This is a genomic window from Pedobacter hiemivivus (assembly GCF_005144565.1).
GTDB classification, from domain to species: domain Bacteria; phylum Bacteroidota; class Bacteroidia; order Sphingobacteriales; family Sphingobacteriaceae; genus Pedobacter; species Pedobacter hiemivivus.
In genome coordinates, this window is sequence record NZ_SWDX01000013.1 from 1 (window position 1) to 115343 (window position 115343).

Sequence of the window (115343 nt, forward strand, 5' to 3'; positions counted from 1 at the left end):
TGCGACTTCCTATGGAATACAGAATATGGAAATGCAGGGGGCTATGGCAATTTTTACCGTAAATTTAAAAAGAATCCTAAAACTGATCTAATATTCAATAAATCTGAGTTAAATCCAGTCAATTGCAACCAAAATGCTTATTTATCCTTCGAAAAAGACAGGTATATATTGATCAGAAAATCAGTATAACGAAATCTCAACTTTGTTCAATAAAAAAAACGATCAAGTAAAAAACATGTTCTACTTGATCGTTCCTTAAGCTGGCTCATAAATGAGGAACTTTTTCAGTGCCCTCGAATGATCAAACGCCCTTTTTTTATGTGTTACCATCTGCTACCAGAATGCAGAATAAAGTGCTACAAGCATTGCAAAAATGATCAATGCACCGATTGCAAATGAAGTAGATACCCTGAACATTTTAGCATCGATTTCTAATCCATTAGCCACTATACCTTTCTTATTGTCGTAGATACTGATAAAATACATACCAATCACACAGATTGCAAAAACTATCAGCATCCTATCCATAAACGGAATTTCGAATACCCCCGAAGAGTTTGCCACTGCCCATCCATAATTGTAAAGCGGAGACAAATCAACCATACCTGGAAGGAACTTAAGGATCACGGAAACAATAAACCCACCTACTGTAGCAAAAAGTGCTGCATTTGAAGTGGTCTTTTTCCAGAAGAAACCTAAAATAAACATGGCAAAAATACCCGGAGATACAAAACCTGTATACTCCTGAATGTATTGGAAGCCTTGTTTACCTTCACCCATTAAAGCGTTACCAACAACTAATGAAAGGCCAACTGCCATCAACATAGCCACCACAACGGTAATCTTTCCAACGTTTACCAAAGTACCTTCTCCAGCATCTTTATTGAATGCCTTTTTATAAATATCTAAGGTGAAAATTGTTGCGATACTGTTGGCTTTACCAGCAAGGGAGGCTACAATTGCTGCCGTTAAAGCAGCAAAAGAAAGTCCTTTTAAGCCAACTGGTAACAGCCCCAGTAATGCCGGGTATGCTTTGTTAGGATCTTGAACTCCAGATGAAGTAAGCAAGTTATCAGCACTGATGCCTGGTATTTTCTCTTTAATGATATAATAAACTGCTATACCTGGAATAACCACGATAACAGGCATCAGCATTTTTAAGAATGCAGCAAAGAGTAGACCTGCTCTGGCAACCGGCAAGGATGCCCCCAGCGCTCTTTGGGTAATGTACTGGTTACATCCCCAATAGCTTAAGTTTGCAATCCACATACCACCAATCAGTACGCTTAAACCAGGTAGATCCATGTAATTAGGATCATCCTTCTTAAAGATCAGATGGAAATGTTCGGAAGCTCCATCTGTTAGGATAGAGAAACCTTTCATAATACCACCATTATTAGAAATTAGGTTTAAGGCAATGTAAGTAGCTACAAGGCCACCTAATACCAGGAAGAACACTTGAATAACATCGGTGTAACCAATTACTTTCATACCACCCAAGGTGATTAAAATAGCAAATACCGCCAAGCCAATGATACATCCAACAATATTGAGTCCGGATATACCGCTAATGGCTAATGCACCCAGGTATAAGATAGACATTAGGTTAACAACAATATACAACATCAACCAGAATACAGCCATAATCATAGCCACCTTTTCATTGTAACGCTGACTTAAAAACTGTGGCATCGTAAAGATTTTGTTCTTCAGGTAAACAGGCATAAAGAACACAGCTACAATAATTAATGTTGCCGCTGCCATCCATTCGTAAGCGGATATGGCTAAGCCTAGTTTAAAGCCCGAACCACTCATACCAATCATCTGTTCTGCAGAGATATTCGATGCAATGAGGGAGGCGCCAATTGCCCACCATGTGAGTGAACCTTCGGCAAGAAAGTAATCTTTAGAGTCTGCAGTAGCCGTTTTCTTTTTATAATAAATCCAAAAACCGTAGCTGGATACAATTAAAAAGTAAACTAGAAATACGATGTAGTCGTACTTGTGGAGTGTATTCATGTTTATTTATATTGGTGTATAAGGTTACTAATGTAAAAAAATAATTGAGGTTTAATTTTGTTTTGGAGTGTTAAGCCAATTACGTAAATAAATATGCCAAACCCGCTTAATGTCCTTACTTCAATGAATTGATATAGGCTGCAATTTTTAGTCCATCGGCTTTAGAAACCTGTGGCATTGGCGGCATTTCTGTCGCATAGCCAGGCCAGTTTTCCGGCTTAGGATTGTGAATCAGTTGCAGGATCTTTTCATCAGAATATTTACGTTTGGCTATATCTATAAATGCTGGTCCAATTTGTTTTTTTGTTGGGTTGTGGCAAGCCAGACAAGTATTATTCGCCAATAAGCCCTTTACTTCTGCATAGGTTGGCGCTTTAGCGGGTGCTTTTGTTTCAGTTACCTTTTTTACAGGAACAGCCTTTTCCTTAACTATTGATCCTCCTTTTTTAACTGCTGTCGGCGTAACATTTGCCACAGGATCATTTGCCGAATTTCTAGTGCTCAGTTCATTCGCTGCCAGCTTATCTCCTGCCGGGATATTATTTAAAGTGTAATAAGCTACCGGATGTACAATCGAATAGAAGTTCTGTTTTTCACGGATGCCGTTAACCTTTATCGTGTGGATATAGTACTGACGCAAGTTGTCGACTACAATTCTAGCTTTTAAACCGTCTGCAGATACTTTGACACCTTTTACTTTTAAAGATTCAGTGTTTACCGGTGGTGAGCCATATACTGGCTGATATTTGTAAATAAAGCTTTCTACATTGTATGAAGCAATATCCTGAGCAGATTTTAAATCTACAGGACTGGTAAATTCAATTTCAAAACCATCAGGCATTGCCCTTACCGCTTTCATTTCGAAAGGAACTTTATTGTTGTAAACCAAACGTTCAAGGCCCTCATTAGCATCTCCGGCAGAACCCCATCCACGATTTGTTTCACCAACAAACAAGGATCCATCTTGTGCCCAAGCCATTCTCAATACGCCAGAACGGAAACCGCTTCTAAACAAAAAGGCAGCACCTTGCTCCTCACCATTCACCTTTTCCATAAATACCCTTGAAATAATACTCATTCCTTGGTCGCCAACTAAAAGTTGACCTTCAAATGGACCGAAAGTACCTTGAGGGATCTTTACGGGCTCTGAAGTAGATACCCCTAAAATGCCATAAGGCAGCCATACAGCTGGCATACGGAGTTCTGGGAATTCTTTCTTCATATCGAACAGCGTTTTAAAGTTCTCGTTTACTCTGTTCTCTGGTTTGATGTAATTTCCATTGTTATCCTTTACTCTTCTTTCATCTATTTTGGAGTAGAAAAGTTCGGAACTTAGCTTAACGGGTGAATCACTTCTTTTTGTCCATGTTAAACTGGCCGGGTGTCCCATAAAATCACCTTGATTTACTTTCCACACACCGCCTGAACCTACCCAATCACCTTGATTTTCGGTATAGTACAGCTGACCGTCAATTACGTTTAATCCTGCAGGAGAACGCATTCCTGCCGCCCATGGTTTCATCTTTCCATCTTCAGTGATGTTCATCGACCAGCCACGCATAGGTACCCTGCTTTCTGCACGCCACCATTCCTGGTTACCAAAAGCAACATTGGCAGTCACAAAGAAAGAGCCATCAGGTGCTATTTTAGGACCAAAGCTGTATTCGTGATAATGTCCACTTAATGGCCATGCGTAAATGGTCTCATAAACATCGGCCTTGCCATCCATGTTTTTATCGATAAGCTTGGTCAGTTCACCTCTTTGAGCTACATAAAAAGCGCCATCTTTATAAGCTAAGCCTAATATTTCGTGCAAACCTGTAGCAAACTTGCGAAAATATGGTCTATTGCTTGTTGGATTTTCCACGACATACACATCACCACGACGGGTTGATATGCCAAGGTCGCCATTAGGTAAAGTAACCAATCCGCCTACTTCAAGTACCGGGCCTTCTGGTATTCTAACCTTCATGATCTTAAAAAAATCTTCTTCTTTTGGTGTTTCCTGAGCCCATACAGTTGTAAAACTAAAGCTCAAAGCTAGCATTGCCAGCATTTTAAAAGTATGTTTCATATTTGGTGTAGGTCGGATTAGAATGAAATAGAATATTTTAACTTGTTACCCAGCAGAATGATCATCTCCTTTTTGCCGTCAACATCCCTGATTATTGGTTTACTTACCGTCTCATCAAGTTCCAGATAAAAAGCTTTTCCATCAACCAAATAAAATCCCTGAACCAATTCTTCAATAGCGCTAGCATTGGCCAATAAAACATATAAACCTGATACCGGTTTATCTATAGTCAGCGTTCTGCTTAATCCTTTACCACTATCTAATGCCTTAATTGCATCTGTAACCTGAGCACCATATATGTTATATTTAAACTCTGGTCGCTCTTCATCGTCCATCACATAACCCTTTGTGCGGAAACCGGTTCCGGTGCTATCAAGAGGCCATGCGGCTTGTGGACTGCTTAATTGTGCCACAGCTGGTGTCAATTTATTTGTGAATGTAGTTACAGCTCCACGTGCTTTAGAGGTTCCATTACCCCGATCATGCCACATTGGTGTCGCATCAACAAATTCTCCGTGCCAGGCATGCAACAATAAGCCGTTATCAAGATCATAGCTATAATGCACTTGTTTCGGACTGCCCACAGAAATAGCATGTACGGAGCGTTGGTTAGGCGCAAAATCAACAAAACTGCGGATCATGGTATTGGTTGGTGCATCAATATAGATTGGATCTGCACTATCCTTACCCTTCTGACCTCCATTGAGCTGATCGGCAGGTAGCTTTGATATTTTAATATTTTTGAATGCTACTGCACCATGGTCGCCTTGCAAACGTAAAGGTCCCATAGCTTTTTCTTTGCCAGCACCTCTGGTTGGTCCCAATAGTTCTACATTGTCGTGAATAAGCACACCATTCAATTCTACAGCAAGCATCCTTGCGTTAGCTATCTTGTTTCCTGTAGCATCAAATTTCGGCGCCTGAAATGCTATTTTTAAATGTTGCCATAAGCCTGGTGCTTTACTTGCATTTTGGCGTGGAGCATAACCATTGAAACCTTTTTGACCTTCTGGTCTTGAGTCGTCCCAACGTTCGTAAATCCCACCATTGTCTGATGAAAGCGGCTTGGTATTCCCCCATGAATCCAACAGTTGAATTTCGTAATTTCCTTGCAGGTAGATACCTGAATTAGAACCTTTGGCCATCAGATAATCTAATTCTAGAATCATATTGCCATGTAACGCATTGGTAAACAGATCTGCACCCTGATTTTTCTTGCCCGGGTAGTTTACAAGGATTCCCTCGCCTTTTACTGCGGTTAATTCATTGTCGGTTTTTAAGCTGGCGGTAACACCATTTGCTAGCGACCAGCTTTTGCCTGGCGCTTTAAATGAGGAGAGATCGTTGAGGCTAATGCCCGACTGGTCAGTCAGCTGTTGGGCCGACACCAGTGCTGTTCCAAACAGCCACATAAATGCAGTTGTTCCGAACTTTAAATAATTTAATTTCATATTGTGTGTTTGGTTTATTAAATAAATGTAGTAAAATCATCCAATTCCAAAAGATTTTTGAAATAATGATTTTATTACTCTTTTAAACCATCAGTCTAATAATATGAGTTTAATATGTAATTAAGGCGCTTTTTTAGATAAAAAATGTTAATAAATATTATTGTACAATTTACACTAACTTAAGATTTTAGCCATTGACCGCCTCCCTTTTTGGTTTGTATATGAACTGAAGGTAAATAAGCGCAAGTACTGTAATTCCAGTACAACAATAAAAGGTGACAGGGATCATACGCAGGTCATCGATAAACAACCAGCCCGCAAGTAATGCGCCCAAGCCTATTCCCGCTTCTAATGCAATATACATGGTTGCCATAGCCTTGCCCCTTTGAGCTGGATTACTCAGATCGGCTGTCCATGCAGAAACAGTTGGCGATAACATTCCTGTTGCTATACCATATAACGCAGATGCCAGCATTAAACTAAGCGAAGAACTGGACAAGGCAATCCACAATAATGATGCTGCCAAAAGTGCAAGTGATACTTTTAATATGTGTGTTCTGCCATAGTTATCTGATGCTTTACCGGCAACAAAACGGATGAGTAATGAGGTAAGCGTGAAAACCATAAAAAACAAGCCTTTATTGCTTGTACCAAGGTGTGCACTCCAATCTGATATTACGGTTAGAATCGCTCCATAACTGATATAGCTCATAAATATAATGACCACAGCAGGGATCACTCGCCATTCAATGATGTCCTTCTTGTCGATTTTTAGATGCTTCAACTTAAATTTCGCCTTCCCAGGAAGCGTTTCTTTCATATTAGCCAAAATAACAATGGACAATAAAGCGAATAAGGAAGAGCAATAGAAAAGGATATTGATGCTGTAGTGATCAGTTATGGTGCTGCCTATAGCAGGTCCAATCGCTAATCCGGTGCTAAAACAAATCCCATGAATACCCATTGCTTCCCCCCATTTTCCAGCAGGAACTAAATCAGCAACATAAGCTGCTGTGGCCGTAGGTTTAAAGCCTGTAGAAAAGCCGTGAATTAATCTGAGAAGAAGGAAACCTGATATTGTAGTCAGCATTGGATAAAGGAAGCCACACACAAAACATACCAGCGATCCCACAGCCATAACTGGTATTCTACCAATAGTATCTGTTAGTTTTCCGCTAAATGGTCTCGAAAGTCCAGCAGTAAGTGTGAAAAGAGCAATAATTAAACCTTTATATTCTGCGCCCCCCATAGCTGTTAAATAAGCTGGCAGTTCAGGGATAAGCATGTTAAAACTGGCGGAGAAGAGAAAGGAACTTAAACAAACAAGGCCAAATTGTAAGGAGTATATGGAAGTAGAAGGATGTTGCATTGCGCAACAAAAGTAACAATTAAAATTAGCCATTCTCTTCAAGAGCTGCATTATTCGCTGAAAAAGCGAAAAACGCTGAGGCTCTTTCTGAGAAGGCAAATTTTATGAAAAAACAAGATAGCTAGTTTGCTTGCAGTCGCTTGTTCAATGCAGCGTATTACCTTTTGATTTCGTTCTTGCTGAAAACCGCCGCGATTTCTGAAAGTTGTTTTTCATCAAGTTTAGAGGTCTTCTTTAAAGCTTTGATGAAGTGTTGAACTTCTTCAGGTTTTGCAGGACAGCCAACATTTTCACCTTTTGTTGAGAAAGGCGCTCCTTCAGGTCTGATTTGTGAATCAGCAACAAGGTTTTGCTTTGCATCGAAAAATAACCATGTTGGTAAGCCTTGATCAGCATTGTAATATTTCGCTAGCAGATCATTACCTCCTGGGTTTTCAAGGTTCTCTTTCCCCTTTGATTCTTTAACTACAAAATCTGCGATTACATAGTTTTTATCGAAGTAAGGTTTAATAGCCGGGTCATTTAGACTAGCGATCATTTTATGGCACCAACCACACCATGAGGCATGGAAAATTGCAAGTACTTGTTTCTTTTCTTTTGCTGCTTTTTTAACCGCAGCGGCCAATACCTCTGTGGCTGGTGCAGGTGTGGCTGCGGCTGACGTAGTAGTTTGTGCAATGGCAGACTGAATGGTTAAAACGGTAGTAATGGTGAGTAATATTGATTTTAGTTTCATGATGAAATAAGTTTTGTTGAAGGTAGTAAATATTTTATTCCCTTCTATACTTGATGCATGCAGAGGAGCTAAACAAGAATACATAGTTTACTAAATATAATTGCATTAATATTTTTATTAAAACTAAAAATATTAGTAATATTGTGCTGTCGATTTACAATAGAAAACCACAGACATTTAAGCCTTATATATGATACAGTTGAATGACATACTTTATGGAAATGTAGAATTGCCCGCCATTTTTGGTGATTTACTAAATACAGGAACCTTAAAACGCCTTGGTGGTGTACATCAAAGTGGAGCCATATTTTTAGTGAACCCCGATTTAAGTCATTCACGTTTGGAACATTCTATTGGTGTAATGTTATTGATTAAAATCCTTGGTGGTTCTGAACTGGAACAAATTGCAGGTTTACTCCATGATGTTTCTCATACGGCATTTTCTCATGTAGGCGACTATGTATTTGAAAATGGGGAAGAAAATTATCATGAGCAGATTTATGCTGAGGTATTACTAAATTCAGAATTACCGACCATTTTATTGAAATATGGTTATCATATTGATCAGATCTTGAATGGTGTTTTTCCTATACTTGAACAGCCTCTGCCCCACCTTTGTGCAGATCGATTGGATTATACCTTACGTGATGCTTTACATGGTGGTTTGATTACAAGATATAGTGCAAGGCAATTTTTACAACATATTAAACTACAAAATGGACAAATTGTAGTTACTGATGAAGGGAAGGCAGATTGGATCAATGATACTTTTAAACGATTGAATGATGATCTCTTCAATTTACCATTGTACGTATATGCCAATCAGGAATTAGCATCAATCATACGTAGATTCCTCAAGAGCGGCTTTATAAAAGAAAGTGATCTACTTAAAGATGACACCTTTCTTCTTAATAAAATTAGAAGCACCAATGCTGGTTATGAGGCTATAAAATCCATAAAACTCCATAAAGGCTATACAAACTTTCTAAAGAAAGGCTCTGCCTTAAAGATAAAACCCCGCAGATTGAAAGCGCTATTGGTATAAATTGTTTTTTCACATTGCAACCCAGCAATTATTACACTCTGCATCATGTTTGAAACAAAATATGCCTTCTCAGAAAGAGCCTCAGCGTTCTTCGCTTTTTCAGCGAAGTAATGCAGCTCTTGAAGAGAATGGCTTATTTTAATTATTTAATAATACCTTTAGTGTACCAAATACACGAACAAATTATTAAATGAAAACACTACTTACAGTAACACTTTCCGGTATCACCGCTTTGTTGTTGTTCCTTTTCGGACAAAGCGATACTCCAGAAAAAGGCAAGAAGAACCACCTTGCAACAAGCAGCGACAAATTTGAAAAATTAATGATCGATACACCCGATCAAAGCAGGTTTGTAAAGGTTAACCTAATGCATGGCCAGTTTACCGAACCAACTGAAATGGCTATCTTACCAAATCTTGATATTCTGGTTGCACAACGCAGAGGCGAGATCAAGATTTATAAAAACCAATCTAAAACATTAAAAGAAGCACTTAAACTAGATGTTTATTTCAAGACAAATACACCAAATGTAAATGCTGAAGAGGGATTATTAGGTTTAGCCGTTGATCCAAACTTTGCTACAAACCAATATGTATTTGCTTTTTATAGTCCTATAAAAACTTCTGTAAACAGATTGTCGCGCTTTAAATTGGTTAACGATAAGATCAACCCATCTTCTGAAAAGGTGATTCTGGAATTTTATGCTCAGAGAGAAATCTGTTGTCATACTGGAGGATCGATAGCCTTTGGTCCTGATGGTCTGTTATATGTATCTACGGGCGACAACTCTACCCCTTTTGACGTTCCAAAACAGGAATTTGTAAACAAGGGTTATGCACCTTTAGATAACCGTCCTGGGCTTCATCAATACGATGCCAGAAGATCAGCAGGTAATACCAATGATTTAAGAGGTAAAATATTGAGAATAAAAGTAAAATCTGATGGCACCTATAGTATTCCTGACGGTAATTTATTTCCAAAGGGCGACCCTAAAAGTAAACCTGAGATCTATGTAATGGGTAACAGAAACCCTTATCGCATATCAGTAGATCAGCAAACAGGTTTCTTATACTGGGGCGAGGTTGGACCAGATGCTTCTGGCGACAATGAGCAGAGAGGCCCACGAGGTTATGACGAAATCAATCAGGCACGTAAAGCAGGCTTTTTTGGCTGGCCTCTATTTATAGGCGACAACTATCCATACAGAGCTTATGATTATACCAATGGTAAAAGTGCTGAGCCTTTCAATCCTTCGGAACCGATTAACAACTCGCCAAACAATACGGGCTTAAGTCAACTCCCTTCTGCACAGCCTGCATACATCTGGTATCCTTATGGCGAATCAAAAGAGTTCCCTCAAGTTGGTTCTGGTGGTCGTACTGCCATGGCAGGACCTGTTTACCATACTAAACCGGGGATAAACCCCTATCCTGCTTATTATAATGGTAAATTACTGATTTATGAATGGGTTAGAGGATGGGTAAAAGCAGTAAGTATGTCGCCCGAGGGAAATTACCTAAGTATGGAACCCTTTATGAGCAATATAAAACTGGCTGCACCAATTGATATGGAGCTTGGGCCTGATGGTAAATTATATATCCTGGAGTACGGTAAAGGTTGGTTTACTAAAAATCCAGATGCCGGAATTGTAAGGATTGATTACCTAAAGGGTAACAGACCTCCACAGATTAAAAATATGGAGATCAAAAAGATCAGTGGTTTATTGCCTTATAAACTTGAAGCCACTGTAGATGTGAAAGATCCTGACGGAGATGCCTTAACTTACATCTGGAATCTAGGTAAAGGAATTAAAAAAACGACAACCGGCCCCATCTTAACACATACATTTACCAAAATTGGTGAATACCCTATTAATGTGAAGATTATAGATAAATCAGGAGCTTCATCTACCAGTAATACTATAGCTGTTTTTGCCGGTAATGAACATCCCAATGTCGAAATTAATCTTTTAGGTAATAAAAGCTTTTATTTCCCTTCTAAACCCATTAGTTATAAGGTCCTTGTTTCTGACAAAGGCGCTACAGTCAATAAAAGCAGGGTATACATCTCTAATACTTATACAGTAGGACTTGACCTTGCCGGGGCACAATTAGGTCACCAACAAGCAGCACAAACACTTGTGGGTAAATCATTAATGCTTAAATCCGATTGTAGTACCTGCCATAAAGTAAATGAGGTTTCAATCGGCCCATCCTTCACCAAAATATCGACTAAATATCAAAAAAATAACAAGGCAACAGCTTACCTTGCAAGTAAAGTTATCAAAGGAAGCAGTGGTGTATGGGGCGAAATTCCAATGCCAGCACACACTGCAATGAAGGAAGCTGAAGTGACACAGATTGCAGAATGGATCATGTCACTTGCTGCAAAAGCCAACAATACCCCTTCACTGCCTATGGAAGGAAAAATTGTACCACCAGCTACCATAAATGCCAATAAACCTGTATTTGCATTAAAAGCTAGCTACGCTGACATTGGAGCTGCCGGACTAAAATCTTTAAGTACAACAAAGGTTGTTAATCTAAGTAGTAACGTGATTGAAGCCAAAGACATAAAAGATCTTTCTCAGTTTGGTCGCAAAGACCTATCTGGCACCGAAGAATTGATATTTCCTCAAGATGCCGGTTGGATTAGATTGAAAAAAATTGACTTAACCGATATTGCCGCTTTCTCACTCAGCACAAAAGATATGGGCGGTAATGTTGATTATGATATAGAAATCAGATTAAACGACAAAAACGGACAATTACTTGGTAAAACAAACCTAAGCGCGAATACCAACATTCCTATAACAGCTGTCAACGGTAATGATTTTCACGATGTCTTTATACTGTTTAAAGCCAATAAAAAAGATGTAAAGAGTAGACCCCTGTTACAAAATATAAAAGTAACCACACTCCTATAAACACCGGCATCAAACTATAAAAGTCTGCATCATGCTATAAAACAAAATATGCCTTCTCAGAAAGAGCCTCAGCGTTCTTCGCTTTTTCAGCGAAGTAATGCAGCTCTTGAAGAGAATGGCTTATTTTGACTATTATTTTGTCTCTGATGGCTTTTTACCACCTAAATTTACTACCACTCCAATTGTAAATATCGAATTCCCAGCGCTAATAAACTTCCTGCTGTTCAAGCCAAAAGTTCCACTGGTGGTATACTGCAATTGCACAGCCTCACTCAAGCGCATTCTGGTAAAGAAAATAGGTTCCAGAAAGACATTCCCCTCCCTAACCTGTCCAATTGAATTGCGCGTAAAAGTCTTCATTTCTACATTACTGATACGTAATGCCGTTCCATAATTAAGCGGGTAGTTATTTCCAAAAAGGCGGAAATTGCGCTTCTTTTTAGAGCTGTAGTTAACTTGCAAAAAGGTTTTATTGTAAGTAATCTCTTCTAAATCCGATTTTATCAAGTTATCATTATCATCAAACTCCCTAAATACGCGATTGGTGCTACCGGTTCCAACTCCGGCATATATCTCTATGATCCTGTTGTTATCCGGACCAAAAGTATCAAACCAGCCACCACCAACTTCCACTAATTTTTGTCTATAATCCTTACTTTCTTTTTCCTTATCGATATAAGAGCCACTAAAAAGTACACCAATATGATCTGAAACTGCATAAGCACCATTGATACTCGTATTGAATTTAGGTGAAATGTGTACACCCCCACTAAATTCTCCCTTCTGACTAAGCATTGGGGTGTTGGGAACATTAGGCATATACACGGAAGAACAGGAGCTGACAAAGATGGTGGCAATAAATAACGGCAGTTTAAAATTTTTAATCATATAGGAATAGGATGCTTGTACCTACATAACGTAGGTTCTATTATTTTTCGTGCAAGGTATTATTTTTTTTATGATCTGCTAAAGAAGAACGCTACGTTTTAAAGCAAATTAGATCAGTGTATTACCTTTAAATTTCTCTAAAATCAAACAATTTGAGGGTTTTACGGTTGTTTTATTAATAATGATAGTGAATAATAAAACAATAATCATCTCGAATCGCTTACCGATTAAGCTTACAGAAGAAAACGGGGAATACAAATTAAGTCCAAGCGAAGGTGGTCTGGCAACAGGCCTGGGCTCCGTATACAAACAAGGAAATAACATTTGGATTGGCTGGCCGGGCATAGAAATACCGGAAGAACGGCACAATGAAGTGCGGATAAAACTTGCTAAGCTGAACTTAATTCCAGTTTTTTTAACGAATGAAGAAATCAGCTTATACTATGAGGGATTCTCAAATGAAGTCTTATGGCCAGTATTTCATTACTTAGTTACCTATGCAAATTTTGACCAGATATATTGGGATTATTACAAAATCGTAAACGAGAAGTTCAAAGAAGCCGTAATAGCGAACCTATCTGCTGGTGACACCATTTGGATACACGATTATCAATTGCTTTTATTGCCCGGCCTAATCAGATCTGAATTGTCACAGGTTACCATAGGCTTCTTTCAGCATATTCCATTTCCATCCTTCGAAATTTTCAGACTTATCCCCTGGCGGGAAGAACTAATTGTGGGTATGTTGGGAGCTGATTTATTGGGCTTTCATACTTTTGATGATGCGCGACATTTTTTAAGTGCAGCATCAAGACTTTCTTCAAGCAATCTTTCCGAAAATGTACTGTTATACAACGACAGACAGGTTGTTGTTGAAGCTTTCCCTATGGGAATCGATTCCAAAAAATTTGAAAAGCTCACCAAACATGAAAAAGTAGCCAAATTTACGGCCTCTATTAAAGCCAGTTTAAAAAACATTAAAACAATATTATCTATAGATAGGCTTGATTATAGCAAGGGGATATTACAGCGTTTGCAGGCTTTTGAGCTTTTGTTACAACTGCATCCCGAATACATTGGCAAACTTGCCCTATATATGATTGTTGTTCCATCGCGAGATACAGTGCCTAAGTATAAAGAGCTAAAAGATCAGATTGATCAGCTTGTGGGTAATATAAATGCACATTTTAGAACTATAAACTGGGTTCCGGTACATTATTTTTACAGGTCTTTCTCCATTGAATTCCTTTCGGCTATATATAGTTCAGCAGATATCTGCCTGGTTACCCCTATGCGTGATGGGATGAATCTGGTGAGTAAAGAGTATGTAGCCTCCAGAGTTCATCAGGATGGCGTATTGATATTAAGTGAAATGGCAGGAGCCTCTAAAGAGCTAAATGATGCATTGATCGTAAATCCAAATAACATTGGCGACATTATGGAAGCGATTGTACAAGCCTTAAATATGTCGACAGAAGAGCAGCATATCCGTATGAAGAGTATGCAGGCTATAGTCGCTAAATTCGATATACACCTATGGGTTAAAAATTTTATGGACAAGTTGAAAGAAGTAAAGATGATGCAGGAATCCTTACATACCAAATATGCTACTGAAAATGTTCGTGACCAAATAGCTGCTGATTATGTAAAAGCAAAAGACAGATATATTTTTCTAGATTACGACGGCACATTGGTTGGTTTTAATGCTGATATTGATAAGGCTGCTCCAGATGAAGAATTGTATTCAATATTAAAACAGTTGACGCTTGACCCGGCAAATCGTGTTATTCTGATCAGCGGCAGAAGATATCAGACTTTGCAGGAATGGTTTGGACATTTGGATCTTGATATGATTGCCGAACATGGAGCCTGGCAAAAGCAAAAGGATACAGAGTGGAAGCCTTTACCCCTGCTTACGGACAAATGGAAGCAAGAAGTGAAAACAGTATTGGACACTTACACTGACCGTACACCAGGATCTTTTGTAGAAGAGAAAAGCTACTCACTAGTATGGCATTACCGGAAGGTGGAAGAAGGACTTGGTGAATTGAGGGCTCATGAAATTCTTAATCACCTTAGAATGCTAACTACAGATAAGGGCTTGCAAATGATGCCTGGAAATAAAGTAATTGAGTTTAAAAACATTGAAGTGAATAAAGGTAAAGCGGCTCAAAATTGGCTATACAGTAATAATCCAGATTTTATACTTGCCGTAGGCGATGATCATACTGATGAGGATATATTTAAGGCATTATCGCCCGAAGCCTATTCTATTAAAGTGGGCAGCAACATTTCTGCTGCCCGATATTACCTTAAAGATTATTTTGAAGTAAGAGACCTGTTGAAGGAGTTAGTTCAAGAGAAATAACCATTCGTTTCATTTTTTACAGGAACACCGGCCTGTCTAGTTTTATGGCAATCCGGTGTGCCGCATTCATTAAGCCAACATGACTGTAGGCTTGAGGGAAATTACCCCACTGACTGCCGTCAACTTCATCGACATCCTCGCTGAAGAGTAGTAAATGGTTCGCATATTTTATGATGGATTCAAATTCTCTGATTGCGTCCTGTAATCGCCCAACACAGGCTAATGCCTCGACATACCAAAAAGCACAAATTAAAAATGTGGTTTTTGGCTTGCCAAAATCATCTTTGTGAAGATACCTGTAAAATAGCCCATTTTCAGTCTTCAGTTCATTTTCAAGCGCGATCAAATGATCTTTTGCCCTTTGCGATTCAGGATCAAGGTAATTCATTAGAATCAGCTGCAATGTACTGGCATCTAAGTTTGTACTGCCTACAGCGTGATTATACACTTTACGTACAGGATCATAACAATCCTCAATGTGTTTAGCGGCCTTATCAATCAGAATCTGTGCGCGATCTTCGAATGGTTTATTGCCTATTGTTTTGGCCATTTTTAAAGCCGCATTAGCACCTGCCCATTGAAAAAGATTAGTGTAACAATGGGTATTGGCAATACTTCTAAATTCCCATATGCCAGCGTCCTTTTCATCAATAGTGCGTTCTATCTTTTTTAAAAGGTAATCTAACCATTTTTCAGAATCCTGTCTTTCAGAATAAATGAAACGACGATCTGTATATAAGGGCAGCATAGAAACTAAAACCTGTCCATAAATATCATTCTGAATGTGTTCATAAGCCTGATTTCCAACTCTGACCGGTTTGTTACCCAAATACCCCTTTAAGTTCCTGAGTTTACGTTCCGTCAGCACCCTTTCTCCGGCAATACCGAACAGCGGTTGATAGCGTTCATCATCCCTAAAAGAGATATCGGTGATATAGTTGAAATATCTTTCCATCTCTTCGAAATGGCCAATGTGATTTAATGAAGTAATTACATAATAGGTATCCCTCATCCAGCAATAGCGATAATCCCAATTCCTGCCACTCCCCTGAGATTCAGGCAAACTGGTAGTACTCGCTGCAATGATTGCGCCCGTATCCTCATATTGATGTATTTTTAAAGTGAGGGCTGATCTAATGACGTAAGATTGGTAAAAACCAGCAATGGTAGAGTGTTTGATCCACAAACGCCAATACTTGATGGTTTCTCTTAAAAACCGTTCGGCCGTGCCGATAATAGGCGCGTCCAATTCATGACCATAAGTAAGAATGAGGTATTTAGGCTCATTTAAGGCAAAATACTTCCCATCCTCAATATAGCTTAAAGATATATTGGTGCTCAATTGCATATCCTCATCAGCGCCGGTAAATTCGATGTGATTACTGCCTCTACTACCACGTTGCTTTTTACCACCGTATTCATATACAGGTTTGCAGGTTACCCTAACCCTTGGGTTACCATCCAAAGCTTCTATTTTCCGAATAAGCATTAATGGCTTATAGTATCTTTCAAATTGATAAAAACGTGGCGCAAAGTCGGTAACCCTGTACTTCCCTTCCGGATTACTGATTTCAGTACATATAACATTGGTATTCTCCATGTAATATTGCCTTGAAGTATATTCACCATGTGGAAGAACGGAAAACTCGCCACCTTTATCTTTATCTAATAAACCACCAAATACAAAGCTACTATCAAATCTTGGCCAGCACAGCCAATCAATATTTGTATTTTTATTTACATGGGCAAGGTAAGCGCAATTTCCAATAATTCCGGTTTGGTAAGCATGTCTCTCTGTCATATTTTACTCCTGTTGATATGATATAACAACAGGATGAACCTGGTTTTGTTCAGTCCAGTTTGAATTTATGCTATTTTATGAAGTTCTTATATAGACTATTTACAGTCGTTTTAATGAAATCATTATAACCTTTTGAGTAGGTTGGACTGCATCCATTTGTGATCACCACAATTCCAAATTTCTCTTCCGGTTGGAAGAACATGGCGCTATAAAGACCATAGGCAGAGCCAGTATGCCCCTTTAAAGTGACACCAGGAATGAGGTTGCTCGTTGTTAGGATAGCTAGTCCATAATTTTCCTGATCAGAGATTTTTGTTTGCATGAGTTTAGCACTCTTTTTAGCTATTATTCGCCCCCCTTTATATTTACCCTGATTCATATGCATGGTCATATATTTCGCGAGATCAGTTGCCGATATTTTCATGCCCCCTGTTGGAGAGAACATCGGCGTACTGTAACCTGGTATATAGTTTTTTAATCCTTCACTACGCGAAATATAAGCCGACGGTTGAGGGCTAAAACTCTTTGTTGTTGTATCGTATTCATAAAGCGTTACAAATCGACTCCTATCTAACGAGTCTAAACAATAACCACCATATAAATTTAAAGGATTAAGGATGTGTTGTTTTACGTAACTATCAAAGCGCTGTCCCGAACATTTTTCAATAACGGCCCCAACCATATTGTAATTGAGATTGCAATATTGATAACCTTTTCCTGGTTCATAGGCATTGTAGCATTTGGCCCAGTTGACATTTTTTTCTGGATTAATAACATCAAAGTTGAAATATCCTTCGCTATCATTAATACTTGAGGTATGCGACATCACCATTTTTAAAGTGATAACAGTTTCTGGAAATTTAGGATTTCTGATTTTAAAGCCCATCAGGCTGCTAAAGTCATCATCTAATGATAACTTCCCTGCTTCTACAAGTTGCATGATAGCTGTAGCCGAAAAGGACTTAGAGATAGACGCAATTCTAAAGATGTTATCATTAGTAAGTGGTATATTACTTTCAACATCCTTTAAACCGAAGGAGTGTGTGTAAATGAGTGCTCCTTTTTTTACAACAGCGACTGAAACTCCTATAGCATCAAACTTCTTCATGATGTCTTGTATTTCGACTTCAGCTGGTGCTGGATTAACTTGTGCAAGGACAGGAGTTACAATCGTAATAAAAAAAAGTAGTGAAAAGCAGCGTTTTAATGAATTGATCATAAAATCAAGATAAACAATTTATTCTGCTAATAAAGGCAGCTCAAATGAAAAAACCGTCCCTTTACCGTATTCACTTTCAGCCCATATTTTACCATTATGACTATTTACGATTTCAGCACATAAATAAAGGCCAATTCCGAACCCAGATATATTTCTGGTTTGCTCGCTTTCAATTCTTTTAAACCTGCTAAATAGATTAGGAAGATCATTTTCCCTAATGCCTATACCATTGTCGGAGATACTTACTTTCACAGATCGATCTAAATTCTGACAATCTAGCTTGATTTCTCTGTTTTCAGGGGAGTATTTTGCGGCATTACTGATTAAATTGGTAAGTACTTGCCCAATTTTATCCCGGTCAGCTTCTAACCAAAATTCATCATTTTCTATAAATAGAATTTTGTGTGGTCCAATAATAACGGTTACTTCATTGATGACTTCAGAAATGAGCTTATTGAGTTCAAAAGCGTTCTTTTCTAACTTAATACCGCCAGCTTCTAAACGAGCTATGTTTAAAAAGCTATTGATCATACTGATCATTTTATTAACCTGATGGTCAGCTTTTGTTAAACTTTCCGACATGAACATATCCTTTTGCTGTATCACTCTCTTTAGCATCAATTGTACATAAGCTTTTAACGAAGTAAGCGGTGTTTTTAGCTCATGACTAACCATAGCAATAAAATCGTTTTTGAGTTGCTCCTCCCGCTTTTCCCTGGTAATGTCGAGTACAGTTCCAATAAACCTTGCTGGGTTTCCCTGTCTGCTAAAGAATAGCTTTCCTTTCGCTTTTACCCAACGTAACTGCTGATCTAGCATGCTAAGTGTTCGAAATTCGACATCGTAGTCGTCATTTTTTATGGGCTTTTTAAAAGCATTCTGCATCAACTGAATCACTTCTTGCCTATCGTCAGGATGTAAGGCGTTCATGAAATCGTTGGCTTGATCGGTGGTATTTACGCTTCCTATACCAAATAATTCCCGACAGCGAGCGTCACCCTGAAGGATTCCTCTTTCTACGTCCACGTCAAATATGCCAAGATTAGCAGCTTCAATCGCCAAGCGGCTTCTTTGTTGTTCCTGTAGCAAGGCAGTCCGTCCTTTCACTTGTTCTGTAACTTCTGTGGCTAAAATAATAATACCCGTAATTTGGTCCGAAGCATCCCGCAATGGATGATAAACCATATTAAAATAGGCTTCTTGTAGCAAGCCTTCCCGCACAAGCAATATCTTAGCATCCTCTGTATAATGAGATTTACCACTCTGATAAGTATGGTTGATTAATTTTAAAATCGGTTGCCCGATAAGTTCAGGGAGGGCCACTCCCATAGCTTTCCCTATAATATCGGTGGTTTTACCCCATAACTGAAGCATGTGAGGATTGGCCAACTCCAGCCTCATCTCTTTTCCTTTAACCATGGCGATGGCAACAGGTGCTTGAGAAAAGAATTCTTTAAGGTTTTTTATGGTCGAATCAGAAACTTCTGTAATGATCCGTTCATTTTTAGCCAAAATAAAAGTAGAAGTAATGTCTATAGGGGTATGAATGATGTAACTCACCTCACCATTATCGTCCAGCATTGGGAAGTTTGTAACCACCCAATACCGCCTTTCATAATCATCAGTGCCCCTGATGGGGATGTCGTATCGCTGCGCTGGCAATATATGTTGTTGCTTTGTACGCAATACAAAGTTAAAACTGTCATACATCGATTGTGCATTCTCGGTTTCGGAATCGTTTGGATTTTGAGGGAAAGCTGTAAAAACCCCTTTGCCAATTAAATCTTTATCGGAAGTATTGGTTACGCTTTTGTAGGCATCATTTGCTACAAGAATGGTGTAATAAGGCGGATTTGGCTTTAATATGAGCGTTGGCGGAGCTATTCTATAATAAGCTTCAAAGTCTATTGATTGTTTCAAGGGGATGAAATTTATTTATTATAATACACCCGAAACTTAAGATTGTTTGATCGAAGAGACAAAGGAGGCTGTTCATATACAATTCATGTGAACGGCCTCCTGCGTATCTATTCTTTATGGCGTGCCTGCCCTACGCGGATCACCCACTCACAGGACTTTTTTGTCTAAATATGACATCAACTATTACTGATAACAATTTAGCAAAAATCGTGCTTGTATTTGTGAAATAATTATTAACAAATCAACATTTCGCAATACATAAGGTAGTATTGTATTAATTATCGAATTGTAAAGTTATATTTGTGACGTAAATTATCTTTAATATTAATCATATGGCAACCTTAATCAGCTTAGTTAGTCTTTGTGTAATCATCATGGTTACCGCATTTTACTTAACATTTAGAAAGAAACAAGAAGACACCAGCGGACATTAATATCCGCTGTTAACTGCTTCTTTTTCCTTTAAGTAGCATATTCATTGCATGATCTAGCGTACCCGCTTTAATCACTTCACCAGAATTTACGAAATATATTTCATCCGCATTTTCTATAGTATTTAAGCGGTGCGCAATAATGACTAATGTAGTTTCCTTGGGGAGCTTTTTTAGGATATCGCTAAGTAGTTTCTCTGTGATCGTATCGATATTTGCTGTGGCTTCGTCCAAAATAAGCAATTCAGGATTACGCAAAACAGCCCTCATAAAAGCAATCAACTGCTTTTGTCCCAAACTAATGTTATCTGAGTTGGATGCCACTTCAGTTTCTAATCCCCTATCAAACAAAGCGAGTAAGCCCTCTAAGTGCGCTGCTTTAATGACATCCTCCAATTGCGCATTGGTATAATCTTTATAAGCAATATTGCTGTACAGAATATTATCTTTTACAGTACCTGTAAATAAAAAGGGCTCCTGCAAAATGAATCCAATCTTTTTACTACGTTCTTCAGCTGTATAAGACCTGATATCTTTTCCATTTAACAGTACAGTACCTTTGGTCGTGTCGTACAAACGCGCCATTAAAGAAGCTGTAGTAGTTTTACCGCCCCCAGTTGGGCCAATTAAAGCATAAGTTTTACCTTTTTCTAGATCGAAACTAATGTTGTGTAGGATCTCTTCGCCAGCTGCGTAAGAGAAATGAACATTTTTAAAGGTTAAAAGGGAGCTGGAAGCAGTTTCCTGAGCAACATCATCCACAACCTGAAGGTTACTTTCCAGCGACAAGATCTGAGATATTCTGTCCCAACCAGCCATCGCCACCTGAAAACTACTCCATAAAGCAGCGAGCTGACGTAGTGGATTGTAAAAATTTACGGCATAAGAAAGGTAACTGATCAGTAAACCTATCGTAAACTCCCCGATTGAAATGAGATGAATACCATAGACCAATACGATCAATTGCGCCACACTGGAAAAGAATCCGAACACTGGAATAAAAATAGTATTGGCAATACCAGCACCTATAGCAGTCTTATAGTTCTCTTTATTGGTCTCATCAAAGCGCTTCCTGAAATAATCTCTACGGTTGAATGCGATGATTACTTTAAAATTGTTCAAACTTTCCTGTATGCCGGCGCTAAGGTTACCTACACTTTTTAGGTTAACGGCATTTTTCCTTTTTACCCATGCAGATACAAGGCCAGTAAATATCAATATGAATAAGGCCGGTGTTAATGTTGCTGCACCTAGTTTTAAATTAATAACCAACAGAAAAATCCCTGCTCCTAGCATTGTGAAGATGCTACTTAAAAACTGCATCAAGGATTGAGAAAAAAATTGATTCAATTTATCCGTGTCATTATTTACTCTGGAAATGAGATCTCCAGCTTTGTTTTGACTGAAGAAGGATACTGGCAGTTCCTGTAACTTGCTAAATATTGCGTTCCTAAGTGTATACAAGGTCCTTTGCCCAACCCCACCCATTAATTTTGTTTGCAGATAACCAGTAACCAAAGTAACCAGATACATAGCTAACAATACGCCAGAGTACAACAAGACTCCATTAAACTGCTTGGTGCTTACATAATTATCTATCGTGTGTCCTATAATTAATGGAGATAGCAACAGTAAAGCAGAATTGATTACTATAGCTATAAAAGCAAGTAAAAGGTTCTTACGTTCATGTGAGATCAGCTTTAATAGCTTTTTAAGGACCGCAAATGTAGATTTCTTTTCTTCCTTACCATTAACCTGGTTAAGATTGTAGTTCATAATTGCTGGTGCTTTGTTGTGAGTTGTAAATTTGAACGTATTCGGGACTGCTTTTCATAAGGTTTTGATGAGTACCCTGTGCAATAATTTCACCCTGCATAATAAGTATTACACTGTCATAGTTTTGAACGGCTGCAATCTTCTGAGTAACCGAAAGCAAAGTTAAACCAGGATAATTACGTTGTACATTTGCTAAAATGCGTTGTTCTGTATTGTTGTCTACACGTGCAGTAAAGTCATCTAACAACAATATCTTAGGATTAAGTGCCAAAGCTCTGGCCAGCATGATCCTTTGTTTTTGTCCCCCCGAAAGGTTAGCACCTCTTTCTGATACAACTGTATTCAATTGATCAGGAAGGGAATTGATAAAATCTTTTAATTCTGCAGTTTCAATTGCTTTTTCCAGAGATTGGTCAGTAACCTGATCATTAAAAGCAATATTCTCACGTATGCTCATGTTAAAAATGATGCTATCCTGGAATACAAAACCGATTTGGTTATGAAAGGACTCCTGAACATAGCTTTCTACAGGGTTACCATCAAATAAGATCTCACCATTATCGGGTTTAATGAGCCCGGTAAGTAAATACAACAGTTGTGTCTTTCCTGCAGCAGTTGGGCCGATAATCGCGGTTTTTGAGCCTGGTTGAAGTTGGAAAGAAATATCCTTTAAGACCGGCTTTTGCCCATAAAGCACATTGATATTTTTCATCTCCACATGCCCTTTTAAAGGATCTGTGATATGGCCTGCAGCCATTTCATTTGCTTGATTTAACACATGAGATATGCGCCCGTAAGAGGCTGTAGCCTGGGCAATTACATTACTCATAAATCCAATAACTATGATCGGAAAAATCAACAATGCCAGGTAACTGTTAAATGCAGCGAAATCACCGAGGGTCATGCTGTCATTAATTACATAATGGCCACCAAGCAGCAAAATTGTTAATCCTGCAAGATTAGCCACAAATATGATAACGGGTATTAAGCCTGCAAACAGATTTAGAATAGACAAACCAAGATCTTTCGCTTTGGTGTTTGCAGATAAGAATTTAACGTATTCCAGTTGCTGCGAATTGATTACACGGATTAATGCGGCACCTAGTATACTTTCATTGATTACTTTATTCAACCAGTCTATAACTTCTCTGCTTTGTTTAAAAAGCACACTTACCTTCTTAATCACCAGAAAAAAAGTAACTCCAATAATGGGAATAATAGCAATAATGGCCAGTGCTAATTTCCAATTGATGCTCAACAACAAAATACTAGCACCGATTATAATAAATATAGATGAAGTAATGGACACAATGGCTTGTGCAATAAATAGTTTTATAGAATCAACGTCGGCCGTTAGATTAGTTAACAATTTAGAAGGGTTAGCCTGTTCAATATAAGCATTACTTTGCCTTGAAATCTGATCAGCCAACTGAGTTCTTAGGTCTCTCGCTACCTTTTCGGAAGCATAAGTTTGTATGATACTTTGAAAAAAAGTAAACAGAAAAACCAATAAAATAGCTGCTGAGAATTTAATCAGAATGGCATTCACATCAAAAGTACCATTGGTATAGGCATCTATTCCATTGGCTACTAATTTTGGCAGCAACAAATTCACGCCATTACTGATCAATGCAAAAAAGAGCAATAAACTGATCAAACCCTTATAAGGTTTAAGCAAGCTGAAAATACCTGGTTTTTTGGCCCCCTTGGTTTCTTTTCTCATATTCTATATCTGTACCTGCTAATTCTACTTTGTGAAGCTATCCATCACCTGCATCGACATTATTGCCTGTTCCGCAGAACAAGGATTACTGGTTTTACCCAAAAAGTATTTAACTACTTCCTGTATCATGGGTTGTTGTACATGTTGTAGCGGATCAAACATGAACTCTTCCTCATCCTTACCCTTGCTTAAAGTCAGTTTGTGACCAAACATTGGGAAGCTTATTTTGCCTTCGGTACCAATGATTTCGCAAACATCCGTTTGTTCAGCCGCAGAAAAACACCAGGAACCATTAAAGACTACTCCATTGTGGAATAAAATATGTCCGGTAACCATATCATCTACCTCATATGGGCTCCCTTGATTTAAAGAGATCCCCATGGATTTGTTCAATTCTCCAAAGAAATAGATCATTAAATCAAGCTGATGAGGTGCAAGATCATGAAATAAACCACCTCCAGATATAGCTGGATTTAACCTCCAATTTGTTTCCGAGCCGGCAATCAGATCTGAATTTTGCGGCTGTAACATTTGAAGTTGAACCAGCTTAACCACTCCTATTGCCTTTTCATCTAAAAGAGATTTAACTTTTAAAAACATAGGTTGGGCCCTTCGGTAGTGTGCTACCGTAAGCTTAACATTGTATTTTTCAGCAGCTTCCTTCATTCTAATCGCAGAGGCCGCATTCAGGGTCATGGGTTTTTCTACATATACTGGTTTCCCTGCGGCCATGGCGCGTATAGCATATTCTTCATGTTGTAACGGTGGAGTTGCAATATAGATCGCATTTACCTCAGGATCATCAATAAGTTGTTCAGCATCGTCGTACCATTTTGGAACGTTATGACGCAAGGCATAATCTTTAGCTTTTGCACCATCACGACGCATAACGGCAACCAGTGATGAGTTTAATACTTTATTGAATGCGGGGCCGCTTTTCACTTCAGTAACATCTCCACAACCTATAATACCCCATTTGATTTCTTCAGTTCCATTTCTCCCCAGCATATTCCGTACTTTTTCGATAAAATAGTTAGGCTTATTACTTAAAGAGACTTCCATGCTAACTATAATCTTTATTAATGTTGTGTTACACCATTTTAGCCGCTAATCAATTGAAAAACAAGGCTAAATTACTTGGTAAATATCCTAAATAAATCGTTATAAACAAAAAAGGGCTGAAATTTGTTAAGGATAGTTAAGAAGCTAACAATAGTTTCACAACCTGGAAAAACAAATAAACAAAATCTTATGAAAAAGCTAATTTTTACTATTATTTTAGGAAGCACACTGGCATTTGGAGCAAGTGCCCAGATACAAAAGGGAAATGTAATGATGGGGGCTAATTTGTCGGACATCAGTCTTGGCTTAGATAAACCCAATCTCTTTCAACTAAAGATTAACCCTAAAGCAGCTTGGTTTATACAAGACGGTATGGCTGTAGGTGGTGAAGTTCAGTTGGGCGTTGTATCTCAAAAAGGTGTAGGTACATCATTTACTTATGGTATAGGTGCTTTAGGTAGATATTATGGAGCTACCGGTGCAAATGAAGTGGTGAAAAACTCCAGATTTTTTGGAGAGGCCACAGTCGGTTTTCAAGGTATTAATCCAGCTGGCGGCGGAACTACCAATGGATTAGGTTTTAGTTTTGGACCAGGCTTTACTTATTTTGTGACCAATACGATCGGGCTTGAGGCTTTATTGAAATACAATGGTGTTGTTGGCTTTGGATCTAGTACATACTCGAACTACCTGGCCCTTGGAGTTGGATTTCAAATCTATTTGCCTGGAAAAAGTACAGCAAGAAAAGTACAACGTGATATGAAATAGCTTAGCCTAATCATGTAATTGATATTCAAAAAGCCGGCTTAAACCGGCTTTTTGAATAAAAAGTAAAATTTATTTGGATAATTAAAAAGAATATGTACTTTTGTGGTGAGAGCGTTAATTTAACGGGGGTAAGTCTTAGGACCTATCCCCGTTTCTTTTTTACCCAAACCCTACTTATTGTACTTAATTGTAACATGTCTAAGTCTGCTTAAACCAGCCGCGGCCAATGTCCCGCCTGTTGGATTTGTTGCTGTACCTACAATTTTATTCTTAACTCTAAGTCTGATATATAAATCTTTTTCCGATAGGTATTGAAAATCGCAGTAAAAGACTCAGGTTGTCCGTTAATCACCTCAGGAGTAGTAATGTTCATTCAAATGAAAATTAATAGTAGAATCTGGAATTTGTTCGTTTGTTTTCGGCAAAACTAGATAATCAAGTGTTTGCCCGGTATTAAGTTTTTGTTAAGGAATATTGGTGGTGTTTTGGTTTATTTGGTTGACCTAATTTATAATATTTTGCAATAAAATTTAAATAAATTAAACAAAATAAAAGCTTCTCTCTCAGATTTTATTAAAATAGAAATTTTATTAGGATATGAATAAAGTTGCAAGTACTTGCAACTTTTCTATTAAAATCGCTTTATTTGTATATTTTTACCAAACTAAATACTAACCAATTTAATGCAGTCTAAACAGTTTACGTGGCAAATAGCTTGGGATTACCAGGCATTTAGAATTAAATTCATTCTTGGAATGATACTTCTTGTAGCCATTTTAATTTTTATACCTCATTTTTTCTCTCACATGGAAGCCAGAGAAGGAATTGTATTAAATGACCGCTTGCTTGCTTATATCCCTGCAAAAGACGTTTCGATACTGATATTTTTGGTTTTGTATGTAATGATTGGATTAATATTGTATCGAATGTCTAGAAATACAATCATGTGTCTCACCGCATTATGGACATTTATTTTTGTATGTCTAGCCAGAATAATAACCATCACCTTGGTACCACTTGATCCGCCTGTTGGCATCATTAATTTGGCTGACCCCTGCTCCATTTTCTTTTACCACTCCAATGTAATTACAAAAGATTTGTTTTTCTCCGGACATACGGCTACTGCATTTTTGGGAGTGCTTTGTCTGGAACGTAAAAATGATAAGCTACTCGCAATGATAGCGACCCTGGCTATTACAGTATTGCTGTTGATTCAGCATATTCATTATACTGTTGATATTTTAGCCGCACCAATTTTTACCTGGGGATGTTGGTACCTAGGGAAATCAATGGCTAAAATATAAAACACCTTTTTTAAAAGCATTACGAAGATTATCTGGGAACATTAGGGGATAACGAATATCGTTAAGAGGTATTTGATTGCGCGGATTTTAGGATACAGGCGCTTTTTAACTGCTTAGTTATTTAGTAACTAAAGGGAGGATGAACTCCCTTTAGAACTAAATATATACGAGAACGTACTAAATTCTTTGACACTCTATTAAATTCCTGATGCACATTAATGCACCAGGAACCTTGTTTTCAATAGGTACATTAACTAAAAGTATAAAAGAATGAGATCACCTCCAATTATATTACGCCAACATGCGATCCTACGTGGTGAATAATACTGCTCACGTGGTGAATGAAAAATGAATAGCTATTGTTTTACGTGAATAGAATACCGTTATTTATAAAATAATTAAAATAAAGAACTTATTACGTGAATGATGCTTTTTACGTGGTGAACATAAAATAAGTTTGGAAAAAGTAATACCAATTAAAAGTAAATTCGATGGATGGCAAACTAAATTGCGTTATTATTGATGATGAGAAGCATGCTGTTGATTTATTAGGTGACTATATTGAGGCAATGCCTAATTTACATCTGGTTAAATATTTCACGGATCCACTCAAAGCACTTATCGATATTACCGTTGAAGATAATATAGATATACTTTTTATGGATGTGGATATGCCCGGTATGACTGGACTAGACTTATCGCAGGCCATCCGGTATAAAACTAAATATCTGGTTTTCACGACCGCACATTCTAAATATGCTATTGATGCCTTCGGTGTACAAGCTAACGAGTACCTGCTAAAGCCCATTTCGATGAGCAAATTCGCCTTAATGATCAATCGCTTGCTTAAATCAGAATCGAACCTTAAAAGGCCTACAAATGATGAAGAATTCTTTTTTATAAAAACTGACCAGGTTCAGAAGTATGTAAAAATCAACCTGAAAGACCTTGTCGCAATTGAAGGGTTGAATAACTACGTAAAAATACATACGGTTGCCGGGATGTACATCGCTTATTTAACCATGAAAGAACTAGAGGCCAAACTAGACGGTAATAATTCTTTTATCAGGGTCCAAAGATCATTTATTATCTCTATGGATTTCATCAATAAAGTAGAAGGTGCCTCGATTACTTTAAACAATAAACTTGAAGTACCATTAGGTACAACTTATAAAAAACATTTTCTGACTTTCTTAGAGAAGAAAACATTAAGATCAAATAGAGGAGTACCAGATTAGCCTAATACATGAATGAAAAAGCATTTGCAAGATATTTTATTTATAATTAAGAAGAACCAGATTCATTTTGTAGCCTGGTCCCTATTTATTTTTTACGAGGTTGTGGTAACCGGAATTTTAAGGGGGTACTTTGCTACTTTTAGTAATTATGCTGTATTTTATATTCTGAACATTTGCTTGTTTTACTTTCATGCGCATGTGGTTATGCCCGCAACAAAAACCGAGAGTTCAAAAACTAGTTGGTTGCTTCCAGTGCTAGTTTTAATAGAGATTGTTATATACGTTCCTCTGACTATATATATCGTAGCCTTTTTGCACAAATTTGCCGGCCTGACTGTTTATACACCTGTCGAACTCAATAGTACATCCATAGCGAATGGGGTTTGGAGAACATCGTATTTCTTACTTTTCTCTTCAGGATACTATTATCTGACGAACTATTTAAAAGAAAGGAAGACTGCACAGCAGGTAGAAAAAGAACGTTTGCTGATGATCATCGAGCATCAAAACGTTCAAGCAGAGCTGGTAAAATCTCAACATGCTCATTTAAAAGCGCAGATCAACCCACACTTTCTATTTAATACATTGAGCTTCATTTATTCAAATACGCGTAAAGTAGTTCCTGAAGCTGCTGATGCAATCATGTCACTTTCTGAAATGATGAGGTATGCTATACAGGAAGATGCCGATCGTAATTTCACGCCATTGACGAATGAGATTGAACAAGTAGAAAACCTGATCAGGCTTCATAAAATCAAGTCAGAAAATGGACTCAACATCTTTCTGGATTATGATGATAATCTGAAAGATGTTGAAATCATTCCCTTAATATTGATCACCCTTGTTGAAAATATGTTTAAGCATGGAGATCTTTTACAATATGAGCACCCAGCACGCGTTTCTATTAGCTGTGATGGACGAACGATAGTTGTTCAAACCACAAACCTTATCAATACAAAAACAACGAGTGCAAGCCATCATATTGGCTTAGAAAACATCAGGAAAAGACTTCGCATGGTTTACGAAAGTATGGCATCACTGGAGACTGAAAAAGATATCAATAATTACTTTAATGTAATGCTGAGAATTGAACTAAATTAATTTTTGCTATATTTAGTTTATCATAGTCCCCTCCCTATCCATATATTTTTTTGGACCGTTTTCAGGTCTATATTGAGCCAGTAGGATGATAGTATCTAGCTGGTTGGCAAAGTCGCACCACTGCCGAGTATGATTCGTCTCCGGCTCGTCTTCGTTCGGTAAATCCCAATTGAAACCCGAGCCCAATATGAAGCCAAGTAAAGCCATATTAAGAGCTGCTAACCGGGCTGCAAAGCATCTGAAAAAAATCAAAAAAGAGGTCAGTTTTCTTCTAATAAAACAGCAATAGTATTTAGCAAAAAAGAGGGCGTATCATTAATAACGATCGTCATCCTGAGTTTATCTCAAATATCATATTCAAAACCTGCTTAAACGAGATCCTGAGATAAACTCAGGATGACGATACGTACAAAAAAAAGGCCTGGTCATATTTTATGACCAGGCCTCTTAGTAAATAAGAAAATCGGAATTAACTTACGATTTAGGATTTAAGGCCGAATTGATACGCACCAATAAATCTTGTAAGTGATATTTACTCATACCTGTTGAAGCAGGTATTGCAGCACGAATATCTTTCGCTAAAGTTGTTAAATGTGCGCGACCGATACTTGAAACATCCGACCCCATAGGATTAGCCGTACCAAAACCAGGGAAATTTGCCATAGGATTTGATGATGGAGCAGGTGCTACAATTAACTTAGTCATGTTATCTACGTAAGCTTTTTGCAAGTTCCTTCTGTATACATCAATATTTTTATGTGAATACAACTCAGACCAAACACCGGCTTTAAGATCACTAAACAGATTAACTGCACTATAAGCATTAACACCGTTCAATGCCTCTGCATTGATCAATTTAGCAATGGTATTTGCGTTTTGAAGTTTACCTAAAGTGCTTTTTTGAACACCTTGGAAAAGGTCTGTTGGATTTACACCAGTGCGTTCAATTAATTCTTTGTTGATTAACCATGTTGGTGTAGCAAACAATTGTGCGTTAAGGAAAGTCATTGCTTCCTTTTGTTTTGCAAAAGGCACGGCCTGATACATACCACCTTTTTCTTCAATAGTTTTAGGTGTTGTGTAAATACCAGCCACATTTTTAACAACATGCCCCATATAGCGGCCATACTGACCAACAACTTCAGAATAAAGTGTTTTTGCGTTCTGATAGCTTTCGTTAGGCTCTTTGCTCCAAGTTAAAATATTAGGTAAAATACGCTTAAGATTTTTGATACCATAAGCAGAAGCTACCATCGCGTTATCGCCAATATCTTCACTTTGGTTACGTGGATCATTAGAATCACTTTCAGTTCCGAAAGCTAAACGTTTATCTGCACCAACTCTTTTAATAATGGTTTGATTAGAATAACTTGCTTCATCTTCAGCAGTATTAAATTCAGGTAACCATCTGTATCCCCATTCAATTGCCCACATATCGTAGTCACCAATTCTTGGGAAAATACCTTTAGCACTAATGTTATCTTCTGGTTGAGCAACGTAGTTGAAACGCGCATAATCCATAATTGATGGCGTATGTCCGTTTTTCTCAACCCATTGTTTATCTCTTAACTTCTCAACCGGAACTGTTGCCGAAGAGCCAAAGTTATGACGTAAACCTAAAGTATGTCCAACTTCATGTGAGGATACAAAACGAATCAATTCGCCCATTAATTTATCATCAAACTTCATCTTGCGCGCTTGAGGGTCAATTGCCGAAGCCTGGATAAAGTACCAGTTTCTTAACAACTGCATGATGTTGTGGTACCAGTTGATGTGTGTCTCGATAATTTCACCTGTACGTGGATCATGTACGTGTGGACCACTTGCATTAGCAATATCAGAAGGTTTGTAAACGATAACACTATGTCTTGCATCTTCCATGCTCCACGATGGATCACTTGGTGCTTCTTTAGCTACAATAGCATTTTTAAAACCTGCTTTTTCAAAAGCAACCTGCCAGTCATTTACACCTTGAATAAGGTAAGGAACCCATTTCTTTGGAGTTGCAGGATCGATATAATAAACGATTTGTTTTTTAGGCTCAACCAATTCACCTCTTTTATATTTTTCAATATCTTCAGCTTTTGGCTCTAACTTCCAACGTGTAATTAATGATTGATTTTTTACACCTTGTGTATTGGCGTCAAAATCAACGTAACCAGTAGCAAAATAACCTACCCTTGGATCAAAGAATCTTGGTTTCATTTCTCTAGACGGTAACAATACCATTGAACTGTTAAGTTCGTAGGTTGCCGGTGTTGAAGATGGAGCACCCATACCCATTGGTCCTTGCGGAGCAGATTTTGTATAGGTTTTAAGCGTTCTGATCTCTATATTCATAGGGAAAGCTTTAATTTCCTTGATATAGCTCCTATCAGGAATTTGCCCAGCTAATGACAATGATTTTTTTGTTCCTGCGTCAAAAAAGAAAATATCATTATCGCTGTTCATATAGTCAGTAACATCAATAACAACCCCTTTAACACCAGAAATAGAATCTTTAGCAAAAGCTTTGATATCAAAAGAAGCTACCAAAGGCTGAATGTTCGAATTCATTACAGATTTGTACATCCCCTGCTCTGTAGTATCTTTTGCACGCTCGCCAAAAGAAATACTCTTTAAATATATCTTGTTTGAAGGTCCTTTTTCAAAGCTGATCACATTGTCGCCAATTTGATCACCACCATAACCGATCATAGAAGCACGGTTACCAGCAGCAGCCTTACTTATTCTATTTACAGTTAATATCTCTCTGCCCAATAATGAATCTGCGATTTCAAAGAAATAGCGATCTTCTAAAAAATGAACTTTAAACAAACCTTTGTCTGTTTTTGCTTTAGCCGTTATAACCTGGTTATAGGGTTTTGGAGCAGTTGCTGGCCCGCCCGGGCGGTTCATTGCATTCGGATTACCACTTGGTGGCACCATAGCTGGTGCTGGAGTTGGCGTTTTTGGATTTTTTTTCTGCGAAAAACCCTGATAGCTGGCGCAGAAAAGCACCAGTGCGATCAAACTTAATTTCTTCATTTAGATTATAGTTTTTATATGATTGTTTGGTATGGTATAACGTTATGATAAGAATAATTAGCTCCTAAAAAGCTATTGTTCTTATCATAACGTTGGTTGAGTCTTTATTTGCTCTTAAAATTAGCAAGGCCACTTTTAAGATAAGTTGCGTATTCTTTAGCATCAAAGATGGCGCCTTGAGCAGGTACCAGGGGATTTAAATCATGACCGGCCAATACATATAATGGCTGAGCATTTGATCCATATCTTGTCGCCTGGAAATCCAGGTTCCAATAACCTAAATCATCTGTCTTGCGTTTCAAAATGTCCGAGTAATGAACTTTCTCTGCTGGCATTTTAATGTTACGATCATCAGCATATAGCTGGATCAATACATATTCTTCATTGATCAGGCGGGCAACTTCTTTGTCAACCCAAACCAGATCTTCCATCCTTCTGCAGTTTACACAAGTGTGTCCGGTAAAGTCAAGCAAAACAGGTTTACCTACCTTCTTTGCATATTCCAAACCTTCATCTAAATCAAAGAATGGGTGGAAGCCTACAGGTGGTTTCAACGATTCGCTATATTTTACTTTAGCAGGGAAATCAGCTGATGCAGCACTTGAACCTGACGATCCATTTCCACTTAAAATAAAATCCTGTGTATTCATCGGCGGAGCCAATCCACTCAGTACGCTTACTGGCGCCCCCCATAAACCAGGAACCATGTACATCGCGAATGAAAACGATAGAATGGCGAAGAATAACCTAGGTACAGACACAAAAGGAACATCGCTATCGTGTGAAAACTTGATCTTCCCAAGGAGATAAATTCCCATTAGGGTGAAGATCACGATCCACAGGACTAAGAAGATCTCTCTGTCAAACCATTCCCAATGCCAGGCCAAATCAGCTGAGGAAAGGAATTTTAAAGCTAAAGCCAGTTCCAGAAAACCCAGGCATACCTTTACGCTGTTTAACCAACCACCTGATTTAGGCATACTGCTTAAAAAACCAGGGAATATCGCTGATAAAGTAAACGGTAAAGCTAAAGCAAGCGCAAATCCGAACATCCCGATTGCTGGTGCCAGTAATTCACCTTTAGAACTTGCCTGTACCAATAAGGTACCGATAATTGGTCCTGTACAAGAGAAAGACACCAAAGCTAAAGAAGCAGCCATAAAGAAAATACCGCCAAGGCCTTTACTGTTGTCTGCTTTGTTGTCTATTTTGTTTACAATAGAGCTAGGTAGGGTGATTTCAAACGCTCCAAAGAAGGAGATGGCAAACACTACGAGTAGGATGAAGAATAAGAAGTTAAATAAGCCACTGGCGCTTAAAGCATTTAATCCTGCAGAGCCAAATATTACGGTAATCAACAAGCCAAAAGCTACGTAGATGACAATAATAGATAGTCCATAAATTAAAGCCTGACCAATGCCCTTGCTTTTACTTCCGGCTCTTTTTGTAAAGTAACTAATGGTTAATGGAACCATCGGAAAGATACAAGGCATCAAAAATGCTAAAAACCCACCTACTAATCCTGCAATAAAGGTTTCCCATAAGGTTTTTTCCTTTTCTGCTTTATTAGCTTTTGCATCGCTGCTTGTGGTCGTTATCTTTTTTGTAGTATCTGTAATGGTTGTTGCCGGAGCAACTATGGCTGTATCAGTTTTAGGAGCCTCTTCTGGTGCAATCTCGGTAAATTCAAGATCAGCAGTCGAAGTATCTGCTTCCTGTGCTAATGCGCAGGTAACAGAGCCAAAAAGTAGGAAAAGCCCAATGACAAGCACTTTCATGCTTGTCAAATAGTTGTTTAAAATCATTATTTCTTATTTTACTGGAATAGAGAACTCAACTGTTTCTGGAGGTAGACATTGAGAATCATCACATACCATAAACTCAAGTGTTCCTTTAACAATTGCAGTTGCACCAGTTAATTTAACTTTTTGTTGGAAAGTAACTGTTTTCTCGAAGTAAGTAACATTCATGTCAAACGACTTCTCGAACTTAGTGATTCCTTTTGGTTCAATTGTTTTACCTACAGCTTTGTAAGCTTTTGAAGGTGCAAATGTAAAGCTTGTTTTCACAGGACCGCCATCAGCCATATTTTGTGAGTAAAGGTGCCATCCCTCATCAACAGTAGCTTTAAGATACACAGTAGCTTCAGTTTTTGAAGTTTTCTTTGCAGCATAACTCCATTTTACGGGTTTCAAAATTTGACTACTTGCAGATAAGCTAAATAGTATTCCAACGGTTAACAAGATTAGGTTTTTCATTTTATAATTGTTTTTTTATGTGTAAGCAAACTTATGTATTTCCTCTAATATCAAGGTTATTCAATTCTGTAATTTAAGTGATACCCTTTAAATATTACATTTCGTATACAGCTTTGACTCCTATTTTACCTTTAAGTTTAACGGCATATAAGTCTCAACCCTATCGGGTGTGATTTTTATCCGGCTGCAAACATATCATTTTATTCAAGAAATGTAAATCGCTGATCTATCAAGATGAGATAAAACAATGCCCCTTTTATCAGTAAAACCAGGTTTATAATCTCAATTATCATAAAAATCGCTTTTATTTGATAATTTATTGATTATAATTCCTGGTTTTAGCTAAATACCCAAAGGTTGATTAATCGGGTAACAATTGTGTGATATCGAAAAAATCCCCCTTATAATCCCCCTCCTAATGCGCGGTAAAGTTCCACTCTAGCGTTAAGTTGTGCCGTTTTAATGGTGGTTAGCTCAAGTTCACTTTGCAGTGAATTACTTTGAGCAGTAATCACCTCAAGGTAATTGGCCATTCCACTTTTGAATAATAGGTTGGCGTTTCTAACTGCTTGCTGCAGGGTGTTTACTTTATCTTTCGAAATGTCGTATTGCTGTTTTAATTTCTCAATCTTCACCAATTCGTCAGAAACTTCTGCAACCGCATTCAGTACGGATTGACGGAATTGAATTACCGTTTTTTCTCTTTCAATTTTGGCTACTTCATATTGCGTTTTTAATTGTCTGCCCTGAAGAAGCGGTTGTGTAATCCCTCCTGCTACCACACCAAATAATGATGCTGGTATATTAAACCAATTACTGGCTTTAAATGAATTAAGGCCTGCACTTGCAGTAATACTTAAGGATGGATAGAGGCTTGCTTTAGCAATACCGACTTTAGCATTGGCAATGTTTAGAGACAACTCGGCACTTTTAACGTCTGGACGTCTGCTCACCATGGCTGTAGGATATCCCGCAGAAACCTGACTAATGACATCGCTTTTTTCCAAGCTTGCCAAACGATCAACACTTCCTGGTAATCGCCCAGTTAATACTCGCAGGGCATTCTCCTGGATCGTTATATCTTGCTCAAATTTAGGAATCAACTGTGCAGCCACCAACTGTTGAGCTTTAGCTTGCTGAATAGCAAGCGATGTTACCTGTCCGGCATCAAACTGTAAATGGATAATTCTTAAAGTACTATCACTTAAAGCCAAGTTCTTTTTAGCAATAGCAATCTGTGCATCCATCATTAGCAATCTGTAATATCCCTGAGCAACACTGGCTACCAACTGAGTTTGGATGGCTTTTTTTGCCTCCTCCGTTTGTAAATAGGTTGCCAAAGCAGCTTGTTTCTGACCCTTTATTTTACCCCAGATGTCTGCTTCCCACCTTAACCCCACATTCGCATTGAAGTCTTCGACGTGAGTTGTTTTTAAAAACTGGCTGGTACTTAAGCCATTTAAACTGTTATCTGAAGGACGATTCGAACTACCTGTTATTTGCAAATCTACCTGTGGCAAATTGCCAAGCTTTGATTGCTTCAGTAATTGCTGTGCGGATTCCATATTTTTGAGGGCAATCTGCAAATCATAGTTTCTTACTAAAGCTGTATCTACAAGGTTTCTTAGTTCTTCTTCTTTAAAAAAATCTTTTATAGTCTGATCAGCAATGCTTAATGAATCCTGCCCTTGGGCATCCCTAAATTTTTCAGGGATTGCTTTGATGGGCAATGCTGTATCTTTTGATACTTTACATCCAGCAAGCACCAGCAAAACGAATAAAGCAGCTAATGTATTTCTATATGTGTTCATTTTATCTTATTATTATTTAAATGATTAAGAATATATTATCTCTGAATCTACCTTGATCACTTCGGGTTGATGATTGTTTTCATCCTGTAAAGGCTTTCCTGATACTTTTTCTTGTAAATTCTGGAAGATGACAAACAATACAGGGATCAGCATCAGTCCAAGAATTACACCAGAGACCATTCCCCCTGCAGCGCCAATACTGATGGAGTGATTACCTTGAGCTGATGGTCCTGTAGCGATACTCATTGGAAACAATCCTACAACAAACGCTAATGAAGTCATCAGAATTGGGCGTAATCTCAGTCTTGCAGCATCTAAAGCAGCGTTAACCAATGACAAACCTGCCTTGCGACGCTGTATGGCAAATTCGACAATCAAAATAGCATTCTTAGCGAGTAGTCCGATGAGCATGATTAATGCAACCTGTACATAAATGTTGTTTTCTATACCAGTTAAACCAATGGTCACGAACACACCCAATACTCCGGTTGGAACAGATAATATAACTGCTAATGGTAAAATATAGCTTTCATATTGCGCTGCCAGTAAGAAGTATACAAATATTAAACACAGCATAAATACAACGGTAGATTGCCCGTTTGAAGACATTTCTTCCCTGGTTTGCCCAGAAAATTCAAATCCATACCCTGCTGGCAATTGCTCTTTAGCAACTTCCTGTATTGCATTAATGGCATCACCAGAACTATAGCCTGGTTTTGGAATTGCATTTACCTGGATGGAATTAAAAAGATTGTAGCGGGATGCAGTTTCCGATCCATAAACACGGGATAATTTTACCAATGTTTTTATAGGTACCATCTCCCCTGTTTTATTTTTAACAAACACGCGGTCTATTGCAGATGGATCTGCCCTATCGGCGATATCTGCCTGAACCAATACACGGTAATACTTACCAAAACGATTAAAATCTGAAGCTTGAGCACTACCAAAATAAGCTTGCATGGTTTGTAAAATATCACGCACATTAACGCCCAATTGATTTGCTTTCTCATCATCTACTTCTAATTGCAATTGCGGATAATCAGCTTTAAAAGTGGTAAAGGCTACAGCAATTTCTTTGCGTTTCATCAACTCCCCAATAAAATTATTGGCTATTCCACTAAATTTACCCAGTTTACCACCTGTTTTATCTTGTAAGACAAGATCCAAGGCTTCTACGTTACTAAAACCGGGAACCGTTGGAAAGCTAAAAACGAAGAAACTACCGCCACTTATGGCACCTAACTTACCTCTGATCACCTCCATGATTGCATTGATGTCTTGAACCTTTCCTCTTTCTTTAGTAGGCTTTAACAGTACAAAAACTACTGCTGATGAAGGGCTAGTTGATGAGGTTAGTAAGTTAAATCCTGTTATTGCAGTCACGAATCTTGATGCATCCAAAGAACGTAGTTCTGTTTCCGCCTGTTGCATAACCTTAGCTGTACCATCTAATGAAGTTCCTGAAGGCGTATTTACGGCTATGGCCACGAAACCTTGATCTTCAGTTGGAATAAAGCCTGTAGGTGTAGTACGAACCAACCAGATTGTAGCCAATATAATAATGGCCAATGCACCAATACTTACTACTTTGTTTTTGATTAGGAAACGCAAACCATTAACGTATCTATTGGTCATTGCATTGAAGCTGCTATTAAATCCAGCGAAGAATTTCTCTTTAAAGCCTTTTTTAGTGCTTTCTGCTTGACCTGTGTGGTTACTCTTTAAAAACAAAGCAGCCAAGGCTGGACTTAAGGTTAAGGCATTAATGGCGGATATAATAATTGCTGTCGCCATAGTAAAAGCGAACTGCCTGTAGAAAACACCTGTTGAACCTTCGAGGAATCCTACAGGTAAAAATACAGCGGACATCACTAAGGTAATGGAAATGATAGCTCCACTGATCTCATGCATGGCCTCATGAGTGGCTTGTTTTGCACCTATGTGCTTATGTTCCATTTTAGCATGTACAGCCTCGACGACTACAATCGCATCATCTACCACAATACCTATGGCAAGTACCAACGCAAATAAAGTGAGCAGGTTAATAGAGAAACCAAAGAGCTGCATAAAGAAGAAAGTACCCAAAATAGCCACGGGAACAGCAATGGCAGGGATTAATGTTGATCTAAAATCCTGAAGGAATATAAATACAACGATGAATACCAGGATAAATGCCTCGATAAGTGTGTGTACAACTTGTTCAATGGATTGATCGAGCGCTACTTTTGTACTGTAAAATATATTGTGCTTCACACCTGCAGGAAAATCTTTAGCTGATTTCTCCATCAGTTTGTTGATGGCGATCTGGATTTCATTAGCATTAGAACCTGCTAATTGAATAATTCCCAGCACAACCCCTTTTTTACCATTCAAACGGGTAAGACTGTTATAGGAATAAGCGCCAAATTCAACTCTGCCTACATCCTTTAAATGCAATACGGACCCATCTGAATTAGATCGGATCGCTATATTTTCGTATTCTTCTGGTTTTGTAAGTTTGCCTTTATATTTAATTACATATTCAAAAACCTCATTGCTACGTTCGCCAAAACGTCCTGGTGCAGCTTCTAAACTTTTATCTTGTATCGCAGCCATCACTTCATTAGGTGTGATTTTATAGCTTGCCATTTGAGTTGGATTTAACCAAATCCGCATCGAGTAATCCTTAACACCACCAAATATACTGGCTGATCCTACACCGGGAATACGTTTAATTTCAGGTATAATGTTTATTTGCGCATAGTTGGCTATGAAAGTCTGATCGTATTTACTTTCATCCTCGGTGTACATTCCGATAGCCATGATAAAGCTATTTTGCTGTTTCGCCGTAATGATCCCTTGCTGTACAACTTCCGATGGCAATTGACTGGTTGCTTGTGTAACACGATTTTGTACGTTTACAGCAGCCTGATCCGGATCCGTTCCTAGCTTAAAATAAACGGTGATGGCCAAAGTACCGTCGTTACTGGCTGTTGAACTCATGTAACTCATGTTTTCGACACCATTGATGGATTCTTCCAATGATGGCGCCACAGAGCGTAGCACGGTTTCGGCATTGGCACCAGGGTAATTGGCCGTCACCAATACAGAAGGCGGTGCAATATCCGGAAACTGCTGTAATGGTAATTTAGTAAGGCTTAATACTCCAAGTATGACCAACAAAATGGAGATTACAGTAGCCAACACCGGCCTTTGTATAAATATTTTGAACATGATTGTTAATGTTTTAAAGTGTAATTAGTTTTTAGCGACTTTGTCAGTTGCTCTTTGTGGCGCAATCACTGCGCCCTCCTGTAGGCGGTCTAGACCACTTAACACAATCTGATCACCGGCTTTTATACCATCCTTTACCAGGTAATTGGTTCCTGTTTTACCAATTACAGTAATGGCTTGTTTTTTAACCTTGTTGCTATCTGCAAGTGCGAATACGAATATCTTATCCTGCACTTCTATCGTAGCAATCTGTGGCACCACAAGCATATTGTCGTGTTGCAAGCTCAATCGTATTTTTCCGGTATTGCCCGATCTTAATAAGCCCTGTGGATTAGGGAATTTGGCCCGTACCGTAATGGCACCTGTAGTTTTATCAAACTGACCATCTATGACGTCTATTTTTCCTAACCTGGCATATTCAGTATTGTCGGCCAGAATCAATTTTACTGCAGGTAGTTGTTTGATCTTATCATTTAGCGTTTGTCCGGGATATTGTTCCTTAAAGTTCACAAAATCCTTTTCGCCAAGCGCAAAATATACATGTACATCATGCACATCCGACAATTGGGTCAAAGCATCCACATCAGCTGGAGCCACCAAGCTACCTTGTTTTTTAGCTAATCGGCCGATATAACCACTTACAGGAGCTTTAATTAGTGTATAGCCAAGGTTTATAGAAGCTGTAGAAACGTTTGCTTTTGCCTGCTCTATATTCGCTTTTGCAACTTGTGCGGTAGCTTTGGCCGACTTTAACTGAAATTCAGAGATTACTTTATTCTGAACCAGTGGCGTTAAACGCTCTACTTCTAACTGTGCGTTAATCAAAGCAGCTTCTGCCGAATGCTGTGCTGCAACTGCATTATTTAAAGAGGCACGATATTGTTGATCATTAATTTTAAATATCGGCTGACCGGCATTTACAAAGGCACCTTCATCAACATACACTTTCTCTAAGCTTCCGCTAACCTGAGGTCGAACTTCAACATTAACAGTACCCTCTATAGCAGCTGGATACTCTTGAAAGGTTGTCTCTGTACCTGAAGTTACACTTGCTACCGGTAAAGCTGGTGGTGCAGGTGCTGTAGCCTGAGGAGTTTTACTAGTGCAACTATATAAAAAAAGGGCAAATATCAGGGCTATTGCCTTTGCAACGTTATTAGATGATCTAACAGCGTTAAGTAATAATGGGTAAAAGGATTTATATTTCATGAGAATTGATTTTATTAATTTATGATTATAACGTATGTAAGTGATTTAACAGTGTTAAGTAGTTCTAGAAAAAAACAGGCTTTCTTGTAAAGCCTGCAAAAAATTAATCGTTTATGTATTTAATAATACCTTTTAAAGCGTCTTTTAAAATATGCTGATTCATCTCCTCGTCTCTTCCTTTATTTACCATATTGATAGAGATCAGACCATGTATAATAGACCAAAAAGTATAATACTTCCTGCATATTACCCCTTCTTCTGGCTGTTCAGCTTTCATTAGGTCTTTAATGGTGTCAAAAAACAAATTATCCAGAAACTCCATTTCCGGCACCTTTGCTTTCTTTTGTTCGCAGCAAACCATATCTACGCCGAACATTAACTGGTAATACTCTTTGTGTTTAAAGGCAAAATTCCAGTAGGCAGTCCACATGGCTTCCAATTGTTCCTCAGTTTTTTCGTATTTGCCTTTAGCAGCTTTAACATTTTTACCAAGTAATATGTACCCCTGCCGGGTTAATTCAAGTAAGATTCCTTCTTTATTGGTAAAATACTCGTAAATAATTGGGGCTGTATACTCTATCTTATCTGCAATTTTTCTCATGCTTAGCGCTTGCCAGCCATCCTCTTTAACGATTTGTAAGGCTGCTTCAAGGATATTTGTCCTCGTTTCTTCTTTTAGCCTTTGTATGCGTTCTTTACTTCCCATTACATTTTGTCAAGATGTATAAATAATCTAACACCGTTAAGCAAATGTAAAAACAGTTCTTCAAGAATCCATCATTCATTTGTCAATAAATGATTTATTAAAATAAATTTAAGCTTATCGCCTTAATAATCGCAAATTAGCGTTTCTATTTAAAGAGGAAGAGTATGACCGTTACATTAAGAGATATTGCTAAAGCGCTTAATTTATCTATTTCTACAATTTCAAAGGCTTTAAATGATAGTCATGAAATTGGCTCCGAGACGAAGAAAAAGGTTTTAGATTATGCTAAACAGCATCATTATTCACCCAATAGAATGGCTAAGGGCCTAAAAGAAGGCAAAAGCAGATCTATTGGTGTTGTAGTATGTTCTTTAGATAATAATGTAATTTCCCAGATGTTGGATGGAATACATAAAGCGAGTAGTGATAAATCTTATCAGATCATTATCATGCAAAGCAAGGAATCCGAAAAACTGGAAACTGCCTGTATTGAATTGCTTTATGCGGGTGGCGTTGATGGAATACTGATCTCTCCGGCTTATGAAACGATAAACTTTAGTTACCTGAATTCTTTACAGGCTTCAGGTTTACCTGTAGTTCTTTTTGATCGCTTAATTGATCAGGTTAATACACATAAAGTTGGCGCTGACAATTTCAAGGGTGCTTATGATGCGACTATGCACTTAATTCATAACGGCTACAAAAACATTGCGCACTTAAATACAAATACAATTCTTAGCATTGCTACAGACCGTTTAAACGGCTATAAACAAGCGCTTGAAGATAGTGGAATAAAATACAGACCTGAATTGTTGCGTTCCTGCAATTATACGGATGCAAACAAGTTGAATGAAGACCTCGAACAGGCCATTAAATATTATATGAATTTAGCAGATAAGCCAGATGCTATTTTTACAGCGACTGATCAAATCAGCACCAGATGTTTAGTATGGTTGAATAAATTGGGTTATAAAATCCCTGACGATGTGGCATTGATAGGCTTTACCAATACAGAACTGGCTGATGCAATGAACCCAGCTTTGAGTACAGTACATCAGCCAGCTTTCGAGATTGGTCAGCTTGCTGCTGAGAAACTAATCTCCCTGATTGAAAGAAAAAACCTTGACGATGGTTACGAGACGATTATGCTACCCACCCATATTAAAGTCAGAGCTTCATCGCAACCTCATTCTCTTTAGTAATTTCCGGTAACACCCAGTTCCAATCCGCGTAATTCTGCTAATCCACGTAAACGCCCAATTGCCGAATATCCTGGATTGGTCACTTTGTTTAGGTCATCCAACATCTGGTGGCCATGATCTGGTCTGAATGGTATTGGCTCTGCCCTACGCGCATTTTCTGCAGTAACAGCTTTCATAATTTCATACATATTTACGTCGCCACCCAAATGGTCTGCTTCATAAAAGTTGCCTTCTGCATCCTTGGTTACATTACGAAGGTGTAGGAAGTATACCCGTTCTTTTACCGCTTCAAATATCTCTGGAAGATTGTTTGATACGCCCGCACCCAATGATCCCGTACAATAACAAATACCATTAAAAGGTTTGTCTACACTTCTCAAAATATCTACTAAATCTTCTTTTGTGCTCACAATGCGAGGCAAACCTAGTATGGCATAAGGTGGATCGTCCGGGTGGATGGTCATGTTTATCCCAGTTTCTTCACATACGTCTGCAATTCCATTTAAGAAATAAGCCAGGTTTTTCTTTAGTCCCTCTCTACCAATGGTTTTATATTCTTCGATACTGGCACGTAAAGCTTCCAGTTCAATTCCTTTTTCGTTGGGTATCCCCATCAGTACATTGATTTTCAACTCATTTAGCTCGTCAGTATTCATCGTAGCAAAACGCTCTTTCGCCCTGTCTTTCAGGCTATCAGAATAATCAGCACCTGCACCTTCCCTTTTCAGGATAAAAAGATCAAAAACAGCAAGGTCCAACCAATTAAAATATAGCGCCTTTGAACCGTCGGCCATGGTTAGATCCAATTGCGTACGTGTCCAATCAAGCACTGGCATAAAATTATAGCATACTGTTTTGATGCCACATTTAGCCAGGTTTCTTAGTGATTCTCTATAATTCTCAATATAGTGATCTGCATCAGCTCTGTGCGTTTTGATGGCTTCATGAACAGGTACACTTTCTACCACTGCCCATGTTAATCCAGCAGCTTCAATAATTGCTTTTCTTTCGATGATGTCTTCCAACGGCCATATCTCGCCATGCGGAATATGGTGTAATGCGCTAACAATTCCTGTAGCACCTGCTTGCTTTACATCTTGCAAACTAACTGGATCTATTGGTCCATACCAACGCCAGGTTTGTAATAACTTATGTTTTGCTGTATTCATTTTATATCGTTGTTATCAATTTTAAACGCCACTGTAAGCATTAAATCCGCCATCAACCAAAATGGTTTCTCCATTTACAAAGGCCGATGCATCACTTAATAAATAAATTAATGTACCATTTAGTTCTTCTGGACTACCCAAACGGCCAAATGGAGTATGGTTTACAAAGCGTTGTGCACGATCTGTAAAAGTTCCATCGGGATTGGTTAGTAACGAACGGTTCTGCTCTGTTAAGAATACGCCCGGTGCTAATGCATTTACCCTCACTTTATCTCCGTAACGCTGCGCCAGTTCAACTGCCATCCATTTGGTATAACCTTCTATCGCATTTTTGCCCATTGTATAGCCTAAAACACGTGTTAAAGGACGTTGTGCCGCTAATGATGAGATGTTAACAATAGATCCTTTACCTTTCTCGGCAATTACCCGTCCAAAAACATGTGTAGGGTAAACTGTACCAAATAGATTTAATTCAACTGCTTTTTGAGTATCGGCAATATTTATATCGAATAGGTTCTGATCAGGAGAGATAGTTGCACCCGGAATGTTTCCACCTGCTGCATTTACCAATCCATCAATTGTACCCCAAGTACTTAATATTTGATTTTTAGCCTCTATTAGTGCTGCTTCATTCAATACATCTGTGATCACCGCAATCGCCTCACCTCCATTTGCTGTAATGGCTCTCACACGCTCATTGGCTTTCTCTTCATTTCGGCCCAGAATGGCAACCTTTGCCCCTGCTGCTGCAACGGCTAATGCAAAAGATTCTCCTAATACACCTGTCGCTCCTGTGATTACGATTACCTTGTTTTCCAGCGAAAACAGATCTTTGCTATTCATATAATCTATTTAAAATGGGTTAATTAATTCTATCAATGTTAATGAAATTTAATGTTTGATGTCAATAATCGGAACTAAATATTTACGAAATCGTTTGAAATTTATTAAATAAATTAGTTTACTTCTATTTAATTGCAAGAACCTGTATTATTGCAATCTGAAATTATTATATATATGCTAAATCAAGAAAACATATTGGTGTTTGGTGAATTGCTGCTGCGGTTCAGTTCTACTGAAGATCAATTTATTTCTAAAAATCACACTGTTTCTTTATTTCCTGGTGGCTCTGAAGCAAATGTTTCGGCCTCATTAGGTCAATGGAATATTCCATGTGCTTATGTAAGTTGTGTACCAGACAACGCATTGGCGAACAATGCACTTCAGGCTTTGCAAGAGTTGGGCGTAAATACAACTAAAACTGTACTACAAGGAAGTAGACTAGGTTTATACTTTTTGCTTTCAGCTAATGGTTTAACCAGTGGAGAAGTTGTTTATGACAGGAAATTCTCCTCATTTAGCAGCCTTACTCCTGGAACAATTGATTGGGAAAAGGTACTGGATGGTCATACCTGGTTTCATTGGACCGCTTTAACCCCTGCACTGAGTGAAAACATGGCTGCTGTGTGTAAGGAAGCCCTAATCGCTGCAAGAAAAAAAGGATTAAAAATATCTGTAGATCTAAATTATAGAAGCAGATTGTGGGATTATGGAAAGCAGCCTATTGATGTGATGCCTGAATTGGTTGAGTACTGCGATGTAATTATGGGTAATATCTGGGCCGCAAATAAAATGCTTGGTATCCCTGTAGATGAAAAATTAGATCGTCAAACTTCTGCTGAAGATTATGCAATTCATGCCAATGCTTCGGCAAAAGCTGTCTTCAACCGTTTCCCGCAGTGTAAGCATATAGCTAATACCTTCCGGTTTATGGACAATCCTAAGCATAATTTGTTTTATGGAACTTACCATACACCTGATAACAATTACATTTCTTCTATATTGGAAACGAATGAAGTTGTGGATAGAATTGGTAGTGGTGATGCTTTTATGGCAGGTTTAATTTATGGATTAACCAGCAGTAATGATGGTCAGGAGATTATAGACAAGGCAACCTCATCTGGTTATAAAAAGCTTTTTGTAAAAGGCGATTTTGGTGACGGCTCTATTTAATAAAAATAACAACAGATTGTAACGATAAAATAATCATATACAGATGAAAACAGAAACAAACCCTTTAAAAGTCATTCAGGACTATCCGGTTATCCCGGTTTATTATAATGAAGATGCTCAAACCTGTATAGAAGTAGTAAAGGCAAGTTATGCCGGTGGTATTCGCGTATTTGAATTCACAAACAGAGGACCGAAAGCACCAGAAAATTTTAAAGCATTATTAGCTTATAGAAATGAACACTTTCCTGATATGAAGCTTGGGATAGGTACTATAAAAACAGTAGCACAGGCGGAAGCTTACATCGAACTTGGCGCTGATTTTATCGTTAGTCCTATTGTAAGAGCAGATCTTGCCGAAATAACAGCTTTGCACAATATATTATGGGTACCGGGATGTATGACGCCTACTGAAATTAATTTGGCTGAAGAACTTGGTGCACCCTTGGTTAAGCTTTTCCCTGGAGATACTTTAGGTATAGGATTTTTAAAAGCAATTAAGCCATTGTTTCCTAATCTCAAATTTATGCCAACAGGTGGTGTTGATGTAAATAAGGAAAATATTGACAATTGGTTAAATGCAGGTGTTACTGCTTTAGGCTTTGGTTCTAAATTGTTTCAGCAACCTGAAAATGCCAAAGATTATAATTGGCTAACAGAACGTTGCCAATTGCTTATAACCTTAGTTAAAGGTTAATTTAGGTATAAATTTAAAGAACCTTGATCAGCTGTTAAGTTGACAAGGTTCTTTAAATTTATTGAAAGCCTTAATTACTTCTTTTGATCTTCTCTATCGTAGAGGTCAATCAATTTACTCTGTAACCGGATCACAGAATTTTCCAATGTGGTAATCTTTTCTTTTAGCTGCTGGATAAGCTGCTCTTGTTCGCTAGCACCCTCTTCCCCAATATCAAGGAATTCTCTAAGGGTTAGACCATGAACCTTCGCTATTTGATTTATCCTGCTAAAGTTTGGATCTGTGATGCTAGTTTCTAGTTTTGAATACGCCGGGATTGATATCTCCAATTGGTCAGCCATTGCCTTTTGGTTAACTCCCATCTTTTGACGTAAGATCCTAAATTTTTCACCTAAAGTTTTCATAATTTACGAAGTATATCTTTGTGAACTTTTTTATATAATAAAATTAAGAATTATTTAATAAAATATTGTAATATTCTTATAATATTGTGAAATAAAATACGAAATTCTATTTCTCAGATTAAATAATTATCCAATAATCCTTTAAAGGGAAGGTATACACACAGAATATAAGTGTATCGAAATTTACTTTTTAGATTGTCTGAAGATAAAAGCTGCGAGTATTATAGCTACCGAAAGCCCTGAAAGCCCGGGGAAAGTGATAAACAAGAATAGTAAAGCAGAAACTGCGCACAACGCGAGAATAAACAGAAAGCCCTGTAAAAAAGTATCCATCTTAAATGCTGCAAGTAGTGCGAACAGGACAAATGTAATCGCCAGAATATTTATAAACATATGCAAATATGCATATTCAATGTTAAGTTAATGTTAACAGGAATGTTTTTTGATGTTTTGTGAATAAAAATGACAAAAGCCCTGCGTAGCGTAGCATGCAGGGCTTTGTTTAAAACACAAGAAGAAATTAAACTGAGGTTAAATGTGATTAATAATCGTCATTTAAAGCAAAAATAGGCTTTCTAGACATCCACTTTCCGCTTGTAAAATCAGGAAAGTCAACTGTCTCATTACCCATTTCTATAGATTGTTCGCTTAAAGGCGTAATTGCACTCCATGCAGCCGCATCGTATACATCCATTGGTGTTGGTTCGTTACGCTTTGCAGCTTCAATAAAGGCGTGTATAACAAAGAAGTCCATACCACCGTGACCAGCGCCTTCAGCATCACTACCATACTTTTTCCATAGCGGGTGGTCGTACTTTGCCAACCATTTATCTTGCGCATCCCATTGATGTGGTTTGCTCACTCCCTCTACATAGATACTTTTATTTACATCCATCCAAAGTCCTTTAGTTCCTTGCACTCTAAAGCCTAAAGAATATGGTCTTGGAAGATTGGTATCGTGTTGCAGAATTATCGTTTCTCCATTCGCGCAATCAATTGTAGTGGTTACAATATCACCCAAGCGGAAATTAATTTTCGCATTTGGATGATTTTCTCCGCCTTTCTCCACGATATAGTTGTGTAATCCCCTTGATTTTGTAGCAAATGAGTTTAGTTTAAGGAATTTATTTCCCCTGTTGATGTTAATACAATTGGCAACCGGACCAATACCATGCGTTGGATAAAGATCTCCATTGCGGTGTACGGAATGGTTAGTTCTCCATTTTGCTTCAGAGAAGCCTTTCTCATTAAACTCTACACCCCCACCATAAGGTTTTACACCATCATTAAATTTAACTTCTCTCAAATCATGTTGGTATCCACCTTGCAGATGAAGGATTTCACCAAACACGCCTTGTCTTACCATATTTAAAGCAGCGAGTACATCTCTGCGATAGCAAACATTTTCAAGCATCATTACATGCGCGTCATGCTTTTCTGCTGCCTGTACAACATCCCAATGATCTTGTAGTGTAATACCTAAGATAACTTCGGTGGCTATATATTTAAGTCCTGATTCCATAGACTTAATGATCATTTCTTTATGCCATTCCCATGGAGTGGATATCACTACTGCCTTCAATCCTTTAGTTGTTTCCAACATCTTTTTCCAAGCGTAATCATCACCCATAAAAATTTTAGGCATTGGCTTACCGCTTTTAGCGATCATTGCCTTAGCACTGCTCAACATACGATCATCTATATCACATATAGCAACCAAATCAACATCGGATCTCTTTAACAACAGATTTAAATGGTTCTGACCACGTAAACCTACGCCTATCATTGCTACTTTTATTTTATCAGCCCCGGTACTGGCAAATAAAGAATTACTTGGTAAAACTGTCGCAGCAGCAGCGGTAATGCTACTGTTCTTAACAAATTCTCTTCTGTTCATATTATTTAGTTCATTTTATGTGTTTAGTTTAGCTACGCATATTATTCCTACAAATGAATAATAGCCCCAAGTTATAGAACTATCTAGCTAACCCAATAAATTAAAAGCTAAAAAAACACACAAACGTTTGCGTGATATCTCCTGCATTTGCCCCTTAAAATTAGGACTGATTGCAGTTTTTTATTAAAATGTTAAAGTTTATTTTAATATTTGAAGATGATGCCGGACAAACCAACCACTATTAAGGAGATTGCCAAAATACTTAAGATTTCAGTTTCTACCGTATCAAGAGCATTACATGACCATTCTAGTATCGGTTTAACTACGAAAATGCGTGTCAAAAAATTGGCCGCAGAACTTAACTACGAACCAAATCAGCGGGCCATTCAGTTTTTACATGGCAAATCATTTGTAATCGGTGTTATTTTACCCGAATTGTCCGAATCGTTCTTCTCTACTGCTATAAGCGGCATTGAAGACATTGCCTATAAACGGAACTATACTGTGCTATTGGCACAATCTCATGATGATGCCGAAAGAGAAAAACTCCTTGTAGCCAAAATGAAATCCCAAGGTGTTGATGGCTTACTGGTTTCTGTAGCTAAAACCACCAGTACATACGAACATTTTGAGGTTTTTAAAAAATTAAACATTCCCATTGTATTTTTTGATCGCATCCCTCCCATTAAAAACATACACTACGTAAGTTCTAACCTGGAGACAGGTACTTTCGAAGCGGTGAATTTTCTCTTAAAAAAGGGACATCGCACCATAGGTATGATTAATGGACCAGGTACGCTTGTCGCTACTCATGAAAGAAAAGAAGGATATATCCGGGCGATGACCGCAAACCGGTTAAAGTTTGATCCTTCGCTTATTGTAAGCTGCGATTTGTCTGAAGATGGTACAATTAAAGCCATGGATACCTTGTTAAATCATAAACGAAAACCTACTGCTGTGGTAACGTTTAATGATTATGTAGCCTTATTTGCCATGCGATATGCCAAATCTATTGCACTCACTAACCTGGATTTTGTGAGCTATGCCAATCTCCCAATTATTAATTATATGGACCATACGCCAATAGCTTCTGTTGAGCAGTTTCCATATAAGCAAGGTAAAAAAGCTGCCGATATATTGATAGATCTGATCAACAAGCCAAAAAATGAGTCTGGTTCAGAACAGGCCTACTTTAATATTGTGGTCGAATCTGAATTGGTATTGAGCAATCGTAAGTAATTTCGCGCAAACGTTTGCACATCTTTTTAGCCACTTAAATATTTAAGTTTGGTTTATCAACTAGTATACGAAGCACATGTTCGAGAATATTTTAAGTGTCTACGGTTTTGATTCCGATAAAACAATTGTCCAGCCATTTGGTGATGGTTTGATTAACCATACCTGGAAAGTAAATATAGATCACAAAAACTACATTTTACAGCAGGTAAATAACGAAGTGTTTAAGCAGCCTTCCGACATTGATGAGAACCTTACTTTGCTTAGAGATTATTTGAGCAAAGAAAATCCTGATTATCTTTTTGTATCACCTGTTAAAGCCACAAATGGCCAAACTTTAATACATAATGATGCTGGATATTATAGGTTGTTCCCTTTTGTAGAAGGCTCAACTTCCCTCAATGTCTTACAAAATAAGGAAGAGGCGTATGAAGCGGCAAAGCAATTTGGGAAGTTCTCTAGGATCTTAAACGGCTTTAAAGCAGAGGATTTAAACATCACCATTCCAAATTTTCACAACCTGATATTAAGATATGATCAATTTACTCAAGCCTGCAAAAAGGCATCAGCAAAAAGATTAGAAAAAGCGGCTGATGGTATTCAATTTATTAAGGATCACCAGGGAATTGTGGACATTTTTTCTGAGATCTTAAGTGATAAAAATATCCCACTAAGGGTAATTCATCATGACACAAAAATCAGCAATGTACTTTTTGATAGTCAAAATAAAGGTATATGTGTGATTGATTTGGATACCGTTATGCCTGGCTATTTCATCAGTGACGTTGGTGATATGATGAGAACCTATTTGTGTGAAGCGAGTGAAGAGGAAACAGATTTAACTAAGATTAGCATTAGAAAGCCTTTCTTTAAGGCTATATATGATGGCTATATGTCAGAAATGGAATCGGTATTGACGGCAGCCGAGAAAACCTATTTTACTTATGCTGGTAAGTTTATAATCTACATGCAGGCCATTCGTTTCCTGGCCGATTATCTGCAGAATGATATTTATTATGGGGCTAAATATGAGGATCATAATTTCAACAGAGCCATGAATCAAATTGAGCTGCTAAAAGCATATATGGAACTGGAGAAAGAACTGTAAAAAAGGGCCTTTCATGTAATATGAAAAGCCCTTTTGCAATTATAGAGAGGATATTAATAAAGGATGTTATTGTTTATCCCACCAAACTCTTCCTGTTAGTTTATCTCCACCAGGAATAATAGCAGCAGCCGCCTGTTGATTCGCTCCATTTTTAACAGCTTCCTCTACTGGATAAGGGAAGCGACGTGGTATTGTTCCATTGGTCGCATTACCAGGATAAACCACGGGTGTTAAAACAGGAAAACCAGATCTCCTCCAGTTACACCATGTTTCGTAAAAATCTAGCATTGTATTGGTATGCAGCCAATATTGGGTATTGATCATCTGCAAACCGTTTACGGCATTATATGGATTTGCAGTAGCAAATGTTTCAGCAACACCTTCCGTTATAGCAAGAGTTGCATCATATTGTCCCAAAAAAGTAATTGCAGCCTTTAAACCCTCTTTATAATGTGGGGCAGGAGTACCAGCAATGCCCCATCTTTGTGCGGCCTCTGCAAGCAGAAACTCGCTTTCTGCATAGGTTAAAATAAAAGTTATCCCGTTCTTTTTAATCATACCTGGATTTGGAGAAGAGTAATCCGCGAAAGTAGTAAAAGAAGCGTCTTGTCTAATATCCCTACCTGCCTGTCCACTTAAATCTTTACCATTAGGCATCCCCTTCTGAACTGCAGGATTAGTAATGTAAGCTGGATTTTGGAGCTTTGTTCCATCTGTCAAATACAATTGAGTTACGGCAACTTTACCTAAACGTGGATCATTAGCGCCTTTTAACAAATCAATAAACGTTTTAGACCATTTGGTATAGTAATTTTCTTGCCCACCATCGCCTTGCAAAACCTGGCTATTCCTATTCTGAGTTACTCTTGATCCTGAAACATCATGAGTCACAAAGGCATTGTCATCATTATTTATCATTGTTTTGCCCACAACTTTCTGAGCATAAGCCTTTGCAGTGTTTTCATCAACCTTCGTCAATCTCATAGCAAGACGCAATAGTAAGGTATTACCGAATCGCTTCCATTTATCAATATTCCCCAAAAAAATCACATCACCTGTCACTTTATCACCGCTTGCGTTAAGTGCATTTGTTGCTTCTTCTACTTCTTTTAACAGGTCTGTGTATATAGCTTGCTGACTGTCGTACTTTGGTGTGAAACTGCTTTTATAATAACCCTGACCTGCTTCCGAGTACGGGATGTCACCGTATAGATCTGTAATACGCGACATGATAACGGCCCTCCATATACGTGCCACCTGATGTACATTTGCATATTTTGCATTACCCCTAGTAAACTCCACTACATCAACAACCGGTCTAACCTGTTCAATGTATGCACCAACAGCACTTGTGCCCCAATAGGCCGCTGTATAACCTTCATTAAGTAGGTATTTATCGCCGGCCCAGTAACTTACAACGGTCGAAAAGCCTTGCATCATCGTAGACGCATAGATCAGGTTACCTCTCCAGGTATCGTAAGCAAAATCAATACTTCCTGTATAATTTAACTGTGCTGAAGTCAATAAAAAATTAGGATCGAAACTCGTAGGCCCGTAAGCCACTGGATTTGTATTGATTTCTTTAAAATCTTTTGTACATGATGTGCCCATTAAAATACCAACAAGAGCCACCAGAATATATATATTGAATTTGTTCGTTTTCATTTTTCTGTTTTTTAAAAATTATAACTTAACGCTAAGGTTTAAACCAAATGTTCTAACTGGTGGCACACCCCCAAGTTCTAAGCCTGGAAATGTTGCGTTATAGCTTGATTCTGGATCGATATTGTCCGTTTTCTTCATTAAAATGAATAGATTACGTGCAACCAGGCTAACATTTAAGCTTTTGATTCTATTATTGAACATTTTAGCAGGAAAATTATAACCCAATGTCAATTGTCTGAATTTGATAAAGCTAGCATCCTGAACAAATATATGAGAAGCGTTATTTGCGGTGTTTTCATAAAACTTAGCCGCTGTGGTACCTAATGATTCACGGTTTTCAAGAGTAGCTTTATGTAGACCAAAAATATAACCATAGTAATCAGTTGCAGAGAATACCTTGCCCCCCCATTTACCGTCTATAAGTACCGAAAGCGTTGCACCTTTATAACTAAATTCATTATTCCATCCGGCAAACCATTTATTAAATGCAGATCCATAGGCTTTTAATGCACCTCTTTCAGGTGCGCCCAGCGCATCTTTTAATATATTGCCATTGGCATCATATTTAAAATCAAAAGCCACAACCTGTGCTGCTGCTTTACCTGGGATATTTTGTAAAAATCCAGCTCCAGAGCGTGATGTAGCGATAGGAAGCACATCTAAGCCTGGGGCTAATGACAATACGGTATTGTCATTATAAGTCCCATTTAAAGATGAAGTCCACCTAAAATCATTTTTTCTAATGATCACTCCAGAAATCAAGGCCTCAACGCCCTTATTTTCAATTTCACCAGCGTTTAATACGGCCCCGTTATAACCTGTTGTTGGAGAGGTTGAGATATAGGTGATCTCTTTTTTAGAGTGTTTTTTATATACTGTTGCATCTAAGCTTAACCTGTCATTAAAAAACCTAAGCTCAGCACCAATCTCAAGCTCGCTAGCTGTAGAAGCCTTTAGACTTGAATTAGGAATGAACGGATTATTAATTATCCCCAGAGGGTTACCATTTAAAGTTTCGCTTTTAAAACCATAAGTTAATAAAGTTTGATAGGCATCTGTTGCCTGACCAACGACAGCATAACCAGCTCTTAATTTACCAAAGCTTAAAAATTGTGGCTTCCATATTTCCGAAAATACAAATGAACCACTTACTGAAGGATAAAATACACTGGGATCATTGTCTCTTCCTGGCGTTGCAAGTGTAGAGAACCAATCTTGTCTTCCGCTACCTGTCAAATAAAGAATGTCTTTATAAGCTAATTCCAATGTACCATAAGCAGATTGAGTTTCTACCTCAGTTTCGGTGTAACCTACTGATTTATTTTTAGCGTTCAAGATATTGTAAACACCAAATACAGCATAATCAGTCCCATTATTAGTAAGCTGGTTAATCTTTGTATTTCTGTAGCTGGCCCCTAAGTTTGGTGTTATGGTTAAATTTCCTCCTACCACAAATGACTTACCCAATAATACATCCGCGTTCACATCTGCAAATTTCGTCTTCTGTTCTGCAATTTTACCTGCCGGGTAATAAGCGGTACCAGATGGCACTACATTTTTATAACTGTCAGTATAAGCATCCCTACCTGCCCGGCCTTGCAAAAACAATCCATTATCAAAAGTATAACGGGCATTAACAGAACTGATCAATCTGTCACGTTTAGTATTATTGATAAATTCATAGGCCGCAAACCAAGGATTAGTAGCAAACGTATTTCCAGTATTGTACTGCACCTCTGCCCCTGCAGCATTTTTCCATGGTTTCAGGTCGTTCACATTGATACTGGTTGGAAGAAAGGCAACATTGTAATTGGCATTACCCGCACCGTCAGATACCATTGGTCGATTTTTCACCTGTTCCAAAATGTAATTGGTACGGACATCAAGAGTTAACCGCTTGATAGGCTCAAAAGTACCTACCAGATTAAACGACTGCCTGTCAAGACCAGAATTAGGAACCACAGAATTGTTCTTTACATCATTAGCGGAAAAACGAATTGTACCACCTTCAAATGCTTTATTTAAGGCAATAGTGTTCGACCAGGTACTTCCATTTCTGTAGAAATCTTCAATATTATTCTTTTGAGCAGTATATGGTCTCGAATTGCCATCAAACTGAACTACATTACTACCATCAAGTTTTGCGCCCCAGCTTGAGCCACCAACTTGTCCAGCTCCTAAGGCGGTTATCGGTTTTGCCCCATCAGCGCCCTGTCCGTAAACATACTGCCAGTCGGTACGATCCATCACCTGCTCTATAACATAATTGCTGTTAAAGTCGATACTGTTGCCTTTTCCACTCTTTGTAGTAATCAAAATCACACCACCTTTTGCCCTTGAACCATATAATGCAGAGGCAGCAGCCCCCTTTAACACGGACATAGTTTCTATATCATCAGGGTTCAGGTTACCAATCGCATCACCAAGATCTGGAGCATTGTCCCACTGGCTACCCGAATTACCATTTGGATTGAGATTATTCAAACCCACTGGTTTATTTTCCATTGGCACTCCATTAATAACATATAAAGGCTGATTGGATTGACTTAAACTGGAAACCCCGCGTATAATTACACTTGTTGCCGCACCTGCCCCACCAGCGGTAGAACTAACGTCTAAACCTGCAACTCTACCCACCAGCGAGTTGGCTACATTATTTTCTCTTGCTTGCGTTAGTGACTCTCCCTTTACCTCAGTAACTGAATAACCTAGAGCCCTACGTTCCTTTTTAATACCCAGTGCAGTAACCACAACTTCACTCAATAGCTTGGTATCTTCGGCCAGTTCTATCTCGAAGTTTATTTTATTGTTAACAGCTATTTCCTTACTTTCAAAGCCTGAATATGAAATCACAAGGGTTGCATTAGGCTGTACCAAAATGCTAAACCTGCCATTGATATCAGTTGAAGTACCAGCAGCACTACCTTTTATACGTACACTCGCCCCCGGAAGTGCAGAGCCATACTGGTCCTTAACAATACCTGTAACTTTAATATCCTGAATACGACTGATTACAATTAAACCTGCATCCGAGATAGAGTATTTTAAATTCGTATTGCAAAAAATTGTTGAAAGGATTTCCGATATCGGTGAATTTTTAACACTTAATGTCACATCCTTATTTACTGGAACATTAGCCGAGCTGTAAACAAAATGAAATCCACTTTGTTCTTCGATGATTTTCAACACCTTACTCAACTTGGTCTTCTTAACATCCATAGAGATCTTTTGCTGCGAAAAGACTGTTGCAGATACATTTAGACACGCGACGAAAATGAAAATACACGTTAATTTCATTATGACAATGAATTTTAGGAGCACTTTATAATTAAAGAACTCTTGCACTAAGTAAGAATTAATCATATTTTTGTTTTTTTGGTTGCTTTAGTAATTGGCAGAGATCTGTTTGCGCATAAACTGCCATGCTTTATATCAAAAAAATTAATGGGGGTAGTGCGTCAACACTGCCCCTTATTTTTTATTTCGATATGATAACTTTATTTCCTTTTATTTCATATTTAAAATGTTCTGCACTTTGAAGCGCACGTAATACTTCTACTAAATTCTCATTCTTAAATGTTGCCGTGAAATGGTACCTTTCTATTTCATCGTCAGTAAATACGATCTCCACATTATACCATCTTTCTAAAGTTTTTTTCAGCTCAGCAAAACTCTGGTCCTGAATTTCAAGGCGGTTTTGTGTCCAGGCCATTTCTACAATTGTACTATCACTCGATTTTGTATAGCTATTGATTGTGATTTCCGGACGTTTTACTACAGGACTTGATTGTTTTATATTGGGCAAAACCGGCAAATTTTTATAGAATATCACTTTCTGACTCGGTTTTAAGGTAATTGAGTTACCACCATCCCCCCTACCTTCCATCACGATAATTCCCTTAATCAGCACAGCTTCAGATGTAGGCTCATCTGGATAGGCCTTCACATTAAATGTTGTACCTAAAACATTAATATTAAAATCGGAGGTAATTACCTTAAATGGATTGTTCTTATCGTGCGTTACATCGAAAAATGCCTCACCAACTAAAGTGACTTCCCTGTTTTTGACATTGAAATTTTTATTTAGCAGTAACGTACTCTTGGCATTCAATAAAATTATTGTACCATCGGGTAGTGTAATTTTTTTATGCTCTGCTCCATTTGTACTGTAGTTGGTTACTAAGTTGGCTATTGGTTTTACGCTTACTGTGTTGCTGTAATACATTAGCGCAATACCTGAAATTAGTAAAATTGCAGCGGCAACCTTTAACCAGGTGTAGGATTTGCGAATTTGAACAGCAAAACTTTTCTGATCAAAATCCATGCGTTCCTGCATCAAGTTAACCTGGCTATTTAATGGTTTCTTATGACCACTTAAGATTCCATATAAACGCTTTGCGTCATTAATAGTGGCTTCTTGTTCCGGATGTGCTTTTATGTAGTTTTCCCAATAACTGACGCAAAGTTTATCTTTGCCGGCGCAGTATAGCTGGAAGGTGTTATCTACTAGAAAGTCTTCAATATTGAAAAGACTACGATCAATCATAATGTTTGGCTTTTATAATACCAGTGCCTAAAAATTTCCTTTTTGCCTAAGAAAATTTTACTTTTTTTTTTATTTCTTCGGTTTGGTGGAAGAAATTAATGGCATAGCTATCTTAAGAAGCTGTAATATTTCTAATCTTTGAGTTCTTTCCTAAGTATTTTTAATGCGTCGTAAACCGTATTGTAGGCTGTTTTTATAGTTTGTTCGGTTTGTTCCGCAATTTGCTCATAACTCAAGCCATCAAAGAACTTGAGGTGAATTAATTGTTTCTGTCGGTAGGTTAATTTTTGTAGCGCTGTCTTTAGTTTGTACCGAACAAGCTCATCGGTTTGAACCTTAACGATAAATTCTTCGTACGACATTTCCATCCAGTCGCCTTCGGCACCCGCATTTGCCAGCGCATCATTAATCTTCTGTTTGCGTTCCAGTAAACGTAAAATCTTTCTTTTTAGAAACGTGCGGAGATAAGCTGGGACGTTATCTACCCTATTTAATTGTTGGTGCTTCTCCCAAATGGTGGTAAACACCAAATCAGTAGCTTCACCAGAGGTTTCGGCATCCCCGCAGACACGTATGCCAAAATTCACAAGATCATAATAGAGAGCTCTATAAAGATCAAAAAATGCATCATGATCTCCTATCCGCAAACGCTCCCACAACAGATGATGCACAAGTTTATTATCCATTTGGTTAGTTTAGGTAAAAGCAATGTTAAGAAAAAAAATCAATAATACATTCAGATATTAGGCGTACTTAATTTAAAAATCTATGATTGGATTTCATATAAAATGTTTAATTTACAGGCATATATATAGATATTATGTATACATCTAAACTCAAGCTCACTCTCCACTGGTTACTATTTACTGCAGGATTTTATATATTCTGGGGTCTTGCCTATCTCATTTTGGCGAAATTTGCTATTTCTGAATTTAATAGGTTTAAACATACTCAAGGAAATGTATGGACTCAGCTAACGGCGACTGACATTTTTTGGTACGCCATGTTTATTTTCGGAATTGCAATATCAATTTTTGTGATCAGGGTATTTATCAAATATGCACCTAATCGAAAAATAGCGGCAGCGATTTATGCCTTATTAATTATAGTATCTGTAGGGATATTGGTTGATAAGCTTTTAGAGACAACAACATTCTACCTCATTCTACCTCATATCATCATTAATGTAGCTTTTCTAGTGCCAATAGTGCTAACGTTCTTTAAGGAACCGGAAATTATCGATGAAGAGGAAGAGCTGGATCAGGATGATCAATAAGGGGAAATAAAAAACGCTGTATCATTCGAGTGATACAGCGTTTTTTTTAATAGTCGTCATCCTGAATTTATTTCAGGATGACGATGAGCATATAATACGATTGTTAGAAAAGGTATTTAGTACTCAGAAAATTAGAACTGTTACTATCTACTATTTCATTGATCAAATGCTTGTTACTTTCATTTAATTTTGTCGCTACCAATGATCTGATAGAGAAGGAACGTAAGGCATCTACAACTGATAAAGTACCTTCCGCACTATCTTTTCTACCTGTAAACGGAAATACATCCGGTCCACGCTGACATTGACAGTTGATGTTCACTCTGCTTACCTGGTTAACCAAAGGATCAATCAGAGCAGCTACTTCTACATCATCATCGCTAAACACACTAACTTGCTGTCCGTGCGTAGATTCTATTAAATATTGAATAGGCTCTTCCAGATCATCAAATGCAATAACTGGAATTATTGGACCAAATTGCTCTTCAGCATACAGTTTCATGTTTTTGTTAACCGGGTAAACTATTGCCGGATAAACGAAAGATTCAACTGTTTCACCACCATTTTCATTAATCACTTTAGCACCATGCGCTATCGCATCATCAATACATTCTTTAAGATAAGCAGGTTTCTGAGGCTCAGGTAGCGGAGTTAAAGCAACACCATCTTCCCATGGCATACCAAATTTAAGTTTGGCTACAGCAGCAGAAAGTTCTTTCAAAAATACATCAGCAAGACTACGGTGTATAAAGATGATTTTAAGTGCTGTACATCTTTGTCCGTTAAATGATAAGGAGCCCAGCACAGTTTCTTGTACTGCAAGCTTAATATCAGCTTTAGCGGTGATGATAGCAGCATTCTTAGCATCCAAGCCAAGTATAGCACGTAGTCTATTTACTTTAGGATGCAACTTTTTAAGTTCGTTGGCTACTTTACTAGAACCGATTAAGGTCAAAACATTAATCTTACCAGATTTCATCAAATCAGGAATGATCTTATTTCCACGGCCATAAATGGTATTTACCACTCCTTTAGGGAAACAGTCTCTGAAAGCTTCTAATAAAGGATAGTGTAATAAAGTACCGTGCTTAGGTGGTTTAAATAATATCGTATTACCCATGATCAGGGCGGGGATCAGTGTAGTAAAGGTTTCATTTAAAGGGTAATTGAATGGGCCCATACAAAGTACTACTCCAAGTGGCGAACGTCTGATTTGCGCAACAATTCCTTGCTCAATGCTAAACTTAGACGATTGTCTGTCCAGGTCTTTCAAGGCATCAATAGTTGCATAAATATACTCAACAGTACGGTCAAACTCTTTAACAGAATCTGCATAGGATTTGCCTATTTCCCACATCAGCAATTTTACTACAATTGCCTTCTTTTCAATAATCTTATGGGTAAACTGCTCAACACAATGAATGCGATTTGCCACACTCATTGTAGGCCATTCTCCTCTCCCGTTATCATAAGCTGCAACAGCCGCATCAAGCGCTTCGCTAGCCTCCTTTTCACTACATAATGGATAAGTACCGATCACCTTTCGCTTCAAACCGTTCTCGGTTCTAATACAAATTGGCGACAATACTTCATGCACCTCCCCATTCCAGGGCCGCATTTCTCCATTACTTAAGTACTCCCGTTGGTGTACTTCTTCTGCTAATTTAAATTCTTGTGGAATATGGTTCTCTTCCACAAAAATCGCATCAAGCTGATCTTTTAATAACATTTAGGTAATTTAATTTAGGTATAATTTATTGGTTATAAATCCGTAATCGGTCTATATTTGGGTACAAGGGTTTTCATAATTGTCCAGCCAATTAAATAACAAACAGCGCAGATAGAGAAGATGATGAAATAACCTGCTTCTTCACCTTTAAAGCCCATAAATACCATTTGATTTTGACCAGCATAATCAAATAATACACCCGAACCTTTGTTTATGATCATTGCGCCAATTCCACCAGCCATACCGCCGATACCTGTTACAGTTGCAATTGCTTTTTTAGGGAACATATCACCTATTGTCGAGAAAATGTTTGCCGACCATGCCTGATGCGCTGCTCCTGCAATACCAATAATGATAACTGGAATCCAGTAAGTAATATAACCTAAAGGTTGGGCCAATAAAGCTAGTAATGGGAAAAAGGCAAATATCAACATCGATTTCATACGACCAGCATAAGGATTCATCCCTTTCTTCTCTACAAAATAAGTTGGCAACCATCCTCCGATAATCGAAAGCAAGGTTATCGTGTAAAGTATAAACAATGGTAATGCACTTTGTGTAGAATCCATACCATAAACAGAGCTTAGATAAGCAGGCATCCAAAAAAGGAAAAACCACCAAACACCATCGGTCATAAATTTACCTGCCGCAAATGCCCAGGTCTGTTTATATCTGAAACAGTCCTTAAATGACACTTTAGTTGTGGTAACTTCTACGTAATCCACTAGCTTTCTATCTGCAATTATATCTTGCTGGATATAAGCAAGTTCAGCAGCATTAACTTTCGGATGTACTTCAGGTTTTTGGTAAACAAATATCCAAAAGCCCATCCATACAAAACCTAAAGCACCAATAATGATAAACGACATTTCCCAACCATAGGCTGCTGCGATAAAAGGAATAGTTAATGGTGCTGCTAACGCACCTACAGTTGCTCCTGCATTGAAAATACTAGTCGAAAATGCTCTGTCTTTCTTTGGAAAATATTCTGCAGTAGCTTTAATCGCTGCCGGAAAGTTCCCCGCTTCTCCTACTGCCAGTACAAAACGGGCAAAAATAAATAAACTAACACTGGTTGAGATAATTAGCGACGTATCACTAACCTTTCCAATTGCTTCTTTAGCCCCCTCAAAGCCTACAAACCATTCACCTGTAAGGATACCTGATGTTGCTATTCCGCAGAATGCATGAATTACTGCACCAATAGACCATACGCCGATAGCCCATAAAAAACCTTTCTTGGTATCCATACGGTCAACAAAGCGACCTGCAAACAACATAGATACTGCATAAAAAATAGAAAAGAGTGCAGTAATATTACCATAATCATTATTTGTCCAATGAAACTCTGGAGCAATAAACTCTTTCCATGTAAGCGAAAGAACTTGTCGATCCAAATAATTTATCGTGGTAGCAAAAAATAACATCGCGCATATTGTCCACCTGTACTTTCCAATTTTTTCTTGGTTCATTATATCTGGTTTTATTTAAACTTTTGTGTAATTAATAATTTGTTTTTCAGCTCGTAATACCTTAAATGATATCATTTAGGGCCTCAATATATGTAATTCCCCGTAATTACGTGTGTCAAAAATTCTTTACGTATCAAGTATTGCTTTCCTACCAGGGCTCCATTCTCGTTTAAAAAGCCCATGGCGGAAAGCAATTCTACATAATAATTATAAGTAAAAACACTCTTCATTAGAAAATATTTACGCAATCGTTATCGTGGTTGAGCCGTGTTTAATGTTCTTTTGGCCAAGGAGTAAACTATATTATCTTTTCTACAAAAGGCCTCAATGATGTGTAAAATAATTTCATAGATTTAGGCATGCAACTTAAAAACCCATTACCTAAATGTGCTGCAGTATTCCTCATTTGTTTTGCAGCAAATATTTCTGAGAATTATGCTCAGGAAAAAACAGTTTTACTCGATTATTACTACAATCATGAAGTAAAGAAGGATAAATCAGGAAAAGAAAACAGATTCCATTATACCTGGGAAGATCAAACTTTAAACGGTTTTTCTATGCTGGGCGATGAATTTAAAAAAGCCGGATTTCAAACTAAAAGCCTGGATGCAGCCCCTACTTCCGCCAACCTAAAAGGAAGCGATGTTTACATTATTGTTGATCCGGATAACCTTAAAGAAAGTCCTACCCCCAATCTGATTGCGCCAGATCATATCGAAGCCATTGCAGACTGGGTAAAAGCTGGTGGTGTACTGGTGATATTTGCCAACGACAGTTCAAACACAAACCTTGTTCAATTAAACGACTTAACTGGCAAATTTGGAATCACCTTTACCAATAAAAGCAGGAATATGGTTAAAAATGGAAAACTTGAAATTGGAGAGGTTCATGTACCAGCAGGCAATGAAGTATTCCCTACATCCAAAATTTTCTATTTGAAGGAGATTTCTATTCTTAGCCTTAGGCCACCTGCAAAGGCCTTAATTACCGAACAAAATGATGTGATTATCGCTACCGCTAAATATGGTAAAGGGACCGTATTTGCTGTAGGCGACCCATGGTTATACAATGAGTATGTAGATGGTACACGTATACCTGCAACCTACGAGAATTACAACGGTGCAATCGAATTGGTAAAATGGCTGAAAAAGCAAACGCTTTAACAGCCATTTTATAAACCTTACTAATCTGCTAATTCAAGTACCAAATCATCCGTGTTTACCATTGTTCCGGCGTTTAGTGTTATTGATTTTATAACTCCATCTGCAATTGCAGAGATGTTTGATTCCATTTTCATGGCTTCAATCATAAAAAGGGGTTGATTCTTCTTAACCTGATCGCCGGCTTTAACAAATACCTTTGACAACAATCCTTGCAAGGGTGAGCCAATATGGTTTATAATATCCTTATCCACTTTTCGGTTCTCTAGTTTAACAACTTTAACCGATCTGTCCTGAATTTCAATATCTCTGGTTTGCCCATTTAATTTAAAGAATACGGTACGCATCCCATTGTCATCGGCAGGGCCGATAGAAAGTAACCGAACCAATAAAGTTTTTCCCTTTGCAATCTCAATCGTAGTCTCCTCTCCGGGCTTCATTCCATAAAAGAAATACCGCGTCGGAATAACAGAAACATCACCATATAATCTAAAGGTCTTTATGGCATCGGTTGTCACTTTAGGATAAAACTTATAAGCCAGGTACATCGTATAACTTAGGTCGTCCCCAAACTCCTTTTTAAAGGCTTCATATTCCAATTCCAAATTAAGCGGAGCCAGGTGTCTATTCGGACGATCTGTAAAAGGCGTTTTTCCCTTTAATAAAATACGTTGAAGTGCTTCAGGAAAACCACCTTCAGGCTGGCCAATTTCTCCCATAAAGAAGGAAACCACAGACTCAGGGAATGAAAGTTGCTCTCCACGCGTAAATATGTCTTCAGGAGTGATTTGATTGGCGACCATAAACTGAGCCATATCGCCTACCACTTTAGAGCTTGGCGTAACCTTCACAATATCACCAAAAAGCTGATTCACATCCGCATATCGTTGTTTAATCAATTCAAACTGATCTCCCAATCCAAGTGCAATAGCTTGTGGCTTTAAATTAGAATATTGACCACCAGGAATTTCATGCTGATATACCTCGGCGGAACTTGATTTTAGGCCAGATTCAAATGGATAATAATATTCCCTTACTGCTTCCCAGTAGTTGGAATAAGCATTTAATGAGGTTTGATCGTAAGGATTTTCCCGCTCATGGAAGCGCATCATTTCTACTATCGCATTAAAATTAGGTTGCGAAGTAGTACCTGATAACGAACCTAATGCACAATCAATTACATCTACACCAGCTTCAATAGCCATCAGATAAGTAGCTGGCTGCAAGGAAGATGTATCATGAGTATGTAGGTGAATAGGTATCTTAACGGTATCCTTTAAAGCCTCTATCAACAATTTAGCAGCATAAGGCTTAAGCAAACCAGACATATCTTTAACACCCAAAATATGACTACCAGCATTTTCCAGGTCTTTGGCAAGCTTTAAATAATACTCCAGACTATATTTAGTCCGTTTGGGATCTAATATATCTCCGGTATAGCACAATGAACCTTCGGCCAAGCCTTTGGTTTTCTTGCGTACCATTTCAATACAAGGCGCAATGTTCTCCATCCAGTTTAGCGAATCAAATATCCTGAAGATATCGACTCCCTTTTCCCAGCTTTTCTCTACAAATGATTCGATCAGATTATCAGGATAAGCAGCATATCCAACGCCATTGCAACCTCTGATTAACATCTGGATCAATATATTAGGCATAGCCTCACGTAGTTTCTCCAGTCGTCTCCATGGGTCTTCATGTAAAAACCTTAAACACACATCAAAAGTTGCACCGCCCCATGCCTCCATGCTAAAGGTTTGTGGGTGATGCTTGGCGAATCCTTCTGCAACTTTAAGCATATCATAGGTACGCATGCGCGTAGCCAATAAGGATTGATGCGCATCTCTAAACGTAGTATCTGTATAGTGAATCTTCTTTTCAGCTTTAAGCCATTTAGAGAAGTCCTCCGGACCTAATTCCGTTAAAAGATCTTTTGTTCCTTTAGGATATGGGCTATAATGATCTACAGCTGGTACTTCTGGCTTTTCCAGGCGCTTATTTTCGTCTACAAACCTTACGTCGGGGTTTCCATTTACAGATACATCAGCCAGGTAGGTTAAAATCCTTGTTCCTCTATCTAATCGCTTCTTAGATTCAAAAAGCTCGGGATGCTCCTGTATAAAATTAACGGTAGCCTCACCATGGATAAATGTTGGGTGGTTGATTAAATTCTCAAGAAATTGCACATTGTTTTTAACCCCTCTGATTCTAAACTCGCGAAGAGCGCGGTTCATCTTTCTCGAAGCATCTTCTAAAGTAGCACCGCTGGTACTCACTTTTACCAACATCGAATCAAAAAAAGGACTGATCTTCATTCCGGGATAAGTACTGCCCTCATCCAGTCGGATACCAAACCCCGTAGCATTTCTATAGGTAATTAAAGTTCCGTAATCAGGCTTAAATCCATTGGCAGGATCTTCTGTAGTAATGCGACATTGCATCGCAAAACCATTGCACATAATGCTTTCCTGATTCTTTAAACCAATCTCTGGGTCTGAAAGATGATAACCATCAGCCACAAACAGTTGAGTTTTGATCAGGTCAATACCGGTAATCATTTCCGTAACCGTATGCTCAACCTGGATTCTTGGGTTTACCTCAATAAAATAGATATTTTCCTGTTGATCGATTAAAAACTCTACCGTTCCAACATTATTATATTTTACCGCCTGTGCTATTGAAGTAGCGTAATGGTATAGTTTATCTCTGGTTTGCTGCGTTAAATTTAAAGAAGGTGCAACTTCTACAACCTTTTGAAAACGTCGCTGTACAGAACAATCACGTTCATAAAGGTGTAATACCTTGCCATGATTATCCGCTACAATCTGTACCTCAATATGTCTTGGGCGATCAATAAATTTTTCCAGAAATACCGTATCGTCACCAAAAGCATTTTTCGCTTCACTACGGGCTTCAAAAAAGCCCTTTTCTAATTGTTCATCATCCCTTACAATCCGCATACCCCGGCCACCGCCACCTGATGCAGCTTTAATCATCAGTGGATACCCAATTCGTTGCGCTTCGGCGAGTGCAATTTCCAGGGATGTTAAATCCGCTTCGTTGCTCTCTATAATGGGTAATCCGGCCTTTTTGGCAACCGTTTTTGCTGTTACCTTATCGCCAAGGGCCAACATCACATCTGGTCTTGGACCGATAAAAATGATGCCATTTTCAGCACATTTCTTCGCGAATTCTTCATTTTCGGATAAAAAGCCATAGCCTGGATGTATGGCATCCGCTTCACTGTATTTTGCCATTTCAATAATGGCAGTTATATCAAGATAAGGTTTGAGTGGTTCATGGTCTTCACCTATCTGATAAGCTTCGTCGGCTTTATACCGATGCAACGAGTACCTATCCTCATAAGTATAAATCGCGACTGTCTGAATGTTTAATTCGCTACAAGCACGCTCTATGCGAATGGCAATTTCACCCCGGTTGGCAATTAGAACTTTCTTAATATTCATTGGCTTTAGTGTTTTGCCCAAAAATATTACATTACTTTGAAAGCGCCGCATCTAAATGCATTTATTATCAAGGCTTTATAGTGTAAAATATACACTATAAAGCCCTAAAAACGGCATATTAAGCAGGCATTTCTACCATTTCATTAACATCCTTTTCATAATCAATTCCCGCTACATCGAAGCCGAAGAGATTTAAAAAATCTTTTTTATAACCAGCAAGGTCGCCTATAAGCGGTAAAGTCTCTGCTGTGGCTTCTGTCCATAATTGAGCTACCCTTTCTTGAACATCAGTACGCATTTCCCAATCGTCAATACGGATTCTTCCAGCTGCATCAATTGGCGTTTCCTCAGCAGTATACAATCTTTCCGCAAACAAGCGTTGAATCTGTTCAATGCAACCTTCATGAATGCCTTTTTCTTTCATCACCTTATAAAGTAATGAAATGTAAAGTGGAATTACGGGGATGGCAGAACTTGCCTGTGTAACGAGTGCTTTGTTTACAGAAACAAAGGCTTTTCCGTTGATATCTTTTAATTTATCAGTAATGGTAAACGCTGTGGCTTCTAAATGATCTTTAGCCCTACCAATAGTTCCTTTTCTATATACAGCTTCAGTTAATGAAGGACCTATATAAGAATAAGCTACCGTTGTAGCGCCTTCTGCAAGCAAATCGGCAGCTTTCAACGCATCAATCCACAATTCCCAATCTTCACCGCCCATCACAGCAACAGTATTTTCTATTTCTTCCTCATTAGCAGGCGAAATCGAAACCTCTGAAACAACTCCGGTATGAAAATCTACAGTCTTATTCGTAAAAACATTGTCCCCAATCGGTTTTAGTACGGAATTATGTACAACACCAGTTTTAGGGTGCAACCTTTTTGGCGAAGCCAAACTGTAAATAACAAGATCTATCTGACCCAGGTCATTTTTAATCAAATCAAGCGTTTGTTGTTTAATTTCATCTGAAAAAGCATCACCATTGATACTTTTAGCATACAAGCCAGCTTTGTGGGCATGTTTTTCAAATGCAGCACTATTATACCATCCTGGCGAAGCAGGTTTACCAGGTGCAGATGGTTTTTCAAAAAAAACACCAATCGTAGCCGCATCAGCGCCAAAAGCACTCGTGATTCTGGAAGCCAGACCGAATCCTGTAGAAGCACCAATAACCAGCACTTTCTTTGGACCAGCAATGGTTCCTTTGGATTTCACGTAATTAATTTGATTGATTACATTTTGTTCACATCCATCTGGATGCGCTGTAAGGCATATAAACCCACGCATTCTAGGTTCAATAATCATATAGTATTTTTTTAAGTTAGAATATTTTACGATGGCATTCCATCACTTTTTCGAAACAAATTTTTAACCATTTGGTATATTTATCTGGCTCAGCATTTAACTCATCAGCTAAATCTTTCATGGAGACATACCGATAAGCCGACGCTTCGGCAGGATTTAGAACAGGCAGCACATCAGTTATCCCTATATATACATGGTCGTACTCATGCTCTGTAATTCCCGGCATAATTTCGGTGTCATATAAAAAGCTAAAAGCTTTAGAAATATCAGCCTCCATCCCCATCTCTTCCCCTAATCGCCTATTTGCGGCATCCTCAGTTGCCTCCCCTGGTCTAGGGTGACTGCAACAGGTGTTTGTCCATTTGCCAGCAGAATGGTATTTATCTGCAGCACGTTTCTGTAACAGCAACTCCCCTTTTTTATTAAACAAAAAAATTGAAAATGCCCGATGACGCTTACCCTGGATGTGTGCCTCCATTTTCTCCATTACACCTATTTCGTTGTCATTTTCATCAACAAGTATCACACTTTCTTCAGCCTTCATCACCTATTAATCATTTAAAATACTGCAAAATATAACAATTAAAGTACCATTTGATTGTATAATTTCAATAAGGTCTCATTTGCATTGGTACATAAGCCTGCATGTGCCCTGGATGTTTGTAAAACCGTACTTCGGGTAGCTGTTAACCATCGAAATCTAGATGCCATATCCAACTTCCCAATTGTACCGCCCTGTTCGGCACCTTCACAAATCCGCTCAAAAGCACACAAATTGCCTTCCAACACCTCCAGATCCAAATCCTGACAGAACATACTTAATTTTTCCGTATTCAGGTTCATTAAAACCCCCAGAAATTTTTCTTTGGAGCAATACACAACAACGCCCACATTCATAAACTCCTCGCGCTCTACCCTGGGTACAACGCGAATTACGGCATACTCAAATAAGTGCTTCTCTTGCATCTTGTGCTGCTTTTACAAAAATATTTGAATTGTCTAATCTGGTTTCAAGAAAATGAATATAAGCTTGTCTATGCTCTTCCGGACTTTCAAACGAATATTCATCAACCAACCATTCATCAGGTATTAACGCCGCTATTGAGGCAATAAGTGCCGGTGTCAGTATCGCACGAAAAGCTTTGTCTACCGCTTCAAGTTCTGAAGCATAAGGCAACAAAACATGGTCTTTAATCAATATAAAAGGGCGTAACGCTTGTTCCTTCCAATTTTGCCAGGAATGATGAAAGTAAAGAGATGCACCATGGTCTATTAACCAAAGCTCTCTGTGCCAGATCAACATATTTGTATTTCTTGCTGTACGATCCATATTGGTCAGCAAACAATCAAGCCATACGATCTGTGAAGCCAATTTTGAATCCACTACAGTAACCAGTGGGTCAAAAGTAATCGCTCCAGAAAGATAGTGTAAAGCGAGATTGAGGCCCTCACTTGCCCGCAGCAAATCTTGTATCTCTTCATCTGGTTCTATCCTCCCAAATGCCTCATCTAAACTGGCAAATACAATTTCAGGTACCTTCAAACCAAGTGCACGCGCAATTTCGGCACCAAATATCTCTGCAATCAGTGCTTTTGCACCTTGCCCCGCACCTCGAAATTTAAGCACATATAAAAATCCATCATCAGCCTCCGCAATTGCAGGCATCGACCCCCCTTCTCTTAAAGGAGTGACATACCTGGTTACATTAACCGATCGCAATGCCAGCTCTGTATTATTCATAATACGCATTTAATCGTTCTAAAATCAGGCATAAAGATATAGAAACTCTGCAACCTACAGGGTACTGAATGTCTTTTATTCCTTTACAATTAATTACATTTAATATAATTAAGGTTTAGTACGCATGATTAAGATGAAAAGAATTTATGAGCCGGCATCAAAAGATGACGGCTTCCGTATCCTGGTTGATCGACTATGGCCCAGAGGTTTAAAGAAAGAAGATGCTCATATCCAGCTTTGGTTGAAAGAAGTTTCTCCATCTACCGAGCTTCGTAAATGGTTTGATCACCAGCCTCAAAAATGGGAGATCTTTAAAAAAAACTATTTGGAAGAATTGGCGACCAATAAGGGCGTAAAAGAGCTTCTAAAAATAAAGGAAACCCAACCAATTATTACCCTGCTGTATGCTGCGCATGATCAACAGTACAATCACGCTTCTGTATTGCTTGAATTTTTAAAAAGAGAAATTGGCGAAGCTGATTAGGTAAAATTTATCTGAATAATTGCAGGTGGCTTAGGAGTTGATGGTATTTTATCAAAAAAGCGTATATCTTTACGCTCAAATTTTACAATTAAATCTTTTATGGCAAAAGCATCTGAAATTAAAGTAGGAAACATTTTACGTTTTAACGGCGAGCTGGTAACAGTTACGGAAATCTTACATCGTACTCCAGGTAAAGGTGGAGCTTTCTACTTAGGCAAATTTCGTAACATTAAAACAGGGAAAATTGTTGAGGCCCGTTTAGGGACTGACGAGCAGGTTGAAATTTGCCGTGTAGAAACGAGTGATTATCAATATTTATATGAAGAAGGTGATTATTTTGTGGTTATGGATAATGTCACTTTTGATCAATTCAATATTCCTAAATCTCTATTTGGACCTTCAGCTAAGTTCCTAAAAGAAGGTATGGACGTGATCGTTTCTATAGAAAGTGAAGAGCCTATCATGGCACAAGCTCCAAACTTTGTAGAATTGGAAGTTACCTACGCTGAGCCAGCTGTTAAAGGTGACACTTCTTCTGGTGCATTAAAAACTATTACAACAGAAAATGGTATCGAACTAAAAGTACCTTTGTTTGTAAATCAAGGTGATAAAATTAAAGTAGATACACGCACAGGCGAATATGTTGAACGTGTTAAATAAGTAAATAAGACCTTTTGAAGCGGCTCACAGAAATGTGAGCCGCTTTTTTTTGCCCTTTATTTTATCATTGGTAGGTACTTTTCACGATTTTCAATGATTACCCAAATATTAATTGCAAACAATACAAGAGCCATTGGTAAACCCGAAGGAGCTAAAGTAAGGTGTGTTAAAATTATACCTATCATAATAGGAAGGATAATTATTGCACCGAGCGCTCTATATTTAGGGATAATAAAAAGCACGCCACCAACAATTTCTGCAACTGCAATAAGCGGCATCAACCAGCCTATGGTCATAAAGGCAGTCATTACTTTCATCATACCTTCAGGCAAATCTTTAGGTACAGGCATATAATTAAAAAACTTATTCAATCCTGCGTTTATAAACATCAGTCCAAAAAGGAGACTTAGGACAAATAGAATGATCTTCTTCATAGTTTATTAGGTTAGTGTTAATCATATGTAATTTACATAACAATTTTGACATGGATTAGTTCAAAAAATAATAGGCAACAATAATGGTCAAAAACGGAATTTATCTCCAATTGCAAAAACACGTATTTAGCCGCTTAAAAAGGCGTATAAACCTCATTGCGCAACCAAATCATAGTCATTAGCTTTATAATCCATTTTGTAGACTATGAAAAATAAATCAAAAAGCTATGAAGACAAAACCAAATGAAGGGAAACGTCACAATTTTCCGAAAACTAGTGTAAGCGGTAATCCTAGTTACTATTTCCATGCGGATGAAGATTTTAAGGAAGATTGGGAGTGGGGGAAAGAAAAGACTAGCTCATTAAAATCGCTTCCAAGAAAGAAAAAATCAATTTAATATGTAATTAGTGTATTTATCTATGAAAAACATGATTCGTGCAGATTTTACTGATATGGCTATCAGCGCCGCTCCTCCCCTACAATCTTCAAAAAGAATTCTGATTGTTGAAGATGACGAACTTTGTGTAAAGTTACTTGACCGGATTCTTACCCGGATAGGTTATACTGTTCGGGCTTATCGATGTACTGAAAATATACTAATATTGATTGAAAACTTTAAACCGGACCTCGTTTTATTAGATTATAGTTTACCCATTTTAAATGGTGAAATACTTTGTAATCAAATTAAACGATGTGCAAAAACCCGCTTGCTACCAGTAATTATCTGCTCAGCATACAATAACATGTTCTTATCTGTAAGCCGATATGGTTGTGATTCCTTTGTTGGAAAACCATTTAATCCAACTTATTTAGTTCAAAAAATTAAAAACCACTTGCAAAAGGCAGAGATGCGCTTTTGACAAGCGTATCCTGACCGTAGGGATTAAGATTTTTTTCCAATTTCTTGAAGCATCTTTTTTAAGCGTGCAATATGAGTGATCATTTGATCAGCCATTTCTTTTGCCTCTTCATTTTGATCACTCATAGAATTTAACAAATTTTTTCTTTCTTCCATCATCCTTATGGCCACCCAAAGTGACTCTTCCACTCCTTTTAGCTGTTTATTGACTAAATCGCCAAAATTGTTGTTCATGCGCATGGTAACGTCATTTTCTAGCAATACATCAGTTGGTGTATCATACATGTCCGAGTCTCCACGACTCAATAGATCAGAAAGAATATACCCCATATCAGCTATTGGCACGTTATAGTCGACAGCAACATTTTGCAGCACATTTCTGGGCATATCAGGAAAATCAGCTTCAGCAGGATCCTGAACAATACAGGTTCCGCCACTCTTTTTGATAGCTGACATACCCGAAGTACCATCATCTAACAGCCCAGTAAGCACAATGCCGGTAACATTGCAACCATAAGCAGCAGCCGCAGAACGAAACAATACATCAATTGATGGTCGCCAATGATTTTCGAGCGCCCCTTTTCGAATTAAAATCTTACCCCGCCTAACCATCATATGGCAATCAGACGGGGCGAGATAAACAATTTGATTTAGTATGTCCTCGCCATCTTTAGGAATCACACATTTAAAGGCAGTATATTTCTGTAATTGGGTTAGGATAACATCAGTGCGCGATTTTTTGGAAATGTGAATAACAATAAAAAGCGCAGCATTCAGGTCCTTATCTACGGTCGACAGTAATTTTGTAATGGCCGCAATTCCACCGGCAGATGCGCCAATCGTAACGATATTTTTAACCGTTGTCTCCATCACCTGTTTAACTATAAGATGAAAGCCCAAGCGCAGGTGAATCTTTCTTAAATTTAATGATAACCTGAGTACCTGATTTTGAAGTATCAATATCCATGGTTCCGTTTAGTAGAAAAACTCGATTTTTAATAGATCTTACGCCAGATCCCTTTGCTAATGACTCATCAATTCCAACCTGAAAACCCTTTCCATTATCTGAAACTTTTACATTTACCCAGTCACCTTCTGCACAAACTATAATTTTAACGATTGTTGCATTAGCATGTTTAATACAGTTATTCACTAATTCCTGGATCATTCTGAAAACATACAATTGAAGATCCGGGTGAAGCAAGTCAGCCGATGCATCTAAAGAACTCTTAATCTTGAATCCCGATGTACTTAAACGCTGAATCATCTCCCTTATTCCCTCTTTAAAACCAAAGTCTCTGAGCACGGAAGGGCTAAGTTTATAAGACAATTCCCGAGTCTCGGTGATTGCCAGGGCAAGCAGCTGGTTGATATTCTGAAATTCAGCATTCAAATTTTGGCTATGTTGGATATTCTGAACATTAAGCCTGATTCCGTAAAGAATTTGACATACACTATCGTGTAGCGCATTACTTATTTTATTTCTTTCATTTTCTTGCGCTTTAAAAGTCGCAGCAAGTATTAACCTTTGTTGTTCACTATCACGCTGTTGAGCCTCCTGGATTAACCTTGTCTTTTCTGTAATATCCATCACAATACCAGCAAAATAACTATCAGCTCCAGCGCTATTGATCTGCTGTCCTTTAGCAGATACAATTTTGGTTTTACCACTTTTAGTTACAATCCTAAATTCCATTTCAACATCCCCACCATAGTGGGTTGCATCAGACAAACTTTGTCTAACCAGGTGTTGATCATCTGGATGGATAAATGAGATAAATGATCTGGTGCTACCATCAAATTCCCAGGGATTAATTTCGAATAAATACAAACTAAATTCATCAAGAAATACCTGGTTTGTAGCTACCGTCATGGTCCAGGTACCCGTTCCTGAAGCTTTAAGCGTCAACTCCAGCCTTTTGGCAGTACCTATCAGCTTTTGCTGGTCAGCTCTACTTTCAGAAATATCGATAACAGTGATATAATATTGAAGTCTTTCCGTGAAAGTGTTCACAATCGCGACACCTTCCATTCGGGTATAAATCTTAAGATCTCCGGCAATTAAAAGTTTAATTTCACAATTCTGCTTACCTACATTGGTTTGCATTTTATGTAAAAAACCATAAAACAACTCCCACATTTCGGGCGCTATAAAACTCTGAAAACGTTTTTCCAAAATATCTCTTTTAGAAATCCGCAATAAATCCGCGCCTGTCTGATTGGCCTCCTCAACAAGGCCAAGATGATCAAGAATAAAATAACCTACCGGTGCCCGATTAAAAAAACCTGCAAATTTTGCACGTTCTGTTTCCAGCAATTGATAAGAGGCAGACAACTCATCGTTCTGCATTTCGAGTTCAAGCTGAAAAACCTCCAGTTCTCCTAATAGTAATGCCAATTGATCATCGTTAACATATTCGCCAGATAGCGTTGAAGCATCTCCTGAATTGTCAAGTCTAGCTCGGAGCAGTGAAATTATCTTCTCCTTGTTCCCGACTTTTTTTGGTTTCATTTTCTTGCTCTTTAAAAGTAACAATTGTGGCCCCATTTTTTTCTGATTCCTCTATTGACAGGTAATTAACACCGACCATCAATTTCAAAACGCCCAAACCACGGAATTCATGCTGCAAATACATTTCCTTATCTTCATAACCATCCAGTAAGGTATCCAACTTCTTCGTATTCCATCTATTATGAACAAAATCTATCAATAATAGTTCTTTAATTTCAAATTCCCTAAGATTAAACATCGTTAAGAAGAATTTATTCACTGCCAGCACTTTCCCTTCATGATCTAATAATACCGCAGCCTCATTCATGCTGTTTATTGATTTCCGGACATACGACAATAAAGTCGACAACCGATCTTCCAAGGCTTTAACAGGAGTTATTCTAGTAAATGTCAATACAGCACCACTGATAAAATTATCAATAGTTCTATAGGGCATGATCCGTAGGTTGTACCAATCATTTTTACGAGTTCTTACTTCTAATTCCTTGCCACTTAACTTTTCAATCACTTCTACAATTGTAGCCTCAATAGCAGGGTAGTCAAAGTTTGAAACAATATGGGTAATAGAACGACCAATATCAGAAGAAATCACGTTAAACAATTTGGTTACCTGAGGTGTAAAACGCAGAATATTAAGGTGATTGTCTAAAAATATAGTACCTATTTCCGTACTATCCAGCAAATTCTTCATATCATTGTTTAAGCGGGTCAATTCTTCCGTCTTGTTTTGATATTGAAGATTAATCGTCATTAATTCCTCGTTTAAAGATTGCATTTCTTCCTTTGTCGTCAGGGCCTCTTCATTTGTGCTCTGCAATTCTTCATTGGTACTTTGTAATTCTTCGTTGGTTGATTTCAATTCTTCCAGCGAGGTTTCCATTTGCTCAATGGTGGTATTCAATTGTTGCTTGGTATACACCAATTCATTTTCCAGTTCCTTAACAGCTTCTCCCCTAATCGAATCTATGGCACGAGACCGTTTCTTCTTCACAGGACCTTTTTCCTTAAATGACAGTACAAATAGCCCTTGCAAATGATTTGTGGTGATATATTTCACCGTTAAATCAACAAGCGTAAATACCTCTTTTTCCTGCAACTTTAAATCTGTAAATTCTACTGATCCTTTTTGGACAGCTGCCTGGTGAATGGCATTGCTAATTACGTATTTCAGTTCCTCTTTCACCATCTTATAGATGTTCATAGTGGCCTCACCAGAAGTAACCTGCAGGTACTTATCCATTATACCATTGATATATAGGATATCGCCCTTCTCATTAACTAGTAAAGAAGCCGGTGTATACTCCTCTAATAAAATTCTATGAAAGTTCTCTGCTACTACATTTTTGATTATTGGGATCTCTGGAATTTCTTTCGAAATTTTTGCTGGTGCATTGGATATATGGAACGGAAAATCTATTATTTTCGCCACACCATCTGTACCTTCCTTGCGCTCATATATTTTCCATTTAGACTCAATCAAATGGAAAGCATCACTAAAAACACCTACAGATTCTGCTGGCCCCAAAAACAGCAAGCCATTGTGGTTAAGCGAATAATGAAATATAGGCATTAGCTTTTTCTGTAAATCTGCCGTCAAATAAATCATTACATTTCTACAGCACAACAGATCCAACTTGGTAAAGGGTGCATCTTTAATCAAATTGTGTTGAGCGAAGACTATCATTCCTCTAACGCTCTTTTTGACCACATAGCCGTTATTTTTGGCTACAAAAAAGCGGTCCAGTCTTTCGGCTGAAATTTCAGAGATTATATTTGAAAAGTAATAACCAGATCTCGCCTGCTCTATCGCACGGGGGTCCAAATCCGTGGCAAAAATCTGCACCTTTGGTGGGCTATCTGATTTTAAAGAGTCCAGATACTCAAGCAATAAAATCGCCAGAGAGTATGCTTCTTCACCTGTCGAACAGCCTGCAATCCAAATCCGAATAGGCTCATCATTATTCTTTTGAGCCAATTTTGCATATAAGTGTGGTTTGAGCGCATCAAACGCCGCACCATCCCTAAAAAATTTAGTAACTCCAATAAGTAGTTCATTAAAGAGCGCTTCAATTTCATGAGGATTTTCGCGCATATAGTTTACATAATGCATATAATCTGGCAACTGATGAAATGCAATCCTCCTTTCAATTCTTCTGCTGATGGTATTTTTTTTATATAAAGTAAAATCGTGACCTGTATGCGAACGAAGTAGCATCAGAATCTTTTGGATATGGGTGTAGTTATTACGCTCAAGCAACTGCTCCTCCGAAATTGGTTCTTGAAGCGCCGGATGGTTCAAGTACTGAATCAACCTCAGGGGCATTTCTTCAGGAATTAAAATATAATCCACCATCCCTGTTTTAATTGCAGCAGCTGGCATACTCGGGTATTCTGCACTTTCGGGTAACTGCGCCATCGCCATCCCTAGCTTCTCCTTAATCATCCTGACTCCATTTTCCCCATCAGCACCCATTCCAGAAAAAATAATGGCTACGGCGTGGTTCCATTGATCTTCTGCCAGGCTCTGCAAAAAGTAATCGATGGCCATATGTGCCCCCTTGGAGCGTGATATATTAAACATTAACAAATGTCCGTTATGCATCCCCATATCCCGATCTGGTGGGATGATGTAAACATGATTAGTTACAATTTGCAAACCATCCTCTGCCTCCTGGACAGGCATGGCTGTGAACTTCTGAATTAAATCAGCAGCTTTTAAACCTGTATTGGCTTGCAAGTGCATCACAATCACAAATGCAAAACCACTGTCGATTGGCATATGGAGAAAGAATTGTTCAAATGCATGGAATGAACCGGCAGACCCGCCTAACGCCACAATCGGAAAAAAAATGCGTTGATTACTTTTCTTTTCCAGTTGCTTCAGTTCCTGAGACAAGTCTTCTGCATTCGTATTTTGAGTCAATTTATTCTTCTTCATTAACCGGGGTATTTTCAGAACCAAATTTACGTGCTAAAAACTTTATCCGGTTAATATTTTTGAATTAGAAATTTAAAGCCCTCGATTTGTACATTTTTAATTGACTTTTTAATAGCTGTCGTGCTATATGTATCCTGGTTTTAACCGTCCCCATAGGGATATCCATTTCAATAGCAATTTCATGGTATTTATATCCTTCAAAATACCTCAAAAAAGGAGTAGAATACTCAGGCTCCAGATTGGCTAAAGCGGTGTGAATATCTTTCAAAATGAACTTATCCTCACCAACATTTGCAGCCGAATTTTTTTGAGTCTGATACATCAGTAGATTGTCGGTCGAAATTATAACAGCTCTTCTTCGCACATTATAGCGGTAATTGTTAATGAAAGTATTTTTCATAATGATGTACAACCAGCCAGCTAAATTGGTTTCTTTCCTGTAAAGATGCATATAGCGAATAGCTTTCAAGATAGTATCCTGTACCAGATCATTCGCATCTTCCACATCACCTGTGAATTTAAGTGCGAATGCTTCAAGACTGGATCTATAGTTACAGATCTCATCATCCAAATTTAATACGCTCATAGTGTTTATAGTTTAGTTACCCCTTATACCAAAAGAGGTAGAAACAATGTGCCAAAAAAATCACATAAGTTACCTGCACATTAGATAATGTCATTTAAATCAAAAATCAAGAGGTTTTCATACAAAATATCGGTACTTACCGTATACTAAAACACGTAGAAACAACCAGTCAAACCGTATTAAACCACCCAGTTAAAATGCCCAATCTGGTTATTGAAGGGCCCTTATTGAGTAGTATATTATACATTTTAAAAAAAAACAATGTGACAGAAGCTTTGTTACCTCACCGATAAATAGTAATATAGCATTGACAATCAAATATTAAATTCCGAAAAACATGATTAGCATTGTATTGGCTGACGATCACTCCATCGTACGCAGTGGACTTAAAAAATTGGTAGAGCAACCTGGAAATATAAAAGTGATCAAAGAATGTGCAAATGGCTTGGAGGTGCTCGAATTTGTTAAAACAGGCGAAAAAATCGACATTGTCATATCCGACTTGAATATGCCAGAAATGAACGGTACAGAGCTAACTATAGCATTACAACGACTTGATCCAAGTATTAAAGTAATTATACTTTCTATGTATGACGATCTAAATCATGTTTCGACAGCTTTTAATGCAGGTGCAAATGCATATCTCTTAAAAAGTGCTGACACAGAAGAGCTGGAGTTCGCTGTAAAAATGGTGAACAAAAACCGAAAATATATGGGGATCGAGCTAATAGAAAAACTTATAAAGTTCCAAATTAACCATCTATGTCAAGACCAGGAGCCCAAGAATCTTAGCCAATATTCTGAGCGAGAACTTCAAGTCTTAGAACTGATTGCCGAGGGATTGACTAACAACGAAATCTCCAACAAACTATTCCTGAGTAAACGTACCATTGAAGGACACCGTCAGAGCCTATTGCAAAAGACTAGCCAAAACAATACAGCTTCATTGATCCGTTATGCCATAAAAAACCGCTTGATTACCTGAAGGCCCTAAAATAAAAAGGGCACGTGTTACGAATAACACGCACCCATTAACGCTCTCATATATACATACGTAAGAATGCAGTAAATAGTTTTAAAAATCTAAAAAAAAATAATAAAGCTAATATGCAAGAATGAAAACTAGAGCAAATCTTTAACTATTTTTGAAGAATCCAATGCATATTTATGCATCCCGAATATCTACTCAGCACTTCCTATAGATCAAATGATAGTAAAAAAACCTTTTTCAATAGCAATTCGCAATGCGATAGTCTTACTAATGGCCTTGTGCTTTTCCATTCCAACGCTTGCACAGAAAAGTAAGCCAATGGATAAAGGTCAGGACGTTTCCATCCTTTCCGACTCTGCAACCTTGACAAAGGGCGATTACCTTATTCATCTCGAGAAAGTATTTGAAACGATAAACAAAGTTCCCGTTACCGTAGGCTCTTTCAAGAATCTAAAACCGATAGCAGTACATTTAACACAAGATGAGGCTGCCCTTACCCTGCTAAAAAGCAGGCTTACACTAGGAGACAGAGGGCTGAACCTTCAAAATCTGCAAATGGACCAGACCTTACTTGAAGAGCTTCAAACCAACAACAAGGATTGCCTGGCGGATCTCGATGAATATGAAAAACAATTGCGGGAGTTGAAAACGGAGATTCTCAACCTGCGAAAAGACACGGTGCTGATTAAACTTTTTACGCTGCCTGCTATGCGAATTATGTTTAAAGATCAGTTTGCAGAACTGCAGAAAAAACGGCTGGTAATGGATAGCCTTCTGAAGACGACCACATTAACAATTAACAACCTCCAGGCACGAACTTCATCCAACCTGATAAACATTAAAGAATTAATGTACCTTACAGATAGCCAGCTTGACGCTGTAAGTATAAAAGCTTTCGGGAAAGAGCGACGTTACCTTTGGGAATCAGTAAACCGTAAGGCTAATAGAGGGATTGGATTCCGTAAGTTTATCGGTGGTGAACAGGAAATATCAGGCTATTATTTTGTGTACACCCGCAGTAGTCGCATGTTACTGCTCCTTACTTGTGTCACTTTCTTCCTCTGGGTATTTTTCAATTACAGGAGTATGAAACAACGCGACCGATTGGAAGCGCTTGACGATTTTTCCTTACTCAGACCAAAGCCTTATCTGATTACCTTTATCATGCTCTTTACCTTGGCACCGATCTTCGACCTAAGGGCCCCGGCACTTTATATCGAATCGGTACAGATCTTACTTGCCATTTTACTGACTGCATTTTTCTATAAAAAACTGCCCACAAAGCTATTTTACTATTGGTGCATATTTGTACTATTCCTTCTTGCGCCGGTTTTCCTGCGTCTTTTAGGAATGCCTCCAAGATACCAGCGTTGGCTTCTTCTTTTCTTGAGTCTTAGTGCTACCACTTATGGCATCATTATCCTGAGGAAACTGGATGAGAAAGCCAGAAGGTATAGGATGATCCTGATTACCGGATTTATCTATGTAGTCTTCGCATTCATTGCTACTTTATGCAATATCTTCGGACGTTTTACGCTTACCCAGATTTTCTATTCTACCGGTGTAAACTCCTTGTTAAACGCAATATCCTTAACCATTCTGGCAAAAGTACTGGTAGAGGCTTTCCTGCTTCAAATGAAAAGTAGCAGAATCCGTAAAGGATACCCTGAATATTTTGACTGGCTGCCGGTAACATCAGGTCTTAAACGACTTACTGGTGTTGGGACTACAATTATTTGGTTTGTGATATTTACTACGAACCTCAATATTTTTAATGGCCTGTATGAGTCTGTCATGGAGATCCTTATTGAAAAAAGAACTATAGGAAACTTCTCTTTTACCTTTGGGGGTATCACGCTCTTTTTAGGAATCATTTGGACAGCTAACTTTTTACAGAAATACATTGCCTATTTCTTTGGTGATACCGGCGATGATGGCATCGAGGATAATAAAGGGGAGCGCTCGAAATTATTAGTTACACGATTGGTATTGCTCATTGGAGGATTCCTTATCGCTGTTGCTGCATCCGGACTCCCGATCGACAAAATAACCGTGATCCTTGGTGCCCTTGGTGTAGGTATCGGACTGGGTTTACAGAATATCGTGAGCAATTTTGTATCAGGGATCATCCTTATTTTTGATAAGACTATCCGTATCGGTGATGTTGTAGAGCTAAGCAACAAGAAAGGAAGAGTTAAGGAGATCGGTGTCCGCGCCAGTACATTGCTTACTGATGAAGGTGCAGAGATTATTATTCCCAATGGTTCCATTTTATCAAACAATATCATCAATTGGACACTTAGCAATAACCAAATGCGCATAGATATTTCTTTAACTATTGCTAAGCCTTTCAATTCAACTGAAGTAGTGAACCAAATCAGGGATATTATTACTAAAAATGACAACGTCTTTATCAATAAAGAACCAGTGATTATGATCAACCCTGTAAGTAAACTAAACAGCAATATAAAAATATACTTTTGGTGCAAAGATATCTCCGATGCAGATCTGACAAGAAGTATAATCATTGCACAAATATTTGAGGCGTTTGAAGAGAAAGAAATAGAGATTTCATAGTAGGAAGAAAGGTAATTAGAAGGAAAAAGGATAGGTACATAATGTGCATCCCCCATACGCTCTAGTAAAGCGTCAAGCGATTTTGCATCTTTCAGCAGATCCGTTTGCTCTTTTTGAGCATTTACGCTAAATTCCATGGCATCTCCCCTTTCTGGTGCATTAAACATGTTTATCATCATGTTTTTTTGGATCAATTTCCGACTTCTTAATTTCCTCCTCCATTTGTTTCTGATCTTTCCTATTCTTGCTGATCAGAAAAATGATCAGCAAGATCACCAGAACGACAACCACCCCTTCTATTATGCTATTCCTTTCCATGACTTAAGAATTCTCACCTTTCATTCGTTTTCGCTGCTCTTCTTCTGCCTGTTTTACCTCATCCTTTTCAGCAAGAGGTAAATCAGTTTGTAGCTTTTTATTTTTAGGAGGAGTTACGCTGCCCACTTTAACTAACGCTTTATCCGTATCGTGATCAGATCTCTTTTGCCTTTTCATAACTATATAATTAGTAACTAAGAACAACGTCAATCCAGAATTGATTTGAGTTTTTAATAAAATGACATATCGGTTCTCCTGAGAAAACAAGAAAATCTATCAACCATAAAAGTTAACAATTGTTAATGAACACAAACTTTCTATGACATAACTAGAATGTTACAACTAGTGATTTCCCTACTAAAAATTTCTTTTCAGTTAACCGCTTGAAAGCAGTCTGCAACCCCTACTTACCCGGACATTACCCGGACATTACCCGGACACTACTTGGGTGGAGCCGAGTAGTGTCCGCTTAACAGCCGAGTAACATCCCTTAATACATGGTGAATTAAATTACCTCAAAGTACAATCAGATAAAAACATGCAAATTGACAATCAGCATCTTTTGCATACATTAGAAAAAAATGGTAACCTTTTTATTCATAAAACAATCAGTTATTACCTGTGTTTCATATATGGATAATAACTGATTGTTATGAGCATTAAAATATCAGCATTCACATTTTTAAAACACCTATTCCAATGAAAAATCGTGAAACACCAAAACCAGGTTCAAAGCAATACGACGTTGAAAAAACAGAGAATTTAACGACACCTAAATATCATAGCAGCACAGATCGGAGAAGCAGCCACGAACTGCCAGCAATTGAAAATCTTAATGACCAGTCCGAAAACAAGTTCAATGAAAACATAATGGAGGAAGACGTTCCAAAAACTAATTTAGGTAACAAAAGAAAAGACAATGAAAAACAACGAGAACAGATCATTAGACGCTAATCATATCTTCCAACAGCACACTCCCCCAGTTGACCCAGAGGATGATGAAGAGTACGGAGAGGACGAGCAAGATTTCGAGGAAGATGGACAAGATGATGAGGACCAATTCCCTGTTGAAGAGGATTTGGACGAGAAGGATTTTGACCTGAACGAGGACGACGAAGATTTTAATGATGATATCGACGATCTTTAAAAGCTCATTATCTTGCAGAAATTACATATAAAAAAGTCTGCATCATTAAACATGAGCAGACTTTTTATATTTACTTTAGGAGTATATACCTGAGGGCTTAACCGCATTTTGACGAGCCGCAATCCTTGCAGGTTAAGCAGCCTTCCTGGTAATGCAAGTTGGTAGAATTACAGTTCTGGCACTGTTGTTTGTTCGCTACAGTACCATCAGGAACATAACGTTTTAGTGCACGAGCCACCCCATTCTTCCAAGTGTTTATGGCTTCATCTAACTGCAAGCTGTTAATTAGATCTACCACTTTCTCAATAGGCATGCTATGTCTTAATGTACTTGATATCAACTTGGCGTAATTCCAATACTCAGGATTGAACTTATAAGACAATCCTTCGATAGTTGTTTTATGACCACGTTTATTCTTATATTGAAAGTCATATCGTGAACTGCCGTCTGCTTCTCGACTCTTAATAATTACACCGTCATTTACCCATCTTGGCAATAAAATACCGTCTTCATCATCCACAAAACCAGTGAAAATTTCATACGGTTTACCATCCATCAAGCCAATAAAGGCAATCCATTTGTCTTTACTATTCTGAAAACGAACTACATCAGCTTCCAAAATCGCAGGTCTTGTGGTTGAGAACGTGTGTTGAGCTTCCGCTTCAGTCTCTTCAGTTTTAGGTGCATCATTAGAAATCAGTACTCCAGAACGTGAACCATCCCTATAAACAGTCACCCCTTTACAGCCTGATTTCCAAGCTTCCATATAAACTGCACCAACGAGTTCTTCTGTTACATCTGAAGGCATATTGATCGTTACACTGATGGAATGATCGATCCATTTTTGGATTTCACCCTGCATCTTCACTTTTTTCAAATAATCAACATCATTTGAAGTAGATTTATAGTATGGTGACAGTTCCACAAGTTTGTCCAACTCTTTTTGCGCATAGTTTTTAGTAAGGTCATGACCATTAACTTCCATCCATTGCTTAAAACGCGGGTGGAAAACCACATACTCTTCCCAGGAATCTCCCACCTCATCTATGAAATCTACACGTGCATCTTTATCGTTCGGGTTTACCTTTCTTCTTCTTTTGTATACTGGCATAAACACCGGCTCAATTCCCGAACTGGTTTGAGACATCAGACTGGTTGTTCCTGTTGGAGCAATAGTTAACAAAGCGATGTTACGTCTGCCGTACTCCATCATGTCATTGTACAAGCTTGGATCTGCAGTTTTTAGACGCTGTATAAATGGATTATTCTTTTCCCTATCTGCATCAAATATGGCAAAAGCACCTCTTTCTTTTGCAGTAATCACCGAAGAACGATAAGCTTCGATAGCAATGGTTTTATGAATCTCCACAGCAAATGCTGTACCTTCATCGCTACCATAACGTAAGCCCATTGCTGCAAGCATATCACCTTCAGCAGTAATGCCAATACCTGTCCTTCTTCCTTCTTTAGCTTTGGTTTGGATATTTAACCAGAGATTCATCTCTGTACGTTTAATATCTTCCCCTTCAGGATCTTCAGCAATCTTTTCAAGAATTGCGTCTATCTTCTCCAACTCCAGATCGATGATGTCATCCATCATACGTTGTGCCGCATGGATATGTTTTTTAAACAACTCCCAGTTGAAATAAGCTTCAGATGTAAAAGGCTTTTCTACGTAAGAGAAGAGATTAATAGCAAGTAAGCGACATGAATCATAAGGACATAATGGGATTTCTCCGCAAGGATTAGTAGAAACCGTTTGATAACCTAGGTCAGCATAACAATCAGGCACAGACTCTCTTATAATGGTATCCCAGAATAGAATACCCGGCTCTGCAGAACGCCATGCATTGTGAACAATCTTATTCCACAATGCCGTTGGCTCTATGGTTTTCTGATAAACAGGATTGTTGCTGTTTATTGGATATTGTTGCTGGTAAGATTCGCCCGAAGCGACTGCTTTCATAAATGCATCATCGATACGCACAGAAACATTTGCCCCAGTCACTTTACCCTGCTCCATTTTTGCATCAATAAAATCTTCTGCATCTGGATGTTTAATCGCAACAGAAAGCATCAACGCGCCTCTCCTGCCATCTTGTGCCACTTCACGTGTAGAGTTGGAGTAGCGTTCCATAAAAGGAACAATACCAGTAGAAGTTAATGCCGAATTTTTTACGGGCGACCCTTTAGGACGGATATGCGACAAGTCATGTCCCACACCGCCTCGTCTTTTCATCAACTGCACTTGTTCCTGATCAATCTTCATGATCCCACCATAAGAGTCGGAATCACCGTCATTACCAATCACAAAACAGTTGGAAAGTGAGGCAATTTGATGTGGATTGCCAATGCCAGTCATTGGACTACCTTGGGGAATAATATATTTAAAACTCCGGATCAACTCAAATACCTCAGCTTCTGATAAAGGATTAGGATATCTTTCCTCTATACGAGCTATCTCAGCTGCAATCCTATGGTGCATGTCATCAGGTGTGCCTTCGTAAATTACACCTGCAGAATCTTTCAATGCGTACTTATTTACCCATACACGGGCTGCAAGGTCATCGCCCTGAAAATAGTCAAGAGATTTGCGATAGGCTTCATCAGAAGTATAGGTGATTTGGGCTTGTTCCAAGGCTTCGGCTTTCATATTATATAGCGTTTTTTTTAATGAAGAATAGAACACAAAGATACTTATTTGAAAACCGAACGCAAGTACGAAATAAATAAAGTTTCAAAAAACAACAACCAAAACACTGAATTACAATTATTTACATTTTTTAAGATTACAAAAAGTTTACAAATTTTTAAAATATATAAAAATTAAAACAAACGATTTAAACCTTAATAACCAATTAGCCAGTCTATTAATCTATTCTTTGTACCGCACTGTTATTTGCAACGGCATGCAGCAAAAAAGAAATTCCTAAGACTAAACAGCCAGCAATCCTACCGAGTCTAACAGCTAACTAGAATAATTAAACTCCCAATACAATAAAACAGACTAATACAAACCTGGTCGCAATTCCCCCCTTATATTGTCATATCCACACACTATCAAAAGCAAATTTTCAAACCAATTTTGTAATGCTGATGTTAATTAACAAAATAATCCCAGCAAAATTGGAGCAGCAACCATTAAAAACGGGCGAAACCGAAAAGCCAGACGAGTAGGAAACGAAAAAAAAATGATGTTATGTCAGACAATAATGTTTCATTACACAGAATCCTAAAAGCATCTCCAGAAAAGGTATACCGCGCATTCACTGAAGCATTAGCAATTTCTTCATGGCTGCCCCCGTACGGCTTTCTTTGCACCGTTCATGAAATGAATGTAGAAATAGGAGGTTCATTTCGAATGTCTTTTCAAAATTTCAGTACTGGGAACGACCACTCCTTTGGAGGAAAATACATTGAACTTAAACCTAATGAGTTTCTGCAGTACACCGATAAATTTGATGACCCTAATTTACCGGGCGAAATGATCACTTCTGTGTGGCTTAGGAAAACTATAGTGGGTACAGAAATAAAAATAAAACAAGAAGGGATTCCTGTTGTTATACCCGCTGAAATGTGTTATTTAGGATGGCAAGAATCCCTGGAGAAGCTAGCTAAGCTAGTAGAACCTGAGATACCAGATGCCTGATTCAACAATTATTCTAGATTTTTTTTTAAGAAGCCATCAGGATTGGTTTTCCTGGTGGCTCTACTAGCCCCTCCTTTAAGCGCATTTTTCATTTAAAATTAAAAATATGCTTAAATTAAAATCTTATTTTCAAAGACCAGAAAAGGGTTACGACCCAGTCCCACTAGCATACGCCGCAGGATATACTGACTTTGAGTTCAAAAAAATTGACACAGAATTGGTAAATAAAATCGGAATATTTTCTGACGGATTTACGAATAAAACACTACTTGATCTTGGAGGGGGACCGGGTCAATACAGTATTGAGTTTGCAAAACAAGGCGCGGCAGTTACCTGGCACGACATCAGTAAAAATTATTTGGACATCGCTAGTCAAAAATCAAAAACCGAAGATGTAGATATTAAATTTTCACTAGGTTACTTAGAAAGCGCTAAGGGGAAATATGACATCCTCTTTAATAGAATCTGTTGGTATTACTGTTTCAATGATTACAAATTTGCTGATTTAATAGTTTCATTAGTTAATGATGGGGGCTATGGTTACATTATCGTTAATAACGAGAATTGGCTATTCAACAAAATAAAAAAGGAAAAATTGGTAAAAAAAATTTATTTAAGTCTCAATTATTGGTTTAACGAAATCTTTGACATTAAATTCATTCACATCCACCCCTCACATAAAAAATTGAAAAAAGTCTTTTCAAAATTCAATTTTTCTTACCTTAATGTGGAAAGAGAGAACTTAAATACAGTCATTTCATTTAAGAAGTAATTACCATTTCCTAGGAGAGACCTATTATTACCTAGAAGGGCCATCAATTGTAATTAAATACTAAACAATTCGCAAAAAATAATTGTTATACCATTAGATAACGCCAGTAGTTGCGTTAAAGAATTAGATATGAGCGAAGCTAAAAAGAAGAATGAAAATCCAAGCAGCAACTTCAGAGAAGAGGCCAAGGATAAAGTTCCAGTTGGAAATAAGGCTGTAAAAAAGCCTGAGGATAAAGATTACAACAAAGAAGAAGCTAACTTTAAAAACCCCGCAAAAAAAAGGGAGGAAAGTGAACAACCGATACACCCAGTAAAAAAAGCCCCTAAGGAATAGATCCAACCGTTTGGATTAACAGAACTCCTTACAAGCGAAACCGAAGCTTGATGTTTCTTCCTATAGCTTTAAGCAGGCCAGGATGATCGTTTACAGTCGCATCAACAGCATCCCAATCTCCTTTTGAATTGCAAACCAGCTGATATTCCATACCATTCAGGTTAATATGGATTGCAGTGGTTTCTTTTGTTATTCCCTTCGTAATGATAATGTAGGTATAGTCTTTTTCATCAAAGTTGATGCGCATCGGTAAACTCATAGTGCAAATATAGCGTCGAAAATGCGTTTTTATTGTGTATGTTCTTATATATTCAAAATTTTCGAAGCATAAAACATTTATCCGATCAACCAAGCTACAAAACCAACAGCCCGAAATCTCTTAAATTATAAATGGGTTCTGAATACCAGAACAATTCAAAATGTTCTATTGTCCTTTCAAAATCAGCTTTAATTTCCTGAAACGTATAAACCTGCGTATTGGAAACTGATATTTTCTGTACGATTGAAGCCAGCCATTCCCCTTCAGGTTTATTAACCTCGATATTAAAGGTTTCCTTTTTATCGTAAAAGGTTAAAATCAACATTTCCTGTGGCTTATTCTTCTTATACTTTGTAAAGACTTCTATATCAGGCTTTCCTCCTAACCAAATTACTTTAGCCGTTGGCTTAGTATTCAGCTTACTATCCTCACCTATAGCCTTCTCAATAAAATCCGAAGGAATCGCTGTTTTAGGGATCTTAAAATCGAACCAATCCTGCAATTTGTATTCGAAACAAATGCCATGCATAAAATTAAAAAGCGATTTCTTTAAACCGAAACTAAATTTATCATGATCTATTCCTGTTTTATCGATATAGTTGATGTCATTATTAGCGAAGGTCCCGATAGTCTCGGTCTCTTTAACTACGCCAAATCTTTCTGGATGCATGCCAACAGGACTATGTGCAGTCATTGCAAACTGATGCCAGAAGCCAGATTGTAAAACGCCCGCCTCAAACAATTGCCTAACCATTTCCAGACTGTCTACGGTCTCTTGAATAGTTTGCGTTGGATAACCATACATCAAATAAGCGTGAACCAATACTCCTGCTTCCGTAAAATTTCGGGTAACCTGAGCTACCTGCTCAACAGTTACACCTTTATCAATCAACTTTAATAATCTATCCGATGCCACTTCTAGCCCTCCAGAAACAGCAATACAACCTGATGCTTTAAGTAAAATGCATAAGTCCCTCGTAAAGCTTTTCTCAAACCGAATGTTTGTCCACCAGGTTACAGAGATTTTTCTTCTTAAAATCTCCAGCGCAACCTCCCGCATCAAGGCTGGCGGAGCAGCTTCGTCGACAAAATGAAAGCCGTTCTGGCCAGTTTTTTCGCTTAATTCTTCAATGCGGTCTACAATCAATTTAGCGGCTACAGGCTCGTAAACCTTTATATAATCCAGTGAAATATCACAAAATGTACATTTCCCCCAATAACAGCCATGCGCCATCGTCAACTTGTTCCAGCGACCATCACTCCACATCCGATGCATTGGGTTTACAATCTCTATAACTGAAATGTATCGATCCAATTGTAAATCACTATAATCTGGTGTTCCTACATCAAATTGCTTATAATCGCTTCTTAAAGCATCATTCTTATAGACAACGGCTCCATTCTCCAATAGAAAGGTTCTTTTATACAGGTGAAAGGCCCCACCTTTTGTGATTGAATCATAGATCAATTCAATTGGCAACTCCCCATCGTCTAAGGAAATATAGTCGAAAAATTCAAATACTCTTTGATCAGAAAGGGAACGTAACTCGGTATTAGCAAAACCGCCACCCATTGATATTTTAATTTCGGGATAAGTCCGTTTCACATATTGTGCGCAACGAAAAGCGGCATACAAATTACCAGGAAAAGGAACAGAAATGATGAATAGCTTAGGTTGAACAATAGAAATTCTCTCTTCCAGAATATCGATCAGGAGTTTATCCATATAGGTATATTCCTGATTTAAAGCTCCATAAAGCTCATCAAATGAATTTGCACTCCTACCCAATCTTTCGGCATAGCGACTAAAGCCAAAATTAGGATCAATACATTCAATGATAAAGTCAGAAATGTCCTCAAGATACAGTGTCGCTAAATGCTTACCCTTATCTTGCGTTCCCATTGTGCCAAATGCCCAATCCAACTCATCCAATTGCTCAAACCTTGAAGCTTCAGGCAAATAATCCTCCTGACAAATTTGCAAGGCTAAGGTTGGATTTTTGCCTTGTAAGAAAGCAATTACCCCATCTATGGTTTTAATATAATCGTTCTTTAAAGCAAGAATCCGCTTTGCATTTAAGCTTTTTGACTGATCCGTCAGGCCCTCTGCATGCACGAAAAGATCTTCCAGGCCTTTCCTAGAAAACAAAGCCAGAATCACTTCAATGCCTAAATCTGCCTGAGTTGAAGAAATATTTTTAGTATTTAAAAAACCTTTGATATATGCAGTTGCAGGATACGGTGTATTTAGCTGTGTAAAGGGTGGCGTAATAAGGAAAAGATCTGTCTTCAAAATGGAATTGTATTTCGATACAAAAATATCCATAATTATTTTAGTATTTATGCCTTATTTTAAACAGAAAAGCCTCAGGAGCTAAATATTCAAAGCTATACTACGAGTTCTGGCATTCGAGAAGTAAAGATAACTGGTGCAGTAATCGCAGATATCAGCTCTTGTCTAAAATCATTCTTTGTGACATTAACTGCCCCAAATTGAGCAAACCAGCTATTGGCATCTCCGGTAATGTGCAACTTAAATCCATCTTCCTTAAGCTTGGTTAATAGATAACAAAAAGCAACTTTACTAGCGTTATCAACAGTTCTAAAGAGACTTAAAGTGATAAAATAACCGTTTAAAGCAACTCCCAAAACACCCCCTACAAGCTCACCGTTTTGATAAGTCTCAAAACTATGGGCTATCCCCATTTTATGAAGCTCTAACATGACCTTAATATATTCAGTGGATATCCATGTGGTTGTTTTCTCCCCCCTAGGTTTCGAACAATTTAGTATGGTTTGTTCAAAATTAACATTCACCTTTATTTCAAATCGTTTGTCTGACTCTTGTAGCTTGTCTTTTTTTAAGCAACGCAATAAATCATTTCTTATTTTAAAATCAGCAACAGGTATAACTGCGCGGGGATCGGGATCATGCCAAATAAAGATTTTATTATCATCGACTTTAGGCATAGGAAAGGTACCTTGTAAAAATCCCTGTATCATCATATATGGGGTTAATTTAGCTTGTGCAGAGGACCACAATAAAGCATCTTCGCGACCTCCAGACACCTTTACCAAACCCGAATGAAATAACTTTTGAAGCAACCTTTTTGTCGGGCCTTTAAGTCCTGTAGGAACGATGGATGATATTACTTTTGGCAAAAGTCCCATATTTCATGATATTTTAACAAAATAAACAAAAAACCTTTCCCTAAATCTAATTATTTAATCTCCAACAAACCAGACGGTTAAAAATATTGTACAAAGCCTTCACACAATGATAGGTTTGATACAGATTTTGCTTTACAACATTAATCACGAACTGGATGGTGAATTATAAAATTGTTGAATAAAAGAGTAAATCTTTTATATCATTTGGTAATCGAATAGCACCTTCTAGCTTTAAACCTAACTTTTCCAATAGGTTTCTTGATGCTGCATTTTCAGGCAACGTTATGCCATTAAGTCTTTCTAAGTGAAACTCGTTTTTAGCAAGTTGCTTCAATTTTATGGCAGCCTCACTCGAATAGCCTTTACCCTCAAAATTGGGCAGCATAGCAAAGCCAATATCTACTCCATCTAACCCCTCTCTTTTGTAGAGTCCACAAGTCCCAATCTTAGCTCCATCTTCTTTTCTAACTAACACATAATTACCAAAGCCATATGCTTCCATTTGCGGCAACATCCGGCTCTCGATATATTCGGTTGCACTTGCCAAATCTTTTACGTTTCTATCTCCTATAAAACGAATCCACTTGGGGGTATTGAACAGTTCTAATATAAAGGGAGCATCCTCAATATCTGTGGCTTTTAAATACAATCTGACTGTTTCGATTTCTTCCAAAATGGTATATTGTTCAATTATTCTTTCAATTCAGTATGACAGACTAAAATGAAATTCAAAAATACCTAAATTAGATCTTAATGCAAAAAGCCTCACATTTCTGTGAGGCTTTCGTGATCCCTCTGGGATTCGAACCCAGGACCACTACATTAAAAGTGTAATGCTCTACCAGCTGAGCTAAGGAATCATCTATCGTTTGATGAGGGTGCAAAGATAGAATTATTAATTTATTCTGCTAAATATTTTTTCAAAAAAAAGGAACACATCCCTTAAGAGACTTATTACCAGAGAGATTATTTCCAATTAACTTCAAAAAACAACCTAAATTCAACTATGAATACCAAGAATAATTTTAGCAAGATTGATCATTTCTGCATTTCCGGTGTATTTACCTCGTTCATCGGACAATTTAACCACCTCGGTCCATTCCCCATCTTGTGGATGTGCTTCGGTCATTTTAATTACAATATTCATCGGCTCAGGTCCGGCATCATTGGTAAAGTTGGTCCCTATACCAAAAGACATTCCTATCTTATTACGACAATGATCGGCAATACGGGCTACCTTATCATAGTCCAATCCATCGGAGAAAATAATCGTTTTAGATTTAGGATCGATGCCCATGCTCTGGTAATGTGCAATTACCTTATCTGCAAATACCAGCGGATCGCCACTATCATGCCTCACCCCGTCAAACAGTTTAGAGAACATTTTATCAAACTGCTTAAAAAAAACATCTGTAGTATACGTATCAGATAATGCGATACCCAAATCGCCACGATAAACCTGAACCCAATGCTCCAATCCCATCGCATTAGCCATTTTGAAGCCATACCTTGCTGCATGGAACATAAACCATTCGTGTGCATGTGTACCTATTGGCTTTGTTTGATGTAACATAGCCATATGCACATTACTAGTGCCAATAAAAGAGCCTTTTCCATAGGTGCTTAACGATTGTAATACCAAACGTTGCACTTGATAAGAATATCTTCGGCGCGTACCAAATTCGGCTACTGTCACCCCAAGATCTCTGTAGCTCTCTATTTTATGTCTTGCTAAATCAATGACCGCCTGGTCGCCAATCCTGCTAGCATTGTTTAAAACATAATACAATTCGCAGATTAGGGACATTAAAGGGACTTCCCACAAAATTGTCCGATACCATAAGCCTTCGATGCTTACCTTCAATTGGTCTCCCTCCTGCTCAATGTGCACTTCATCGGGATTGAAACGGTAGCCTTCCAGAAAATCAAGGTACACAGGATCGAGATAAGGACAGTTAAGCTGCAAAAAACGTTTTTCTTTAGGACTTAGCTTTAATAAGGCCATACTATTTACAGCACTTCGTAAAGCTGTGGCAAATCCGGGAGGAAATAAATGCTTTCCGCGGTTTATAAATTGATACCTCGCCTTTGCCGCTGGGAATAAACGAATAACTCCTTGCTGCATGGTCACTTTATAGAAGTCGTTATCAAGGATGGAGGATAACGGGAATGTAAACATTGCACCCATACAGTTGTCAAACTTGTAAAACCTGTGAACAATTTACCATTCTTTTTCGTAAAAATCAGTGTAAACATTTACAATTTAAAATACAACATAGTGCCCCTCGTGTATACTGGTTTATTATTTCTATAACTTTATTAAACAAATTAAAGATTATCATTTAGTGAAATTCTAAACCAGATCAAAATGAAAAAAATATGCTTTGCTTTGTTAATATCAACGGTGTTAATGGCCTGCGCACCGCACAGAAATCTTGTTTACTTCAGTAACCTCAACGACGTATCCAGTAGTCAAATCCAGAATGTTCCCGAACTTAAACTTCAAAAAAACGATCAGTTAAGTCTGTCGTTGACGAGTTTAAATGCGGAGTATAACGTTTTATTTGCCAGTGCTAATAATAGTACAAGCAACAACACTATAAGTAGTAGATCAGGATTTAGAATAAACAACAATGGAATGATCACTTTACCATTACTAGGTGACTTAAAGGTTGAAGGACTAACTGTTGAAGAGGCTCAAAACCTAATTACAAGAGAGCTTAAAAAACAGATTAAAAATCCAGTAGTGGATCTTGAACTGGTTAATTTTAAAATCACAGTAATTGGAGAAGTAAACCATCCAGCGTCGCTAACTGTCCCAGGTGATCAGGTCAATTTACTAGAAGCATTGGGTATGGCTGGCGACATGACTGTGTACGGCAAAAGAGAGAATGTTTTGGTGATTCGAGAAACAAACGGGGTTCGAAAAATGACCAGGCTAAATCTTAATGATAAGAATGTATACGATTCGCCCTATTTTCACTTAAAACAGAATGACATTGTATATGTTGAGCCCGACAAATCTAAAGAAAAAGAATACAATCCAAACGTCCGCGCATTACCTATCATAACTACCTGCATATCTGCCATAGCTGTATTACTAACTGCATTATTAAGATAATTAGTTCAATTTATAATCGCTAGCATATGAACACTTCAGCTTATCAAAACACGGTAACCTCAGTAGACAATTTGAAGATTATTTTACAGAAATTTTTAAAAAACTGGCCCATCTTTTTGCTCTGTATTGGACTATGCTTTTTAGGGGCATTCTTATACCTGCAAACCACGACCCCACAATATAGAGTAAGCAGTACATTATTAGTTCAGGATGATAGAAAAGGTGATGGGGAACAAAAGGGAACTGCATTTAGCGACCTTAACATGTTTAGAACGGATAGAAAGGCAAGTAGTGAAATGGAGGCCTTGCGTGCCAGAGAGCTTATTTTTAAAACCCTAAAAGGGCTTTCTCTTGATGTCGCTTATTTCCAGAAAGGTAGTTTAAGGGATGAGGAATTATATGGAAACGCTTTACCAATAAAAGTTAAGCTAATCGGTGTAGATGGCAGAGGCTATAAAAAATCATTAAAAATAACTGCTTTAAATGACCATCAATTTGTCCTGACAGACAAAGACCAGGAATCTATTCTGCCCTATGAAGCGTTAATCAAGAAACCAGGGTACCAAATAATAGTAAGCAAAGGGCCCGCATTTAAAAGAAATACGGATCCTGTTATACTGAAGTTTAAAAATCTGTTTTTAATGGCTGAATCCTATAACTTATCGGGCTTAACGATTATGCCTGTTGAAAAAGAAGCCAATACAATTATAATCAGCCTTAATGACAACGTCCCTCAAAGAGGCGTAGATATACTCACTAATCTTATTAATACTTACAACGAGGAAAATGTAGTTAAGAAAAACACTATTGCAGTAAATACGATCAACTTTATTGATAAGAGATTGAAACACTTAAATAATGATTTAACGAGTGTTGAGCAGGATGTAGAAGATTACAAACAAAACAATATGATCACTGATGTGGACATGGACGCTAAAACAAGCATAGAGAAAGCAAGCGAATATGGCCAAATGTTGTCTTCCGCAAATGTACAACTTAATGTGTTGGCATCCCTCGAAAAATACCTCAACAACAACAGTTTAAACCTGGTGCCGAGCTCATTGAGCATAAACAACTCGACCTTAAATGAGCTAACCAGCAAATTTAATATGATACAACAGGAGAGAAATCGCATGTTGCGCACTTCTGAAGAAGGTAATCCACTGGTGCAGAATCTAACAGCTCAATTGACTAGCTTAAAATCAAATATTCAGGAAAATCTTCAAAACATCAAGCAGGGCTTAATCATTGAAAGAAATAATCTACGATCAATGACTTCCAATTTTAATTCTAAAATCCATCTGGTACCTGCGGTAGCGCGGGGATTACAGGAAAGAAGCAGAGAGCAAATTGTAAAAGCAAATTTATACAATTACCTATTGCAAAAAAGGGAAGAAACTACACTTTCACTTTCTGGAACTGTACCAACTTCTCAAATTGTTGATAAACCAGCTTACAATAGTACACCTGTAACACCGAAAACGCAATTGGTTTATCTTTTTGCAGTCTTTTTAGGCTTTTTTATACCAGGAGCTACCATCTATGGCCGATCGGCATTGAACAATAAAATAGTAAACATAAATGAAATTGAACTACTTACAGGGGTACCAGTTTTAGGAGTTTTAAATCACCTCGAAAAAAATGAGGCTCCTGTAATAGAACGCAATAGTAGGTCAACAATTTCTGAACTGTTTAGATACATTAGAAGTAACCTGCATTTTATGAATTCTGGCTCACCTGACCAAGTGATGTTGGTTACCTCTTGTATGAAGAATGAAGGAAAAACCTTTTTCTCTATTAACCTGGGTATGACTTTAGCCTCAGTAAATAAACGGGTTGTTTTGCTGGAGTTTGATATGCGGGAGCCACAACTGCTTCAAAAAATGCATTTGAATTCGAAAATTGGCATTACTGATTATTTATTGAGGGATGAAATCACTATTGATGATCTCATTTTAAACTCAAGAAAGTACCATGATTTGCTAGTAGTAGATTGTGGCCAAGTAGCAGGGAATCCGGCGGAGCTGATGATGCACCCGAAAATTGGACAAATGTTGGAAGAATTGAAGCGCAGATTTGATTATGTGATTATCGATACTGCTCCAGTTGGACAGGTTGCGGATGCCTTTAGCTTGTCTAAATACATTGATGTGAGCATATACCTTGTACGCTATAATTATACAGACAAATTGCAACTTAATATCTTGAAAGATATCCTCTATTATAAAAAACTAAATAACCCAATGGTAGTTTTTAACGATGCGAAAATTGATAATAGTACGACATACGGATATGGCGGGTTTGGATATGGATACGGCTTAGAAGTCTCGAGAAACTAACGAAAATCATCCCTGATTTACTTATGAATAAAACTGTCATGTAAGTGAGGTAGCGAAGCTGTGCGTGTTTGACATTTTTTTCCAATTAGCTTTTGTAATCAAATAATTCTCATATGGAAAATCAATTCGGCTCCAGACACCCTTGGACCAGACGCTGGTTAGTTGTTTACACCCGTCCGAGATGGGAGAAAAAGGTAGACAGATTATTAAAAACGCAGGATATAAAATCCTACTGCCCAATTAGGCGGGTGAGCAATCAATGGGCGGACAGAAAGAAAATTGTTGATTTACCACTTTTTAGTGGTTATGTGTTTGTATGGGTTAGTGAACGTGAGGAATATAAAGTGAGGCAGACGCTAGGGGTGCTGAATTTTATCTATTACATGGGAAAGCCCGCTGTAATCAGGGATAGTGTAATAGATAAAATTGAGAATCTGATCAGCACACATTCTGATTATGAGGTCATCAATTCGCAAGAAATAAATCATGGCGACCGCATCCGCATTAAGAGCGGCATCTTTTACAACCAGGAAGGAACAGTTATCAAGGTGCATGGTAAAACTGTTTTAATGGTTTTTGATCATTTAAACTGCGCCCTGGTCTCCAATGTCCCCCTGGCTGATGTAATGTTGAACACGGCAATTTAGTTCGACTTACAGCAACAACAGATTTCAAACATTTAATCTTAAGCAAATGATTCCTGTAACCAAACCATTTCTTCCAAAGGAAGAAGAATTTAGAGAATATCTTGATAGTATCTGGGAACGTCAATGGCTCACAAATAATGGCCCTTTACTAAATGACCTTGAATTAAAACTTAAGGAGTACTTAGATATAAAACACTTGTTATATGTTTGTAATGGCACTTTTGCATTACAACTGGCCATTAGGGCCTTACAGCTTACCGGTGAGGTAATCACTACGCCTTTTTCTTATGTTGCTACCACAAGTAGTATTGTTTGGGAAGGCTGCAAACCTGTGTATGTTGACATAGACCCTGAAACTTTTAACATCGACCCATCAAAAATTGAAGCGGCAATCACATCTCATACTTCGGCTATACTGGCTACCCATGTTTATGGAAATCCATGTGATATAGATGCGATCCAAAAAATAGCTGACAAATATGGTTTAAAGGTTATTTACGACGGAGCACATTGTTTCGGCACGAAGTACAGGAATAGATCTGTATTTGAATATGGTGATATTAGTACTACGAGCTTCCATGCGACTAAATTGTTTCATACGATTGAGGGTGGGGCTGTTTTTACTAAGGATCCGGACTTGTTGAAAAAGATGTTGTACATGCGAAATTTTGGACATAATGGTCCGGAAACATTCGAAGGTCTTGGTGTAAATGGTAAAAATTGTGAGTTTCATGCCGCTATGGGGCTTTGCAATCTAAAACACGTTGACCAAATACTGGAAAAAAGAAAGGAACTTTCGCTACATTATTTTGAAAGATTAGAAAATGTAAAAGCAACTTTTCCAAAGCTAAATCGCGATAAAGATTATAATTATGCTTATTTCCCAGTATTGTTTGAATCGGAAACACTGAGACAAAAATGTATGGTGAAACTCGAGCTCGCTAAAATATATTGTCGCAGGTACTTTTCGCCATCTCTTGCCACCCTACCCTACGTTAACCATACGGATGTACCCATATGCGACGATGTAGTGAAAAAAATAGTTTGTTTGCCACTTTACCACACTTTAACGCTTCCAGATCTGGACTTGATTTGCCGTATCATCCAAAGAACACAAAATTATGAATTGGCAGCTCCTGCAGAGAAGAAAGATTTCGGACTGCAGATCGCGGATAAAATTGAAACAGAAATTAACGAACTCCTCCCCAAAAAAGATTCTCTCTCTTAAGTTTCTGCCATACAGGCATCTTACAAAATTCTATTCACCTTTTAAAATATAAGAATATGAACATTTCATTTTCACCGCCGTTTATTGACCAAAATGTAATTAATGAGGTAGTAGATTCGCTTAAATCAGGATGGATTACTTCGGGGCCAAAGGTAAAAGAGCTTGAGAAAGAGGTTATTCGCTTAACAAAATCCAAAACTGCGATCTGTGTAAATTCATGGACTTCGGGCGCAATCATGATGTTAAAATGGTTTGGCGTAAAAGAAGGGGATGAAGTTATTATACCTGCATATTCTTATAGTGCCACTGCGCTGTGTGTAATGCATTGTGGCGCCACTCCGGTTATGGTTGATATATCAGATGACCTAACCATAGATCCGCAGCGTATAAGGCAGGCTATTACTTCAAAAACAAAAGCAATAATCGCTGTTGATATTGCTGGTTGGCCATGCGACTACAATATGATCAAAGCTTTACTTAAAGGCCCCAAGGTTAGAAGTTTATTTGTACCGGATTCGGAAAAACAAAGAAAATTGGGTCGAATACTTTTAATTTCGGATGCAGCCCATTCTATTGGTGCAACATATATGGGACATTCTGCTGCAGTATGCTGTGACATTACCATATTTTCCTTTCACGCTGTAAAAAATATCACTACAGGAGAAGGCGGATGCATATGCCTAAATTTACCTGGTAATTTTGATCACGAAGAGGAATATGATTTCTTAAAGATATTCTCGTTAAATGGCCAAAACAAAGATGCTTACACCAAATCTAAAGGTGGTAACTGGAAATATGATATTTTATATAAAGGCTTAAAAATCAATATGCCAGACGTTTGTGCAGCAATAGGCCTGGCACAGATAAAACAATACAAAAATATTTTATTGCCAGCGCGTAAAACCATCGCCACAAAATATTGCGATGTTTTTAGTAGCTATAGTTGGTTCATCCCACCATCACTAGAAGATTTTACAAGAGAGACTTCTTATCATATTTTTCCTTTGCGCATAAAGAATATTACGGAAGCCCAAAGAGATCAAATTATTGAAGAAATCGTTAGCCATGGGGTAATTGTAAATGTCCACTTCATACCTATGCCTATGTTAACTTACTTCAAGAAAACTGGGTATAATATTGCCGATTATCCAAACAGCTATAAACAGTATGCTTGCGAGATCTCATTGCCTATTTATCCCAATCTAACTAATGAAGATACCGATTACGTTATTGATGCTGTGATCAGTGCAGTACAATTACAACTTAAAAACAACAAATTACAGCAATTATTACACGTGGAGTAATCAATCTACTTGAATCATAATTACACAAAAAAGGGGGCTGTATCATCTAAAAATGATACAGCCCCCTTTTTTGTGTTTTATAAGGCAAAAAGCACGCAAGTAAATCAAGTTGGAAATTTATGGCTTAACAACTCATTGTATTTTTCGAGTAGTTTGATGTACTTGTTCATCCAATAATTGACTGAGCTTGAAAAAGATTCCGGTGAACTGTTGTCTCCATTTGTAAATTGATTCATATTGCTTCCTATTTCGTCGTCAATACGAGCAAAATCGTCCGGAAATTCCTTTGAAAAGTCATACTTAATGGCATTCCCAATCTTACAGATAATCTCAAAGCTTAAAGATTCCTGATCAAACCAATTGTATATGGTTCTTCTACTAACATGTAATTTTCTTGATAGCGCACTTATTCCCATATGATCTCTCCTAACAGCGCGCTCAATTACTTTACCTACATTTAAATCCATGACAAATAATTAATTTAGTTCATAAATTGATGATATTAGAATTCACAGGGATGAATCTCTCTTGTAGTTAGTTAATAATGTAATAGTCTATTTTTTCATATCTCGAGTTTTTACTTTTATAATCAGGTATTATTTCTTTCATCTTTTTAACCATAGCATAATCGTTATTTAGGTTGTTAAGAAATAGTAATTCTTCAATTACCTCCTGCACATAACGAATGCTAAGACTAATTGTTTTAGATATTTTAATTTTTGGATGATAAGTAGCGATTATTTGCTCCTCTACAAGTAATAACTCTTCATATAACTTCTCGCCAGGCCTTAATCCAGTAAAAATAATCTTAATATCCTTGTCAGGAGATAGGCCCGCCAATTTGATCATATTAGTCGCTAAATCAACGATTTTAACGGGTTCACCCATATCAAAAATATAGATCTCGCCCCCATTCCCCATGGCCGCGGCTTCGAGCACCAATTGAACCGATTCCGGTATAGTCATAAAATATCTTGTTATTTCCGGATGCGTAACTGTAACCGGTCCGCCACGTTCTATCTGTGCCTTAAATCGAGGTATTACTGACCCGTTAGAACCTAATACATTGCCAAATCTGGTGGTAATAAATTTAGTTCTATTTTCGACTTTAGCATCTACCTGCTCTACTTGATCACTCGATATGGACAAAGCCCTATCATTGTTTAAGGATTGTATATACATTTCGGCAAGACGTTTGGATGCGCCCATTATATTTGTAGGCCGAACGGCTTTATCTGTTGAAATCATTATAAACTTTTCTACGCCAGACTCTATGGCTAAATCCGATAAGTTTTTTGTCCCAAGTACATTGGTTAATATGGCTTCAGACGGATTATTTTCCATCATTGGTACATGTTTATAGGCTGCTGCATGAAAAATGATTTGTGGATGGTATTCATCAAAAATGGCTTTCATTCTGGACCTATTCTGAATATTAGCCATTACTACATGTGTTTTTGCATGAGGAAAATCATCTTCAATCTCTAATTGCAAATCGTGCAAAGGTGTTTCTGCCTGATCGCAAAGGACAACGAACTCCGGATTAAAGTTTACAATCTGACGGACAATTTCTGATCCTATTGAGCCCGCAGCCCCAGTAATCAAAATCCGTTTTCCAACCATCTCTCTCAAAATATTACTTTTTGTAAGTACAATGGGCTCTCTATTCAATAAATCCTCTATTTTTAAGTCTTTAATTTGATTTGGCGTTAATTTACCATACAACCATTTATTAGATTGTGGTACAGTGACTACTTTTATGCCTAACTCAATGCATTTATCTAAAGTGCTTTTTTTACCATTTACGTTTAAATCATCACTTACAAAAAGGACCTTACTAATATTGAATTTATTCCTTAAGGTCTCGATGGATTTGGAATGATATACTTTTTTTTGTTCGATATATTTGTTTAGTTTGTCTTCATTATCATCAACAAAAGCGATTACATTTAACGCATTACCTTGACTGCCCTCTAAAGCCTTTTTAACTAAAATTGAATCACTACCGGAGCCATATATTAAAATATTCTCTTTCTTCTCGGTAGGCTCCAGTGCCCTTATGAAAACAAATAAGCTCTTTACAACGACTCTTAAAATAATTAATAATGATGATGATACGAAAAAATTCATAATCAATACTTCTGGAACCCATTTAGATGGCGCATAGAAGTGTAAGACTGAGCATACTTTGATTACAATGGCAAAAACAAAATTAGTTAACAATACTGCCATAAATATTCGAATAATATCTTGTGTATTAGAATACCTAATGATGCCAGTATGTATGCGCATGCTCATGAATACACCAACAGAGACTAAACTATATAACCCAATATAGATAAAGGTATTTATATAAAATAGCTGCGTATACTCGAACTTGTTAATTAACAAGAAAGACATAAAAAGAGTCCAAATAATAATAATTTGATCTATCAATAAGATCAACCAGCGCGAATACGTTTTGTCGCCGAACATTAGTTTTTTCATAAAAAAATAATTAGATTATTAATTGAAACAACTTCACGCTAAAACCTCAACCACAGCGCGATAAAGTGGAAAGAAATCAACATTCGTATCTTTATCAATCCCTTGTTGTTTAACCAAAAGGTCATAAACAGAATGATTAACGATATGCCGTAAACTTCTATAATCCAGAAATAGATCTGAGAATGAAGATTTCCATTTGAATAATGAATCTTCTTTTAAGCCAAGCCCCCCTCCAAGGTGCATATATTTCATTCCTTCATTTCGCCCCAACAGGCTAATTTCATCCACTAAAAATTTAGCAGGAGATTCCCTTAAATATGAACTTTTGGTTGCAATCAAATGTCCCTGAATAATGCCATGGGTAAAAGTAACAATCGTTCCACACATGATTTCATTATTGACACAAACCAATAATAAGCGACAATCAAATTCAGTTGAATTAATTAGATCAAGGAAGTACTGCCGATTAAACAAGTAGTAGTCTGTAGATTCAATACGTTGCATATTTTCTGCATACATTTCAATAAAGACATCAATATCCTCAAGCTCCTTGCTTTCTCTAATAAAAAATCCCTTTTTCCAACTTCTTTTTACCGAACGATAGGTGTCTGAATTATATTTTTTGCGTTGAAAATCAATAGGCAAAGTTAAGTCTAGCGCCACTGTCCTCCCGTTTTTATAAACCTCGTTAAAACCACTAACCAGTCTATCCTGATCAAAAAAAGGATGCAACCTGGAGAAGACCGAAACAATTTGCTCAGTTTCAAGGAAGTTTGAAAATGCTTTTTTAAAGTTATTTATCAGAACCTCACTTAAGTATTGATTCTCCTTATTGGCTATTGGTCCCACATAACCGTATACGGAACCTAAATCAAAAAAAGATGAGTCTGGAATCTTCCTCTTTAAGCAAGGAAATGCAATATAATCGCCACCTTCCTCGTAAACCAAAAGGATACCAATACCACTTTTGTCCAAGGCATGATAATGCCAGGTATGATAAAAATCATAAACAAATGCATTTTTGACATAGAAATCCCATTCCTTTTTTTGAGATAATGTAATTACTTTAATCATAACGCTAGTTTTTTCAGTACTACGGACACTATTCTTCTTGTTGAAGGGATCCCCTCCTATTAAGACAACTACGACAACAACTTTTCCAAAACTATATATTTACCTTTTCTTTCAAATTCATTAAATCCAAGCTTCTTACAGACATTCAATGCAGCTTGATTGTTCGCATTTACTTCAGTAAGGCATCTTTTAAAACCTTTATAAATTAAATCGACAAAACAAAAATCAACCAGCCTTCTTCCATACCCCATTTTTCGTGTTGAAGGTGAAACTACCGCCATTGATACAAACGCAAGTTTATTTTCGTAGTCGTTGGCGTAATATGCCAAGAAAGCAAGTAAAACATCGTTCTCCATTATAGAGATTAAACATCCCTTTTCGATGATTTTATCAATGTAACCATTCAAATCACCAAGTTCATATGTTCCACTGCCATCATTGATCAATGGATACATCATGTCGTAAATTTTTGATTTCATTTTGAGATTGGGTTTGAAACATAACAGAACAATCAGATTATTAACTCAAAACAGTTGTATGCTAAAACCTTAGCTACAGCACGATAAAGTGGAAAAAAATCAATAGTTGCATTTTTTTCAATTCTTTGTTTCTGAACCAGAGTCTGATAAACGGAATCATTAACGATATGTCGGAAGCTTTTATAATCCAGAAAAAGGTCGGAGAAAGATGATTTCCAATTAAATAAGGTATCTTCTCTAAAGCCTAGCCCACCACCGAGATGCAAATATTTCATTCCCTCTTTACGACCTAAGACCGTAATTTCATCTATTAAAAGTTTAGCTGGGGATTCAATTAGGTAGGCTTCTTTAGTGCCTACCAGATGCGCCTGAATAATGCCATGCGTAAAAGTAATGATCATACCACATACGACTTCATCTTTTAAACTCACCAACAGCAAACGACAATCGAAATCATTGGAGTTAATCAGATCAAAAAAGTATTGCCTGCTAAATAGGTAATAATCTGTAGAGTTAATGCGCGCCATGTTTTCCAAATAGATATCAATAAACGTATTGACATCTGCGTCCTGTTTTGTTTCTCTTATTGAAAAGCCTCTTTTCCAACTTTTTCTAATAGCACGATAGGTCGAGGAACTATATTTTTTACGTTGAGATACAATAGGCAAAGTTAAATCTAGTGCTACTGTCTTTCCATTTTCATAAATTCCGTTAAAACCACTCACCAGTCTATCTTGATCAAAAAAAGGATGTAACCTGGAGAAGACCGAAACTATTTGCTCATTTTTCAGAAAGTTTAAAAATGCTTTTTTAAAATTGCTTATCAGAGCTTCACTTAAGTATTGATTTTCTTTGTTAGCTATTGGCCCTACATAACCATATACGGAACTTAAATCAAAAAAAGATGAGTCTGGGATCTTCCTTTTCAAACAAGGAAATGCAATAAAATCTCCATCTTCCTCGTAAACCAGAAGAATGGCAACACCGCTTTCATCCAAGGTATGATAATGCCAGGTATGATAAAAATCATGAATAAAGGCATTCTTAACATAGAAATCCCATTCCTCTTTTTGGGATAAGGTAATTACTTTAATCATAATACTAGTTTTTGCAGTAAATAATACGGTTACAATTTTCCGCGTTAAAAAGGCCGACCTCCTTTAATTCAAGCTGTAGTGCTTCAGGAGATTTTCTTTATTTGATTCTTTATTCTTTTTCGTGGATCTAGTGAATATGACTTCTTTTTGCCGCCGGGCATCCCTCAACTTATATGTTTCATGATATAGCCATAGTGAAATAAACAATACTAAATAATTATCAAAATAGCTATGTTCTGTTAACATAAACAGGACCAACGAAAATGATAAGAAGAAAATTATTGGATTATCTTTAAAATAATGTACGCCCTTAACCAACAGGTATCCATACATCCACATGAAATAGAGTAAGGCAAAAATTCCTGCTTCACCCATGATCATTAAAAATGTATTGTGCAGGCTTTCTTTGCTAAACGAATGATATCCATTGCCCCAAATTGGATTGCTTAGAATTTTATCGTAATAGTATCTCCATGTTTCTGTACTGCTGGAGAAATCAAATTTATCGCCAAAAACTAGAAATACAACAAACAAAGCCACGCACATGGCTACTTTATAAATGTTCTTATAATGTACAAATACAGACAAAAGATTGATCAATAACCATATCAACAAAAATGTTCGTGAAAAAGTAACCAGACCAGCAATAGAAAACAAAATTTGCCCGGCTATTTTAAGCTTTTGATTTTCTATTGACAAACCGAAAATATAACCTAAAAGGCAGGCATAAGCAGCAAAATTTGCATTTAAATAAAAACCAGTGCTCCCCATTCCTATACCTACTACAAAAATAGCTTCGTAAATTATGCTTAAACTCCCAATAAGTAGCAGACAATATATATCCGTGTTTTTGACATCCCTTACTAAATTGGACACCATTATTATAAAAACAAAATACTTCATAAAAGTGACCAAAAGCATCTCGAAAAAGTGGGAGCTAACGATCAGGCAAATCAAAGAGAATAAAAGTCCAAATACAATAAAGGGGATTACGGGTTTATGATGATCTGTAGATAAGTAATAAATAATGATCAATAAAAAAGTGCTGTAACTTAAAATCGATCCAACTGCAGGGTTGATATGGACCATTAAATAACTCGGTAGATTACAGAAAATTAATAGCAAAATGAGTAACCTAAGATATTTCATGTTCGCATTTTTTTTAAATTGACTACAGTATGGTTAAAAACTCATTTTTGCTGATTGCCATCTTCATAAACCCATTTTTTTTATTTTCGCCTATAGATTCAAAACCTACTTTTTGATAGGCTTTCCAAGCTGGTACATTTAACGGATTTACTTCCAATGAAACGTTTTCCAAATTCAATTCTGAAAAAGCATAGGCTAATATGAGTTTTGTGGCACTTTGCGAAATACCCCGCCCCCAAAAGCTCTTTTCTCCAATAAATATATGGTAAGAGGCTTTTTCGCCATCAATATCGAGTAATTGAATATTGCCTATGTATTGATCATTTTCTTCTAAACAAATTGCAAATCTTTTTTCATTGACTCTGCTTAATTTAGCTTTCAGCCATTCTTCTTCTAGCTCTGGCGATATATACAGATCGGGCTGGTACTCGGTGTACTCCCATACTTCAGGATCATTACGCCAGTTAAATGATGTTTTGGCATCAGCTAATACCAATGGTCTTATGTATATAGGGGTCATATAATTTTAGTTAAAACATCTAGCATATAAGCCATATCCTTTAAATCATAACGATGATCCATCGGTAGGTAAATCACGTTTTTGGCTAACTTATACTCTAGTGTATCCTGGGTAGTCCATCTAAAAACATTAGGCCAATAGGTAGGAACAAATATTTTTTTCTCTATAAGTTTTGCTTTTACATCAGCTTTTGAAATCAATAAAGGATAAAGCATCGCTGGTGTTGAAGTTGGAAACTCCATACCTAACTCATTAATAGAGGATAATTTTTCGTGTAAGTAGTTAAAATTTTCGATGCGTCTATTTTTGCAAACTTGGTAATCAATATTTGAAAGAACAGCTTGTGTTAACGAAGACATTGATTTAATTTCATTACCGATAAAGTCCAGCTCATTCTCTATAAAATCGGCATAACCATGCTCTATACTATGATCAATGCTTGTAATCAAATGAGAGAACCGATTGGTAGAAATATCGTTTTCAGGGAATAAGCGTTCATCCGAATTGATTTGAAGATAGGCACCATCTGGAACGCCGAAAAATTTTCGACAAGAATAAAATGTGTCTATTTTAGGGACTGGTTCTGAAAAAAAGGCTTGCGCATTATCAATAATAAGATGAGGAACAGTATCGCTTAATTTCTTTACAGCATCTTGTTTTAGCCCAAAGTAGTTATTGTATACAACACATTCTGTTGATCCAACTTCAAAATCAAATATGGGTTCCAACTGCTCATCAATATGGTAAAATTGATATGGGATATTCAATTTTACCATAGGCTCCAGTAAAACTTCGCAAGTAAAGTATGGGATATATACTTTCGTGTACTTTTTAACTTCGAGAATGTACTGCAAAGCATTTCTTGAGGTATTTAACTTGATGAGATCTGGATAATATTCCCTACCATTAGCGAGATGTAGTTGAAAATACCCGCCCATACTTTTAGTTTGTGACTTTTGCGTTTGCATACCATCAATATTGATTAGTTTTTTTTACCCTTGTCCTGGTTGATACATTCTTAAATGAACCGGTTGATAAAATTCATATAGATTTGCTGGGATGCGTGCATTATAACCAACGACTTGTCTCAAATTTTCACTAAGCGTTTTTCCAAATTCATATCCCAAGAATCGCGGAAAATCAAATTGAGGCTTAAAGAAGGGTTTAGTAAAACTTAGCGTAATTACTCTTCGTGGGTTTTCTGTATAGTTTTTACCCGCAGCATGCCATAAATTAGAGTCAAATAAAATAATACTGCCTCTTTTTGCAATTGCCCGGTCAGCATGTTTATAGAAATATTCATCATCGGGTTTAACATCCTCTTTATGTGAACCAGAGAGTAAATAAGTTGCACCATTGTCAAGAGTAAAATCATCTAACAACACAATCATTTGTATCATCATTTTTAAATTGCCAGTAAAGGTTCTCAAATCACGATGTACATTTTGAACATATGGACGGTCATTTTTCATATTAATAACCCCACTCATTCCGTTTAAAATATATTTTCCATCTAAAAAATGGCGCATTTCTTTGTCACAAAACATTTGTTCTAAAAAATATAATCCAAAATTGTCTCGCTCTAATACGTGATGGAGTGTTCCCTCCATACTGGTATCAATGCCATTTTCTATTTGAATCTGACGCCTTGTATCATAAGCACCAGTAAAGTCATTTATTATTCCATCTACCAATTCCTCACTTAAAGCATTCTCATAAACAACCCAGCCATATTGACCAACTGCACTTTCGAAATCAGCTACAGTAGCTTCCGCGTAGTTAAATTTATTTTTCATGAGTATATAATTTAGTTCTAAATACTTCTGTACAAGGGGAAATAATTACTATCTGGATTGACCTTTTTTTGCTCAACCAATTGATCATAGGCCTGTTCATCAGCAATATAACACCAGATATAATCTTCTAAAAAGAGATCAGAAAATAGCGATTTAAACATGAATAAAGTATCTTCCTTACCTCCAACACCACCACCCAAATGAAAATACTTCATACCAAGCGTTCTCCCAATTACACTAATTTCATCCGTTAATAGCTTACTTGGAGATAAGTGGATGTGTGACGCACTAGTTGCCGATAAGTGATTTCTAATAATGCTGTCTGTCCATATTATGGTGGATCCGCAAATCATTTCATCACCATCGTATATCAATATTAAGGTACATTTTAAGTCTGGGTTATTAAGTAAGGAAGTAAAATATGCTTCATCAAAAAAATAGCTTTTATCGGCTGAAAGCCTTAACATATTTTGATTGTACATGCTGGTAAATAGCCGAATCTCTTCTTGTGTATTGGCTTCTTTTATGAGGTATTCCTTTTTCCGAAGTTGACGGATTTGTCGATATAATCTTTTATCATATCTTGCTCTTTGCTCTTCTAATGATTGCGTCAAATCCATATATATAGTCCTTCCGTTGCTCCGGAGCCCCCCTATTTTTTCTAATAAGAAAGATTGATTGATAAATGGATTTAATCTGGAAAACACACTTATAGCTTGATTTTCCTTCATAAAACTGAAAAAAGAATTCTTAAAGTTTTCAATCAAGCTATTGCTAAGTGCCTCAAATTTTTCATTAGAAATAGGGCCAGCATATCCATAGCTTGAAGTAAAATCGCTATAATTTACAGGCTCAATCCTTCTTTTTAGCAGAGGTAAAGCAATGAATGTTTCTCCCTCTTCGTAAACAAAGAGAATTGGGTCTCCTCTTTTATCTAAAGTGTGATAATGAAGGGTATGGTAAAAATCATAATTAACTGCTTTTCTGACATAATTAAGCCATTTATCAGGGCTTTCACTCGTAATTACTTTGTATTCCAGAGCGGGTAAATAATTTTCTATATGAGCCATTTTCGTGTATTTTTTAGTCCACTTGCATGATTTTAAGCATTTCTGCATTTACCAGATTAACATCAAACTTTTCCTTTGCAAAGCTTCTTCCGTTTAGTCCGTAAGTGAGAATATTTTTCGTATGTTTTAAATAGTACTCCATTTTTGAGGCAAGGGCAGCTACATTCTTTATAGGAATTAAAAAACCATTACGTTGCTTAGCTGCGGTATTTACAGTTTCTCTGCACCCCACAGAATCACAGGTAATAATTGCTCTACCCATGGCCATTCCTTCCAATATACACCTGGGCACCCCCTCACCATAGTAAGATGGTAATACCAAGATAGAAGCCTCTTTTATATATGGTCTTACATCATCAACTGGTCCTAAGTACTCAATTACTTCTCCGGACCTTATACTGGCATATAACTCTTTATTTATCGAATCAATATTATCATCGTAAGAACCAATGAGTTTAAATCTTACATTAGAAAATTTTTGGCGGATTAACTTGGCAGCTTCATAAAACTCTTTAATGCCTTTAGCATTTATTAAACGAGAGATCATCAAGAAACTAATCTGTTTAATTTCGGGAGGAGAATAATCGTAATGTGTTAAATCTACACCGGAACCGTTAACGACAAAAGCCTGCTGTTTTACGCCAATTATTCCAGATGCCATTAATTTCTGATAATCATCTCTATTTTGAAAAATGATTCTGATTCTTTTGCTTGAACTTAGGCTAAACTTTAATAATACTCTGGTTATCGTACTTACCAGTCGCTTCTTAGGGGTCTTATCGGCAAAATTATAACCTAATCCAGTTAGCATAGGAGTAATACGACCTATTTTACACAATTTCGCTACAATGGTTCCATATATTACTGGTTTAAATGTATATGGAAAAAATATATCCGGTTTAATTTCTTTGATCAAATTATACAACTGTATGATGTATTTAAGATCAGAAAAAATAGAAACATTACTGCCATTTAGCTTATTCTCGTGTACAGTGACATTCATGATTTGTAACCTTTCCCTAACATGTTGTTGTGAAATTTTTGGCGTAAAAACATGTACATCATTTTTCATAAGTAGCTCTTCAATGAGCTTACCACGAAAATCCAGTAGGGTTCTCGATGAATCACAAGCAATCAGTACTTTCTTTCTGTTATCTATCATGACAATGAATTAAAAAGGTTGTTAAACCACAAGGCCACCTGACTTACAGTCAGATGGCCTTGCACAGCTATTTAAATTTGTTCTAGATATTATAATGTTGCACCTGATCCATTGGTAACAACCGCTGGAACATTTGCTGCAGTATTGAATCCAGTTTTGTATTCGTAAGTTGGCACCCAGCTTGAAGCAGCGGTAGTAATGATATTTTTACCACAGTTATCAAATATATTGGTGCTTAAACCACTAATAACGCCAGCTTGCGGACTAAGCTCCGTTCTGATTGGAAGCGTTGTATTTTTGAAATAATTGTTATCCACTCTAACTGTTGCACCCATCAATGAGCTCATAAATCCAGCATTGTCAAGGTAGTTATTGAATACGTGAACAGTTCCATATCTTACATTTGGACAACGCTCTGAAACATTATAGAAGTAGTTATTATGTACGGTAACATGAAGTTTACCAACAGATTCTGGTTCAGTATAGCTAAAGCCAATTAGCATTGCTTTATGATTATCATGTAGTTTATTCCATGATAAAGTAATATAGTCAGCACCAGTTCCAACATCTAGCAATCCATCGTAATAATCCCAGTCACTTACAAGCTCTGATGAAAGTTCATTATGATCTACCCAGATGTGGTGAGAACCTTCTTTTATAATGATGTTTGAATAGGTCTTCACTTTACTGATATTCATATTTCTGATAATAATATTGTTCTTTCCGTAAATAAACAAACTTGCACCGATCAACTTTGATCCTTTAAGGCCAAGTATAGTTTTATTTGAAGCTACACGAAGTAATCCTGTACCAGTAATTGTTCCTGAAACCTGGATAATCATCGGTGAGCTCGAAGCTACAGCTGTTTGTAGTGCAGCAAAAGTTGTTACTGTTACAGTTTGACCACCTTTACCACCGGTTGTTTGACCATTAACAGATGCATAACCAATTGGCACGTCTCCCGTAACTGGAGCAACTGGAGTTGTAGGATCTGTTGGAGTTGTAGGGGGTGTTGTGGGCGGCGTTGTAGGAGTTTGTCCATTTACGGTATAAGTATATTTCTTACCGTTTGTTTTCGGATTTGAATTGTCCGAAGCCGATAGGAATAAGAAACCTGTTTTATGACTGAAACGTCCTTTTCCTTTAGTTCTGATCTCTTCATGTGAAGTATGCGCAGGGCCTATTTCAACACCATTTTCAAATACTTTAACAGTAGATACTGTAGGTTTATCATTCGTATCACTAATTAATTTAGAATCCATTGGAATTCTAACTGCAAAACCTCCGTCAGATACAGCTTGTGATACATTTACTGTCATCACTGACGTACTAGATGACCCATCTCCACTCACATATCCGGTATCATTAATACTACCAGACAACTCTTCAGGAACTGCAGGGCTATCTTTTTTACATTGACTAAACATTAAAACTGCTGACAGCAATACACTTAGTACACACACGTTTTTCAAATTTTTTCTCAATCTTTCCATTAATACAATTTTTTTAATACCCCTTTAACGGGGGGTCCAAAAAAAAATTGTATCTTAAAAGTTACAGAGAACAATGTAACAAATGTACTCACATTGGGGAAAATTGTCCCCACATATAAATAAAGGCCGCTTTTCAGCTAATATAGCAAGTGTAAAGTAGATTTACAATTAATCTCAAATGACATTAAAATGACTATTTATGGTGAAAGAAAAGTTAAATTCTTGTGCTAAAAATGGAGTTTTGGTCTGATATTTTGATCCTTGAACGCTTTTTCACCTCCTTATCAGGGCAATAGAACATTTTATACCATTCCACAAAATTACGTACCCCTTCTTTTACTGATATTTTAGGTGTATAGTTTAATTCGTTCTTTAATCCTGAGATATCAGCCCATGTATCGGCTACATCACCATCTTGCATCGGTAGATATTCTTTATTAGCTATAACACCAATGTTACTTTCTATTTCATTGATAAATTCCAAAAGACTCACTGGAGCTCCTCTTCCTATATTAAACACACTGAATGGAGCTTTCGAACTTGCAGGATCAGGCTCAAAGGCATTCCAGGTTGCATTGTGCACTGCCGGTTTGTCTATTAGATGCACTATGCCTTCTACTATATCATCAATGTAGGTAAAATCTCTGCTCATGTTTCCATTGTTAAAAACCCTTATTGGCTTGCCTTCCATTATTGCTTTGACAAAAATAAATAAAGCCATATCGGGTCTGCCCCAGGGACCATAAACAGTAAAGAAGCGTAAGGCTGTAGTTGGCAGATTAAAAAGATGGCTATAAGCATGTGCCATGAGCTCATTACTTTTTTTAGATGCTGCATATAAGGATATAGGATGATCTACATTATTATTGACAGAAAAAGGCATTTTCTTATTTAAGCCATAAACACTTGAAGAACTTGCATACAACAGATGCTTAATTTTTGCGTGTCTGCAACATTCTAAAACATTCAAGAATCCAACAATATTCGATTCAATGTAGGCCTCGGGGTTGGTAAGACTATATCGTACCCCTGCCTGTGCGGCTAAATTACAGACAGCATCTATCTTGTATTCACTGAATATGTTTTGCAACGCTGTTTTATCTGTCAGATCGGCCTTAACAAATTTATAACCAGGATATTTTACACTTTCTACTTCTTTTCCATATTGGATTTGACTTTGCGATATCCCATGTTCGTTTAATCTGGAATATTTTAAATTTACGTCGTAGTAATCATTTATGTTATCAACCCCAATTACCTCATCCCCTCTTTCTAATAAATGTTTTGCTAAATGAAAACCGATGAAGCCGGCTGTTCCTGTTACTAAAATTTTCATAATCTGTTGGTTTTAGAATAATTTTCGAAATGCATATCACCAAGCCGAAGAGAATTAGGAATGGAGTTTATCGGCTTCCTTTAAAATAGAATCAATATAATTTTTTGGCGTACGACGTTTAAAGTAATACTTTACATCATTATCTTTAGAATAGCTGTGTAAGACAGAATCCATTGCTGCTGCTAAGGCTATAGCATCATTAACCTTTACTTTTACTATACTGGGAATATCTTCAATCCCCCCTGCACATAAGGTTGAGATTACAGAGGAAGAGCTTACCGCCATCATTTCTAATAAAACATTTGGGAATCCTTCTTTAATGGAAGAAACTACACATAGTTTTGCTTTTTTAAAATAAGGTATGGGATTATCAACGTGGCCCATTAGAATTACCCGTCCCTCGAGACCCGTTTCTTTTATTAAACTATTAAGATTGTTACGCTCTTTGCCTTCTCCTAATATCAATAGTTTTAAATTATTATGCTGCTGTGCAATATTTACAAATGCACGGATTAATATTGAAAAGCCTTTTTCAGCAATCAATCGTCCTGCTGAACAAATAAAATCCGAATTATCGTTACTATCGTTTAAAGGCTCCTCTGCTTTTTTTAATATATGATTCAGGTCAATAGGATTTTCTTTAGTCAACGCTTTGTTCATCGGAATAAATTTGTTTTCCTCCAGAAGTTGACTCCGCATTATTTCTGTTTGGCAGATGATTAAATTAACAGCGGGATAACCTAATCTATATGCAATCTGATAAGTCAATTTTTTAATTCCTGTGTAACGCGTAAATACTGAGGTACATTCACGGACAATCAAATTCGATTTTATATATCCAACGCGCTTGAGCAAGCCTAAATACGAATTGAGATAAGGATGTGTACTAATTATTGTATAGTCTTTTCTGTAAGGATAAAGCGCCTTAACAAGCTTAAAAAAGCCCAACAGCATAGACCCATTGGTTAAATATTTAACTTTCAAAAACTTAGGTATCTGCAATCTGGAATTGTAGATGTGCTTTAGAAAAACTAAAGGACTATCCGTTACACTTGCAACCATACACAAAATATTTTCTGCGCCGCCTGCAGTATCAGACATGGATACGAATAATAATCGATGTGGAATTAATTTCATGAACACTTTTTTCTATAAAGCACCTTTTTTAGTAACCTGTGTAGCGGTGTAATTACGGAATGTCTCCTTCTTTTCCCATCTACAACAATCAAATCCCTTCCAAAACTAATGTTATGCATACCTTCTAAATAAGGGGCTTCAGGTAACAATTCGAAATCAACCTCAGATTTAAACGACTGCTCTGAAAGTTCGGAAATCTTATTGATCATTATCGATCCTCCATAGCGAACTTCGAGGTTTTGAGTAGGTCGGTAAAGTTCTCCCCCGACTGTAAACAAATTACCAGCACCCCTGCAATTTTTTGAATCAACATGAATAGGATTTAATTTGTGTGGCTTAAATTCACCTTCTAATGAGTCTGAATGATATATGTATATATCATTCAATTTGCCATCTATATTTGTAAACAACCAATACTTCCCATTATAGTTGATTATAGAAGTGTCAACATAGCGTGGTCCTTCCAACAAAATTCTCTTTTTATTAAGTTCCGTATAATTTTCATGGTTGAATTGATACAGACTTACTTCACCTGCATCTGCTGTTTCCGGAATGCAATAAAAATTAGACTTTTCTTCAAAAATATATGGGTACGAAAAGTGGATCTCTTTTGGACTAAAGCCTGTTACCCTTTGCTTAGTATCAAAATTAAAATTTTTGATTCGAGAAATCTTGCCTT

At 37.5% G+C, this 115343-nt stretch carries 93 protein-coding genes and 1 tRNA gene (1 of these 94 running past the window's edge); 31 read left to right on the forward strand and 63 right to left on the reverse strand.

Annotation, left to right across the window (positions count from 1 at the left end; translation table 11 throughout):
* Positions 1-189: hypothetical protein (locus tag FBD94_RS26165; protein WP_205945934.1), on the forward strand; the 189-nt coding region annotated here is incomplete at its 5' end.
* A gap of 144 nt (positions 190-333) precedes the next feature.
* Here the strand turns inward: FBD94_RS26165 and FBD94_RS23120 are convergent.
* The 5 genes from FBD94_RS23120 to FBD94_RS23140 all read right to left on the reverse strand — a co-directional run bounded on the left by FBD94_RS23120 (position 334) and on the right by FBD94_RS23140 (position 7649).
* Positions 334-2019, reverse strand: a complete 1686-nt coding sequence (locus FBD94_RS23120; protein ID WP_131610695.1) for a sodium:solute symporter family transporter — start codon at positions 2017-2019, stop codon at positions 334-336.
* Between the two features lie 115 nt (positions 2020-2134).
* Positions 2135-4093, reverse strand: coding sequence for a c-type cytochrome (locus tag FBD94_RS23125; protein WP_136881987.1), 1959 nt, complete (start codon positions 4091-4093; stop codon positions 2135-2137).
* A gap of 17 nt (positions 4094-4110) precedes the next feature.
* The gene (locus tag FBD94_RS23130) at positions 4111-5544 is read right to left on the reverse strand and encodes a 3-keto-disaccharide hydrolase (RefSeq protein WP_136881988.1); all 1434 of its coding nucleotides are present in this window, start codon (positions 5542-5544) and stop codon (positions 4111-4113) included.
* A gap of 187 nt (positions 5545-5731) precedes the next feature.
* A complete protein-coding gene (locus FBD94_RS23135; protein WP_136881989.1) occupies positions 5732-6913 on the reverse strand; it encodes an MFS transporter in 1182 nt (393 codons plus the stop codon).
* 157 nt (positions 6914-7070) lie between these two features.
* Entirely contained in the window at positions 7071-7649 is a 579-nt protein-coding gene (locus tag FBD94_RS23140) for a thioredoxin family protein (RefSeq protein WP_165503661.1), read from the reverse strand.
* Positions 7650-7839: 190 nt separating this feature from the next.
* On the opposite strand from FBD94_RS23140, the gene FBD94_RS23145 reads away from it, so the two are divergent.
* Positions 7840-8694, forward strand: coding sequence for an HD domain-containing protein (locus FBD94_RS23145; protein WP_136881990.1), 855 nt, complete (start codon positions 7840-7842; stop codon positions 8692-8694).
* Between the two features lie 190 nt (positions 8695-8884).
* Positions 8885-11620, forward strand: coding sequence for a PQQ-dependent sugar dehydrogenase (locus tag FBD94_RS23150; RefSeq protein WP_136881991.1), 2736 nt, complete (start codon positions 8885-8887; stop codon positions 11618-11620).
* Between the two features lie 132 nt (positions 11621-11752).
* On the opposite strand, the gene FBD94_RS23155 is transcribed toward FBD94_RS23150, so the two are convergent.
* Positions 11753-12508 carry a hypothetical protein gene (locus tag FBD94_RS23155; protein ID WP_136881992.1) on the reverse strand — a complete coding sequence of 252 codons (756 nt, stop codon included), beginning with the start codon at positions 12506-12508 and terminating at the stop codon, positions 11753-11755.
* Between the two features lie 181 nt (positions 12509-12689).
* Between FBD94_RS23155 and FBD94_RS23160 the strand changes: the two genes are divergently transcribed.
* Positions 12690-14876, forward strand: a complete 2187-nt coding sequence (locus FBD94_RS23160; protein WP_136881993.1) for a bifunctional alpha,alpha-trehalose-phosphate synthase (UDP-forming)/trehalose-phosphatase — start codon at positions 12690-12692, stop codon at positions 14874-14876.
* A 16-nt stretch (positions 14877-14892) separates the two neighbouring features.
* On the opposite strand, the gene FBD94_RS23165 is transcribed toward FBD94_RS23160, so the two are convergent.
* The 6 genes from FBD94_RS23165 to FBD94_RS23190 all read right to left on the reverse strand — a co-directional run bounded on the left by FBD94_RS23165 (position 14893) and on the right by FBD94_RS23190 (position 24808).
* Positions 14893-16677, reverse strand: a complete 1785-nt coding sequence (locus FBD94_RS23165) for a glycoside hydrolase family 15 protein (protein ID WP_136881994.1) — start codon at positions 16675-16677, stop codon at positions 14893-14895.
* Between the two features lie 70 nt (positions 16678-16747).
* A complete protein-coding gene (locus tag FBD94_RS23170; RefSeq protein ID WP_136881995.1) occupies positions 16748-17896 on the reverse strand; it encodes a serine hydrolase domain-containing protein in 1149 nt (382 codons plus the stop codon).
* Between the two features lie 18 nt (positions 17897-17914).
* The gene (locus FBD94_RS23175; RefSeq protein WP_136881996.1) at positions 17915-19816 is read right to left on the reverse strand and encodes an ATP-binding protein; all 1902 of its coding nucleotides are present in this window, start codon (positions 19814-19816) and stop codon (positions 17915-17917) included.
* Between the two features lie 443 nt (positions 19817-20259).
* A complete protein-coding gene (locus FBD94_RS23180; RefSeq protein WP_136881997.1) occupies positions 20260-22023 on the reverse strand; it encodes an ABC transporter ATP-binding protein in 1764 nt (587 codons plus the stop codon).
* Entirely contained in the window at positions 22007-23746 is a 1740-nt protein-coding gene (locus FBD94_RS23185; protein ID WP_136881998.1) for an ABC transporter ATP-binding protein, read from the reverse strand. The genes FBD94_RS23180 and FBD94_RS23185 overlap by 17 nt, the downstream gene beginning before the upstream one ends.
* A 24-nt stretch (positions 23747-23770) precedes the next feature.
* Entirely contained in the window at positions 23771-24808 is a 1038-nt protein-coding gene (locus FBD94_RS23190; RefSeq protein ID WP_131610681.1) for a Gfo/Idh/MocA family protein, read from the reverse strand.
* Positions 24809-24997: 189 nt separating this feature from the next.
* On the opposite strand from FBD94_RS23190, the gene FBD94_RS23195 reads away from it, so the two are divergent.
* The 4 genes from FBD94_RS23195 to FBD94_RS23210 all read left to right on the forward strand — a co-directional run bounded on the left by FBD94_RS23195 (position 24998) and on the right by FBD94_RS23210 (position 29219).
* Complete coding sequence (locus FBD94_RS23195; protein ID WP_131610680.1) at positions 24998-25576, forward strand: hypothetical protein; 579 nt, start codon at positions 24998-25000, stop codon at positions 25574-25576.
* 755 nt (positions 25577-26331) lie between these two features.
* Positions 26332-26880: a sphingomyelin synthase family protein gene (locus tag FBD94_RS23200; protein ID WP_235884620.1), complete on the forward strand. Its 549-nt coding sequence runs from the start codon at positions 26332-26334 to the stop codon at positions 26878-26880.
* Positions 26881-27371: 491 nt separating this feature from the next.
* Positions 27372-28118, forward strand: a complete 747-nt coding sequence (locus tag FBD94_RS23205) for a LytR/AlgR family response regulator transcription factor (RefSeq protein WP_131610672.1) — start codon at positions 27372-27374, stop codon at positions 28116-28118.
* 12 nt (positions 28119-28130) lie between these two features.
* Positions 28131-29219, forward strand: a complete 1089-nt coding sequence (locus FBD94_RS23210) for a sensor histidine kinase (protein WP_136882000.1) — start codon at positions 28131-28133, stop codon at positions 29217-29219.
* A gap of 474 nt (positions 29220-29693) precedes the next feature.
* On the opposite strand, the gene FBD94_RS23215 is transcribed toward FBD94_RS23210, so the two are convergent.
* The 7 genes from FBD94_RS23215 to FBD94_RS23245 all read right to left on the reverse strand — a co-directional run bounded on the left by FBD94_RS23215 (position 29694) and on the right by FBD94_RS23245 (position 41446).
* Entirely contained in the window at positions 29694-32246 is a 2553-nt protein-coding gene (locus FBD94_RS23215; protein WP_136882001.1) for a zinc-dependent metalloprotease, read from the reverse strand.
* Between the two features lie 104 nt (positions 32247-32350).
* Complete coding sequence (locus tag FBD94_RS23220) at positions 32351-34024, reverse strand: protein-disulfide reductase DsbD family protein (RefSeq protein ID WP_235884621.1); 1674 nt, start codon at positions 34022-34024, stop codon at positions 32351-32353.
* Positions 34025-34057: 33 nt separating this feature from the next.
* The gene (locus FBD94_RS23225; protein WP_131610668.1) at positions 34058-34504 is read right to left on the reverse strand and encodes a protein-disulfide reductase DsbD N-terminal domain-containing protein; all 447 of its coding nucleotides are present in this window, start codon (positions 34502-34504) and stop codon (positions 34058-34060) included.
* Between the two features lie 401 nt (positions 34505-34905).
* Positions 34906-36315, reverse strand: coding sequence for a TolC family protein (locus tag FBD94_RS23230; RefSeq protein ID WP_136882003.1), 1410 nt, complete (start codon positions 36313-36315; stop codon positions 34906-34908).
* Positions 36316-36339: 24 nt separating this feature from the next.
* Complete coding sequence (locus FBD94_RS23235; protein ID WP_136882004.1) at positions 36340-39531, reverse strand: efflux RND transporter permease subunit; 3192 nt, start codon at positions 39529-39531, stop codon at positions 36340-36342.
* 24 nt (positions 39532-39555) lie between these two features.
* On the reverse strand, positions 39556-40740 hold the full coding sequence (locus tag FBD94_RS23240) for an efflux RND transporter periplasmic adaptor subunit (RefSeq protein WP_136882005.1): 1185 nt from the start codon (positions 40738-40740) through the stop codon (positions 39556-39558).
* 103 nt (positions 40741-40843) lie between these two features.
* The gene (locus tag FBD94_RS23245) at positions 40844-41446 is read right to left on the reverse strand and encodes a TetR/AcrR family transcriptional regulator (protein WP_131610664.1); all 603 of its coding nucleotides are present in this window, start codon (positions 41444-41446) and stop codon (positions 40844-40846) included.
* Between the two features lie 164 nt (positions 41447-41610).
* Here FBD94_RS23245 and FBD94_RS23250 point away from each other — a divergent pair, with 164 nt between their 5' ends.
* A complete protein-coding gene (locus FBD94_RS23250) occupies positions 41611-42645 on the forward strand; it encodes a LacI family DNA-binding transcriptional regulator (protein WP_131610663.1) in 1035 nt (344 codons plus the stop codon).
* Here FBD94_RS23250 and uxuA read toward each other — a convergent pair.
* Together uxuA and FBD94_RS23260 are read right to left on the reverse strand one after the other, a co-directional pair.
* Positions 42642-43817 (reverse strand): mannonate dehydratase, encoded by a 1176-nt coding sequence (uxuA, locus tag FBD94_RS23255; protein ID WP_136882006.1) that lies wholly within the window; start codon positions 43815-43817, stop codon positions 42642-42644. The genes FBD94_RS23250 and uxuA overlap by 4 nt on opposite strands.
* 21 nt (positions 43818-43838) lie before the next feature.
* Positions 43839-44660 (reverse strand): SDR family oxidoreductase, encoded by an 822-nt coding sequence (locus tag FBD94_RS23260; protein WP_136882007.1) that lies wholly within the window; start codon positions 44658-44660, stop codon positions 43839-43841.
* Positions 44661-44834: 174 nt separating this feature from the next.
* On the opposite strand from FBD94_RS23260, the gene FBD94_RS23265 reads away from it, so the two are divergent.
* Together FBD94_RS23265 and FBD94_RS23270 are read left to right on the forward strand one after the other, a co-directional pair.
* Complete coding sequence (locus tag FBD94_RS23265) at positions 44835-45830, forward strand: sugar kinase (RefSeq protein WP_136882008.1); 996 nt, start codon at positions 44835-44837, stop codon at positions 45828-45830.
* Between the two features lie 43 nt (positions 45831-45873).
* On the forward strand, positions 45874-46524 hold the full coding sequence (locus tag FBD94_RS23270) for a beta/alpha barrel domain-containing protein (protein ID WP_136882009.1): 651 nt from the start codon (positions 45874-45876) through the stop codon (positions 46522-46524).
* Positions 46525-46598: 74 nt separating this feature from the next.
* Here the strand turns inward: FBD94_RS23270 and FBD94_RS23275 are convergent, their stop codons facing one another.
* Together FBD94_RS23275 and FBD94_RS23280 are read right to left on the reverse strand one after the other, a co-directional pair.
* Positions 46599-46928: a helix-turn-helix domain-containing protein gene (locus FBD94_RS23275; RefSeq protein WP_131610658.1), complete on the reverse strand. Its 330-nt coding sequence runs from the start codon at positions 46926-46928 to the stop codon at positions 46599-46601.
* Positions 46929-47469: 541 nt separating this feature from the next.
* Positions 47470-48825, reverse strand: a complete 1356-nt coding sequence (locus FBD94_RS23280; RefSeq protein ID WP_136882010.1) for a Gfo/Idh/MocA family protein — start codon at positions 48823-48825, stop codon at positions 47470-47472.
* Positions 48826-49041: 216 nt separating this feature from the next.
* Between FBD94_RS23280 and FBD94_RS23285 the strand changes: the two genes are divergently transcribed.
* Positions 49042-50064, forward strand: coding sequence for a LacI family DNA-binding transcriptional regulator (locus FBD94_RS23285; RefSeq protein WP_136882011.1), 1023 nt, complete (start codon positions 49042-49044; stop codon positions 50062-50064).
* A 76-nt stretch (positions 50065-50140) separates the two neighbouring features.
* A complete protein-coding gene (locus FBD94_RS23290; protein ID WP_136882012.1) occupies positions 50141-51169 on the forward strand; it encodes a phosphotransferase enzyme family protein in 1029 nt (342 codons plus the stop codon).
* Between the two features lie 66 nt (positions 51170-51235).
* Here FBD94_RS23290 and FBD94_RS23295 read toward each other — a convergent pair whose 3' ends face one another.
* The 4 genes from FBD94_RS23295 to FBD94_RS23310 all read right to left on the reverse strand — a co-directional run bounded on the left by FBD94_RS23295 (position 51236) and on the right by FBD94_RS23310 (position 58066).
* Positions 51236-52834, reverse strand: coding sequence for a SusD/RagB family nutrient-binding outer membrane lipoprotein (locus FBD94_RS23295; RefSeq protein WP_136882013.1), 1599 nt, complete (start codon positions 52832-52834; stop codon positions 51236-51238).
* A gap of 18 nt (positions 52835-52852) precedes the next feature.
* On the reverse strand, positions 52853-56053 hold the full coding sequence (locus FBD94_RS23300; RefSeq protein ID WP_235884629.1) for a SusC/RagA family TonB-linked outer membrane protein: 3201 nt from the start codon (positions 56051-56053) through the stop codon (positions 52853-52855).
* 259 nt (positions 56054-56312) lie between these two features.
* On the reverse strand, positions 56313-57380 hold the full coding sequence (locus tag FBD94_RS23305; RefSeq protein ID WP_136882014.1) for a FecR family protein: 1068 nt from the start codon (positions 57378-57380) through the stop codon (positions 56313-56315).
* A 131-nt stretch (positions 57381-57511) separates the two neighbouring features.
* Positions 57512-58066, reverse strand: coding sequence for an RNA polymerase sigma factor (locus FBD94_RS23310; protein ID WP_136882015.1), 555 nt, complete (start codon positions 58064-58066; stop codon positions 57512-57514).
* A gap of 134 nt (positions 58067-58200) precedes the next feature.
* On the opposite strand from FBD94_RS23310, the gene FBD94_RS23315 reads away from it, so the two are divergent.
* Positions 58201-58656, forward strand: a complete 456-nt coding sequence (locus FBD94_RS23315; protein WP_136882016.1) for a hypothetical protein — start codon at positions 58201-58203, stop codon at positions 58654-58656.
* A 103-nt stretch (positions 58657-58759) separates the two neighbouring features.
* Here the strand turns inward: FBD94_RS23315 and FBD94_RS23320 are convergent, their stop codons facing one another.
* Both FBD94_RS23320 and FBD94_RS23325 read right to left on the reverse strand, forming a co-directional pair.
* A complete protein-coding gene (locus FBD94_RS23320) occupies positions 58760-60385 on the reverse strand; it encodes an NADP-dependent glyceraldehyde-3-phosphate dehydrogenase (protein WP_136882017.1) in 1626 nt (541 codons plus the stop codon).
* Positions 60386-60417: 32 nt separating this feature from the next.
* Positions 60418-61857, reverse strand: a complete 1440-nt coding sequence (locus tag FBD94_RS23325) for an MFS transporter (protein WP_136882018.1) — start codon at positions 61855-61857, stop codon at positions 60418-60420.
* A gap of 359 nt (positions 61858-62216) precedes the next feature.
* On the opposite strand from FBD94_RS23325, the gene FBD94_RS23330 reads away from it, so the two are divergent.
* Positions 62217-63020, forward strand: a complete 804-nt coding sequence (locus tag FBD94_RS23330) for a DUF4350 domain-containing protein (protein WP_136882019.1) — start codon at positions 62217-62219, stop codon at positions 63018-63020.
* 20 nt (positions 63021-63040) lie between these two features.
* Here FBD94_RS23330 and FBD94_RS23335 read toward each other — a convergent pair whose 3' ends face one another.
* The 5 genes from FBD94_RS23335 to FBD94_RS23355 all read right to left on the reverse strand — a co-directional run bounded on the left by FBD94_RS23335 (position 63041) and on the right by FBD94_RS23355 (position 69531).
* Positions 63041-66484, reverse strand: a complete 3444-nt coding sequence (locus FBD94_RS23335) for a pyruvate carboxylase (protein ID WP_136882020.1) — start codon at positions 66482-66484, stop codon at positions 63041-63043.
* A 118-nt stretch (positions 66485-66602) separates the two neighbouring features.
* Positions 66603-67790 (reverse strand): enoyl-ACP reductase FabV, encoded by a 1188-nt coding sequence (gene fabV / locus FBD94_RS23340; RefSeq protein ID WP_136882021.1) that lies wholly within the window; start codon positions 67788-67790, stop codon positions 66603-66605.
* 16 nt (positions 67791-67806) lie between these two features.
* A complete protein-coding gene (gene idi / locus FBD94_RS23345; RefSeq protein ID WP_131610645.1) occupies positions 67807-68334 on the reverse strand; it encodes an isopentenyl-diphosphate Delta-isomerase in 528 nt (175 codons plus the stop codon).
* 38 nt (positions 68335-68372) lie between these two features.
* Positions 68373-68756: a DUF3037 domain-containing protein gene (locus FBD94_RS23350; protein WP_131610644.1), complete on the reverse strand. Its 384-nt coding sequence runs from the start codon at positions 68754-68756 to the stop codon at positions 68373-68375.
* Positions 68734-69531, reverse strand: a complete 798-nt coding sequence (locus FBD94_RS23355) for a HipA family kinase (RefSeq protein WP_136882022.1) — start codon at positions 69529-69531, stop codon at positions 68734-68736. Before FBD94_RS23355 ends, FBD94_RS23350 begins: the two co-directional genes overlap by 23 nt.
* A gap of 133 nt (positions 69532-69664) precedes the next feature.
* Here FBD94_RS23355 and FBD94_RS23360 point away from each other — a divergent pair, with 133 nt between their 5' ends.
* Both FBD94_RS23360 and efp read left to right on the forward strand, forming a co-directional pair.
* Entirely contained in the window at positions 69665-70015 is a 351-nt protein-coding gene (locus FBD94_RS23360; protein ID WP_235884630.1) for a DUF488 domain-containing protein, read from the forward strand.
* A gap of 99 nt (positions 70016-70114) precedes the next feature.
* The gene (gene efp, locus FBD94_RS23365) at positions 70115-70675 is read left to right on the forward strand and encodes an elongation factor P (protein ID WP_131610641.1); all 561 of its coding nucleotides are present in this window, start codon (positions 70115-70117) and stop codon (positions 70673-70675) included.
* Positions 70676-70731: 56 nt separating this feature from the next.
* On the opposite strand, the gene FBD94_RS23370 is transcribed toward efp, so the two are convergent.
* A complete protein-coding gene (locus FBD94_RS23370; RefSeq protein WP_136882024.1) occupies positions 70732-71109 on the reverse strand; it encodes a DoxX family membrane protein in 378 nt (125 codons plus the stop codon).
* 227 nt (positions 71110-71336) lie between these two features.
* Between FBD94_RS23370 and FBD94_RS26035 the strand changes: the two genes are divergently transcribed.
* Both FBD94_RS26035 and FBD94_RS23375 read left to right on the forward strand, forming a co-directional pair.
* Positions 71337-71507, forward strand: a complete 171-nt coding sequence (locus FBD94_RS26035; protein WP_169472390.1) for a hypothetical protein — start codon at positions 71337-71339, stop codon at positions 71505-71507.
* 22 nt (positions 71508-71529) lie between these two features.
* Positions 71530-71970 carry a response regulator gene (locus tag FBD94_RS23375; protein WP_136882025.1) on the forward strand — a complete coding sequence of 147 codons (441 nt, stop codon included), beginning with the start codon at positions 71530-71532 and terminating at the stop codon, positions 71968-71970.
* A 23-nt stretch (positions 71971-71993) separates the two neighbouring features.
* Here the strand turns inward: FBD94_RS23375 and FBD94_RS23380 are convergent, their stop codons facing one another.
* From FBD94_RS23380 to FBD94_RS23395, 4 genes are all read right to left on the reverse strand, one after another.
* Positions 71994-72839, reverse strand: coding sequence for a chemotaxis protein CheB (locus FBD94_RS23380; protein WP_136882026.1), 846 nt, complete (start codon positions 72837-72839; stop codon positions 71994-71996).
* A gap of 7 nt (positions 72840-72846) precedes the next feature.
* The gene (locus tag FBD94_RS23385) at positions 72847-74481 is read right to left on the reverse strand and encodes a PAS domain-containing sensor histidine kinase (protein WP_169472391.1); all 1635 of its coding nucleotides are present in this window, start codon (positions 74479-74481) and stop codon (positions 72847-72849) included.
* Positions 74426-77419 carry a CheR family methyltransferase gene (locus FBD94_RS23390; RefSeq protein ID WP_136882028.1) on the reverse strand — a complete coding sequence of 998 codons (2994 nt, stop codon included), beginning with the start codon at positions 77417-77419 and terminating at the stop codon, positions 74426-74428. Before FBD94_RS23390 ends, FBD94_RS23385 begins: the two co-directional genes overlap by 56 nt.
* Positions 77420-77483: 64 nt before the next feature.
* Positions 77484-78005 (reverse strand): RNA polymerase sigma factor, encoded by a 522-nt coding sequence (locus tag FBD94_RS23395; RefSeq protein WP_136882029.1) that lies wholly within the window; start codon positions 78003-78005, stop codon positions 77484-77486.
* A gap of 337 nt (positions 78006-78342) precedes the next feature.
* Between FBD94_RS23395 and FBD94_RS23400 the strand changes: the two genes are divergently transcribed.
* Positions 78343-78990: a response regulator transcription factor gene (locus FBD94_RS23400; protein WP_131610634.1), complete on the forward strand. Its 648-nt coding sequence runs from the start codon at positions 78343-78345 to the stop codon at positions 78988-78990.
* Positions 78991-79212: 222 nt separating this feature from the next.
* Complete coding sequence (locus FBD94_RS23405) at positions 79213-81573, forward strand: mechanosensitive ion channel family protein (protein ID WP_235884632.1); 2361 nt, start codon at positions 79213-79215, stop codon at positions 81571-81573.
* A 159-nt stretch (positions 81574-81732) separates the two neighbouring features.
* Here the strand turns inward: FBD94_RS23405 and FBD94_RS26040 are convergent, their stop codons facing one another.
* Together FBD94_RS26040 and FBD94_RS26045 are read right to left on the reverse strand one after the other, a co-directional pair.
* Positions 81733-81891 (reverse strand): hypothetical protein, encoded by a 159-nt coding sequence (locus FBD94_RS26040; protein ID WP_165503658.1) that lies wholly within the window; start codon positions 81889-81891, stop codon positions 81733-81735.
* A gap of 3 nt (positions 81892-81894) precedes the next feature.
* Complete coding sequence (locus FBD94_RS26045; protein WP_169472392.1) at positions 81895-82068, reverse strand: hypothetical protein; 174 nt, start codon at positions 82066-82068, stop codon at positions 81895-81897.
* 522 nt (positions 82069-82590) lie between these two features.
* Here FBD94_RS26045 and FBD94_RS23410 point away from each other — a divergent pair.
* Both FBD94_RS23410 and FBD94_RS23415 read left to right on the forward strand, forming a co-directional pair.
* Positions 82591-82845, forward strand: coding sequence for a hypothetical protein (locus FBD94_RS23410; RefSeq protein WP_131610632.1), 255 nt, complete (start codon positions 82591-82593; stop codon positions 82843-82845).
* Positions 82811-83038 carry a hypothetical protein gene (locus tag FBD94_RS23415; protein ID WP_131610631.1) on the forward strand — a complete coding sequence of 76 codons (228 nt, stop codon included), beginning with the start codon at positions 82811-82813 and terminating at the stop codon, positions 83036-83038. The genes FBD94_RS23410 and FBD94_RS23415 overlap by 35 nt, the downstream gene beginning before the upstream one ends.
* A 97-nt stretch (positions 83039-83135) precedes the next feature.
* Here the strand turns inward: FBD94_RS23415 and FBD94_RS23420 are convergent, their stop codons facing one another.
* A complete protein-coding gene (locus FBD94_RS23420) occupies positions 83136-85691 on the reverse strand; it encodes an adenosylcobalamin-dependent ribonucleoside-diphosphate reductase (RefSeq protein WP_136882030.1) in 2556 nt (851 codons plus the stop codon).
* Positions 85692-86237: 546 nt separating this feature from the next.
* Here FBD94_RS23420 and FBD94_RS23425 point away from each other — a divergent pair.
* The 3 genes from FBD94_RS23425 to FBD94_RS23435 all read left to right on the forward strand — a co-directional run bounded on the left by FBD94_RS23425 (position 86238) and on the right by FBD94_RS23435 (position 87795).
* On the forward strand, positions 86238-86687 hold the full coding sequence (locus FBD94_RS23425) for an SRPBCC family protein (RefSeq protein WP_136882031.1): 450 nt from the start codon (positions 86238-86240) through the stop codon (positions 86685-86687).
* A gap of 106 nt (positions 86688-86793) precedes the next feature.
* Positions 86794-87459, forward strand: a complete 666-nt coding sequence (locus FBD94_RS23430; protein ID WP_136882032.1) for a class I SAM-dependent methyltransferase — start codon at positions 86794-86796, stop codon at positions 87457-87459.
* A gap of 129 nt (positions 87460-87588) precedes the next feature.
* Positions 87589-87795, forward strand: a complete 207-nt coding sequence (locus tag FBD94_RS23435) for a hypothetical protein (RefSeq protein ID WP_131610627.1) — start codon at positions 87589-87591, stop codon at positions 87793-87795.
* Between the two features lie 28 nt (positions 87796-87823).
* On the opposite strand, the gene FBD94_RS23440 is transcribed toward FBD94_RS23435, so the two are convergent.
* The 6 genes from FBD94_RS23440 to pncB all read right to left on the reverse strand — a co-directional run bounded on the left by FBD94_RS23440 (position 87824) and on the right by pncB (position 93404).
* Complete coding sequence (locus tag FBD94_RS23440; protein WP_136882033.1) at positions 87824-88054, reverse strand: hypothetical protein; 231 nt, start codon at positions 88052-88054, stop codon at positions 87824-87826.
* Between the two features lie 94 nt (positions 88055-88148).
* Positions 88149-90380, reverse strand: coding sequence for a B12-binding domain-containing radical SAM protein (locus FBD94_RS23445; RefSeq protein ID WP_205945305.1), 2232 nt, complete (start codon positions 90378-90380; stop codon positions 88149-88151).
* A 62-nt stretch (positions 90381-90442) separates the two neighbouring features.
* A complete protein-coding gene (locus FBD94_RS23450; protein WP_131610625.1) occupies positions 90443-91225 on the reverse strand; it encodes a leucyl/phenylalanyl-tRNA--protein transferase in 783 nt (260 codons plus the stop codon).
* A 163-nt stretch (positions 91226-91388) separates the two neighbouring features.
* Positions 91389-91898, reverse strand: coding sequence for a GNAT family N-acetyltransferase (locus FBD94_RS23455; RefSeq protein WP_136882034.1), 510 nt, complete (start codon positions 91896-91898; stop codon positions 91389-91391).
* Positions 91899-92012: 114 nt separating this feature from the next.
* Positions 92013-92085: transfer RNA gene (locus FBD94_RS23460), tRNA-Lys, on the reverse strand.
* A gap of 140 nt (positions 92086-92225) precedes the next feature.
* Positions 92226-93404, reverse strand: coding sequence for a nicotinate phosphoribosyltransferase (gene pncB / locus FBD94_RS23465; RefSeq protein WP_136882035.1), 1179 nt, complete (start codon positions 93402-93404; stop codon positions 92226-92228).
* 189 nt (positions 93405-93593) lie between these two features.
* Here pncB and FBD94_RS23470 point away from each other — a divergent pair, with 189 nt between their 5' ends.
* The 5 genes from FBD94_RS23470 to FBD94_RS23490 all read left to right on the forward strand — a co-directional run bounded on the left by FBD94_RS23470 (position 93594) and on the right by FBD94_RS23490 (position 99864).
* Positions 93594-94346 carry a polysaccharide biosynthesis/export family protein gene (locus tag FBD94_RS23470; RefSeq protein ID WP_131610623.1) on the forward strand — a complete coding sequence of 251 codons (753 nt, stop codon included), beginning with the start codon at positions 93594-93596 and terminating at the stop codon, positions 94344-94346.
* Between the two features lie 26 nt (positions 94347-94372).
* Positions 94373-96685: a GumC family protein gene (locus FBD94_RS23475; RefSeq protein WP_136882036.1), complete on the forward strand. Its 2313-nt coding sequence runs from the start codon at positions 94373-94375 to the stop codon at positions 96683-96685.
* Positions 96686-96798: 113 nt separating this feature from the next.
* Entirely contained in the window at positions 96799-97332 is a 534-nt protein-coding gene (locus FBD94_RS23480; RefSeq protein ID WP_131610621.1) for a UpxY family transcription antiterminator, read from the forward strand.
* 46 nt (positions 97333-97378) lie between these two features.
* The gene (locus tag FBD94_RS23485; RefSeq protein WP_131610620.1) at positions 97379-98560 is read left to right on the forward strand and encodes a DegT/DnrJ/EryC1/StrS family aminotransferase; all 1182 of its coding nucleotides are present in this window, start codon (positions 97379-97381) and stop codon (positions 98558-98560) included.
* Positions 98561-98616: 56 nt separating this feature from the next.
* Entirely contained in the window at positions 98617-99864 is a 1248-nt protein-coding gene (locus tag FBD94_RS23490; protein ID WP_131610619.1) for a DegT/DnrJ/EryC1/StrS family aminotransferase, read from the forward strand.
* A 104-nt stretch (positions 99865-99968) separates the two neighbouring features.
* Here the strand turns inward: FBD94_RS23490 and FBD94_RS23495 are convergent, their stop codons facing one another.
* The 15 genes from FBD94_RS23495 to FBD94_RS23565 form a co-directional block, all read right to left on the reverse strand.
* Entirely contained in the window at positions 99969-100331 is a 363-nt protein-coding gene (locus tag FBD94_RS23495) for a helix-turn-helix domain-containing protein (protein WP_131610618.1), read from the reverse strand.
* A 67-nt stretch (positions 100332-100398) separates the two neighbouring features.
* Complete coding sequence (locus FBD94_RS23500; RefSeq protein WP_136882037.1) at positions 100399-102351, reverse strand: polysaccharide biosynthesis protein; 1953 nt, start codon at positions 102349-102351, stop codon at positions 100399-100401.
* Positions 102352-102384: 33 nt separating this feature from the next.
* Positions 102385-103425, reverse strand: a complete 1041-nt coding sequence (locus FBD94_RS23505) for a GNAT family N-acetyltransferase (RefSeq protein ID WP_136882038.1) — start codon at positions 103423-103425, stop codon at positions 102385-102387.
* Between the two features lie 68 nt (positions 103426-103493).
* Positions 103494-103904: a GNAT family N-acetyltransferase gene (locus FBD94_RS23510; RefSeq protein WP_136882039.1), complete on the reverse strand. Its 411-nt coding sequence runs from the start codon at positions 103902-103904 to the stop codon at positions 103494-103496.
* A gap of 32 nt (positions 103905-103936) precedes the next feature.
* Entirely contained in the window at positions 103937-105001 is a 1065-nt protein-coding gene (locus FBD94_RS23515; protein ID WP_131610614.1) for a GNAT family N-acetyltransferase, read from the reverse strand.
* A 63-nt stretch (positions 105002-105064) separates the two neighbouring features.
* The gene (locus tag FBD94_RS23520; protein ID WP_131610613.1) at positions 105065-106090 is read right to left on the reverse strand and encodes an O-antigen ligase family protein; all 1026 of its coding nucleotides are present in this window, start codon (positions 106088-106090) and stop codon (positions 105065-105067) included.
* A gap of 82 nt (positions 106091-106172) precedes the next feature.
* Positions 106173-106670, reverse strand: coding sequence for a GNAT family N-acetyltransferase (locus FBD94_RS23525; protein WP_131610612.1), 498 nt, complete (start codon positions 106668-106670; stop codon positions 106173-106175).
* Positions 106667-107638 carry a hypothetical protein gene (locus FBD94_RS23530; RefSeq protein WP_136882041.1) on the reverse strand — a complete coding sequence of 324 codons (972 nt, stop codon included), beginning with the start codon at positions 107636-107638 and terminating at the stop codon, positions 106667-106669. The genes FBD94_RS23525 and FBD94_RS23530 overlap by 4 nt, the downstream gene beginning before the upstream one ends.
* 24 nt (positions 107639-107662) lie before the next feature.
* Entirely contained in the window at positions 107663-108466 is an 804-nt protein-coding gene (locus FBD94_RS23535) for a phytanoyl-CoA dioxygenase family protein (RefSeq protein ID WP_136882042.1), read from the reverse strand.
* Positions 108467-108483: 17 nt separating this feature from the next.
* Positions 108484-109536: a GNAT family N-acetyltransferase gene (locus FBD94_RS23540; protein ID WP_235884634.1), complete on the reverse strand. Its 1053-nt coding sequence runs from the start codon at positions 109534-109536 to the stop codon at positions 108484-108486.
* A gap of 13 nt (positions 109537-109549) precedes the next feature.
* Complete coding sequence (locus FBD94_RS23545; RefSeq protein ID WP_136882043.1) at positions 109550-110698, reverse strand: glycosyltransferase family 4 protein; 1149 nt, start codon at positions 110696-110698, stop codon at positions 109550-109552.
* A gap of 89 nt (positions 110699-110787) precedes the next feature.
* Positions 110788-112191 (reverse strand): pectate lyase family protein, encoded by a 1404-nt coding sequence (locus FBD94_RS23550; protein WP_131610608.1) that lies wholly within the window; start codon positions 112189-112191, stop codon positions 110788-110790.
* A gap of 214 nt (positions 112192-112405) precedes the next feature.
* Positions 112406-113527 (reverse strand): NAD-dependent epimerase, encoded by a 1122-nt coding sequence (locus FBD94_RS23555; RefSeq protein WP_131610607.1) that lies wholly within the window; start codon positions 113525-113527, stop codon positions 112406-112408.
* 54 nt (positions 113528-113581) lie between these two features.
* Positions 113582-114664 carry a glycosyltransferase gene (locus FBD94_RS23560; protein WP_136882044.1) on the reverse strand — a complete coding sequence of 361 codons (1083 nt, stop codon included), beginning with the start codon at positions 114662-114664 and terminating at the stop codon, positions 113582-113584.
* On the reverse strand, positions 114661-115343 hold the 3' portion of the coding sequence (locus FBD94_RS23565; protein ID WP_131610605.1) for a glucosamine inositolphosphorylceramide transferase family protein. It continues 214 nt past the right edge of the window; 683 of the gene's 897 nt are visible here — the last part of the coding sequence; the start codon falls outside the window, past its right edge; it ends in the stop codon at positions 114661-114663. Before FBD94_RS23565 ends, FBD94_RS23560 begins: the two co-directional genes overlap by 4 nt.

Coding starts and splice junctions, on each gene's coding strand:
- FBD94_RS23390 (WP_136882028.1), bottom strand. CDS start 77,419: ATGAAGAAGAATAAATTGACTCAAAATACGAATGCAGAAGACTTGTCT.
- FBD94_RS23285 (WP_136882011.1), top strand. CDS start 49,042: ATGATGCCGGACAAACCAACCACTATTAAGGAGATTGCCAAAATACTT.
- FBD94_RS23440 (WP_136882033.1), bottom strand. CDS start 88,054: ATGAGTTTACCGATGCGCATCAACTTTGATGAAAAAGACTATACCTAC.
- FBD94_RS23490 (WP_131610619.1), top strand. CDS start 98,617: ATGAACATTTCATTTTCACCGCCGTTTATTGACCAAAATGTAATTAAT.
- FBD94_RS23405 (WP_235884632.1), top strand. CDS start 79,213: ATGATAGTAAAAAAACCTTTTTCAATAGCAATTCGCAATGCGATAGTC.
- FBD94_RS23140 (WP_165503661.1), bottom strand. CDS start 7,649: ATGAAACTAAAATCAATATTACTCACCATTACTACCGTTTTAACCATT.
- FBD94_RS23250 (WP_131610663.1), top strand. CDS start 41,611: ATGACCGTTACATTAAGAGATATTGCTAAAGCGCTTAATTTATCTATT.
- uxuA (WP_136882006.1), bottom strand. CDS start 43,817: ATGAATACAGCAAAACATAAGTTATTACAAACCTGGCGTTGGTATGGA.
- FBD94_RS23280 (WP_136882010.1), bottom strand. CDS start 48,825: ATGAACAGAAGAGAATTTGTTAAGAACAGTAGCATTACCGCTGCTGCT.
- FBD94_RS23555 (WP_131610607.1), bottom strand. CDS start 113,527: ATGAAAATTTTAGTAACAGGAACAGCCGGCTTCATCGGTTTTCATTTA.
- FBD94_RS23515 (WP_131610614.1), bottom strand. CDS start 105,001: ATGATTAAAGTAATTACCTTATCCCAAAAAGAGGAATGGGATTTCTAT.
- FBD94_RS23410 (WP_131610632.1), top strand. CDS start 82,591: ATGAAAAATCGTGAAACACCAAAACCAGGTTCAAAGCAATACGACGTT.
- FBD94_RS23190 (WP_131610681.1), bottom strand. CDS start 24,808: ATGGAAGTCTCTTTAAGTAATAAGCCTAACTATTTTATCGAAAAAGTA.
- FBD94_RS23210 (WP_136882000.1), top strand. CDS start 28,131: ATGAAAAAGCATTTGCAAGATATTTTATTTATAATTAAGAAGAACCAG.
- FBD94_RS23435 (WP_131610627.1), top strand. CDS start 87,589: ATGAGCGAAGCTAAAAAGAAGAATGAAAATCCAAGCAGCAACTTCAGA.
- FBD94_RS23475 (WP_136882036.1), top strand. CDS start 94,373: ATGAACACTTCAGCTTATCAAAACACGGTAACCTCAGTAGACAATTTG.
- FBD94_RS23400 (WP_131610634.1), top strand. CDS start 78,343: ATGATTAGCATTGTATTGGCTGACGATCACTCCATCGTACGCAGTGGA.
- FBD94_RS26035 (WP_169472390.1), top strand. CDS start 71,337: ATGAAGACAAAACCAAATGAAGGGAAACGTCACAATTTTCCGAAAACT.
- FBD94_RS23165 (WP_136881994.1), bottom strand. CDS start 16,677: ATGACAGAGAGACATGCTTACCAAACCGGAATTATTGGAAATTGCGCT.
- FBD94_RS23150 (WP_136881991.1), top strand. CDS start 8,885: ATGAAAACACTACTTACAGTAACACTTTCCGGTATCACCGCTTTGTTG.
- FBD94_RS23295 (WP_136882013.1), bottom strand. CDS start 52,834: ATGAAAACGAACAAATTCAATATATATATTCTGGTGGCTCTTGTTGGT.
- FBD94_RS23550 (WP_131610608.1), bottom strand. CDS start 112,191: ATGGAAAGATTGAGAAAAAATTTGAAAAACGTGTGTGTACTAAGTGTA.
- FBD94_RS23495 (WP_131610618.1), bottom strand. CDS start 100,331: ATGGATTTAAATGTAGGTAAAGTAATTGAGCGCGCTGTTAGGAGAGAT.
- FBD94_RS23135 (WP_136881989.1), bottom strand. CDS start 6,913: ATGCAACATCCTTCTACTTCCATATACTCCTTACAATTTGGCCTTGTT.
- FBD94_RS23360 (WP_235884630.1), top strand. CDS start 69,665: ATGAAAAGAATTTATGAGCCGGCATCAAAAGATGACGGCTTCCGTATC.
- FBD94_RS23535 (WP_136882042.1), bottom strand. CDS start 108,466: ATGAAAAATAAATTTAACTACGCGGAAGCTACTGTAGCTGATTTCGAA.
- FBD94_RS23160 (WP_136881993.1), top strand. CDS start 12,690: ATGATAGTGAATAATAAAACAATAATCATCTCGAATCGCTTACCGATT.
- FBD94_RS23355 (WP_136882022.1), bottom strand. CDS start 69,531: ATGAATAATACAGAGCTGGCATTGCGATCGGTTAATGTAACCAGGTAT.
- FBD94_RS23450 (WP_131610625.1), bottom strand. CDS start 91,225: ATGGGACTTTTGCCAAAAGTAATATCATCCATCGTTCCTACAGGACTT.
- FBD94_RS23185 (WP_136881998.1), bottom strand. CDS start 23,746: ATGAGAAAAGAAACCAAGGGGGCCAAAAAACCAGGTATTTTCAGCTTG.
- FBD94_RS23325 (WP_136882018.1), bottom strand. CDS start 61,857: ATGAACCAAGAAAAAATTGGAAAGTACAGGTGGACAATATGCGCGATG.
- FBD94_RS23235 (WP_136882004.1), bottom strand. CDS start 39,531: ATGTTCAAAATATTTATACAAAGGCCGGTGTTGGCTACTGTAATCTCC.
- FBD94_RS23370 (WP_136882024.1), bottom strand. CDS start 71,109: ATGAAGAAGATCATTCTATTTGTCCTAAGTCTCCTTTTTGGACTGATG.
- FBD94_RS23230 (WP_136882003.1), bottom strand. CDS start 36,315: ATGAACACATATAGAAATACATTAGCTGCTTTATTCGTTTTGCTGGTG.
- FBD94_RS23335 (WP_136882020.1), bottom strand. CDS start 66,484: ATGAATATTAAGAAAGTTCTAATTGCCAACCGGGGTGAAATTGCCATT.
- FBD94_RS23420 (WP_136882030.1), bottom strand. CDS start 85,691: ATGAAAGCCGAAGCCTTGGAACAAGCCCAAATCACCTATACTTCTGAT.
- FBD94_RS23155 (WP_136881992.1), bottom strand. CDS start 12,508: ATGATTAAAAATTTTAAACTGCCGTTATTTATTGCCACCATCTTTGTC.
- FBD94_RS23245 (WP_131610664.1), bottom strand. CDS start 41,446: ATGGGAAGTAAAGAACGCATACAAAGGCTAAAAGAAGAAACGAGGACA.
- FBD94_RS23330 (WP_136882019.1), top strand. CDS start 62,217: ATGCAACTTAAAAACCCATTACCTAAATGTGCTGCAGTATTCCTCATT.
- FBD94_RS23425 (WP_136882031.1), top strand. CDS start 86,238: ATGTCAGACAATAATGTTTCATTACACAGAATCCTAAAAGCATCTCCA.
- FBD94_RS23530 (WP_136882041.1), bottom strand. CDS start 107,638: ATGCAAACGCAAAAGTCACAAACTAAAAGTATGGGCGGGTATTTTCAA.
- FBD94_RS23170 (WP_136881995.1), bottom strand. CDS start 17,896: ATGATCAATTCATTAAAACGCTGCTTTTCACTACTTTTTTTTATTACG.
- efp (WP_131610641.1), top strand. CDS start 70,115: ATGGCAAAAGCATCTGAAATTAAAGTAGGAAACATTTTACGTTTTAAC.
- FBD94_RS23310 (WP_136882015.1), bottom strand. CDS start 58,066: ATGGATAATAAACTTGTGCATCATCTGTTGTGGGAGCGTTTGCGGATA.
- FBD94_RS23415 (WP_131610631.1), top strand. CDS start 82,811: ATGAAAAACAACGAGAACAGATCATTAGACGCTAATCATATCTTCCAA.
- FBD94_RS23205 (WP_131610672.1), top strand. CDS start 27,372: ATGGATGGCAAACTAAATTGCGTTATTATTGATGATGAGAAGCATGCT.
- FBD94_RS23445 (WP_205945305.1), bottom strand. CDS start 90,380: ATGGATATTTTTGTATCGAAATACAATTCCATTTTGAAGACAGATCTT.
- fabV (WP_136882021.1), bottom strand. CDS start 67,790: ATGATTATTGAACCTAGAATGCGTGGGTTTATATGCCTTACAGCGCAT.
- FBD94_RS23240 (WP_136882005.1), bottom strand. CDS start 40,740: ATGAAATATAAATCCTTTTACCCATTATTACTTAACGCTGTTAGATCA.
- FBD94_RS23480 (WP_131610621.1), top strand. CDS start 96,799: ATGGAAAATCAATTCGGCTCCAGACACCCTTGGACCAGACGCTGGTTA.
- FBD94_RS23510 (WP_136882039.1), bottom strand. CDS start 103,904: ATGAAATCAAAAATTTACGACATGATGTATCCATTGATCAATGATGGC.
- FBD94_RS23395 (WP_136882029.1), bottom strand. CDS start 78,005: ATGAGCGTATTAAATTTGGATGATGAGATCTGTAACTATAGATCCAGT.
- FBD94_RS23500 (WP_136882037.1), bottom strand. CDS start 102,351: ATGAAAAAACTAATGTTCGGCGACAAAACGTATTCGCGCTGGTTGATC.
- FBD94_RS23125 (WP_136881987.1), bottom strand. CDS start 4,093: ATGAAACATACTTTTAAAATGCTGGCAATGCTAGCTTTGAGCTTTAGT.
- FBD94_RS23385 (WP_169472391.1), bottom strand. CDS start 74,481: ATGAAACCAAAAAAAGTCGGGAACAAGGAGAAGATAATTTCACTGCTC.
- FBD94_RS23470 (WP_131610623.1), top strand. CDS start 93,594: ATGAAAAAAATATGCTTTGCTTTGTTAATATCAACGGTGTTAATGGCC.
- FBD94_RS23520 (WP_131610613.1), bottom strand. CDS start 106,090: ATGGTCCATATCAACCCTGCAGTTGGATCGATTTTAAGTTACAGCACT.
- FBD94_RS23215 (WP_136882001.1), bottom strand. CDS start 32,246: ATGAAGAAATTAAGTTTGATCGCACTGGTGCTTTTCTGCGCCAGCTAT.
- FBD94_RS23180 (WP_136881997.1), bottom strand. CDS start 22,023: ATGAACTACAATCTTAACCAGGTTAATGGTAAGGAAGAAAAGAAATCT.
- FBD94_RS23300 (WP_235884629.1), bottom strand. CDS start 56,053: ATGGATGTTAAGAAGACCAAGTTGAGTAAGGTGTTGAAAATCATCGAA.
- FBD94_RS23320 (WP_136882017.1), bottom strand. CDS start 60,385: ATGTTATTAAAAGATCAGCTTGATGCGATTTTTGTGGAAGAGAACCAT.
- FBD94_RS23505 (WP_136882038.1), bottom strand. CDS start 103,425: ATGATTAAAGTAATTACATTATCTCAAAAAAAGGAATGGGATTTCTAT.
- FBD94_RS23315 (WP_136882016.1), top strand. CDS start 58,201: ATGTATACATCTAAACTCAAGCTCACTCTCCACTGGTTACTATTTACT.
- FBD94_RS23265 (WP_136882008.1), top strand. CDS start 44,835: ATGCTAAATCAAGAAAACATATTGGTGTTTGGTGAATTGCTGCTGCGG.
- FBD94_RS23305 (WP_136882014.1), bottom strand. CDS start 57,380: ATGATTGATCGTAGTCTTTTCAATATTGAAGACTTTCTAGTAGATAAC.
- FBD94_RS23270 (WP_136882009.1), top strand. CDS start 45,874: ATGAAAACAGAAACAAACCCTTTAAAAGTCATTCAGGACTATCCGGTT.
- FBD94_RS23375 (WP_136882025.1), top strand. CDS start 71,530: ATGAAAAACATGATTCGTGCAGATTTTACTGATATGGCTATCAGCGCC.
- FBD94_RS23290 (WP_136882012.1), top strand. CDS start 50,141: ATGTTCGAGAATATTTTAAGTGTCTACGGTTTTGATTCCGATAAAACA.
- FBD94_RS23430 (WP_136882032.1), top strand. CDS start 86,794: ATGCTTAAATTAAAATCTTATTTTCAAAGACCAGAAAAGGGTTACGAC.
- FBD94_RS23350 (WP_131610644.1), bottom strand. CDS start 68,756: ATGCAAGAGAAGCACTTATTTGAGTATGCCGTAATTCGCGTTGTACCC.
- FBD94_RS23380 (WP_136882026.1), bottom strand. CDS start 72,839: ATGGAGACAACGGTTAAAAATATCGTTACGATTGGCGCATCTGCCGGT.
- FBD94_RS23540 (WP_235884634.1), bottom strand. CDS start 109,536: ATGGCTCATATAGAAAATTATTTACCCGCTCTGGAATACAAAGTAATT.
- FBD94_RS23225 (WP_131610668.1), bottom strand. CDS start 34,504: ATGAAAAACCTAATCTTGTTAACCGTTGGAATACTATTTAGCTTATCT.
- FBD94_RS23275 (WP_131610658.1), bottom strand. CDS start 46,928: ATGAAAACTTTAGGTGAAAAATTTAGGATCTTACGTCAAAAGATGGGA.
- FBD94_RS26040 (WP_165503658.1), bottom strand. CDS start 81,891: ATGGAAAGGAATAGCATAATAGAAGGGGTGGTTGTCGTTCTGGTGATC.
- idi (WP_131610645.1), bottom strand. CDS start 68,334: ATGAAGGCTGAAGAAAGTGTGATACTTGTTGATGAAAATGACAACGAA.
- FBD94_RS23130 (WP_136881988.1), bottom strand. CDS start 5,544: ATGAAATTAAATTATTTAAAGTTCGGAACAACTGCATTTATGTGGCTG.
- FBD94_RS23545 (WP_136882043.1), bottom strand. CDS start 110,698: ATGATAGATAACAGAAAGAAAGTACTGATTGCTTGTGATTCATCGAGA.
- FBD94_RS23145 (WP_136881990.1), top strand. CDS start 7,840: ATGATACAGTTGAATGACATACTTTATGGAAATGTAGAATTGCCCGCC.
- FBD94_RS23260 (WP_136882007.1), bottom strand. CDS start 44,660: ATGAATAGCAAAGATCTGTTTTCGCTGGAAAACAAGGTAATCGTAATC.
- FBD94_RS23485 (WP_131610620.1), top strand. CDS start 97,379: ATGATTCCTGTAACCAAACCATTTCTTCCAAAGGAAGAAGAATTTAGA.
- FBD94_RS23220 (WP_235884621.1), bottom strand. CDS start 34,024: ATGAAAGTGCTTGTCATTGGGCTTTTCCTACTTTTTGGCTCTGTTACC.
- FBD94_RS23120 (WP_131610695.1), bottom strand. CDS start 2,019: ATGAATACACTCCACAAGTACGACTACATCGTATTTCTAGTTTACTTT.
- FBD94_RS23560 (WP_136882044.1), bottom strand. CDS start 114,664: ATGAAATTAATTCCACATCGATTATTATTCGTATCCATGTCTGATACT.
- FBD94_RS23200 (WP_235884620.1), top strand. CDS start 26,332: ATGATACTTCTTGTAGCCATTTTAATTTTTATACCTCATTTTTTCTCT.
- FBD94_RS26045 (WP_169472392.1), bottom strand. CDS start 82,068: ATGAAAAGGCAAAAGAGATCTGATCACGATACGGATAAAGCGTTAGTT.
- pncB (WP_136882035.1), bottom strand. CDS start 93,404: ATGTTTACATTCCCGTTATCCTCCATCCTTGATAACGACTTCTATAAA.
- FBD94_RS23195 (WP_131610680.1), top strand. CDS start 24,998: ATGAAAAAGCTAATTTTTACTATTATTTTAGGAAGCACACTGGCATTT.
- FBD94_RS23525 (WP_131610612.1), bottom strand. CDS start 106,670: ATGACCCCTATATACATAAGACCATTGGTATTAGCTGATGCCAAAACA.